Raw genomic sequence first — 115,343 nt, 5'->3', positions numbered from 1 at the left:
GAACATGTTCGATCTCTCGGTACGCGGCCGCTACCTGGCGGACCAGGGCGCCGGGCTGACCATGGAGAGCCACGAGGTGACCGCCGCCGCGATCGGGAGCGCGGTGGCGCGGCTGCTCGACGAGCCCGACTTCGCCCGCAACGCGGCCCGGCTCGCCGACGAGATGCGCGCCCTGCCCACCCCGCGCGACCTGGTGCCGCAGATCGAGAAGCTGACCTCTTAGTGCGAAGGAGCACCGGTGCGGATCCTGTTCGCCAGCTACGCGGAGAAGACCCACTTCCTCGGCATGGTGCCGCTGGCCTGGGCGTTGCAGACCGCCGGGCACGAGGTGCGGGTGGCCAGCCAGCCCGAACTCACCGACGTGATCACCGGCGCCGGCCTCACCGCGGTCCCGGTGGGCCGGAACCACAACCTGCACCTGGTGCTGCGGCAGTCGACCGCGCTCAGCCGGAACCTGGCCGCCCCGGGCACCGGGGTGTCGACGGACGAGGACGCGGACTTCGACTTCGCGGAGAACCGGCCCGAGGTGCTCACCTTCGAGTACGTCCGGGACGGCTACCGGCACGCCGTGCCGTGGTGGTTCCGGCTGGTCAACCGGTCGATGGTCGAGGAGTTGACCGGGTACTGCCGGCAGTGGCGCCCGGACCTGGTGATCTGGGAACCGGTCACCTTCGCCGGCCCGATCGCCGCCACCGCGATCGGCGTGCCGCACGCCCGGCTGATGTGGAGCGTCGACCTCTTCGCCCGGATGCGGGGGCACCTGCACCGGCTCAACGCGGGGCAGGCCGCCGCTGACCGCGAGGACCTGCTCGCCGACTGGCTGTCCGAGCAGGTCGGCCGGCACGGCGGCCAGTTCTCCGAAGTGATGACCACCGGCCACTTCACCATCGACACCACCCCCGACTCACTCCGCCACGACCCCCACCTCAACCTCGACCTCGACCTGCACTACCTCCCCATGCGCCACATCCCCTACAACGGACCATCAACCATCCCCACCTGGCTACGCACCCCACCCACCAAACCCCGCATCGCCATCACCCTCGGCGTCTCCTCCACCGAACGCCTCGACGGCTACGCCATCAGCGTCCAGGAAATCCTCGACCACCTCCACGACCTCGACCTCGACATCATCGCCACCCTCCCACCCACCCAAGCCGACCAACTCCGCATCCCCACCAACACCCACGTCGTACCCTTCGCACCCCTGAACGCCCTCGCCCCCACCTGCAACGCCGTCATCCACCACGGCGGCAACGGCACCTACCAGACCACCCTCACCAGCGGCGTACCCCAGTTGACCTTTCCGCGCTTCTTCGACGGGGCGATCCGGGCCGACCACGTCGAGCGGCAGGGGGCCGGCATCACCATCACGAACGACGCGGCCACCGGGCCGAGGATCAGGCAGGCGGTGCAGCGGCTGCTGGGCGAGCCCGCGTTCGCCCACAACGCGGCCCGGCTCGCCGCGGAGATGCACGCCCTGCCCACCCCCAACGACCTCGTTCCCCAGATCGAGGAGCTGACCGCCAAGTACGGGTCCGGGGCGACCTGAGGGCCGGGGCTCGACAACAACGGCGCGGCCGGCCGCTCCGGGAGGAAGCGACCGGCCGCGCCGTGGCCGTCGGGGACGGGTCAGACGACCCGGACCTCGGGGACGTAGAGGATCCACTTGCCGCCGGCGTCCCGGAAGGCGTGCTCCTTCGCCATGATCTCCTCCGCGTGGTTCCACGCGAAGAGCAGCGCGTAGTCCGGGTACGGGTCGGCGAACCGCTCCGGCGGCAGCACCGGGATGTGCGAGCCCGGCATCAGCCGGCCCTGCTTGGCCGGGGTGGTGTCGCAGACGAACGCGACCGACTCCGGCCCGATGCCGCAGAAGTTGGTGACGGTGGCGCTCTTCGCGGTCGCGCCGTAGCCGACCACCCGCTTGCCCTCCTGGCGCAGCCGGGCCAGCAGCGCGACCAGGTCGTTGCGGATGCCCTGCACGCTGTCGGCGAACCGGTGCAGGGTCGCGGTCGAGGCGATCCCCGCCGCCCGCTCCTCGGCCAGCAGCTCGACCACCGACGACGACGGCCGGCGGCTGCCGGCCGGGGCCAGCGTGTAGCGCACCTCGCCGCCGTGCACCGGCAGCCGCTCCACATCCACCAGCTCCAGCCCGTACCGGGCGGCCATGGCGTGCACCGACCGGGCGGTGAAGAAGAAGAAATGCTCGTCGTAGACCTGGTCGAACGAGGTCCGCTCGACGATGTCGGCGAAGTACGGATCCTCGAAGACGAAGACCCCGGTCGGCGCGAGCAGCGCGCCGACACCCCGGAAAACCGACTCGATGTACGGGATGTGGCAGAGCGTGTTGGCGGCGTAGATGACGTCCGCCCGGCCGTCGGCCGCGGCGATCTCGGTGGCCGTGGACTCCTCGAAGAACGCGTTGCGGACCCGGATTCCCTTGCCGGCGGCCATCTCGGCCACCCCGCCGGAGGGCTCGACGCCGAGGTGCCGCACGCCCGCCTCGGCGAGCACCTTGAGCATCACCCCGTCGTTGCAGCCGAGCTCCACCACGAACGGGTCCGGGCCGGTCAGTTCGGTGGCGAGAAACCGTTCGGCGACCGCCTCGAAGTGCTTGCGCATGACCGAGGAGCCGGAGGAGACGTACGGATAGTCCGCGTGGAACATCCGGTCCCTCGGCACCTCCTCCATGAGCTGCACCATCGTGCAGCCGTCGCACATGCCGATAGCCAGCCGGAAGAAGAACTCGTCGGCGGTGTCACCGGGCCGGGGAAATGCGTCGGACAGCGGCTGCCGGCCGAAATCGAAGAACTCCTGAACAGTGCCCGCACAGACGCGGCACCGAGATGCGGCTGACATGTCAGACTCCTGATGTCCGCAGACCAGCAAAGGACCGGGCTGACGTTACACGGACGGCGACGCCGCGCTATAGGCCGCGCATCCAATCCCAACCGATACGCGATTTCGGCCCGGCTCGACGAATGACAGCGCACCGGAAGCGGCCTAGGCTGGCCCCGCCAACGAGCCACCTCGCGATTTCTCCACCCTCGGCGGGCGTCCCGCCGGCGGGACGTCGGCCGCCCGGTGGACGCGATCGCCGACGGTGGCCACCAGCGTCGAAGACGAGGTGCAGCCCGTGTTGTTTCCCTACCTGGCAACGAAACGAACGACCCTGCGTCCCACTCCCATCGTGAACGGGGAGCTCACCTACGACCTGCTGGAACAGGCGGGTCTGCAGAAGCTACCCGACCGGGACGATTTCATCTCGACGCACACCACCGCGATCGCGATGCAGTTCATGGTGGAGCAGCGCGGGGACGTCGTCGGCATCAGCTCACTGCGGCACCTGGACATGGCCGGCGGGCACGTGCGGGCCGACATATTCACCGACCCCTCGAAGGCGCGCCACGGCGTACCGATGGAGGTCATGTTCCTGACCGTGAACTACGCGTTCGCGATGTGGAATATCCGCAAGGTCTACTTCTGGACCCCCGATGACGGCTTCGGTAGTTTCGCGCAGGACCAACTGCTGATCCGCCGGGAAGGCACCCTCCCGGATCATCTGTTCACCGACGGTCAGCCCGCCGACATGCACATTTTCGCCATCTACCGTGACCAGTGGGACGAGCACGGCCTGCGGCTGCTGGAACGGCTCGTGCCGGCCGAGGCCACCGCCGCCGTGTGACGGCAGAGACTTTCATTCCAGGACCTGAGGAGGAGCCTTGACCAGCGCGCTCGAGGTTGTCCGGCAAGAAATCAACGAACAGGTACGCCAGCGGGCCACCGCGGTTCTGATGCTGACCTCGGGTGACCCGGAGGTCGAGGAGCCGAACGATCTCGGCGACCTCGACTCGTTCTCGGTCGTCCAGCTCATTTTGTCCCTTGAGGACTACTACCAGGTGTCGCTGCTGGAGGACATGCCGACCTTCGAGGGGAAGACCTTCGAGGACCTCACCGAGTTCGTGATCGAGCGGATCGACCGCCAGGAGGCGGCAGCCGAGGCGAACAAGGCCGGGACGGCCGGCTAGATGAGCACCCACACCACCGGTACGCCGGCCATCCACACCGGGGCGGTCGAGCCGGGCATCGTCGTCGGCCGGATCGACCCGTGCCGGATCGTCGACCTGCCGCAGTTCGACGATGCCCGGGGCAGTCTCTGCGTGGTGGAGACGGGCAAGGACATCGACTTCGTCGTCAAGCGCGCCTACTACATGTTCGACATCCCGGACGGCGCCGCCCGGGGGGCGCACGGGCACCGCCGGCTGCGGCAGCTCATCATCGCGGTGCACGGCCGGTTCGAGGTGGTCGTCGACGACGGCTTCAACCAGAACCGGTTCGTGCTGGACCACCCGAGCAAGGGTCTCTACATGGGTCCGATGGTCTGGCGCGACATGATCAACTTCTCGCCGGGCACGGTCGGTCTCTGGCTGGTCGCCGACCACTACGACGAGGCCGAGTACTACCGGGACTACGACGAGTTCCTCCGCGACGCGCGGAGCCTGTCGTGAGGGTTCCGTTCCTGGACCTGCGCGCCGCGTACCTCGAACTGCAGGGCGAGATCGACGCCGCGGTGGCCCGGGTGCTCGCCTCCGGCTGGTATCTCGCCGGGCCGGAGATCGAGGCGTTCGAGGCCGAGTTCGCCAGCTACTGCGACAACCGGCACTGCGTCGCGGTGGCCAGCGGCTCGGACGCCCTGGAGCTGACCCTGCGCGCCCTGGACATCGGCCCGGGCGACGAGGTGATCGTCCCCTCGCACACCTTCATCGCGACCTGGACGGCGGTCAGCGCCACCGGCGCCCGGCCGGTCCCGGTCGAGCCGGACGAGGTCACCTACCTGATCGACCCGGCCCGGATCGAGGCCGCGGTCACTGGCCGCACCCGGGCCATCATGCCCGTACACCTCTATGGCCAGCCGGTCGACCTGGAGGCGGTCGTCGCGGTGGCCGACCGGCACGGCCTGGCCGTGGTGGAGGACGCCGCGCAGGCGCACGGCAGCCGCTACCGCGGCCGGCGGATCGGCTCCGGCACCACCGCGACCGCGTTCAGCTTCTACCCCGGCAAGAACCTCGGGGCGCTCGGCGACGGCGGCGCGGTGGTCACCGCCGACCCGGAGCTGGCGGACCGGCTCCGGCTGCTGCGCAGCTACGGCTCCCGGGTGAAGTACCGGCACGAGATCCGGGCCACCAACCACCGGCTGGACGAGCTGCAGGCGGCGGTGCTGCGGGTGAAGCTGGCCCGGCTGGACGAGTGGAACGACCGCCGCCGGCAGGTCGCGGACCGTTACCTCACCGAGTTGACCGGGTTCGCCGACCTCACCCTGCCGACGGTCGCCGCCTGGTCCGACCCGGTCTGGCACCTCTTCGTGCTACGCACCCCGGACCGTCAGCAGCTACAGGAACGGCTCTCCGCGGCCGGCGTCGACACGCTCATCCACTATCCGGTGGCGCCGCACCGCACGCCCGCGTACGCCGACACCCCGCTGGCGGCCGGGGCATACCCGATCGCCGAGCGCCTCGCCGACCAGGTGCTCAGCCTCCCGATGGGACCGCACCTGTCGGCCGAGGCGGTCACCGCGGTGGTCCGGGCGGTCGGCGCGTCGGCCGGACTCGCCGCCGCAAGGTAGGCCGCCGGCTGCCGGCCCGCGCCGGCGGGGAGGACGATCGTGTACGCGTTGGGCCCGGCTACCCCGCTCTCGTCCCATCAGCTCTCGCTCTTCCTGCTGCAGCTGACCATGCTGCTGCTGCTCGCGCTCTGCCTGGGCCGGCTCGCGGCGCTGGTCCGGCTCCCGACCGTGGTCGGCGAGCTGCTCGCCGGCCTGGTCCTCGGCCCGTCCCTGCTCGGCCACCTTGCGCCGGGCGTGGCCGACTGGCTGACCCCGCCGGAGCCGACCCAGCTGCACCTGCTGGACGCCGTCGGCCAACTCGGCGTCCTGCTGCTGGTGGCGGTGACCGGGGCGCACCTGGACGTCAAGATGCTGCGGCGCCGCCGCTGGGCGGTCGGGTGGGTGAGCCTCGGCGGGCTGCTCGTACCGCTGGGCCTGGGTGTGGCGGTGGCGTTCGCGCTGCCCGACCGGCTGGTTCCGGAGACCGTGGACCGGCCGGTCTTCGCCTTCTTTCTCGGCATCGCGCTGTCGGTGAGCGCGATCCCGGTGATCGCGAAGATCCTCGGCGACCTGAACCTGCTGCACCGCGACGTCGGCCAGCTCACCATCGCGGCGGCGATGGTGAACGACGCGGTCGCCTGGTTCCTGCTCTCCATCGCCTCGGCGCTGGCCACCGTCGGCGTGCAGCTGGGGCTGATCGGCCGCTCCGTGCTCTACCTGCTGGGCTTCGCGGCGCTGGCGGTCTTCGTGCTCCGCCCGGCGATGCGCTGGACGCTGCGTCAGGCGGCCCGCACCGGCGAGCCCGGCGCCACCGTCACCGTCGTGGTCATCTTCGTGCTGGGCTGTAGCTGGGCCACCCACGCCCTCGGGCTGGAGGCCATCTTCGGCGCCTTTCTCGCGGGCGCGGTGATCGGCTCGCCCGGCGTCACCGACCTGCGTATGCTCGCACCGCTGCGGCTCGTGGTGCTCGCCGTCCTGGCCCCGCTCTTCCTGGCCACCGCCGGGCTGCGGATGGACCTGACCGCGCTCGCCGATCCGACCGTGTTGCTGGCCGCCGTCGCCGTGACGCTCGTCGCCGTCGCGGGCAAGCTGATCGGCGGCTACCTGGGCGCCCGGGCCAGCCGACTGTCGCACTGGGAAGGGCTGGCGCTGGGCGCCGGGCTGAACGCCCGCGGGGTGGTCGAAGTGATCATGGCGTACGCCGGGCTGCGGCTCGGCGTGCTCAACACCGCCAGCTACACCGTGGTGGTGCTGGTCGCGGTGGTCACCTCGCTGATGGCGCCGCCGCTGCTGCGGGCCGCGATGCGGCGCGTCGAGACCACCGCCGACGAACGGCTGCGGGCGACCGAGCACGAGGTCTGGACGCTGCCGGCACCCGGCGCTCCCCCACCGCCCGAACCCGCCGAACGCACCGGCTGAGCTCCGGCACCCGCGACGAAGCGGGCCGCCGGACTCCCGAGGGAGCCGACGGCCCGAGCGGCGCCGTTGCCTAGAAGAGCGCGGCGGCTGCCGCGGACGCCTTCAGGTTGCCCAGACGGTTGTGCCACAGGTGGTTCGGGTCGGCCTCCACCGCCGCCACGAAGTCCCGCATCGCGGCCAGCGCCGGCGGCTCCTCGCCGTCGTACACGTCGCCCTGCAACATCCGAATCACGTCCTGGCGGTAGCGGGGGTCGTCGATGAAGGCGGTGAAGAGGATGTTCAGCCGGTAGTAGATCGAGATGAAGTCGTACCAGCTCGAAACGCCCCGGCGCAGGGTGTCGACGTAGGTGTCGAACCGGGGGCGCCGGAAGTCACCGGCCGCCGCGGCCGCGACGATGTCCTTGGCGGCGAACCGCGCGCTGTTCATCGCCACGCTGACCCCGCTGGAGAAGATCGGGTCGACGAACCGTGCCGCGTCGCCGATCAGCACCATCCCGTCGTCGGCGATCTTGCGCATGCCGTAGCTGTAGTCGCCCTCGGTCTTCAACGGCCGGAGCTGGGCGCACTGCTTCAACGCGCCCAACAGGTCCGGCCGGCTGGCCACCGAGTCCCAGAAGAACGTGTCCAGGTCGTCCTTTGCCGCCCGGAACCGCGCCCGCTGGGTCACCACCCCGATCGAGGTGATCGTGTCGGTGATCGGGATCTGCCACACCCAGGTGTCCTCAAGCGGCAGGAAGTGGACGTGGATGTAGTCCTCCTGCCCCGGCTGGCGAGCCAGCGCGGCCCGGTCCAGGCCCTCGAACCAGGTGTGGATCGCGTACTGGTTGAAGACCGGGTCCGGCACCTTGACCTTGAGCTGGCTGCCCAGCAGCGTGTGCCGGCCGCTCGCGTCGACCACCATCCGGACCGGCACCTCGGTGGTCCGGCCACCCACCCGGGCGTGCAGCACCGGCAGGTCCGGGTCGGCGAAGTCGACCCGGTTGACCCGGACCCCACAGAACAGCTTGGCGCCCAGCTCCTCGGCGTGCTTGAGCAGGATCAGGTCGAACTTGCCACGGTCGACGTGGAACGAGTACTCCCGGTCCACCTGCTCCTGGTCCCGCTCCTGGTAGCGGATCTCCGCCACACCCCAGCCGTGCGAGCTGACCTGGAAGTCCAGCGGCGAGGTGGGGCGGGTGTCGGCGGAGGTCCAGGCGGCGCCGTACTTGCGCGGGAAGCCGGCGCTCTCGATCTTCTCCATCGCGCCGATCTCCCGCAGCACCGGCGTGGTCGCCGGGACCAGCGACTCGCCGACGTGCTCCCGCGGGAAGACCTCGGACTCGAAGACCGCGACATTGAGCCCCGCCATCGCCAGGTAGGAGGCCATCGTGGAGCCGGCCGGGCCACCGCCGATCACGCCGACGTCGTACTCGTGGTCAGCCATGCTGGCCCCCGGCGCCGGCCGGCGCGGCCGCCGCCGCTTCACCCGCCGCTTCGCCCTGCAGCGAGACGACCAGGTCGGTGATGTTGTCGAGATTGCGGAAGTGCGAACCGGTCACCTTCGTCGGCGGCACCCGGACACCGAACTCGTCCCGCAGGTACGCGAGGAGCCGGGCGGTGCCCACCGAGTTGAGGATGCCCGACTCCAGCAGCGGCGTCTGGGCCGTCAACTCGGCCGCCTCCGCCTCGCCGAGCACCCGGGTCCGGAAGTAGTCGGTCAGTCTGCGCGCCACCTCGGCACGCTTGTCGTTCTCCATCTGTCTCTCTCCTGGAAGATCTGGCCGCGTCTTCTCCTGGAAGATCGGGTCTGGTCAGCCGGCTCCGCTGTCCGACTGCTCCAACCACCACGGGTTGGCGCGGGCCCAGTCGATCGTCTGCTGTAGACCCTCGCGCAGCTTGGTCCGGTGGTGCCATCCGAGAATCGAGTTGGCCTTGCTGGTGTCCGGGATCCGCCGCGGCAGGTCCTGGTACGACTCGCCGAACTTGCGCCCGGTGTCCAGCGGGACCACCTCCGACTCGGCCCCGGTGAGTTCGTTGATGAAGTCGACGGCCTGCTGGATCGAGGTCTCCTCGGCGCTGCCGATGTTGAAGCTCTCCCCGTCGGACTTCGGGTTGGTGCCGGCCTGCACGGTCGCGTCGATCACGTCCCCCACGTACGTGAAGGAGCGGGTCTGCCGGCCGTCGTCGTAGACCACCGGCGCCAGCCCGCGCAGCGCCCGGTGGATGCTGCGGCTGAGCACGAAGGCCGGCCGCTGGCGCGGTCCGTACAGGTTGAAGTAGCGGACGATCGACGCCCGCAGCTCACGCTGCCGGATGAAGGCGAAGGTGAGGTGCTCGGCCACCGCCTTGCTGGACGAGTAGCTCCACCGGTCGGTGGCGGTGGGGCCGAGCACCCGGTCGGCGTTCTCGGTCCACGGCACCGCCGGGTTCTTCCCGAAGACCTCGCTGGTGCTGGCGACCACCACCTTGGCGCCGGTCCGCACGGCCAGGTCGAGCACGTTCCTGGTGCCGAAGACGTTCACGTCGATCACGTCGATCGGACGGTGGATGTAGTGGTCCACGCCGACCAGTGCGGCCAGGTGGTAGACGATCTCCACCCCGTCGCTGATCGCCTCGGCCAACTGGGCCTGATCACAGATGTTGCCCTGCACGTACCGGTCGGCCTTTGCCGTACCGTCCCGGCCGTCGTCCGTCGGCGTGCCGCAGTCGAACGCGATCACCTCGTCGCCCCGCTCGGCGAGCGTCTCGACGAGGTGCCCGCCGACAAAGCCGCGCGCGCCGGTCACCACAACCTTGGCCATTGCGCCTACCTCCCAATTCCGCGGTAGATGAAGCCCGACCGCCGCAGCTCTTCGATGCGATCCCTGGTGAAATAGGCGCGGCCGTCGATCAGGACGCACGGGCTGGCCACCCGGCGCCGCAGTTCCGTGAAGTCGATCTCGTTGAACGCGCGGTGCCAGGCGAGGACCGCCAGACAGTCCGCACCCTGGACCGCGTCGGCGAGCGAACCGGTCGGGGCGAGCCCGAAGGTCTTCTCCGCGTCGTCCGGGTCGGCCAGCGGATCGAAGATGCTGACCTCGGCACCGGCCTCCCGCAGCGCCGCCACGACCGGTTGGGTCGGGGTGGCCCGCAGGTCGCCGGTGTCGTTCTTGAACGCCACGCCGAGCACCGCCACCCGGGCCCCGGCCAGCGGCCGGTCCTGCCGGGCCAGCTCGGCGGCGATCAGGTCGAAGGTGTAGCCCGGCATCGAGTCGTTCACCTCGCGGGCCACCGGCACGGTCCGCACCTCGACCCCGAGTTCCTGCCCGGACCGCCAGACCATCCACGGGTCCTTGGTCAGGCAGGAGCCGCCCACCCCGACGCTGGGCAGCAGGATGTTGACGTTCCCGTTCCCCTTGGGGATCGAGTTGGCCGCCGAGATGACGTCCAGCACGTCCACCTCCAGCGCCGAGCAGACCTGGGCCAGCTCGTTGGCCAGCGCGATGTTGTGGTCGATCCACCAGTTGTCGGCGAGCTTGACCATCTCGGCCGCCTCGATGGAGCTGCAGGTGATCACCTCGACCCCGATTCCCCGCCGCCAGAAGGCGGCGGCGGCCGCGGCGCTGTCGGCGCACCAGCCGCCCACCACGATCGGGAAGCTGCGCAGCTCGCGCAGGGCCACCCCCTCGGAGAGCCGTTCCGGGCAGAAGGCGAGGCCGAAGTCCTCCCCGCAGCGCAGCCCGCCCTGCTCCAGCAGCCCGACGACCAGCTTGCGGGTCATCCCCGGCGGCACCGTGCTCTTGAAGATGAGCAGCTGCCCGGGGCGGATGTGCCGGCTCAGCTCCTCGCAGGCGCCGCGGAGCTGGGTGTCGGCCAGCACCCCGCCGGCGTGGATCGGCGTGCCGACCGCGACGATCACCACGTCCGCCTCGGCGACCGGCTGGTAGCTGGTGCTCAGCCGCAGTCGGGAGGTGCCCGACCAGCGGCCGATCAGCTCCGGCAGCCCGGTCTCCCGGAACCGGCATTCGCCGCGGGAGAACTCCTCGATCAGGGTGGCGTCGACGTCGATCCCGATCACGTCGATGCCGCCGTCGGCGAGCGTGGCGGCCACGCAGGAACCGACGTAGCCGAGGCCCACGACCGCGGCGGTGAGGTTCTCTTCATCGGGTAGGAAACGCATGTCAGCTCCATTCGGCGGTCCGGTCACGGCGGTGGGTGGCCCCACCGGTCACCTGGTCAGGACAGTGCGCAGCCGCCAGAGGCCGAGGGCGAAGAGCACCAAGGCGTAGCCGGTGAGGATGCCGAGCTCGGGCAGGATGCCGCCGATCCCGGCGTCCCGCCGGACCAGCTCGACGAAGGCGTCGTAGCCCCACGCGTGCGGGGTGATGTGCGCGACCGTGCGCATCGTGTCGCCGAACGACTCCAGGTGCAGCATCGTGCCGCCCAGCGCGCCCAGCCCCAGCCCGAGCACCGGCGCGAGCGCGACCGCCGCTCCCTCGTCCCGCACCAGCGCGCCGAGCAGCGTCGCGGCACCGCTGCCGACCAGGGCGAACGCGGACAGCAGCGCGGACGCGGCGAGCGGGTCTCCCCAGTCGACGCCGAACAGCAGAGCCGAGCCGAGCATGATGATCAGGCCCTGGGTGAGGGCGACGATGAGCCGGCCGGCGGCCTCCCCGATCATGATCGTCCGCAGCCTGGTGGGGGTGGCGTACATCCGCCGGGAGACTCCCGACCGCCGGCTCTGCACCAGGCCCACCGCCGCGGTCAGCGAGGTGAGGAAGATGAACAGCAGCAGCAGCGGTGGCGCCGAGACGTTGAACTGGCTGAACCCGGGCGGGAACAGCGCCTCGCCGGTGGTGGTGACGGCGACGTCGATGCCGGCCACCGGGGCCGACTCGGCCGCCGCCAGCCGGTCGTCGAACGAGCCGGCGCCCTCGGCCACGCCGAACTGTGCCCCGCGCAGCAGCGCCGCCTCCTGCGGGACGACCGAGCGGACCCAGACGCCGACGTCCTGCGCCGCCTGGTCCTCGGGGCGGGTCAGGTAGCGCAGCCCGACCTGGTCGCCGGCCCGCAGGTCCGCGTCGTACCCGGGCGGAATGATCAGGCCGGCGTGCAGGTCGCCCCGCTCCACGGCGGCCCGTAACTGCGCCTCGTCGGCGGCCGGCTCGACGACGATCCGGTCCCCGGCGCCGAGCGCGGTGACCAGCCGGTCGGCGAGCGGTCCGTCCGCACCGCCCACCACCCCGAGCCGGAGCTGCTGCCCGCCGCCGAAGAGCAGCCCGATGACGAAGATCATCATGAACGGCACGACCAGCACGAAGAAGATGTTGTTCCGGTCCCGGAAGAGCCTGCGCAGGCTCAGCATCCCGATGGCCAGGGCCTTCATGAGCGGACCAACCTTCCCGCCCGCAGCAGGGCGATCCCCGCGCCGGCCAGCGCGAAGCAGAGCAGGACCGTGACCGGCAGCAGTACGGCGTCGACGGAACCGCCGCCCGCCAGCTCGGCCAGGCCACTGAGGAACCAGCGGTGCGGCGTGAGATAGCTGATCTCGGCCAGCCCGCCGAGCTGGGCCACCGGGAAGAGCGCACCGCCGAGCACGCCGAGCACCATGGCGATCGCCGACTGCCAGTTGGAGGCCTGTTCGGAGGTGCGGGCGTAGACCGCGACGACGGACATGATCCCGGTGGCGGCGAGCACGCCCGCGACGATCAGCGCCGCGACCCCCAGCGGGTCACCCCAGCTCGCGCCGAGCAGCAGGGTGGAGGCGACCACCAGGACCGCCATGCTGGCCACCCCGATCAGCACGCCGCTGGCCAGCTTCCCCAGCAGGATCGCCGGCGGCCGGATCGGGGCGGCGAGCAGCCTCGGCAGGGTGCCGCCGGCCCGTTCGTCCAGGATGCCGGTGACGGTGAACAGCAGCGAGAAGAAGAGGAAGAAGAAGGCCATTCCGGCCGCGTAGTAGGTCCGCGAGTCCAGCTCCCGGGTGGCGGCCGAAGAGTCCTCGGTCACCCCGACCGGCGCCGGCAGGGCGGCGGCCCGCTCGGCCAGCGCGGCGGCCGGGTCGGGCTGCCCCGCGGCCCCGGGTCCGCCGGTCGCCTCGGGCGACGGGCCGGCAGCCGGGTCGCCGGCCTGGCCGGCGGCCGCCACCGCGAGCGCGACGCCGCGCTTGTCTGCGGCGTACGCGGCGCCGATCTCACGCGCCACCTGGACCGCGATGGCGGAGTCGACGTTGCCGATCACCCGCAGGGTGGCCGGGCGGCCGGCCTCCACATCGGCGGTGAACCCGGCCGGGATGACGAAGGCGGCCTCGATCTCCCGGTTCTCGACGAGCCGGTCGCCCTCGTCAGGAGACCCGATGGTGCGGAGGCTGATCACCCCGTCGCGCTCCAGCGGGCGCAGGGTCTGTTCGGTGAACTGGCGGGCCAGTTCACCACCGTCCTGGTCGGCCACCGCGTACCGGGCGGTGAACCGCTCGCCGGCGTCGCCGAGCACCAGGTTGAAGATGAAGGCCAGGCCGAGCGGCAGCGCCACCGCGAAGACGATCAGCCCGCTGTTGCGAAGGTGTTGGCGAAGGTCCTTCGCCATAATGATCATGCTGGCCCGCATCGTCGCCCCTCAGTCCCGCAGGGCCTTGCCGGTGAGCTGCAGGAAGACCGCCTCCAGGTTGGGCTCCCGCACCTCCACCGAGCGCACCGCCGCGTCGGCGCGGCTGACCGCCTCCAGGAGCTGCGGCAGCGCGGCCCGGGCGTCGTCGACGAGCAGGTCGATCGTCGTCTCGTCGGCGCTGGCCTGGGCCACGGCCGGCAACCCGGTCAGCGTCACCAGGGCCTGCTCCGCGTTCCCGTCGACGTCGAGGACCACCTGGTCGTGTTCCTTGACCAGTCCGACGAGTTCCCGCCGGGTGCCCTCCGCCTTCAATCGGCCGCCGTCGATGATTCCCACCCGGTCGCAGAGGCGCTCGGCCTCCTCCATGTAGTGGGTGGTGTAGAGCACCGCGACCCCCTCGCCGGCCAGCCGGCGGACACTCTCCAGGATCGCGTTGCGGCTCTGCGGGTCCACTCCGGCGGTCGGTTCGTCCAGCACCAGCAGGCGGGGCTGGTTCAGCAGGCCGACCGCGATGTTCAGCCGGCGGGCCATCCCACCCGAGTACTTGCCGACCGCCTCGTCGGCCCGATCGGCCAGCCCGACCGTGTCGAGCACTTCGTTGATCTTGCCGGTCGCCGAGCCGCGGGGCAGCCCGTAGAGCTGACCGAAGAACCGGAGATTCTCCCGGGCGGTGAGCTCCGGATAGAGCGCCAATTCCTGCGGGACGTAGCCGATGAGCGCCTTGCTGGCGAGGTTGCCGACGTGATGATCGTGCCCGTCGATTCGCACCTCGCCGGAGTCCCGGCCCAGAATCCCCACGATCATCGAGATCGTCGTGGTCTTTCCGGCGCCATTGGGACCGAGTAGGCCGTAGGTCTCACCGGCCGCGATCGAAAACCCGATCTCATCGACCGCCACCAGTTCACCGAACGCCTTGCGTAATCCCTCACAAACAAGAATGGCGTCGCTCATGCCGCACAGTTGACCACGGACCCGCAAGGCACACAAGCCATCCCGGACTTCCTGCGATTGACATTGTCGCGCACACCACCCGCACGCGTGCACGCGTGCGGAAACACAAATTTCGCCGCCCGGAGGACGGCGACAGCGGTAGGGCGGGCGGTGGCGTGGGAGGCCGCCGAAGCGACCTCCCACGCACAGACTCAGCAGCCCGAGCTCTCGAGGCTCTGCGGCAGCTGGTCGTACTCCGGCGCAGCCTCGATCTCCTGCAGCTCCAGCACGTTGATCAGATCCATGGTGACACCTCCCTCCTTGGACTCGGCAGATCTCCTGGTTGGAGACCCGGGTCGCGTGCCTCGCCGGGAGCGCGTCCGCGCTCTCCGGCGGGCCAAAATTGTTGGTCGGAAAAGTAGAAGCTGAATGGCTCGACGGCACAGAACATACTCGTGAAGCGCTAACCGTTTCGACACCTGAAGGCCGAGAAAGCAATTACGTATGCTGCCGCTGACAATAACCACCGCCGCCAGCCGGAGGAGATGCTACGGCCGGTTCTGCCGCCCCGCAACCATCAATTCCGTCCGCTGTTCCGGGGTAGCTGAGAACTTTCGCTGGTCACCCTCGGGCGTCCCGCCGGCGAGACGCGCATGGGACGGGGTGGCGGGCCGCGACACCGTCACCTTGACCATCCCAGGGCACCGAACTAGCGTTCGGCGCACCAACGTCCCAAAGGCGGTCGGCAACCACCGCGATCGGCCTCGTCACCACATTTCTCTTCGAGGCTGGTCCGACTCCGGCGCGATTCGACGCCGGCAACTGCTGTCGAGACTCCCAGGCTCGATCCATCGCGGCCTGAACCGAGCGAAGGTGGCTTATCCATGCTCTCCCCCGATGTCGAGACCACTCCGGTCGTCCTGACCCCGTACGTCGAGACCCAGCGCGTCGTGCTCCGGCCGGCCGGGTCGGGCGACGGCGAGGCGGTCTACGACCTGCTGCTCCGGCTGGGTCTGCACAGCCTGCCGTCGATGGAGTCGTTCCTGAAGACCTTCGACCGCAACGCGGCGGCGATGTTCGCCATCCACCTGCGGCACAACGACGAGCTGATCGGCTTCGGGTCGCTGCAGCAACTCGACCGCAACGGCCACATCCAGGTCGGGATCTTCACCGACGTGGCCAAGGCCCGCTACGGCATCGGCGGCGAGGCGATGATGCTGCTGGTCAACTACGCCTTCGCCAGCTGGGACCACCTGCGCAAGGTCTACTTCCTGACCACCGAGGCCAGCCTCGACAGCTTCGGCTCCGCGCTCGGGACGATCCCGAAGGAGGCCACCCTGCCGCAGCACTCCTACTTCGCCGGGAAGCTGTGGGACCTGCACTGGTACGCGGTCTACCGGGCCACCTGGGAGCAGATCGGCGCGACCGTGCTCGCCCGGTTGGTCCAGGGTCCGCAGTACCTGGCGAACGCCTGACGAGTCAGGGTGAAACTTCCCGCGCCCAGCTTCGGTGCGCGTCGGCTGCTCCTCGTCGGCACCGGCGCGATCTCGATCGTCCAGCTGCCGTTCTGGCTGAACTGGCTCAAGACCAGCTATCCCGAGCTTGCGGTGCAGGTGGTCCTCACCCGCAGCGGGGAACGCTTCGTCAGCCGGCACGCCGTCAGCGCCCTCACCCAGCTGGTCCCGATCGACGACCGGTGGCCGGAGGAGCCGCAGCCCGACGCGATCCACGTCCGGCTCGCCGAGTGGAGCGACGCGGTGGTGGTCTACCCCGCCTGCCTGAACTTCATCTCCCGGCTGGCAGTCGGGCTCGCCGACACCCCGGCGCTGCTCGCCCTGCAGTGCACCACCGCGGCGATCGGCATCGCCCCGTCGCTGCCGCCGGGCGCCGACCAGAACCCGGTCGTGGTGGAGAACCTCAAACGGCTCGCCGAACGGCGCAACGTCGTGGTGGCCCCGACCCAGCCGGCCACCAGCCTGACCACCGGCCGCCGGGACGCGGCCGGTGCAGCTCCACTATGGACGCTTATCGAATCGGTCGAGCGACTTCGCGTCGAACTGGCCGACCAGGGCGGAGGAGAGGCATGTTCGAACTGAAGCAGTTCTTCTGTTTTGCCGATCCGATCTTCTTCGACGACGTGAGCCGCTGGAACGCCGGCCCCGGCTTCCTGCCGGACCGCGACTTCACCGTCGCCGGCCGGCCCACCCCGGCCGGCTGGACCCGCCGGGAGCGGCGGATCTGGGTCTCGCTGCGGCCGGACGGGCACCAGCTCCCCGAACAGGGCTGGAAGATCCACATCTCGGCCACGCTGACGAACGCCGACCGGCTCTGCAGCCTGGTCTGGGACTACTGCGTCGAACGCGGCATCCCGTTCAAGCACCTGCGGGACCGCAACATGCTGCTCGCCCTCAACGCCAAGTACGCGGCCCGCGGATCGAGCGGCAAGCTGATCACCATCTACCCCGCCGACGAGGAGCAGTTCGGCACCATCGTCGAGGACCTGGCCCGGCTCACCGCCGGCGAGCCGGGTCCGTACATCCTCAGTGACCTGCGGATCGGTGACGGGCCCGTCTACGTCCGGTACGGCGCCTTCGTCGAGATGGACTGCCTGGACGCCAACGGCGAATGGGTCTCCGGGTTCCGCCGGCCGGACGGGACGATCGAGCCGGACCAGCGCCGGGCCTTCTTCAGCCCGCCCGAGTGGGCACCCGTGCCGGCCGTACTGGCCCCGCACATCGAGGCCCGCAAGGCCGGCGCCAGCCAGCCGGCCCCCTACCGGGTCCGCCGCGCGCTGCACTTCTCCAACGCCGGCGGCATCTACCTCGCCGACCGGGTCGCCGACGGCGCCACCGTCATCCTCAAGGAGGCCCGGCCGTACGCCGGGATGGACGACAACCACGAGGACGGGGTGACCCGACAGCGCCGGGAGAAGTGGGCGCTGGAGCGGCTGGCCGGCATCCCCGGGGTGCCCGAACTGTACGAACAGTTCGAGGTCGGCGGGCACCACTTCCTGGCCGAGGAGTACATCGACGGTCAACCGCTGCACGTCTGGTACGGGGTGCACCACCCGTGGGTGATCAAGGCCGACCCCACCGCGGCGGAGATCGCCGACTACACCCGCCGGGCCGTGCACATCGTCGGGCAGGTGGAGGCCCTGGTCGCCGCCATGCACGAACGCGGGGTCGTCTTCGGTGACCTGCACCTGGGCAACATCATGGTGCGCCCCGACGACTCGGTGGCGCTTGTCGACTTCGAGCTGGCCTTCGACGCCACCGACACCGAATGGCGGCCCGGCCTGCGGGCCACCGGCTTCGGCCGGCGGGACAAGAGCGGCGTCGACGTCGACCGGTACGCGCTGGCGTCGGTCAAGCTGGCGATCTTCCTGACCCTGAGCCGGATCTCGGTGCTGGAGCCGAGCAAGGTGTTCCACTTCGTCCGCATCCTCACCGACAACTTCCCGGTGCCCCCCGGCTGGGCGGAGTCGATCCTCGCCGAGCTGGCCTCCCCCGAGGCGACCCCGACGACGGCGAAGGCGGCGCCAAAGCCGGCCGGCCCGGCCGGGGAGCCGCCGGTCGACTTCGACGTGCTGCTCGCCGACCCGGCCGCGGCCGCCAAGTCGATCACCGGTGCGATCCTCAGCTCGGCCACCCCGGAACGTGAGGACCGGCTCTTCCCCGGCGCGGTCGAGCAGTTCGCCCCGAACGGCGGGCTCAACTTCGCGTACGGCGCGGCCGGCGTGCTCTGGACCCTGGCGGTCACCGGCCACGGCCGCTACCCGGAGCACGAACGCTGGCTGCTCGACCGCTCCCGGCAGCTGTCCCGACCCCGACCCGGCTTCTACGACGGGGTCGCCGGCCTGGCCTACACCCTCGACCACCTCGGGTACGCCGACCAGGCCGACGAACTCGTCGACCGGCACCTGACCGACACCCGGTCCCGGCACGGCATCTCGGTCTTCTCCGGACTCCCCGGCATCGGCGCCACCCTGCTGCACTTCGCCCGCTCCCGCGACGACCGGAGCCTGCGGGACGAGGCCGTGACGGTGGCCACCCGGCTCGCCGACGCGGTCCGGCACAACGACCCCGGCCGGGTCCTCGCCCGCCCCCGCCCGCCGACCGCCAAGCCGGTCGAGGCCGGCGCGATGCGCGGCTGGTCCGGGGTGGCGCTCTACCTGATCCGGCTCTACGAGGAGACCGCCGACCCCGGCTACCTCGATCTGGCGGTGCAGGCGGTGCACCTCGACCTCGACCGGTGCGTCACCAACGACGACGGCTCCCTGATGGTCGAGGAGGCCGGGGTCCGGACCATGCCGTACCTGGAGGTCGGCAGCGCCGGGATCGCGCTGGTCATCGACGAGTTGCTGGAGCACCGCGACGACGACCGGTCCCGGGACAGCCTGCCGGCGCTGCTGCTCGGCTCCTGCCGCCGGTACGCGATCCAGGCCGACCTGTTCCGCGGCTTCGCCAGCCAGATCGCCACCCTGTCCCGGCTCAACCACCGGGTCGACCACCGCGAGACGCTGCGCCGGCACCTGCGCGAGCTGTCCTGGCACGCGCTGTCGTACCAGGGGCACCTCGCCTTCCCGGGCAGCCTCGGCTTCCGGCTCTCGATGGACCTGGTCACCGGCAGCGCCGGCATCCTGCTGGCGATCTCGGCCGCCACCCAGGACCCGCCGCCGTTCCTGCCGTTCTTCTCGCCGACCCGGGTGCGGCGGTCATGAGCGGCGGCGACCCGATCATCGCCACCGCCGGGCTCAGCAAGAGCTTCGGCGAGGTGGAGGCGGTCCGCGGGGTGGACTTCACGGTCCGCCGGGGCGAGGTGTTCGGGCTGCTCGGCCCGAACGGCGCCGGCAAGAGCACGACGATCAACATGCTCTGCACGCTGGCCAGCCCCACCGGCGGCACCGCCACGGTGGCCGGCCACGACATCGTGGCCGAGCGGGACGAGGTACGCCGCGACATCGGCCTGGTCTTCCAGGAGACCACCCTCGACGGCTACCTGACCGGCGAGCAGAACCTGCGCTTCCACGCCGAGCTGTACGGCGTACCGAAATCGATGGTCGAAGAGCGCATGTACCACGTGCTGGAGATGGTCGGGCTCTGGGAGCGGCGCGGCAGCCGGGTGGACACCTACTCCGGCGGGATGAAGCGGCGGCTGGAGATCGCCCGCGGCCTACTCCACTCGCCGCGGGTGCTCTTCCTCGACGAGCCCACCGTCGGCCTCGACCCGCAGACCCGGGCGGCCATCTGGAGCTACATCAACCAGCTCCGGGTCTTCGACGACATCACCATCCTGATGACCACGCACTACCTGGAGGAGGCGGAGTACTGCGACCGGATCGCGATCATGGATCACGGTTCGATCGTCGTGCTGGACACCCCGGCCGCGTTGAAGGCCGCCGTCGGCAAGGACCGGGTACGCATCCGGACCGCCAACAACCAGGCCACCATCGCGGCCCTGGAGTCCCGCTTCGGCATCACCGCCGAGACCCGGGAGGGCACGGTCACCTTCGCGGTGGCCAACGGCGAGGAGTTCGTACCGCTGCTCTTCGCCAAGCTCGGGGTGCCGATCACCTCGGTGCAGGTGTCCCGTCCGTCGCTTGACGACGTGTTCCTCAGCCACACCGGTTCCACCATCCGCGACGCCGAGTCGGCCGACGGCGGCAATGAATGGGCGCGTATGAACGTGAGGAGATGATCGATGGTCACGACCGAAGCGGTCCGGGCGCGGGCCCCGCGCAGCGGGATCGCCGCCGACCTGCGAGCGGTCCGGATCGTGTTCCACCGGGAGATGATCCGCTTCAGCCGGGACGGCAAGCGGGCCTCGTCGATGCTCCTCCAGGCCATCCTCTGGCTCTTCGTGATGGGCGCCGGGCTGGGTTCCCTGCTGCCGGACGAGACCGGCGGGGTGGACATGCGCACCTTCCTGTTCCCCGGCGTGATCGCCATGTCGGTCATCCTGACCGCGATGTCCTCGGCCGCCTCGGTGGTCTGGGACCGGGAGTTCGGGTTCCTGCGGGAGATGCTGGTGGCGCCGGTCAGCCGGGGCGCCATCGTGATCGGCAAGGTGCTCGGCGGCGCCACCCTCGCCACCGCCCAGGGCGCCCTGGTGCTCGCGCTGGCCGGCTTCGTCGGCATCCCGTACGACCCGCTGCTGATGCTAACCCTGCTCGGTGAGATGTTCCTCGCCGCGTTCGCGATCACGGCGTTCGGGGTGATGGCGGCGGCCCGGGTCCGCAGCATCGAGTCGTTCTTCGGGGTCAGCCAGATGATGCTGATGCCGTTGATGTTCCTCTCCGGCGCCTTCTTCCCGATCGGCAACCTGCCCGGCTGGCTGGCCGCGCTCACCCGGGTCAACCCGGTCACCTACGCGGTCGATCCGATGCGGCAGGCGGTCTTCGGCCACCTCGACCCGCCACCGCACATCCAGCAGCTGTTCAACCCGGGCATCGAGTGGTTCGGCTGGACGGTTCCGGTGCTGGTCCAGCTCTCCGTCGTCGGCGGCGCCGGGGTGCTCATGCTGGCCATCGCGATCGCCAAGTTCCGCAAGACCGACTGAGCAGCACCGCGACGCCCGCTGGCCCGCACCCCCGCCAAGGGGTGCGGGCCAGCGGCGTTGCGGGACCGACCGGTCACTGGGTGGCGATCGCCCGCAGGATGTCCATCCGGGCCGCCCGCCGGGCCGGCCAGATCGCGGCGATCACCCCGACCAGGGCGGCGGCCGCGGTGTAGAGGGCGAGCTGGCCGTACGGGATGGCCAGCACCTCGACCCCCTGCTCCACCATGATCCGCTGGTTGGCCCAGCCGAAGAGCAACCCCAGGAGTACGCCGAGCGCCGCTCCGTAGAGGGCGATCACCACCGACTCGTAGCGGACCATCCGCCGCAGCTGGCGGCGGCTCATCCCGACCGCCCGGAGCAGGCCGATCTCCCGGGTCCGCTCGATCACCGACAGGGCCAGGGTGTTCACGATCCCCAGTGCCGCGATGATGATCGAGAGCAGCAGCAGCACGATGACGATGCCGAGCAGTTCGTCGACGTCGGCCCGGGCCTTCTCCTTGGCCTCCTGCCGGTCCTGCAGGTTGACGTTCGGGTACGCGGCCAGCGCCGACTCCAGCGCCGACCGGACCCGTACCCCGTCGTTGGTGTCCACGTAGGCCGCGTTGACCAGGCTGGTCGGGGCGTGCGGCCGGTAGCTCTCCGGCGTCATGATGTACTGCCGGGTCACCAGCTGGCTCTCGGCGTAGATCCCGGCGATCCGCAGCGAGGCGGTGGCGCCGTCGGGGTATTCGGCGGTGACGGTCGAGCCGACCCGCCAGCCCCGGCTGTCGGCGACGTTCCGCTGGACCAGCAGCTCGTCGCTGCCGAGCGTGGCGGCACCGTCCTCGACGTCCAGCTTGATCGGTCCGGCGAGCTGGGCCGGGTCGGCCACCATCAGCAGCAGCCGCTCGCCGTCGACCTCGACCGCGCCGTACTGCACCGGGGTCACCGACCGCACGCCGGGCGCGTTCTCGACCGCCCGCAAGGCGTCGGCGCTGAACCCGGTGAAGCTCGTCGCCTCCAGCGAGTAGTCGGCGCCGAACTCCCGCTCGAAGACCGCGTCCACCGACGCCTTCATCGAGGCGGCGAGCACGGAGACCAACGAGACCAGGGTCAGGCCGATCATCAACGCGGCGGCGGTGGCCGCGGTCCGGCGCGGGCTGCGCCGGGCGTTCTCCCGGCTCAGCCGGCCGACGGTGCCGGCCAGCCGGGCGAACGGCCAGCCGATCGCGCCGGTGACGTGCCGGCTGAGCACCGGGCCGAGCAGGCCGATGGCGAGCAGCACGATGCCGGTGCCGACGCCGACCAGGAAGGTGGCGTCCTCGGTGCTGGTGCTGGCGCTGCCGAAGCCCATCAGCACGACGAGCACCCCGAACGCGATGGTGATCCCGCCGCCGATGAGGCGCATCCGCCCGGACCGGGCCGACGGGGTGGCGACCTTGTCGCGGATGGCCGCGACCGGCGGGATCTTCGAGGCCCGCCGGGCCGGGAAGTACGCCGCCACCGCGGTGACCACGATTCCGACCAGGTACGACCAGAAGATGGTGCCGCCGTTGAGGGTCAGCCCGGTGGTCGGCAGCTCCACCCCGATCAGCCCGATCAGCTCCTCCAGCCCGAGGGCCAGCCCCGCGCCGGCGGCCAGCCCGAGGGTGGAGCCGATGATCCCGATGCCGAGCGCCTCACCGAGTACCGAGCGGGTGACCTGGCTGCGGCTGGCGCCGATCGCCCGCAGCAGGGCCAACTCCCGGGTCCGCTGGGCGACGAGCATCGCGAAGGTGTTGAAGATGATGAACGACCCGACGAAGATCGACACGGCCGCGAAGACCAGCAGGAAGATTCCGACGAAGTCCAGGAACTCCTTGATCTGTGCCTTGGCCTCCTCGATCTCCTCCTGGCCGGTGGTGGCCTGGAAGCCGGCCGGCAGCACCGCCTGCACCTGCCGCAGCACCTGGTCCTGCGGCACCCCGCGCTTGGCGAAGACCAGGATCTCGGAGTAGTGCCCCTCCTTGACCAGCGCGGTCTGGGCCACCTCGGGCAGGAACGCCGCGTAGCTCATCACGCCGTTGAGCTGCGATTGCCGGCCGGTGAACTCGAACGTGCCGGTCATCCGCATGGTCTGGGTCGGACCCTGGGTGAGTACCTGCACCTCGTCGCCGGGGCGCAGCCCGCCGGCGTCGGCGCTCACCTTGTCGAGGACCATCTCGTCCGGTGCCCGTGGCTGGGTCCCGGAGACGATCTTCATCCCGGAGGTCGGGTCGTCGACCCAGGCGCCGCCGATCTGCGGGGTGCCGGTGGCGCCGATGACCTCGCCGTCGCTGCCGACGACCGCCGCGTAGCCCTCCAGCGAGCCGTAGACGAGGTTCGCGTCCGGCACCTTCTCGTCGATCGTGGTCAGCACCGACTCCGGCACCGGCCGGACCACCGACTCGTCGGTGCTGAACGACCGCTCCGCCCGGACCACGATCTCGACCTCGGCGTACGCCTCGGAGAAGAGGTCGTCGAAGCTCTGGCTCATCGTGTCGCGGAAGATCAGGGTGCCGGAGACGAAGGAGACGCCGAGGATCACCGCGATCGCGGTCAGCCCGAGCCGCAGCTTGTGCGCGCGGAGGCTGCGCAGGGCGAGCTTCGCGATCATCGGGCGTCGGCCTTCGCCGGCTCGCTGTCGACCTTCGCCGAATCATCAGCCGGCTTCGCCGGCTCGTCCGCGGACTTCACCGGCTCCTCGTCGGCCGCCGCCGTGGCCGCCGCGTCCGTGGCCGGCTCGTCGTCGGTCGCCGTGTCCGTGGCCGATGCGGCCTGCGCCGGTACGTCGAGGCTCTTCATCCGTTCCAGGACCTTCTCGGCGGTCGGTTCCGGCATCCGGTCCACGATCCGGCCATCGGCGAGGAAGACCACCTCGTCGGAGTAGGCGGCGGCCATCGGATCGTGGGTGACCATCACCACGGTCTGCCCGGAGTCGCGGACCGAGTCCCGCAGGAAGGAGAGCACCTCGGCGCTGGAGCGGGAGTCGAGGTTGCCGGTGGGCTCGTCGGCGAAGATGATGTCCGGCTTGCTGGCCAGCGCGCGGGCGCACGCCACCCGCTGCTGCTGGCCGCCGGAGAGTTCACTGGGTCGGTGGTCCAGCCGGTCGCGCAGCCCGACCGCGTCGATGACCGAGTCCAGCCAGCCCTGGTCGGGCTTGCGGCCGGCGATGTCCATCGGCAGGGTGATGTTCTCCTCGGCGGTGAGCGTCGGCACCAGGTTGAACGCCTGGAAGATGAAGCCGATCCGGTCCCGGCGCAGCTGGGTGAGCCGCTTCTCGTTCAGGCTGGTCAGGTCCACCTCGCCGACGAAGACCCGCCCGGAGCTGACCTGGTCGAGCCCGGCCATGCAGTGCATGAGGGTGGACTTCCCGGAGCCGGACGGCCCCATGATGGTGGTGAACCGGCCGCGCGGGATCTCGAGACTCACCTCGTTGAGAGCGACGACGGCGGCGTCCCGGGAGCCGTAGCGCTTGGTGACCGCCTCGGCGCGGGCGGCGCTGCCCCCTTCGTCGGTTCCGCCGGCCTGCTCGGGCACTGCACTCATGCTTCCTCCCCATCTGGCGCGAGGACCGGACGGTCCTCCATACCTAGCGTCCCGGGGGTGTCCGGGCCTATCGTCGGCCTCGTTGCTATTTCGGATAGACCTAAGTCGACAACGCGCCCGCCACCCGGCCACGAGGCGGTCGAGCAGGTAAGCGGGCGTGTTAAGTTAGCGCCGTGTCGGGACAGGACCAGCATCCATTGCCAAAAGAGGAATTCGATCGCATATACGCGAAAGTGCCCCGGCTGAACGTCGAGGTGGTCATTTCCACACCGGCGGGCGTGGTGCTCGTTCGGCGCGACATCGAACCCTGCAAGGGTCAGTGGCACCTGCCGGGTGGAACGGTCCGGTTCGCCGAGCCGCTGACCAGCGCCGTGGAGCGGGTCGCCTGGCAGGAACTGTCGGTGAAGGTCCAGGTCGGACCGATGATCGGGTACGTGGAGTACCCGCAGATGCTGGCCGACGGCTACGCCGGCTGGCCGGTCGGGTTCGCGTTCGAGGCGACCGTCGTCGACGGCACCTTCACCGGCACCGACCAGGGTCGCGACATCGACTGCTTCCACACGGTGCCGGCCAACACGATCGTCGAGCAGGCCCAGTTCCTGACCGCGCAAGGTCTGACCCGCGCCGGCTTCGCCGAACCGCGTTAGCCGCGCTGCGGCCGCTGGCTGAACCGACCCGCGATCACGGAGAGCTATGGGGTGGGTCAAAGGGTCACGTTGAGCGATATGACTCTCAGGCATAATTATGCCTCGGTGGTATATTGCCATTCCGGCATATTGGGCCTGAAGGCAATACGCGGGCAGGTCAGCCGCCCCAGTCGACCAGCTCTTCCGGTCAGGAACCCGTGGGCCCACACCAGTCGATGACCGCGCGCGCGTAATCGGCGGGGGCCTCGAACGGTGGCGCGTGACCCACGCCGTGGAGGACCGCCAGGTTCCAGTCGGGCCGCCGTGCCGTCCAGTCATCGATCGGCGCGCGGGGAGTGAGGCGATCATCATCGCCCCAGACCAGGAGAGTCGGCGCCGCGACCCGGCGCATCGCGTCGAGCACGGGTCGCCGCCGGACAAACATCAGCGACATCACCGAGGCATATACGGTAACCGCGTTTGCCATTCGCTTCGGCTCGACCGCAGACATCTCGTCGCGCATGAGACCGGCGATTTCCGCCGACATTTTCGTCAGGTCGCCACCGGTATTCCATCTGCTGCCCGCAATCGACGCAGGATCGTCGAGTTGCCGCAGGTTCCAAGCGAGGATGCGCCGCCCCGAAACGCGGAGCAGCGCACGGGCGACAGGCGCGACGGCGGCCAACCCCACCCTGCCGAAGGTTCGCCACATCCGCGCCTCGCTGGCGCTCAGGGGGGTGGGAAGTGCCGGGACCGCCAACACGAGCCCGGCTACCCGTTCGGGTGCCTGGCTGGCGAACAAGAGCGCGATCATCCCGCCCGCCGACCAGCCGTGGACCACGACCCGACCGAGCTGAAGCGCGGCGCTGAGATCACGCAGGAGCAGCGCGTTGGCTTCGATGCTCGCCGCGCGCCGGTTCGGCAGCGCGGTGTGACCGGCGATCGTGCCGGGCAGGTCCACCGCGATGACGTGCGCGTGCGCTCGCAGTTCCGCGAGCACGTCGAGCCAGTTCGAGGCGCTGTTTGCCGGGTTGGGCACGAGCAGGTGAACCGGCTCTCCCGACGTCCCCGCCTGATCAGTTCTCAGGTAGTGCACCCGCACGCCGTGCAGATCGACTGTCTCGCTGCGAATCCCGGACCAGCGGGCCGCGCGCTGACCCCAGTCGATGTGCCGCATCACCTCAGGCTACGCCCATTGACAATGGTCGAGATGCTCGCGCTGCACCGGCTGCGGTGGGACATCGCCGACCTGTCCGTCGACGTGGCCCGGTTCCGCCGCCCGCACCCCCGGCGATGCGAATGACGACGAATCCTGGAATATCGTCACATCAGTCGTCGAGAACCTCGCGGCCCGCCAGGGCTGACCTCGTCAGGCGTCCTTCAGCGGCAGGCAGACCCGGAAGGTGGTCCGGCCCGGCTCGGATTCGACCCGGATGTCGCCGTGATGTTTCTTGACCACGATCCGGTAGGAGATGTCCAGACCGAGGCCGGTCCCCTCGCCGATCGGCTTGGTGGTGAAGAACGGCTCGAAGATGCGCGGCCGCACCTCCGGCGGGATGCCCGGCCCGGTGTCGGTCACCTCGACCAGCAGCAGGTCCTCCTGCCGGCCGGTCCGCAGCGTCAGCACGCCCTCGCCGGCCATCGCCCCCAGCGCGTTGTCGATCAGGTTCGTCCACACCTGGTTCAGCTCGGCCGCGTACGCGGGGATCGCCGGCAGGCTGCGGTCGTACTCCTTCACCACCCGTACCCCGGAGGGGATCTTCGCGGCGAACATCGCCATCGTCGCGTCGAGCAGGACGTGCACGTCCACCGTCTGGAACGGCGCCCGGTCCAGCTGCGAGTACTGTTTCGCCGCCCCGACCAGCCCGGAGATCCGGGCCACCGCGTCGTCGATCTCCCGCATCATAAGCTCGGTGTCGAGGGTGTAGGTGAGCCAGCGGACCGCCGCCTCCAGGTTCTCCGGGCCGACCGTCGCGTCCACCTGGTCGAGCCAGGCCACCTCCACCCCACCCGCGACCAGCGTCGGCGCCAGCTCCCAACCACCGGCGATCCCGTGGTCGTCCAGCCAGTCGCCCAGCTCGTCCTCGGCGTCGCTGACCTGCAGCGGGCTCAGCTCGGGCGCCTTCGCCACCCGCTCCACCGCGGCCTCCTGCAGACCGACCAGCTGGCGCAGTTTGCTGCCGTCCAGCCGCCCGTCGGCGATCATCGCAAGCTTGTGCCGCATCGCGGCGATCCGGTCGCGCAGCGCGGCGGTGGCCCGGACCGCCGCCGCGGCCGGGTTGTTCAGCTCGTGGGTCAGCCCGGCCGAGAGCTGCCCGAGGGCCAGCAGCCGTTCCCGCTCGCCGATCACCGTCTGCATGTTCTGCATGCCGATGAAGAGGCCGTCCAGCAGGTGCATCGCCATCGGATACCAGCTCTTCATCGCGTCGGCGATGATCTGTGCCGGCAGCACCAGCAGCTCGACGTCCGTCACGGCGCGCATGCCGTTGGGGTAGACCTGCTTCATCCCGGACATGTACGCCTGCGTCGCGCCGCCGTAGACGCCCGGCTGGCTGGTGCGGCTCACCTCGACCTCGTCGCCCCGGACCCGCCGGGTCATCGCCACCTCGCCGGCGAGCACGACGTAGAAGCACTCCGCCGGATCACCCTCGGTGTAGATCCAGGCGCCGGCGTCGCGGCGGATCACCCGGCCGTGCTCCTGGAGGTGGCCGAGCTTCTCGTCGTCGAGCGCCTCGAAGAGGAACAGCGACCGCAGCCGCTCCCGGTCGATCCGGTCCGTCCCGTCACTTGTGGTCATCGCGTCACCGTCCTCAGGTGGCCGTCAGGTACCGGTGCGCGAGGGTGACGACCATGGCGCCCTCGCCGACCGCGGACGCCACCCGCTTGATCGAGTCGGCGCGCACGTCCCCGGCCGCGAACACCCCGGGCACGCTCGACTCCAGCAGGTACGGGTCGCGGGACAGCGCCCAGCCCGGCGGCCGGCGACCGCCGCTGGTCAGGTCCGGGCCGGTCAGCACGTAACCCCGGTCGTCGCGGACCACCACGTCGGAAAGCCAGTCGGTGCGCGGCTCGGCGCCGATGAAGATGAACAACCAGGACGTCTTGACCACCCGGCGCTCGCCGCTGCGCCCGTCGCAGAGCGTCAACCGCTCCAGGTGGTCGTCGCCCTCCCCGGCCACCACCTGGGTGTACGGGTGCACCTCGATGTTGTCGATCCGTTCGATCTGCTCGATCAGGTACTGCGACATCGACCGGGTCAGGTCGCCGGAGCGGACCAGGATGTGCACCCGCCCGGCGTGCCGGGAGAAGTAGACGGCCGCCTGCCCGGCGGAGTTCGCCCCGCCGACGATGTAGACGTCCTGCCCGGCGCAGTTCGGCGCCTCGGTCGACGCCGACCCGTAGAACACCCCCCGCCCGGTCAACCCGGCCAGCCCCGGCACGTCGAGCTGCCGGTACGAGACCCCGGTGGCGAGCACCACCGTGTGGGCGGCGATAGAGGCGCCGTCGCCGAACTTCAGCACCCGGGTGGCACCGGCCACCTCCAGACCGACGCAGTCCCGGGTGGTCAGCAGCTCCGCCCCGAACTTCAACGCCTGCCGCCGGGCCCGGTCGGTCAGCTGGGAACCGGAAACCCCGTCCGGGAAGCCCAGGTAGTTCTCGATCCGGCTGCTCTGGCCGGCCTGCCCACCGGTGGCCCGCCGCTCCACCAGGACGGTCCGCAGCCCCTCGGAGGCGCCGTAGACGGCGGCCCCCAGCCCGGCCGGGCCGGCGCCGACCACCACCAGGTCGTAGAAGTCCGACGCCGGGCTGGTGCTCAGCCCGATGTGCGCGGCCAGGTCGGCCTCCGACGGCATCACCAGCGCCGTTCCGTCCGGGGTCACCACCAGCGGTACGTCGGTGGGCGCCGCGCCGGCCGCGGCCAGCAGCCGGCCGCCCTCCGGCTCGTCGGCGAGCAGCCACTGGTAGGGCACCAGGTTGCGGGCCAGGAAGTCGCGTACCTCGAACGACGGCGCCGACCAGCGGTGCCCGACCACCCGGAGCATGTTCGGCTCGCCGACCGGGTCGCGCGACCACGCCTCCAGCAGGCCGTCGACCACCGGGTACAGCTTCTCCTCCGGCGGGTGCCACGGCTTGAGCAGGTAGTGGTCCAGGTCCACCACGTTTATCGCGTTGATCGCGGCGTCGGTGTCCGCGTACGCGGTCAGCAGCACCCGGCGGGCCCGGGGGAACAGGTCCATCGCCGCTTCGAGGAACTGGATGCCGTTCATCTCCGGCATCCGGTAGTCGGCCAGCAGCACCGCGACCTCGTCGCCGCGGAGCTTGATCTCGCGAAGCGCGTCCAGCGCCTCGGCGCCGGAGGAGGCGCGTACCACCCGGTACCGGTCGCCGTAGTGCCGCCGCAGGTCGCGGGCGACCGCACGGGAGACGGCCGGGTCGTCGTCAACGGTCAGCAGTGCCGGATTAGCCACGGCACCAATGAAAGCACTCCGACGTTACGAGTGACACCAACGAGTCGAGCCAGGTCAGTCCGCGTACGGCCACCGGGAGGCGGCCACCACGGCGCCGTAGAGGACGTGGTCGGCGAGCAGGGCGACGTGCTGATCCGTTGATTCGTACCGGCGGTTGATGCCCAGCGCCGGGGCCAGCACCGCCTCGAAGCCCGCCCAGAACAGGAACCCGTACGCCGGGCCGGCCCAGGCCCGGCGGCGTATTCCCCGCGGCAGGATGCCGAAGATCACGCCACCGGCGGCGCCGTACCCCCAGTGCATCAGCTCGACGAGAGCCTGCCGACGGTCCGGCGGCACCCGCCGGAACAGCGCGGGAGCGGTGGCCGAGAGCACCGACTCGGGCGGGGTCCGGGGCAGCAGGCCGAGCGCGGTGGTGACCTGCCGCACCCCGGACATCGACATGGCGGCAATGACGCCCCGGGCCGCACCGCGCAACACCGGCGTCGAGCCGTCCCTTCCACCCACCGTCACCACGCCCCTTCGGTGAACCGGGCCGGTCGGACGCCGGCGGCGACGATCTCGCCGGGCTCCGGCGCCGGCCGGACGTCGGAGATCACGAACCCGCTGCTGGGCAGCGCCGGGATCCGGCTGGTCGGGACCGTCAGGTCCTGCGCCGGCACGTCGTAGCGCATCGCGCCGGTGAGCAGGCGCAACGCCCGCCGCATCAGCTCGATCGTGAGCCACTCCCCGGCACACCGGTGGCCGACGTGGTGTTCGCCGCCGCCCTGCGGGATCAGGCTGAACGGGTCGCCGTCCCAGTCCCGGAACCGCTGCGGACGGAACCGGTCGGGCTCCGGCCAGGTTCGCGGGTCGTGGTTGGTGCCGTACAGGTCGAGCAGTACCCGTCGGCCGCGCGGGAAGTCGAACTCCCGCCATCGGAACGCGGTCCGGACCCGGCCCGGGACGGCCGGGAAGAACGGGTAGCAGCGCCGCACCTCCTGGACGAACAACTCCTCGGCCCGTTCGTCGCCGGCCAGCCCCGCCCACTGGTGCGGGTACGCGTGCAGTGCGACGGCGGTGAACGTGACGAACCGGTCGATCGCCACCGTGGGTCGCAGAATGTTCAGGACCTCGACGGCGGCGATCCGAGGCTCCAGCGGCCGACCCTCGCCGTCCCGGTGCTCCGCGATGATCCGCAGCGCACTGCCCGGCGGCGGGGTCAGCTCGCCCGCGCGTACCCGCCGGACCTGGTCGGCGACGGTCCGTTCGGCGGCGACGCGGGCCAGCCGGCCGCGCAGATAGCCGGTGGCGATGGCCCCCGGACCGGCGATCATCGCCTGCAGCTGGCCGGTGCGGTGTGGCAGGTCGTGGTCGTCGAGCGGCACCCCGGCCCAGTCGTGCACGGCCCGGCAGAGCAGCCAGCCGACCTCGTGGTGCAGCACCACCCGGCCGGCCCGCCGCCAGGCCGGAATCCGGTCCCGCCACCGCCGCTCGAACAGGTCACCCAGTTCGCCGATGCTGGCCGGCGTCATGATCGACATGAACATCCGCTTGCGGTCGCGATGCTCCGTCCCGTCGAGCCCCTGCACCCCGCCGACGCCGGTCAGGGTCTTCCTGATCCGACCGGGGGCCGCGCCGTTGCGTTCGATCCGGTCGGTGTCGTAGAAGAGCCGGGCCGCGTCCCGGCCGCGCAGGCAGATGGTGCGCCGGCCCAGCAGCCGGGTCTGGAAGGCGTCGGCGCCGTACCGCTCGAACCGCCGGGACATGAACCGGTAACCCTCCCGGAGCAGGGCCAGCGTGCTGTCCGGGGCGCGGTCCCGCGGCATCCCCACCACCGCACTCCCCTTCCCGATTGCCGAACCGTAATCCCGAGATACCCCGATGTGACCCCGACAATCGCGAACGACCGAATGGCGGCGGACGGACCACACGTCCCGGTCACCCGGCCGGGGCCGTCAGCGCCGGTTCCCGCGCCCGGCCGTCGGACAGTCGCTTGTCCTCGGCCCGGGGGCCGGTGGACTCCAGCAGCACGGGTGCGCCGAGCAGCCCACCGATCGCGGCCGACCAGTCGTCCGGCCGGCTCAGCCGCGCCGGCCGGGCCCGCCCGAGCAGCGCGGTCAGCCCTTCCTGGTACGCCAGGTCACCCCGCTGTCCCGGGGTGATCTCGGTGCGGATTCCGTCGTCGACGGCGTACCCGGTGCAGACCCGCAGCCCCGGCGCCCGACCCGGCGCGTCCAGGTGGGTCACCGCCAGCCCGTCGACCCCGCCGGCCACCCGGACCGCGTACGCGTGGGCCGGCGCGTCGAAGTGGCCGACCCGGAACGCCCCCTGCCACGGCCCGGTCCCGTTGTGCGGCTCGGGCAGCTCCGCGGCCAGCGCCGGGTCCTCGGTGACGTGCGGCCCCGGGCCGTGCCGGGTGGTGTAGCTGCGCACCACGCCGAGCCGCAGCGCGTCCCGGCCGGCCTCGGCCAGCAGCGTCGCCGCGTTGTCGAAGGTCGTCGTCGACCAGGTGGTGTACGGGTGCCAGCCGAACCACTCGTCGAGCAACACCCCCTGGGCGCCCTCGAAGACGCATCGGCCGGCGGCGAGCAGCCGGCGCCGGGTGGCCGCGCCGTCGACCACCTCCACCGCCGCCCCGAACGCGGTGCACGCGGCCAGCACGTCGTCGACCGGCGGCGCGTCGAGGTCGCCGAGCTGGTCGGTGAGCCGGTCCCGGACGGCGGTCAGCAGCCGCCGCAGCCGGACCGGCGACCAGACGTCGCCGACCCGGGGCGCGTCGGCGTGCGCCAACGCGTACGCCATGGTTTCCCCGACGCCCATGCCGCACGAGCCGTGCCGGTCGCCGCCCCGCCGCCGCTCCCGGAGCTGGTTGGCCGCCCGGTGGTACGGGGTGGCCAGCAGCGCGTCGGCATCGACGGTGAGCAGGCCGAACGGCTCCGGCACCCCGAGCCCGACGAGGTGGGCCGCCTCGCTGGCGAGCGCCAGCGGGTCCACCACGACGAACCGCGACAGGTGGGTCGGCACCCCGTGCAGCGTGCCGGAGCCGAACTGGGCGAAGGTGTGGTGCCGGCCGTCGGCGGTGACCACGTTGTGCCCGGCCTGCGCGCCCCCGTTGAACCTGACCACCGCCGCCACGGCCGACCTGGTGCCTGGGTGGCCGTCGGTCGGGTTGGGGTCCGGCGCGCAGAGCCGGTCCACCACCGTGCCCTTGCCCGCGTCGCCGTAGCCGAGATCGACCACGGCGACGTGCTCGTCGGTGAGCCTCACAGCCGCACGTTCCCGCCGCCGTTACCCCGGCCGAAGCGGCCCGCGGTCCCTGCGTTCAGGCCGGGCAGGCCGGTCCGGACGACCGCGCCGCGGCCCCGGACGCCCGCCTCGCGCGACGCGCCGATCAGGGCCAGCGCCCGGCTGACCACGTCGCCGGTCCCGCCGCCGCCGACGTCGGCCAGGTCCCGCAGGCCCGCGTCGAGGTCGATGGCGTCCTCGGCCAGCCCGACGGTGAGCGCGATCGTTTCGCAGACCGCGTCCAGGTCGTCGAGTTCGATGACGTTCTGGCCGAGCAGGTCGCGCCAGCAGCCGAGCATCTGCGGGTCGCCGGCGTAGCTCGACCCGGACGGCAGGATGTAGTAGACGTCGTACCGTTGGCGCAGCTCCGCCACGATCGCCTCGACGGCGATCGGCTCGACCAGTTCGTCGCCGATGACCCGGCGTACCTCCTTCGGCTTGACCTGGCGGTACGGCATCTCGTCGCCGATCAGGAAGAGGTAGCCGCGCCGGCCCCGCTTGTCCATGCTGTCCAGCGCGGTGTGCCGGGCCAGGTAGTACATGGCAAGCTCGTACGACTCGGTGCGCTGGCCGCCGCCGCCACCCTCCAACACGATCCGGGCCAGGTCCTCGTCCATCCGGTTGTCCGACTCGAACTGGCCGACCTGCAGCGGCACCCGGTCGCAGGTGGCGTCGCCGACCGCGCCGAACATGATCTGCGGGTCCTTCGCGTAACCCTTGCGCTGTAGCAGGCCGAGCAGTTGCGGCAGCTTGGCCTGCAGCGTACGGGGCACCTTCCGCATCGAGCCGGTGACGTCGAAGAGGACGGCGATGGGCGTGCTGCGGGGGTGTTCGGCGCTGTCCCGGCTCTCCCGGCGGGCGCCCATCGGGTTCAGTGCGTCGTGCACGGTCCGGGCTCCGCTGTCGCTGTACGCGAAGGCGCTCCGGCCGGTGGCGGCGCGGTAGTTCGCGGCGGCGGTGTAGACGTCGGTCGACCAGTTTCCGCTTCCCATGGTGCTCTCCTCGGCTCGGTTGTCGTGGTTCTCGGCAGTGCCCTCGGTCGCGTCGGTGGTCCGGTCAGGTGTGGGGGTCAGGGCGGTTCCGGTGGCAGCACGAACGGGTGGAACCGGCGCGGGCCGTACAGGTCTTCGAGCAGGTCGTCGAGTTCGGCCAGCAGCCGCCAGGCGTCGGGCGGGCGCATCCGGGGCACCGGCAGCAGGCAGCCGTCCGCGAACCGGCGCAGGGCCGGGTGGGCGCGGGCGCCCATCAGCCGGCGCATCGTCTGCGCGGCCAGGTAGATGTCGGTGGCCGGCGAGGCGGGTTGCCGGGCCGGCACCTCGGGTGGGTAGTCGTCGCGGTGCCGGGCGACCAGCGCCGGCACGTGGTCGCCGTCGCGGAGCACCGAGTAGCACCAGTCGACGAGCACCAGGCCGTGTTCGTCGGGGTGAATGAGGACGTGTTCGGCGACGACCGCCCCGTGCACCACGCCGGCCCGGTGGGCGTAGCCGAGCGCGACCAGCAGCCGCCGCCACATCCAGGCCGCGTCGCGCGGATCGACTCCGGCCGGCAGCCGCCGGCCGACCTCGGCCAGGCTGACGAAGCCCCGGCAGTGCACGACGATGTTCGCCGTGCGGCGGGCGCCGGTCGACGGCTCCTCCTGGACGAAGCTCTCGACCAGGCGCGGCACGTAGGCGTGGAATTTCGGGTCACCCTGCCGGTCCAGCCTGGTGAGTGCCGCAGCCTCCCGGGCCATCAGGTCGTTGTCGGTCACTCCGCGGGGCACCTTCAGCAGCGCCTCGCCCCGGTCGTGGCGCAGCTCGTACAGGTTGGCGAGGTCGCCGGCGGCGACCTGGGCGCCGACGGTGTAGCGGCCCCGCCGGGTGGTCAGCACCGTGCCCGGTCCGCCGCGCTCGGCCCACAGGGTGGAAAGCCGGGCGAATGCCTCGGTGGCGACCCGGTCCTGCCCGGGTGGCGCGAAGTCCGGGTGCACCAGCTTCACCCATCGGCGGTACGCCCGCGCCGGCTCCGCCCCGCCGAACAGGTCGTCCGGGGTGCGGGCGGTACGCACCCGGGCCGCCGCTTCGACGAAGTTCATCCGGCACCGCCCGGTCGGGTCGGCCGCAGCAGCGCCGGTTGCAGGGTCGTCGCGTCGCCGGCCCGGTAGAGCCGGGCCTTCGGGCCGCCCCGCTCGCCGCCCCGGCTGGTGGTCGTCCCGGTGTCCACCACGAAGCCGGGGACGGAGAGCACCTTGCGGTGGAAGTTCGCCGCGTGCGGCTCGTCGCCCCAGACGGCGGTGTAGACGCCGCGCAGCTCGCTCATGGTGAACTCGGCGCCGACGAAGGCGGTCGCGAGCGGGGTGTACTCCAGCTTGGCGCGGACCCGCTCCAGCCCGTCGGCGAGAATCGCGTCGTGGTCGAAGGCGAGGCCGCGCGCCTCGGTGGTCGGCACCCAGGCCGCCGCGGCGGCGTCGCTGCCGGCCCGGGGGTCCGGCAGGGCCGGCGCGAAGGCGAGGTACGCGATCGAGATGACCCGCATCCGGGGGTCCCGCCCGGGGTCGCCGTAGCTGCGCAACTGTTCGAGGTGCACCCGGTCGAGGCTGTCCGCCCCGGGCCGCAGCCCGGTCTCCTCGGCCAACTCCCGGACGGCCGCCGCGTCGATCGGCTCGTCCCGGACGAAGCCGCCGGGCAGCGCCCGCCAGCCGGCGAAGGGCGGCTCGGCCCGCTCGACGAGCAGCACGTGCAGCGCCTGGTCCCGGATGGTCAGCGCCACCACGTCGACGGTCACCGCGACCGGAGGAAACGCCCTCGGGTCGTACTCCCGCAGAAACTCCAACTCGTCCCGCACCGCATCCACCCTACTAGTCATACTCAACCTGAGAAGATCTCAACATGAGAAGATCGTAGGAGCGAGATCTCCCCGAGTCAAGATCGCCGCACGGTCAGACCGTCCCGACCTTCAACCACCTCTTGACCGACCACACCCATCGGATGGTCGGCGTCACATACACGCGTCGCCGGCGAGGGTGGCGTACACGTCGATCAGGCGCTTGGTGACCACGTCGGGGTGGAAGGTGCGCTCGTAGCGCGACCGGGCGGCCGCCGCGAGCCCGGCGGCGCCGGACCGGGCCACCGGCAGCGCGGCGGCCAGCGCCGCCGGCTCGGGTGGCACCACCCAACCGGCGGCGGTCGCCGGGTCGTCCAGCCCGATCAGGTACGGGATGCCGCCGAGCGCGGTGCCGAGCACCGGCCGGCCGGCGGCGAGCGCCTCGATCACCACCGTCGGCAGGACGTCGTGCCAGGTGGAGGCGGCGATCACCACCGCGCTGTCGCGCAGCGCGGCGGCCACCCCGGGCCGGTCCAGCGAGCCGAGGTAGTGCACGTCGGCGCGCTGCGCGGCGGCGGCCTCGACGAGCGGGCGCAGTTCGCCGTCGCCGCCGATCCGCAGCGGCCCGAGGGCGCCGTCCGGGTGCCGACGCCAGGCGTCCAGCAGCAGGTCGAGGCCCTTCTCCGGGGAGAGCCGGCCGAGGAAGAGAAAACCGTCGCCGAGCGGCACCGGCGGCCCCGGATCGGGGATGGCGTTCGGTTTGACCACGATCCGGTCGGCCGGGATGCCGTACCCGCGCAGGTGGTCGCCGATCGCCGAGGTGAGGGCGAGGTAGCGGTCCACCGACCGCCAGGTCGGGCGGTGCACGGCCAGCGCCGTGGCCATCAGCGCGCTCTGCGCGGCCGAGCCCCGATAGCAACGGTGCACCACTGCCGGCACCCCGAACGCCCGGCCGGCGCAGTCCTGACAGACCTTCCCGTCCCGGAAGTAGATCCCGGAGGAGCAGACCTGCCGGTAGTTGTGCACGGTCTGCACCACCGGCACGTCGTGCCGGTGCGCGGTCCGCACCACCCAGGGCGACAGCAGCGGGTACGGGTTGTGCAGGTGCAGCACGTCCGGACGGTGGGTGGTGATCAGGCGGGACAGCTCCCGTTGCGCGGCCGGCGCGTAGATCGGCGAGACGGGCAGCAGCGCCTTCGCTGGCCGGGACATCGCCGGGATCTCGTCCGAGCTGCGCAGGAACGGGACCACCTCGACGCCGGCCGCGGTGAGCTGCTCGATCTCCTGGTCGACGACCGTGTTCTCACCGGAGGGCTGGGCAGAGCGGTACCGGTTGTGCGCCACGACCACCTTCACGGGGTCAGACGCTACCGTTACTCCTGGAACCCGGGTCGGTGGAGGTGACGGCGTGCCGGAGCTGCCGGAGGTGGAGGCGCTCGCCGGCTATCTGCGCGAGCGCGCGGTCGGCCGGCGGGTCGACCGGATCGAGGTCGCCGCGATCAGCGCCCTGAAGACGTACGACCCGCCGCCGACCGCGGCGGCCGGGCGGGCGGTCGTCGACGCGGGGCGGCACGGCAAGTTCCTCGACCTGGTGCTCGACGGCGGGCTGCACCTGATCACCCACCTGTCCCGGGCCGGCTGGCTGCACTACCGGGAGGCGTTCGCCGCGGCCGTCCCGCTGAAGCCCGGCAAGGGTCCGATCGCGTTGCGGGTCCGGCTCGACGACGGTTCCGGCTTCGACCTGACCGAGGCGGGCACCCAGAAGCGGCTGGCCGCGTACCTGGTCACCGATCCGACGCTGGTGCCGGGGGTGGCCCGGCTCGGGCCGGACGCGCTCGGCGCCGACCAGGCGACCTTCGCCGAGCGGCTGCGCGGCCGGCGCGGTCAGGTGAAGGGGGTGCTCACCGACCAGGAGGTGCTCGCCGGGATCGGCAACGCGTACTCGGACGAGATCCTGCACACCGCCAAACTGTCGCCGTTCGCGATCACGAACCGGATCCCGGACGAGAAGATGGCGGCGCTGTACGCGGCCACCCACGAGGTGCTCGGCGACGCGGTCCGCCGCTCGCTGGGGCAACGGGCCGCCGAGCTCAAGGGAGAGAAGCGGTCCGGCCTGCGGGTGCACGGCCGCACCGGGCTGCCCTGCCCGGTCTGCGGCGACACCGTGCGGGAGGTCTCGTTCGCCGACTCCAGCCTGCAGTACTGCCCCGGCTGCCAGACCGGCGGGAAACCACTCGCGGATCGACGCCTCTCCCGGCTCGTCCGGTGACGGAGGGTGACCGGCGACGGCGGTTGGTGACCCGGCAGTAACAGAGAGGTAAAAACCGCCCACCGGGCAATGAATCGCCCACTGCCGACCCCGCCGCCATGCGCCGGCATCGGTATAGTGGCCCGGGTCCATGGCGCGCCAGTCGATCAGTCGGATCGACCGCCGCGCGGGGCCCGCACCACGAAGGCGGTGGGCGTAATGTCCGTCGGGTCAACGTTGCACCGCAGACCGCGTGGGAGACTGGGACGGTGGGCGACCCGAGCCCTTATGGCGAGTGGCCGGCACGTGTCATGCGGGAGGACGTAGCCGAGGTGACGACAAGCCTCCAGCGCCCGATTACTGGCACCGGCCGGAGTGGACCGGTGCGGCACGTCGACAGCTTCGAAATTCAGGCACCCGTGCCGCAATCGCCCAACGGGGTTCCCCGCTCCGCCTGGGCGAAGGGCCGTCGGCGGGTCTCCCGATGGCACCAGCCGTACACCGCCATCCTGCTGCTGCTCGACTTCGGCGCCGCCGTGCTGGCGAGTTGGATCTCCATCTCCCTGTTCGAGAAGGCCACCGCCGGCTTCAGCGACGCCAACGACGACCCGACCTGGTTCCACACGGTCACCTACCTGCTGCTGCCGCTCGGCTGGCTGATCGTGCTCTGGGGCACCGGCGCGTACGACCGGCGGTATCTCGGGCTCGGCACCGACGAGTTCAAGCGGGTCATCCGGGCCTCGGTCACGGTCGCGGCCAGCGTCTCGTTCCTCGCCTTCGCCACCAAGACCGACCTGTCACGACTCTCGGTGGCCACCGCGCTGCTGGGCGCGATGATCCTGATCCTGTTCTTCCGCTACCTGGCCCGCTACGTGCTGCACACGGTCCGGAAGAAGATCCGGCACGCGGCGCACCGGATGGTGCTGGTCGGCACCCTGCCGGAGGCCCTGGAGGTCTACACCGCCGTCACCCGCAGCCCGGCCGCCGGGCTGATCCCGGTCGCCATCCACCTCACCGACGGCTACGCCGCGGCCCGAGGCATCGAGACCCCGGTGCCGGTCTACGCCGGTCGGGACGTGCTCGGGCTGGTCCGGGAGGTCGGCGGCGACACCATCGCGGTGTGCGGGTCGGCCAGCGCCGAGCCCGGGGAACTACGCCGGCTCGCCTGGCAACTGGAGGGTTCCGGCATCGACCTGGTGGTCGCGCCGCAACTGACCGACATCGCCGGCCCCCGGGTGCACATCCGGCCGATCGAGGGCCTGCCGCTGCTGCACGTCGAGGAACCGACGCTGTCCGGCCCGGCGCTGCTGGCGAAGAACCTGATGGACCGGGTCGCGGCCGGCCTCGGGCTGCTCCTGCTGGCCCCGCTCTTCGTCGCGATCGCGATCGCGATCCGGATCTCCGACCCCGGCCCGGTCTTCTTCCGGCAGCCCCGGGTCGGCCACGAGGGTCGCACCTTCCGGGTCTGGAAGTTCCGGACCATGTACGTGGACGCGGAGGACCGCCTCGCCGGCCTGGTCGACCAGAACGAGACCGACGGCATGCTCTTCAAGATCAGGCAGGACCCCCGGGTCTTCCCGATCGGCCGGTTCCTGCGGGCCAGCTCCCTCGACGAACTACCCCAGTTGATCAACGTACTCTGGGGGGAGATGTCGCTGGTCGGGCCGCGACCGCTGCCCGCCGACGACGGCGACTTCCTCGGCGACGTCCGGCGACGCCTGCTGGTCCGTCCCGGGATGACCGGTCTGTGGCAGGTCTCCGGCCGGTCGGACCTCTCCTGGGACGAGGCGGTCCGGCTCGACCTCTACTACGTCGACAACTGGTCGTTGGCGTACGACCTGAGCATCCTCTGGCGCACCATCGGCGTCGTGCTGGCCCGCAAGGGCGCCTACTGACCGACCCACCTTTGCGCGCGGCCCGGTGACCGGCAAAGATCTGTCCGTGGGGGCCAACCTTTCCGCGCTGCTGGCGGTGCTCGCGCTGATCAGCGCGCTGGCCGCCGCCCTGTTCGCCGTGGTCCGGCTGCGGGCGCGGCGGGGCATCGCCACGGCCACCCAGCGCGCCACCTACGACGTACTGCACACCGCCGGGCTGGCCGCCGAGCCGCTGCGGGCCGGGCTGAACCCCACCACCGCCACCAAGGCGGTACGACACCTGCGGGCCCTGGTCGGCGCGGCCGGACTCGCCCTGGTCGACCGGACCGACCTGCTCGCCATCGACGGACGGGGCAGTCACCACGCCGGCCAGTTCCTGGCCGCCGCCGGCCGGGCGATCGAGACCGGGCGATCCACCGTGCTCGGCGTGCCGGAGCTGCCCTGCGACCGGATCGACTGCCCGGTCCGGGGGGCCGTCCTGGCGCCGTTGGTGGCGGCGGACGGCCTGCCGGCCGCGGTGCTGGTGGCGATCGCCGACGACCAGCCGGCCCCCGGGCTGGTCCAGGCCACCCTGGAGACCGCCCACTGGGCCGGCGCCCAGCTCGCCCTCGCCGAGCTCGACTCGTCCCGGGAGCGGCTGGCCCGGGCCGAGGTGCGGGCGCTGCGGGCCCAGATCAGCCCGCACTTCATCTACAACGCGCTCTCCGCGATCGCCTCGTTCGTCCGGACCGACCCGGAGCGGGCCCGCGAGCTGATCCTGGAGTTCGCCGAGTTCACCCGCTACTCCTTCCGGGCGCACGGCGAGTTCACCACGCTCGCCGAGGAGCTGCGCTCCATCGACCGGTACCTCACCATCGAACGCGCCCGGTTCGGCGAACGGCTCCAGGTCCGGCTCCAGATCGCCCCCGAGGTGCTCCCGGTCAGCCTGCCGTTCCTCTGCCTGCAGCCACTGGTCGAGAACGCAGTACGGCATGGCCTGTCCCGCAAACCCGGCCTCGGTATGGTGAGCATCGAGGCCCGCGACGCCGGCGCGGAGTGCCACATCACCGTCGAGGACGACGGCGTCGGAATGGACCCGGCGTCGCTGGTCACCGGCATCGCCGAGGCGAGCCGCTACGCGGGTGACGACGCCGGAGCGCACGTCGGCCTGTCGAACGTCGACGAACGGCTCCGGTCGGTCTTCGGCGACCAGTTCGGGCTGGTGGTGGAGACCGGCCCGGGATCGGGTACGAAGGTGAGCATGCGGGTGCCGAAGTTCCACCGGCACGTACGGGCGAGTGCGTGATCGGATGCGAAACGTGGACGGAGGCACGGTGACCGGTTTCCTGCGGGTGCTGGCGGTGGACGACGAGCCGCCCGCCCTCGACGAGCTGGCCTACCTGCTGCGCGCCGACCCGAGGGTGTCCCGGCTGCACACCGCCTCCGACGCGACCGAGGCGCTGCGGGTGCTGCGCGACACCGACATCGACGCGGTCTTCCTCGACATCCGGATGCCGGGCCTGGACGGCATGGAGCTGGCCCGGGTGCTGCGTCGGTTCGCCCGCCCGCCCGCGATCGTCTTCGTCACCGCGTACGACGACGGCGCGGTGGACGCCTTCGACCTCGGCGTCACCGACTACGTCCGCAAGCCGGTCCGCGCCGAGCGGCTGGCCGAGTCGCTGCGCCGGGTGGTCGGCTCCCGGGTGGTGCCGGCACACCCGGCGGCGATGGCCCGCGCCGAGGACGACCCGACCATCCCGGTGGAGCTGGCCGGCACCACCCGGATGCTGCCCCGCTCCGCGGTGCGCTGGGTGGAGGCCCAGGGCGACTACGCCCGGCTGCACACCGCCGAGGGCTCCCACCTGGTACGCGTACCGCTGGCCACCCTCGCCGAACGGTGGGCCGACGCCGGCTTCGTCCGCATCCACCGCTCCTACCTGGTGCAGTTGCGGCTGATCGCCGAGCTACGGCTGGCCAACTCCGGCTACGTGGTGGTGGTGGACGACACTGAGCTGCCGGTCAGCCGCCGGCACACCCGGGAGCTGAAGGACAAACTGGTCCGAGCGGCCAAACAGGACTGGAACCGCTAGCGTACCGGCCGTTCGGCCGACGCCAAGATCCCCGTCGATCACCTATGGTTCCGATGTCGACGCGGCGAACGGGGCGCGCGGGTCGACGCTCGCACCATGATCCGCCGGTCCGGTCGCCCCGCCACCAGCACTCCACTGAGGACGACATGCGACTCGCATCCCCACGCCGGGCCGCCCTGACGGGCGCGCTGATCGGCGTACTCCTGCTCACCGGGTCACCCCCCGCGCAGGCCGCCGCGACCGGTTCGATCACCGGCCGCCTGACCACCAGCACCGGAGCCCCCGCCGCCAACGCCTGGGTGGTGGCCTACGACGAACAGGACTGGAACTCGGTCAGTTGGACCGAGACCGACGCGAACGGCGACTACACGGTCGACGGGCTTCCCGGCGGCTCCTACCTGGTCAGCTTCGAACTGCAGGGCCAGCCGCAGCAGTACCACCACCGGAAGACCGACATCTGGGACGCCGATCCGGTGACGGTGACCGATGGGGCGACCATCACCGTCAACGAGCAACTCTTCGCCACCGGTACGATCACCGGCCAGATCCGCAACGCCGACGGCACCCCCCGTGCCGATCTGCTGGTGACCGCCCGCAATCCGGAGACCTTCGACAGCAACTACGGGTTGACCGACTCGGACGGGCGGTACCGGATCCCGGTCCTGCCCGGCGCGCACCAGGTGTCGTTCGAGCCGATCGAGGGCAGCTACCAGACCCAGTACGTGCCCGGTCAGCTGGCGGAGTCCAGTGGGCAACTGTTCGAGGTGGCCGAGGACGCGGAGGTGACCGTCGACGACACCATCCTTGCGGTCGGCAGCCTGTCGGGGCGGTTCACCAACGCCGCCGGGCAGCCGCTGGTGGGCGCGTACATCGACGTCAGCACGGCCGCTGAGCAGGGCTGGGCGGGTGTCTACGCGGAGACCGACGGCAACGGCGAGTTCAGCGTCCCCGAGATTCTGGTCGGGTCGTACACGCTCAGCTTCTCGCATGGCGACCGGGTGCAGTTCTACCAGGGCAAGCTGACCATCGAGGAAGCCGACGCCTTCACCGTGTCGGCGGGCGCGAACACCCACCTCACCGACAGCCTGGCGCGAACCGGGTCGGTGCGGGTGACGGCCGTCGACGCGGTCACCGGCGCGCCGGTCCCGCACTTCTGTGTCAGTCCCGGTGACTGCGGCTCCGGTGGCACGGTAACCGTGACGGACCTGCCTCAGGGCCGGCACCAGTTCTCCGTCTACACCGAGGACGGCAATTACTTCTCCCTGGACACCGAGCCGGTCGAGGTCCGCGCCGACCAGACCACGGCCGTGACGGTACGGCTGCGTCCGGCCGCCCGGATAACGACCACGGTGGTCGACCGGCAGACCGGTAATCCGGTGGCGAACGTCTGCGTCCAGGTGCACCGCACGCACGCGCCCTCCCGTCCCGACGGAGACGGGTACTGCACCAACACCGCGGGCCGGGTCACCATCGGATACCTGGAGAAGGGCTCTTACCATCTCTTCGTCGATCCGGGCGAGACCGCGTACGGCGCACAGTGGGTCGGGGCGGCCGGCGGCACCGGCGATCAGCGGGCCGCCGCGACGATCGTGGCCCAGGCCGGCGCCACCGTCACCGCGCCGACCGTTCGGCTCGACCAGGCCGGCGTGATCACCGGCCGGGTGACCGACGCGGCGACCGGGGCTCCGATCGACTCGGCCCAGATCAACCTGCTCACCGCCCACCCGGGAGTGGGAGCGGCCAGCAAGGCTGTGACCGACGCCGACGGACGGTACCGGGTGACCGGACTCGGCCCGTACGCGTGGCCGTTGTTGTTCGACCACTACGAGTACACGTCGCACTGGTCGGGCGGCGCCACGGACCGGTACTCGGCGACGCCGATCCAGGTGACCGCCGGCGGGACCGCCACCCACGACACCGCCCTGGGAGCCGGCACGGAGGTCCGGGGCACGGTCACCAACCAGCACGGGGTCGCTTCCGACGGCGGCTACGTCATCGCCCGGCACGTCGACACCGGCGACATCGTCGGCTCGGGTTGGATCGACGGCGGCAACTACACGCTGAGCGCGCTCGGTCCGCAGTCGGTCTACCTGACCTACGACGCCTCGTTCGGTGAGGACTTCTACAGCGGCAGCACCAACGGTGCTGCGGTCACGCCGCGCAAGCCGATACCGGGTATCCCGGGAGCACCGAAGGTGGGTGCTCGTACCGCGCCCTCGACCGCCGGAGCCGGCGGTGGGGCCGTGGCGCTGCTGGAGTCACCCCGCAAGCCGCCCCGGCAGCCAGGGGTGTACCCGGTGCCGGCCAGCGGCACCCTGGTCGTCAACGTCGTGGTGCAGACGAGCTGACCGCGGACGCATCGGGCCGGCGGCGACCTGCCATCGGCCCGGTGCTCCGGCGGGCGGACTCCCGTGCGGAGGTCTGCACAGTTCGTTCACATCACCCGCCGCCGGTCTGCACGGGTGCTGCCTAGAGTCCAGGGCATGACGCAACGGCGGATCCTGGTGGTCGAGGACGAACGCACCATCGCCGACTCGGTCGCCGCCCGGCTGCGGGCCGAGGGTTACGCGGTCCAGGTCGCCGGCGACGGGCCGACCGCCGTCGCCGCGGTCCGCGCCAGCCGGCCGGACCTGGTCGTGCTCGACGTGATGCTGCCCGGCTTCGACGGGCTGGAGGTGTGCCGGCGGATCCAGGCCGACCAGCCGATGCCGGTACTGATGCTCACCGCCCGCGATGACGAGACCGACCTGCTGGTGGGGCTGGCCGTCGGCGCCGACGACTACCTGACCAAGCCGTTCTCACTGCGGGAGTTGGCCGCCCGGGTGCATGCTCTGCTGCGCCGGGTGGACCGGGCCGCCGACAGCGCCCGGCAGGTGCTCCGGCTCGGCGACCTGGAGATCAACCAGGCCGAGCGGCGGGTCAGCCGGGGTGGGGTCGAGGCGCATCTGACCCCCACTGAGTTCGACCTGCTGGTGCATTTCGCCGGCCGACCGCGCGCGGTGCTGCCCCGGGAGCGGCTGCTGACCGAGGTGTGGGGCTGGGCCGACCCGGCCGGTACCCGGACCGTCGACAGTCACGTCAAGGCCTTGCGCCGCAAGCTCGGCGCGGACCTGATCCGCACCGTGCACGGGGTCGGCTACGCCCTGGAGGTACGACCGTGACGGGTCCGTCCGCCCGGCGCGGTGGGCTGGTCCGGGTGGTGGAGCTGCTCGCCTCGGCGATGGACCTGCTGCCCCGGCCGCTGGATCCGATCCGGTCGATCAAGCTGAAGCTCGGCATCCTGCTGGTCGCCTCGGGCGCGGCGGGACTCGTCATCTTCCGGTTCGGGGTCGGTTGGCTGCCGCCGGTGACGTCGCTGACCGCGATCTGCGTCGCGCTGCTCACCTCCCAGGTGCTCGCCCACGGCATGACCTCCCCACTGCGGGAGATGACCGCCGCCGCCCGGGCGATGGCCCGCGGCGACTACACCCGCCGGGTGCGGTCCACCTCCCGGGACGAGGTGGGCGAGCTGGCGACGGCCTTCAACCAGATGGCCGGCGATCTGGCCGCCGCGGACCAGCGCCGCCGGGAGCTGATCGCCAACGTGTCGCACGAGCTGCGTACGCCGATCACGGCGTTGCAGGGGGTGCTGGAGAACATCGTCGACGGGGTGGCCGAGCCGGAGCCGGCCACGCTGCGGGTGGCGTTGGCGCAGACCGAACGGCTCGGGCATCTGGTGGCCGATCTGCTCGACCTGTCCCGGCTGGATTCCGGCGTGGTGCCGCTGCGCCGGGTCGAGATAGACGTCGCGGACTTCCTGGACGAGGCGGTGCAGCAGGCGGCCGTGAGCGCCACCGGGGCCGGTCGGGAGGTCACCTTCCGGATCGAGGCGCCGGTGCCGTCGCTCACCATCGCCGCCGACCCGGGCCGGCTGCACCAGGTCTTCGCCAACCTGCTGGACAACGCCGCCCGGCACAGCCCGGCGGGTGGGGTGGTGGTCGTCTCCGTCGAGCGGCGCGACGGCCAACTGCGCTTCGACGTGGTCGACGCCGGCGACGGCATTCCGGCTGAGGAGCGGACCCGGGTGTTCGAGCGGTTCAACCGGGGCGACCGGGCCACCGGCGGCGGCACCGGCCTGGGTCTGGCGATCGCCCGGTGGGTGGTCGAGCTGCACGGCGGGACCATCGTCGCGATCGATCCGCCCGAAACCACCGGCCCGTCGGGCGCCGGCTGCCGGATCCAGGTACGCCTACCGCTGGCCGCCGCCCCCGCCACCGCCTTCTCCCCCGCATCGGAGGACCGATGACCGGCACCCCGACCCCGGACCCTGCCGCCGCCCCGAAACAGCTGCCGCCACAGCCGGTGCCGCCACAGCCGGTGCCGCAGGAACAGGCGATGCCGGCCCAGCCGACGCCGCAGGAAACAGCGGTGCCGGAACAGGCGCTGCGGGAACAGGCGCCGCCGGAACAGGCGCCGCCGAAGCAGGCACCGTCCACGCAGCCGCCGCCAAAACAGGCACCCTCGAAGCCGGCGACTGCCGGGCCTGCACCGCTGAAACCGGCGGCCGCCCCGGTCGCGCCCTCGGCGATCCGGCGGCGCTGGCCGGGTCCGGCTGGCCCGGCCCGGCCGGTGGTAGTCGGCGTCGCGCTGGCCGCCGCCGCCGTCAGCGCGGTCAGCATTCCACTGGACCAGGTCGGGGTGGGCTGGCTGGTCGGGGTACTCGCCGGCACGGTGCTGGTCGCGGTGGCCGGCTGGCCAGGTCTCGTACTCGGCGCCACGGGGGCGCCGAGGGTGACCCGGCTGCTCGACGCCCGACTGTTCTGGGTGCTCGCCACGGTGGCACTGGTCGGCGTGGGCGCGGTCCGGGCCGCCGGTTGGCTCTTCGTGCTCTGTCTGGTCACGGCGGGGGTGACGGCCTGCCTGTCGGTGACCGGCGGCCGCTCGGCCCTCGGGATGCTGCTCAGCCTGGTCATCCCACCCGCCTCGGTGGTGCGCGCGGTGCCCTGGACGCTCGCCGGACTCGGCGCCCGCCCGCATCCCGCCGGCCAGACCCGACCCACCCCGACCACCACCGGCCAGAGCGGAACCACCCCGACCGCCGCCGGATCGGACCCGGCGTCGACCGGGCAACCGGGCCGACCGGGCCGATCCGACAAGTCCGGTTCCGGCGATCGGGGAGGGCTGGGACGGGTGCTGGCCAGCGTCGCCGTCTCGGTGGTTCTGCTGGTGGTCTTCGGCGCCCTCTTCGCCTCCGCCGACGCGGCGTTCGCCGACCTGCTCGGCGCGGCGTTGCCGGCGGTTTCGGTCCCCACCCTGGTCCGCTGGGTGTTCCTGTTCGTCGTCGTGGGCGGCTGGCTGCTCGGCGCGGCCTACCTGCTGGCCCGGCCGCCCGACCTCGGTGGGCTGGGCGGCCGGGAACCGCGTCGCGTCCGGCGCTGGGAATGGGCCGTTCCGCTGGCCCTGCTCGACGCACTGTTCGCCCTCTTCGTCCTGGTCCAGATCACCGTGCTCTTCGGCGGGGCGGCCCACGTCCTGGAGACCTCCGGGCTCACCTACGCGGAGTACGCCCGGGGCGGCTTCTGGCAACTGGTGGTGGTCTCGGTGCTCACCCTCGCGGTGCTCGCCGGCGCGGCCCGCTGGGCGCCCCGGGCCGACCGGACCGACCGACTGTTGATCCGGCTGCTCCTCGGCACGCTGGCACTGCTCAGCCTCGTCATCGTCGGCTCGGCGCTGTTCCGGATGAACGTCTACGTCGAGGCGTACGGGGCGACCCGGCTCCGGTTGCTGGTCACGGCGTGTGAACTCTGGATCGGGCTGGTGTTCGGGCTCGTTCTCGTCGCCGGGGTGCGGCTACGGGCCGGCTGGCTGCCCCGGGTGGCGGTCGGCACCGCCGTGCTGGCACTACTCGGCCTCGCCGTGATCAACCCGGACCGGCTGATCGCCCGGACCAACATCGACCGGAGCGACACCAGCCAACTCGATCTGGGGTACCTGTCGGAGCTGTCGGCCGACGCGGTGCCGGAGCTGGACCGCCTGCCGGCACCGGACCGCAACTGCGTGCTGACCGATATCGCCCGGCGGCTCGATTCGGATGACTGGCGGGAGGCGAACCTGGGCCGGGCGGAGGCCCGCCGGATCATCGCCGCCCGCCCGTTCACCTCAGTCGACCCGAGCTGCCGGTTCGTGCGGCGCTCTTGACATTCGGCCGGCGGTGGCGAGACTGCCGGAGTGACCGAAGCCACCGACCAGCCGCCCGACCGGGATGGGCCGCCACCAGCGCGGCGTACCCGGATCGTGCTGGCCGAGGTGACCCGGCGTGGTCCCGGGCACGACGGCACCCGGGCCGAGTTGACCGAGCAGACCCGGGTCGGCGAGGCGCTGGTCCGGGGTCTGGTCCGGGCCCAACTCGCGCTGGCCGTCCGGCTCTCGCTGGTGGTGATCATCGGATTGGGTGGGCTGCCGCTGCTGTTCGCCGTCGCCCCCACGGTCGGCACCGTCAAGCTGGCCGAGGTCAACCTGCCCTGGCTGCTGCTCGGTGTCGCGGCGTTCCCGTTCCTGGTCGCGGTCGGTTGGGCGTACGTGCGGTTGGCCGAGCGCAACGAGCAGGACTTCACCGACCTGGTCCAGCGGCCGGAGCGCTAGGTGACGAACCCGTACGTGGTGTCGGCGATCGCCGTGGTCACGGTCGCGACCATCGCGATCGGTTTCTACGGGCTGAAGCTGGCCCGGACCACCTCAGACTTCCTGGTCGCCTCCCGCACGGTCAGCCCGACCTGGAACGCGGCGGCGATCGGCGGGGAGTACCTGTCGGCGGCGTCCTTCCTCGGCATCGCCGGCCTGATCCTCAAGTACGGCGTGGACGTGCTCTGGTATCCGGTCGGGTTCGCCGCCGGCTACCTGGCGCTGCTGCTCTTCGTGGCCGCTCCGCTGCGCCGGTCGGGTGCCTTCACGCTGCCCGACTTCTGCGAGGTACGGCTCGGCTCGCGGTGGCTGCGGAAGCTGGCCACCCTCTTCGTGGTCTTCATCGGCTGGCTCTACCTGGTCCCCCAGCTGCAGGGCGCCGGCCTGACCCTGGCCACCGTGACCGGCGCGCCGTACCTGCTCGGGTCGCTGCTGGTCGGGGTGGTGGTCACCACGAACGTCGCCCTCGGCGGGATGCGCGCGGTCACCTTCGTGCAGGCGTTCCAGTACTGGCTGAAGCTGACCGCGCTCGCCGTACCGGCGATCTTCCTGGCCCTGCAGTGGCAGTCCGACGGCCGGCCGGCGGTCACCCCGCCGGACGGCACGACCTTCCGGAGCGCGATCACCGTCGTGGTCGAGGAGCCGGCGACCCTCACCCTCGCCGACGGCACCATCCGGGAGGTACGCCCCGGCGACGAGCTCTCCTTCGCCGCCGGCGACCCGGTGCCGGCGGTCTCCAGCGTGGCCGCCGCCGAAGGGCTGGACTGGCTGCTGCCGAGCACCGGCGACAGCGACGACCACGGGTTGTTCGCGACGTACTCGCTGATCCTGGCGACCTTCCTCGGCACGATGGGGCTGCCGCACGTACTCGTGCGGTTCTACACCAACCCCGACGGCGCAGCCGCCCGCCGGACGACGCTCGTGGTGCTCGCCCTGGTCGGCGCCTTCTACCTGTTCCCCACCCTGTACGGGGTGCTCGGCCGGATCTACACCCCGCAGCTGCTGCTCACCGGGCGGACCGACGCGGTGGTGGTGCTGCTGCCCGGCGCCGCGCTCGGTGGCGGGCTGCTCGGGCAGCTGATGGCCGCCCTGGTCGCGGCCGGCGCGTTCGCGGCCTTCCTCTCCACCTCGTCCGGGCTGCTCACCAGCGTGGCCGGGGTGATCTCCACCGATGGTCTGGGGCGCGGTTCGGTCCGGGACTTCCGGCTGGCCACCCTGGTCGGCGGGGCGGTGCCGGTGGTGCTGGCGTTGAACGTCTCCGGGCTGGACGTCTCCCAGGTGGTCGGGTTGGCCTTCGCGGTCGCCGCGTCGAGCTTCTGCCCGCTGCTGGTGCTGGGCATCTGGTGGCGCGGCCTGACCGACCTGGGGGCCGCCGCCGGCATCCTGGCCGGCGGCGGCGCCTCGGTGCTGGCGGTGCTGGTGACGGTGCTCGGTCCACCGCTGACCGGCTGGCCGGCCACGCTGATCGCGCAGCCGGCCGCCTGGACCGTTCCGCTGGCCTTCACGGTGATGGTGGCGGTGTCGATGGCCACCCGCCGCCGCACCCCCGTGGACGTGGGCGCCACCATGCTGCGCCTGCACGCGCCGGAGGCGCTGCGGCTGTAGACAGCCGCAGCGCCCCCGACGCTCAACATTCGGTGCCGGCGCAGAGCCGATCGGCTGCCCGCTCACCCAGTCGGGTCGCCGCCGCCTGGTCGGGTTGCCCGCTCCGCCACACCGTGGTGACCAGATCGTCCTGCCGGACCACGACGTACAGCGACACCAGACCTCCCGCGTCGAACTGGATGACCAGGGACTCCTCACCCGCGAAATCCTCATCGAGTACCGAGAAGCGATCGCTGCAGGATTCGACGCCGGCCCGGACCCGGTCCAGGTACCTGGCGGCGTTCTCGTCGCGGTACCGCTTCGCCTCCTGTAGCACCCCCACCTGCGGGCTACGAAACGCCACATACCGATCAGCGACGTGCGGCAACCCGAACGCGTTCCAGCTCTGCTCGCAGAGCGAGGCGGCGAAGGCGAGTGTCCAGTCACCTTCCCCCCTGCTCAACGCCTCCTGCTGGAAGCCGGTGGGCAGGTCGGAAAGCTGCAGCATCGCTTCGGCCGGAATGGTCGGCGACGACCCTCTCGACTCCGCAGAGGGCCCGTCGGGCGGCACGCTCGGTGGCGGTGTCGTCGGAACGGCAGGCGGATTCGGGCTCGGGGTCGGGCTGGGGGTGGGCGAGTTGGTGGCTGGTGGCGGGGGCACCGGGCCGACGTCCGGGCGGCCGGCCAGGGCCACCACGCCGGACGCGACCACTGCGACCGCGACCGCGCTGGCGAGCACGGTGCCGGCCGCCAGCCGGCGGGAGCGCTGCCGGCCACGCCGGCGCACCTGCTCCGTCGGCGCCCAGTGCAGCTGTTCGGTGTCCCGGTACAGGTTGTCGAAGAGCGGTTCAGGCATTGCTGACCTCCTCGGGGAGGGTGGTGCCGAGCAGTTCGGCAAGCGCCCGGCGGCCACGGGCCAACCGGGCCTTGACGGTGTTGGCCGGTGCGCCGGTCTGTCGGGCGACGTCGGCGACCGGCAGGTCGAGCAGGTGGTGCAGGACGATCGCGGTGCGCTGGTCGGCCGGCAGCCGGCGCAGCGCGGTGACCAACGCCACGCCGTCCTCGGACGGGGCGGCGGTGGGGTCGGCCGGGCCGTGCCGCCGGTACGCGGCGAAGCCGTTGCGTATCTTGCGCCAACGATTCATCAGCAGCCGGTGTCCCACCGTGCGCACCCAGGCCTCCGGATCGTCGTAACCGCCGATCCGATCCCAGCGTTGCCAGGCCCGGGCGTACGCCTCCTGAGCGGCGTCCTGCGCCTCATGCAGGTCACCGCCGAGGGCGTAGAGCACGGTCACGGTCCGGTGCCGGGTGCTCTGGTAGAAGTCCTCGAACGCGTCTTCCGCCGGCATCCGTCCTCCCCCCTTCTCGGTTGTCTACGGCTAGCACCCGCTGGCCGCCCGGTTGGTTGCTGTCAGGTGCTCGTCACCTCCGGTCGCCGGACACCGCCGGGACCGGGGCGGTTACGGTCGTGTCATGACTGGTGCTGAACAGGCCGCCCTCACGCTGCGCGGGTTGGTCAAACGGTTCGACGCCAAGGTGGCGGTGGCCGGGGTTGACCTGGACGTTCCGGCCGGGTCCTTCTACGGGCTGCTCGGCCCGAACGGGGCCGGCAAGACCACCACCCTGTCGATGGCGATCGGGCTGCTGCGGCCGGACGCCGGGAGCGCCCGGGTGCTCGGCCACGACGTCTGGGCGGATCCGGTCGGCGCGAAGCGGCTCTTCGGCGCGCTGCCCGACGGGGTACGCCTCTTCGACCGGCTCAGCGGCGCCGAACTGCTCGCGTACCACGGGTTGTTGCGGGGGATGGACCCGGCGGTGGTGGATCAGCGGGCCCGGGAGCTGCTGGACGTCCTCGCGCTCACCGACGCCGGGAAGACCCTGGTGGTGGACTACTCGGCCGGCATGAAAAAGAAGATCGGGCTGGCCTGCGCGCTGCTGCACGGACCCCGGCTGCTGGTCCTGGACGAGCCGTTCGAGGCGGTCGACCCGGTCGCCGCCGCCCTGATCAGGGACATCCTGCAGCGGTACGTCGCCGGGGGCGGGACGGTGATCTTCTCCAGCCATGTGATGGAGGTGGTCGAGCGGCTCTGCAGCCATGTGGCGATCCTCGCCGAGGGCACCATCAAGCGGGTCGGCACGCTGGCCGAGGTCCGCGGCGACCGGTCGCTGGAGGAGATCTTCGTCGAGGTGGTCGGTGGCCGGACCGCCACCGGCGAGGAGCTGGCATGGTTGTGACCGGGCCGGCCCCGACCGAACCGGTCGGCGGTCGACGGCCGGTCTCGGCCCGGCACTTCGTCCGGCTCAAGCTGCGGGTGATGGGCAACGGGTTCCGGGGTCAGGGTTGGCGGATCGGGCTGTTCATCGGCGGGATCGTGACCGGCCTCTGGTTGGCCACCACCGGTTTCCTGCTCCTCGCGCTGCCCGGCCTGGCCGACAGCCGGACCATGGCGGAGGTCTCGGCCAGCCTCGGCGGCGGCCTGCTGGTGCTCGGCTGGACGCTGCTGCCGCTGGTCTTCTTCGGCGTCGACGAGACGCTCGACCCGGCCCGCTTCGCGCTGCTGCCGGTGGGGCGCCGGATGCTTGTCCTCGGGATGCTGGTGGCGGCCCTGGTCGGGGTGCCGGCGGCGGCGACGCTGCTCGCCTCGGCCGGGCTGGTGGTGACGGCGGCGACGTTCGGCGGTTGGAGCGCCGCGCTGGTCACGGCCGTCGGGGTGGTGGCCGGGGTGGTGCTCTGCGTGGCGGCCAGCCGGGCGGTCACCAGTGCCTTCGCCAGCATGCTGCGGTCCCGGCGGGTCCGGGACCTGGCAGCGGTGCTGCTCGCCGTCTTCGCCGCGCTCCTCGCGCCGCTGCAGTTGTTCGCGGCGAACGCCCTGGGACAGGCCGACCTGGGCCGGCTGGCGGGGGTGGCCCGAATCGTCGGCTGGACGCCGTTCGCCGCGCCGTACACGCTCGGCATCGACCTCGCCCTCGGGCGCGGCTGGGCGGTGCCGCCGAAGCTGCTGATCACGGCACTGACCCTCGGCCTGCTGCTGTGGTGGTGGTCGCGGTCGCTGGAGTCGGCGATGGTCGGCACGGTCAGCGCCGCGCCTGGCCGGGCGGGCCGGGAGCGCCCGGTGACCGGGGCGGTGGCGCAGCTCTTCCCGGCGATCGTCCGGTGGCTGCCCCGCGACCGGCACGGCGCACTTGTCGCCCGGGAGGCGCGGTACTGGTGGCGGGACAGCCGGCGGCGGGCGAACCTGATCACGCTCGCGGTGATCGGCGTCTTCGTGCCGGCGATCGTCAACGTCAGCGGCCAGGGCGCGCCCGGTGGCGGCTTCGACGCGTCCGCCCCGCTGGTCAGCTTCTCCATGATCACCGTCGGGGTGCTGGCGGCGGTCACCCTGGCCAACCAGTTCGGCTTCGACGGCAGCGCGTACGCGGCCAATGTGATCGCCGGGGTGCCCGGGCGGGTGGAGCTCACCGCCCGGGTGGTCGGCTTCTCGCTGTACATCGTTCCGCTGCTGCTGGTGATCGCGGTCGGGCTCGGGCTGTTCCTGGGCGAGCCGGGCTGGATCGGGGTGCTGGTCGGCACCCTGTTCGCCGCGTACGGCTGCGGGCTGGCGGTCAACCTGTTCATCTCGGTGCTGGGCGCGTACGCGCTGCCGGAGACGAGCAACCCGTTCGCGATCAACACCGGCGCCGGGATGGCGCGCAGCCTGCTGAGTTTCGTCGCCATGGCGGCCACCGGGGCGGCTGCGCTGCCGATGCTGGTGGCCACGGTGCTGCTCGGCGACGTCTGGCTCTGGTTGGCGCTGCCGGTCGGTCTCGGGTACGGCGTGGCGGCGGCGGCGCTCGGCACCTGGCTGGCCGGCGACCTCGTCGACCGGCGGATGCCCGAACTCCTGGTCACCGTCACGCCCCGCCGCTGACCGCGCAGAATGGTGCGAATGAGCCAGTCCGAGCCGGGTGCCCAGATCCACCACACCGATCCGTTCGCCACCCCGGACCGGGAGCGTTCGCCGCTGCGCCGGTTCCGTGGCCGACTGCCGGCGGCGGTGACGCTCTGGACGGCCGCCGGCTCGGGCGGTGCCCGGCCCGGCGGGCTCACGGTCTCGTCGACGACCGTCGCCGACGGGGAACCGGGCCGGCTGCTCGGCCTGATCGACGAGGAGTCGGAGTTCTGGGCGGCGGCCGAGTCCGCCGGCCGGTTCGCCGTCGCGCCGCTCGGTCCGGCGCACCGGCAGCTCGCGGACCGGTTCGCGGGGCTGTTCCCGGCGCCGGGCGGACTCTTCGCCGAGCCGGCGGAGTGGACGTCGACGGCGTACGGGCCGGTGCCGGTGGGCGCTGGCGGCTGGCTGGGCTGCCGGCTGGACGCCGCCCGGGAGTTTGGCTGGTCGTTGCTGGTCGAGGCGACGGTCGAGGTGGTCGAACTGGTCGACGGGACCGGCCCGCTGGTGCACTACCGCGGTCGCTACCGGGAGCTGACCGGACACTGACCGTGGCTCACCCAACGGCGGCGAGCGGGGCGCCGAACGGTGTGACCGGGGTCGCTCGGCGCATCGAAGGGCCCGCTCGGCGCAGCCGGTGACCGACCACCGAATCACCACTTTCCGGATTCCCCGCCGCGTCCTTACGGTGCCGGAAATTACTGCACCTGCGAAGGTGGTGACCTGAATGTCCACGGAGACCTCCGGGCCGGCGAGCCCGGCCGCCCGGTACGCCGCCGTACAGCGATCGGACGAGTTCGCCGGGCTGCGCAAAGCGCTGCGCGGCTTCGTCTTCCCGATGACGGTGGCGTTCTTCCTCTGGTACGCGCTCTACGTGATTCTTTCCGCCTACGCACGTGACTTCATGGGCACCAAGGTGGTCGGCAACATCAACGTGGCCATCGTCTTCGGCCTGTTGCAGTTCGTCTCCACCTTCCTCATCGCGTGGCTCTACTCCCGGTACGCCGACGCGAAGCTCGACCCGGTCGCCGACCGGATCCGGGCGGAACTGCAGGGCGACACCGCCGAGGAGGCCAGGCCGTGACCACGCAGGCCGTCGCAGGGCTGCTCGCCGCCGAATCCGGCGACAACACCGCCCGTACGCTCACCATCACGCTGTTCCTGGTCTTCGTCGCGGTGACGCTGGGCATCACCGTCTGGGCCAGCCGGCAGACCAAGACCGCCACCGACTTCTACGCCGGTGGCCGGTCGTTCTCCGGTTTCCAGAACGGTCTGGCGATCGGCGGTGACTACATGTCGGCCGCCTCGTTCCTCGGCATCGCCGGCCTGATCGCCCTCTACGGCTACGACGGCTTCCTGTACTCGATCGGCTTCCTGGTCGCCTGGCTGGTGGCCCTGCTGCTGGTCGCGGAGCTGCTGCGCAACTCCGGCCGCTACACGATGGCGGACGTGCTGGCCTTCCGGATGCGGCAGCGGCCGGTCCGGACCGCCGCGGCCGTCTCGACCATCACCGTCTCGATCTTCTATCTGCTGGCCCAGATGGTGGGTGCGGGCGCGCTGGTGTCGCTGCTGCTCGGCATCCGGGAGGGGACGACCTTCCTCGGCATGGACGCGGCCACCGCGAAGGTGGCGACCATCATCATGGTCGGCGCCCTGATGATCATCTACGTCACGGTCGGTGGCATGAAGGGCACCACCTACGTGCAGATCATCAAGGCGGTGCTGCTGATGAGCGGCACGCTGGTGATGACGATCCTGGTGCTGGCGAACTACAACTTCAACCTGTCGTCGCTGCTCGGCGACGCCGCGGCGGCATCCGGCAAGGGGGACGCGTTCCTCGAACCCGGCCTGCGGTACGGCGTCGAGGTGGCCGACAACGCCCGGCAGACCTTCTACCACAAGGTCGACCTGCTCTCGCTCGGCATCGCCCTGGTGCTCGGCACGGCCGGCCTGCCGCACATCCTGATCCGGTTCTACACCGTGCCCACAGCCAGGGCGGCCCGCAAGAGCGTGCTCTGGGCGATCGGCATCATCGGCACCTTCTACCTGTTCACCCTGGCGCTGGGCTTCGGCGCCGCGGCGATCGTGGGCGGCGAGGCGATCACCGCCCAGGACCGGGCGGGCAACACGGCGGCACCGCAGTTGGCGGAGGCCCTCGGGATCGACTTCCTCGGCGGGGAGCTGGGTGGTGCCGCCATGTTGGCGATCATCGCCGCGGTGGCCTTCGCCACCATCCTGGCCGTGGTCGCCGGCCTGACCCTGGCCTCGTCGTCGAGCCTCGCGCACGACTTCTACGCCAACGTCATCAAGGGTGGTGAGGCGTCGGAGCGGGACGAGGTACGGGTCGCCCGGATCTCGGCGTTCGTGATCGGCGCGATCTCGATCGTGTTGTCGATCTTCGCGCAGAACCTGAACGTCGCGTTCCTGGTGGCGCTCGCCTTCGCCGTCGCGGCCTCCGGCAACCTGCCGGCGATCCTCTACAGCCTGTTCTGGAAGAGGTTCAACACGTCGGGGGCGGTCTGGGCGATCTACGGTGGTCTGCTCAGCGCCGTCACGCTGGTGTTCTTCTCGCCGGTCGTCTCCGGCGCGGCGACCTCGATGTTCCCGGACTCGGACTGGCAGTGGTTCCCGCTCTCCAACCCGGGCATCATCTCGATCCCGGTCGGCTTCCTCTGCGGCTGGATCGGCACCCTCGTCTCCAAGGAGCACGACGAGGAGAAGTACGCCGAACTGGAGGTGCGCTCCCTGACGGGAGCCGGCGCGCACTGAGGCCGCCGCCGGACCGCGGGCGGCACCACGACGCCGCCCCGACGGGACCGGAGCACCCCGGGTGCCGGGAGGGATCACGCCCCTCCCGGCACCCGCCGCCGTGCCGGCGACGCCGACGCCAGGTCACCCCCGGGGACCCCATCACCCGCCGGAGATCGGTGATCTGGGTAGGCTGACGCCTATGGTGTCAGCCCCTCGCTTCGGACCAGGTCACCGCATCCTCGTGACCGGCGGCGCCGGCTTCGTCGGTTCCCACCTGGTCGACGCGCTGGTCGCCCGGGGTGCCACGGTGGTCGCGGTCGACAACTTCGTCACCGGTGCCAAGGAGAACGTCGCCCAACTCGACGACAATCCGCTGTTCACGCTCGTCGAGGCGGACGTCACCGACGGGCTGCCGGACCACCACCCGGCGCTGCGTGAGCGGTTCGACGCCATCCTGCACCTGGCCTCGCCGGCCAGCCCGAAGGACTTCACCACGCTGCCGATCGAGATCCTGCGGGTCGGCTCGATCGCCACCATGCACCTGCTGGACCGGGCCGGCGCCGACGGGGCCCGGTTCATCCTCGCCTCCACCTCCGAGGCGTACGGCGACCCGCAGGTGCACCCGCAGGTCGAGACGTACTGGGGCAACGTCAACCCGATCGGCATCCGCAGCGTGTACGACGAGGCCAAGCGGTTCGCCGAGGCGACCACGATGGCCTACCACCGCTACCGGGGGGTGGACGTCGGAATCGTGCGGATCTTCAACACCTACGGTCCGCGGATGCGTCCCGACGACGGACGGGCGGTGCCGACGTTCATCACCCAGGCGCTGCGCGGCGAGCCGCTGCCGGTGCACGGCACCGGTGAGCAGACCCGGTCGATCTGCTACGTCGACGACCTGGTGCACGGCATCCTGCTGCTGCTCGACTCGACCGAGACCGGGCCGATCAACTGCGGCACCGAGCACGAGGTGTCGATGCGTGAGCTGGCCGAGCTGATCGTGTCGCTGACCGGCAGCCGGTCCGAGGTGCAGTACCTCACCCGCACGGCGGACGATCCGGAGAAGCGCCGGCCGGATCTCAGCCTGGCCCGCCAGCGGCTCGGTTTCGCTCCCCAGGTGGGCCCGGCCGACGGGTTGCGGCGCACGATCGCGCACTTCAGCGAACGGATCGGCTAGTCGCCGCCGGTCCCGGATTCGTGCCGCACCGGTCGCGATCGTCGGGACTACTGACTTCGCTACGTACCCTTGGGTCATGTCAGCGAGTGCGTACCCGTGGTCCGACCCCACCGCCCACCGGGTTCCGAGTGACCGGGTGCCCGGCGGCCGGTCCCCCGCCGGCCGGCCGGTGACCGGCCGGGCCACCGCACGGGTGCCCGCCGCGGGTCCGCCCAGCCAGTCCCGCGCCACCTGGTACGACGACCGGGACCGGCCACGCGGACCGGGCGGTCCCGGCGGGCCGGCCGGCCCCGGCGGACCGGGGAGCTACGGCCGCGGCCGGCGGGGGCCGCGCCCGAACTGGCGCCGCATCGCGCTGGTGGTGGCCGCCTCGCTCGTGGTCCTCGGCCTGCTCGCCGGCGCCGGGGTGTGGGCGTACGTGCGCGGGCTGGACAACGACCTGGCCCGGACCGACCCGTTCGCCGAGCTGACCGGCGGTCGGCCGCCGCAGGCCGTCGACGGGGCGCTGAACATCCTGCTGGTGGGGAGTGACTCCCGCGACCCGGACGCCCCGGTGGACCAGTCCAGTCAGTGGCGTGCCGACACCATCATCGTGATGCACATCCCGTCGAGCCAGGACCGGGCGTACCTGGTCTCCATCCCGCGCGACCTGTATGTGCCGATCCCGGAGAGCGCCAGCGCCGACTGCGGCAGCGGCCAACGCGGCAAGATCAACGCGGCGTTCGCGTTCGGCGGCCTGCCACTGGCGGTACGCACCGTGGAGTGCTTCTCCGACGTCCGGCTCGACCATGTGATGGCGATCGACTTCGCCGGCTTCAAAGAGGTGACCGACGCCCTCGGCGGGGTCGACCTGAAGGTGGAGCGCACCATCACCTCCATCCACAAGCCGTACCGCAAGTTCACCAAGGGCACCAACCACATGAACGGCGCCGAGGCGCTGGACTGGATCCGGCAGCGCAAGCAGTTCCCGGACGGGGACTTCGCGCGGATGCGCCACCAGCAGGAGTTCCTGCGGGCGCTGATGGACAAGGCGGCCAGCTCCGGCACGTTGACGAACCCGGCCAAGCTGAACGCGTTCCTCAAGTCGGTGACGAGTGCGGTGACGGTCGACGAGGGCTTCTCGATCGTCGACATGGCCCTGCAGTTCCGCAACCTGCGGGGCGAGAACCTGCAGTTCATCACCAGCCCGCACAACGGCAGCCAGACCATCGACGGTGAGTCGGTGGTGGTCTCGGACCGGGAGAACGCGTTGGCGATGTACCGGGCGATGTCCTCGGACGAGATGGCCGCCTGGGTCAAGCAGAACGTGGACCCGGCCACGTCACCGGCGACCGAATAGCCGACCATCCGAACGTGTCACGGGCCTGTAACCGAAAGGAACTCGCGGGAACGAATAGGTGTCCGTAGAGTGTCGAGGTTCCCTCACCCGACGCTGGAGCAGGCATGCCGGTTCAGAGCCGCCGTCGTACGCCGACCCAGGCGCAGGTCGGTCCGGCGGCCCGGGCGGCCGCGGCCGTCCCGGCCACCCCCGTGCCGCCGGCGCCACCGGCGCCCGCCGGCCGATCGGCGGCCGGGAAGCCCAGGCGCCGCCGGGACCCGCTCTGGGCCAGGCTCGCGCTGGTCGTCGGCGCCACGCTGATGGTCACCAGCGGGGTGGCGATCGTCGGCAGCGAGGCGCTGATCAGTCAGGCCACCGGCAGCATCGAGCAGACCGACCTGCTCGGCATCGCGGGCAAGAGTGACGCCGAGGGCGGCAAGGACCTGACCGGCCCGATCGACATGCTGCTGCTCGGCGTCGACGCCCGGGCCCGCTGGGACGTCAACGACACCCGCGCGGACACGATCATCATTTTGCATGTGCCGGCCACCCACGATCAGGCGTACCTGGTGTCGATCCCCCGGGACACCGAGGTGCAGGTGCCGGCGTTCGCCAAGAACGGGTATCCCGGCGGCACGGCGAAGGCGACCGAGGCGTTCTTCCACGGCGCGCAGAACGGCGGCGGCTGGGCCGGCGGCGCGCAGTTGATGGCGCAGACCATCAAGAATCTGACCGGCATCAGTTTCGACGGCGCCGCGATCATCGACTTCAACGGTTTCAAGGGTGTGATCGACGAACTCGGCAGCATTCCGATGTGTGTCAAGCAGGAGGTCGAGTCGCATCACATGAGTCGGGTCAACGGCAAGGTGATGTGGAACGCCGACGCCAAGAAGACCGGTCAGCCCCGGCAGCCGGTGGTGCACAAGAAGGGCTGCCGGGATATGAAGGGCTGGGAGGCGCTGGACTACTCGCGGCAGCGCTACGGCCTGAAGAACGGCGACTACGACCGCCAGCAGAACCAGCAGCAACTGATCAAGGCGATGGCCAAGAAGGCGATGGCCGATGGCGCGATGACCAACCCGCTGAAACTCAAGGGCCTGATGGAGGCGGCGGGCAAGGCGTTCGTGCTGGACACCGGGAAGACCCCGCTGGCCGACTTCATCTTCACCATGCGCGGCGTGGCGGCGAACGACCTGGTGCTGCTGCGCACGAATGGCGGGACGTTCAGCGGCAACGAATCCGGCCGGGAGGTGTTGAATCCGCTGAGTCAGAGCATGTTCGCGGCGGTCAAGTCCGACCGGATGGCCGAATTCATCCTGGAGAATCCCAGCGTCATCGCCGCGAGCAAGTAGCGACCGGGCAGACGTTACGACCGGCACCGAACGGGTATCTCCGGCGCTCAGCCTGACGTGAGAACCTCTCACGCGGCCCGGCCCGGGGAGGCGTCACGTTCCGACCTGACAAGGCAACGGCCACCCGACGGACTCCCCGCTGGGCCCGGTGGACGGTCGGCCTGGGCGCCGCCCTGCTCGCCGTCGCCGTCCTCGGCGGGGTCGGGGTGTGGGTGCTGACCGAGCGGTACGAGCGCAGCGTGGTCAAGGAGCTGCTGCTCGATCCGGCCGCCCGGCACGAGCGCACCAACCTGGTCGGCCCGCTCAACTTCCTGCTCGTCGGCTCCGACCAGCGCTCGGCGACCCCCGGCGCCGACCAGCGGGCCGACACGATCATGATCGCCCACGTCCCGGACGGGCTGGAGCGGGCGTACCTGATCTCGATCCCGCGCGACCTGCTGGTCGAGATTCCGCCCGAGCCGGGTCGCGGGTACCTGGGCGGGACCGACAAGATCAACGCCGCGTTCCAGTACGGCGGCGGCGGCCAGGGCGGCACCCGGCTGCTGTCGGCGACCCTGAGTCGGCTGACCGGCATCCGGTTCAACGGGGCGGCGCTCATCGACTTCTCCGGCTTCCGCCGGGTGATCGATCTACTCGGTGGCGTCGAACTCTGCGTCGAGGCGCCGGTCCGCTCGATCCACACCGGCACCGTCTACCAGCCGGGCTGCCAGCAGATGTCCGGCGGCCAGGCGCTCGACTACGCCCGCCAGCGCTACGACCTGCCCGGCGGCGACTTCGACCGGCAACGGCACCAGCAGCAGCTGCTGCGGGCCATGCTGGAGAAGGTCCGCACCAGCGAGGTGACCCGCAACCCGATCAAACTCGACCACCTGCTGCGGGCGGTCGGCGCCTCACTCACCGTCGACACCAACGGACTGCCGCTGGAGGATCTGGTCCTCGGGCTTCGGCAGCTCCCGCTGGACACGATGCTCGGCATCCAGGTCCCGTCGCACGCCGAGGAGACCGACGAACTCTCCTACGTCCGGCTCGACGCCGCGGCGGCGGAGCTGTTCCGGTCGCTGCAGGGGCCGGACCTGGCCGGCTGGGCGGGCGCCAACCCGAAGTGGGTCCGACAACTCTGAGTCGACCCGCGCGGTGACCTCGTCCGGCCGGTGGCTCGGCTAGGTTGGTAGCCGTGTTCGGACCCCAAGTACCCTCCGTGACCGCGCCAGAGGTACCCGCAGACGCCTACCTGCTCGACGTCCGCGAGCCGGACGAGTGGGCCGCCGGTCACGCGCCGGACGCCCACCACCTGCCGATGATGGAGGTGCCGGCCCGGCTGGCCGAGATCCCCACCGACACCGACGTGGTGGTGGTCTGTCGGTCCGGTGGCCGGTCCGGCCAGGTGGTCGGCTACCTGCTCGGCAACGGCTGGGACAACGTCCGCAACCTTACCGACGGCATGCAGGGCTGGGCGGCGGCCGGTCGGCCGCTACGCAGCGAGGATGGCCAGCCGGCGCGGGTGATCTGACCGGCCGGCCCCGCACGATCCCGACCCGCGCCCGTGTCCGGCCCGCTCGTCTTCGCCCACCGCGGCTCGTCCGCGGTGCTGCCGGAACACACCCTCGCGGCCTACCTGCGCGCCCTCGACGAAGGTGCCGACGGGTTGGAGTGCGATGTCCGGATGACCCGGGACGGGCATCTGGTCTGCGTACACGATCGGCGGCTCGACCGGACCAGCAACGGCCGGGGTCGGGTCAGCCGGCACACCCTCGCCGAACTCGACCGCCTGGACTTCGGCTCGTGGCACCCCGGCGAGCCCGCCGGTGACCTGCCCGCGGACCCGGACCGGACCCGGCTGCTCACCCTGGACGGCCTGCTCACCGCAGTCCGAGCCGCCGTCCAGGCCGCTGACCGCGAGGTTGAGCTGCTGGTCGAGACGAAGCATCCGACCCGGTACGGCGCCGACGTCGAGCGCAGCCTGGTGGCCCTGCTGCACCGGCACGGCCTGGCCCGACCCGACCCGGCGGCCCGGGTGCGGGTCACCGTGATGTCGTTCTCGGCGCTCGCCGTCCGCCGGATGCGGGAGCTGGCGCCGGAGCTGCCCACCGTGCTGCTGCTCGACACGCTCCCGCCCCGGCCGCGGATCGGCCGGCTGCCGTTCGGCGCCCGGATCGCCGGCCCCGGCGTGCAGCTGCTCCGGACCAGGCCGGAGCTGGTACCGGCCCTGCACGCCGCCGGACACCGGGTCTACGTCTGGACGGTCAACGAACCCGACGACCTCGAACTGGTGCTCCGCCACCGGGTCGACGGCATCATCACCGACCGTCCGGCGCTCGTGCTCGACCGGTTGGGACGCTGACCGACCCGGGACTGCCCAAAGCCGACCCGAGGGGGCAGACTCGGAGCATGCCGGAGCGCCCTGACTATCCCGCTCTCATCGCCGGGCATACGTCGGTCATCGACGAGATCAACTCGGGTGACTCCGGCCTGCCCGTCCTCGATCACCTGCTGCGCGTCGCGGAGCAGCCCATCGGCGCGGCGGGCATGGTGTTCGTCGAGTACCGCCCCACCGCCGGCCGGATCATCGCGGCCACCGGCGGCGCCCAGTGGGCGCTCGGCCGTCCGGTGCCGGCCGACGACCCGACCGCCGCCCGGCTGGCCACCGGAGCTCGGGTCCGCGAGCTGCGACTCGACACCCTGCCGGGCGACCTGGCCCGGCAGTTCACCGGCCGCGGCCTGTGCCGGATGGTGGTGGCCCGGGCCGAGATCCGGGGAACGGTGATCGGCAGCCTGCACGCGCTGTACCCGGACGCGACCGAGCCGGTCGGCGCCGAGTGCCAATCGGTCCTGGGCTACCTGGCCTCCTGCGCCGCGCACATGTACGGCGACCAGGCCGGCCTGCCCATCCACGGCGACGGTCCGGTGGTCGCGGCGCTCGCCGACGGGCTGGCGATCGTCGACCACCGCGGTCGGGTTCGGCTCTGGAACCCCGCCGCGGAGCAGATCACCGGCGAGCCGGCGGCGGCGATGCTCGACCGGCCGCTGCCGTTCCCCGTCCCGCCCCCCGGCCAGGTGCTCGACCACCGGCTCGCCAGCGGCCGCTGGCTCAAGATCACCTCCGGCGAGCTGCCCGGCACCGTGTCATCGCGGGTGGTCACCTTCCGCGACAACACCGACCAGCAGCGCCACGACCACGACCGGGACCTCTTCGTCGCGGTCACCAGCCACGAGCTGCGCACCCCGGTCACCGTCATCAAGGGGTACGCCGACATGCTCAGCGACCACTGGGAGTCGGTGCCGGAGCCGGACCGCCGGCACGCCGCCCGGGTGATCGGGCAGCGCGCCGGCGAACTGGCCCGGCTGGTCGACCGGCTGCTCTCGGCGGCCAACGACGCCGGCCCGGTCGGCGGTTCGCCGCCGGTGCCGTTCGACGTGATCGACGCCCTGCAGGCCGCCATCGCCGACCTGCCGGCGGACCTGCGACACCGGCTACGCGTCCAGCTGCCCGCCACGCTGCCCAAGGCGGTCGGTGACCGGGCCAGCCTGGCGACCGTGCTGACCGAGCTGACCACGAACGCCACCAAATACTCCGAACCCGGCACCCCGGTGGAGCTCAGCGCCGCCGCCGACGAACGGACCGTCGCGTTCCGGGTCAGCGACCGGGGCATCGGCATCCGACCCGAGCACGTCGAGCGGGCGTTCGAGCGGTTCTGGCAGGGCGAGACCGGGGACCGGCGGCACTATCCGGGCGCCGGACTCGGCCTGTACCTGGTCCGGCGGGTGGTCGAACGACAGAACGGCTGGGTTTCGCTCCGGCCGCGGGGCGGGGGCGGTACGGTCGCAGAGGTGCGGCTGCCCCGGGGATGAGCCGCACCTTCCGCGGAGGGACCTCCGCGAGCCCGAGGAGGCCGGTCGTGGCGAAGGCGAAGACCCTTGTCGAACGATCCTGGTGTGTGGTGGTGCCGCACAACCCCGGTGGCGCGCGCCTGGCCCGCCAGCGGGTCGTCGCCGAGCTGCGCGACGCGGTCCCGGCGGCGCTGCTCGCCGACGTGACGGCGGTGCTGGCGGAGTTGGTCGGCAACGCGGTACGGCACGCCGACGCCCTGCCCGGAGACGTCATCCGGGTCGCCTGGCAGCTCCACCCGCTCGGCGGTGCCGGGTCGGTCGGGATCAGGGTGACCGACGGCGGCGGAGCCACCGCGCCCCGGCTGCGGACGGTCGGCCCGGAGTCGACCGACGGCCGAGGGCTGCACATCGTGGCCGCGCTCGCCGCCCGCTGGGGCGTCGATCGCGACGGGCTGGGGCAGAGCGTCTGGGCCGAACTCGCCCCCGCGCCGGCCGATCTCGCCGCACCCCCCGCAGCGGGGTCGATCGTCTAGGCTGATCCGTCGTGAGCAAGCGTCGTAAGGGTGGTCGGGCGGGTCAGGACGGTTCGGCCAAGCGGGAGCGGGTGCGGGACGTCTTCGTCCCCCGACCGTTCGAGGGCCTCGCCGACGAGCCGGAGTGGATCGCCCTCCGCGAGCTGGTGCCGGCCGCCTCGGCCCCGCTGACGTTGGCCCCGGAGCTGGCCGACCGCTATCCCGAACGGCAGGTCCTGCTGGCCACCGTGCTGCCGATGGCGGTGCCGGCGATGGTCCGGGCGGACGGCCGGGTGCTGCTCGGCCTGCAGCGGCACGTCCAGTCCGGGGACGTCTCGCGGGACCTGGCGGTGTCACTGCTGAACGCCCTGGAGACCGAACCGGGTCAGACCGTCGCGGTGCCGGCGCTGCCCGGTCCCGGGCCCCGGCTGCAGGACGTGCTGGCCGACGGGTCGCTGGCGGTGACCCTGCACGACGGATTCGAGTTCTGGCTGGACCCCGACGCCAGCCGGGACGCCAACGTGCAGGCATCCCTGGAGCGGGCGAACGCCTCGATCTACCCGACCGTCCGGTTGGCCGCCGCGCCGGCCGCGTACTGGTGTCAGGTGCCGGAGAAGGCGCATGTGCGCTGGGTGCTGCCGGACGACGAGGACCGGGCCCTGGACGCACTGGCCCGGCTGAGCGCCGCCGGTGAGCTGCTGCTCGGCGACGGCACCAGGTTCGCCGGGATGTTCCGGGCGCACGGCCGGCTGGTGCCGGTCTGGGACCTGCCCCACGACCCGGAGGCCGACCGGTGGGAGGAGCCACTGGCCGGGCTGGCCAAGCGGTACGCGGAGGCGCTCGGCGACCCGGCGCCGCTGGACCCGACGGGCCGCCGGGCCCGGCAGGGGCTGCTCGGCCGCCAGCTCACCCTGCGCTGAGCCGCACCCCGCGCTGAGCCCCACCCCGCGCTGAGCCCCACCCCGCGCTGAGACTCAGTCGGCACTGAGTCGACGGCCGCCGGGGACGGCCGGCGGCAGTCCGGTCGGGGCGACCTCGCCGAGCACGGTCTCGGCGGCCGGGACGCTGGCCAGCAGGGTGCTGGTCGGCAGCGGCTCACGGACCAGCGGGCAGGACATGCAGCGCGGTCCGCCGCGGCCGGACCCCAGCTCCGACCCGGCGATCCGGACCACCTCGATGCCGGCCCGCTCCAGCTTGGCGTTCGTCTCCACGTTGCGCTCGTACGCCACGCAGAGCCGGGGGGCGATGGCGAGCGTGTTGTTGCCGTCGTCCCACTGCTCCCGTTCGGCGGTGATCGGGTGCAGACCGGTGTCGATGACCCGGAGGCTGTCGAGGTCCATCGCGTCCGCCGCGGCCCGTAGGAAGGGCGCCGGACCGTCCACCTGCGGCTCACCGTCCGGCCCGGCCACCACCGTGTACGCGGCCAGGCTGTCGGCCACGTTCGGGTACATCAGCACGGCGTCCACGTCGACCATCGTGCAGACGGTGTCCAGGTGCATGGTGGCCCGTTCCTGGGCGATCGGCACCACCAGCAGGGTGTGTGCCAGGCCGGTGGCGAAGACCTGCCGGCCGAGCCGCTCGGCGCCGGCCGGGGTGGTGCGTTCGCCGACTCCGACGGCGACCACGCCGGGGGCCAGCAGCAGCACGTCGCCCCCTTCGAGGTGCTCCAGTTCGGAGCCGTAGACGAACCGGGTGCCGGCGAACCGGGGGTGGTACCGGTAGATGGTGTCTGTGAGATTTGTCTCCCGGCGGCGGGCCCGCATCGCCAGGCTGGTCACCCCGGCGTGGTCCCGGATCCAGAACGACGAGTCGCGGGTGAAGAGCAGGTTCGGCAGCGGGTCGAGGACGAAGTCGTGCCGCCCCATCAGCGCGTACACCAGGCCGCCCGGCCGCTCGGAGCTGGTCCGCAGCTCCTCGTGGGCGAGGCCGGCGATCAGCACGTCGGCCAGCCCGGCCGGATCGAGGTACGCCAGGTGGTCGGCGACCCGGCGGCGCAGCGTCTCGCCGAGCCGGGGCTCCCGCAGCGCCCACTCGGTCAGCTCGGCGCGGGCGTCCGGCACGGCCAGCGCCTCGGCGAGCAGGGTTCCGATGTAGAGCACCTCCACCCCGTGCTCGCGCAGCGCGGCGGCGAACGCGTCGTGCTCCTCCTGCGCGCGGGCGACCCACGGGATACCGTCGAAGAGAAGCGAGTCGTTGTTCCGTGGGGTGAGCCGTGCCAGTTCCGGTCCGGGCCGGTGCAACAGGACGGTGCCGAGCCGTCCGACCTCGCTGTCCACGTAATGGGTCATCTGCGCAGCGTAAGGCAGTAGTTGGCGCCATCCGGGAAAAAAGGCCTTGGGTGAATAAGGCATTCATCCATACTCACTCCGGCGCTTCGACTTGCTTCCCCCCGGGTGTCGCCACGTACCGTAGTGGAGACATAACTTCGAGGGACCTTTTGCCGGAGGTCACGATGACTGTCTTTCCCGCAGGACGAGCGGTACCCAGCTCCCGGGCGCTTCCCCCGGCGCCCAAGGGGCCGGCCGCTTCGCTTGAGGCCATCCGACCCACCCCAATGGACTGGGCCCGGCGCCGCCGGGCCGAACGCGACGCCCGCCGGGTGGAGGCCGCCGGTGCGCGGGCGCTGCACCGGCTCGACCACCTCGGCCCGTCCTGGCACGTGGTCGACTGGCCCCGCACCGAGCTCGCCGAGGCGCACCCCGTCGACCTGGGCCGCGGCTTCCGCGAGGAGCGGGCCGGCTTCCTGGCGATCGGCCCCAGCGGGCTGTTCGCGGTGACCGTGGTCGACCAGGGCCGGTCCCGGGTGATGATGGCCGCCGACGTGGTCCAGATCAACGGGAAGCGGCCGTCGTACGTCGCCGAGGCCCGCCGGGACGCGAAGCGGGCCAGCAAGGCCCTCTCCGCGGCCGTCGGCCTGACCGTCCCGGTGACCCCCGTGCTCACCTTCGTCGGCTCCGGCGTGATCAGCGTCTACGGGCTGCCGAAGGACTGCCTGGTCGCCACCCACCGGGAGCTGGACCGCCTGCTCCTCGCGGGCGGCAACCGGATCAGCCCGGCCACCGCGGAGAAGCTCTCCCGGGTGGCCCAGTCCCCGTCGACCTGGCTGAACGCTCCGTACCGGTCGGCCGCCAACTACCGGTGGTACGAGGACGGCCGAACGGCCGCTGACAAGCAGACGGCCCGCCGGTAACGTCTCAGCAAGCGCCACGGCCGGGAGCACCGCTCGGTTTGGGGGGCGGCGTTCCCGGTCGATACCGGCTAGCGTGGTGAGCCGGTGGAGTGCATTGGAGGCGCGGTGGCCCACGTCGAACTCTCCCTCTCGGAGGCGTTCGCGCCGCCGGTCGCCCCGATCCCGGAGCCACCGGCCGACAGCTTCGACAGTTGGTGCGCCACCGTCTCCGGCGCCGTCGAGCCGTGTCTGCTGATCGACCTGGAGCGGGTGATCCTCGCCGTCTCACCGTCCTGCTGTGAGCTGCTCGGCCTGTCGGCGCCGGCCCGGATCGTCGGCCGCCGGCTGCTCGACGGCGGGCTGCGCCTGCTCGACTTCACCGCCACCCGGGGTGAGCTGCCCGAGCCGGAGACCGAGAAGATCCCGCCGCTGCTGGCGCTCAGCTCCGGCCGGATGGCCCGCGGCCTCCTCCGGGTCGCCGGCGGTCTGCAGCGCGACTCGGACGCCACCGTGGACGCGATCGCCACCCCGTTGCTGCGCGACGGCGCGCTGGCCGGTTCGCTCACCTTCTTCCTGGAAGTCTGAGCGCGACCCCTAGGATTGACGGGACACCAGCCAACGACACCCGCCTATGTCGAGGGAACCGGCTCCCGTGCTCCGCGCTCCCACTCCCCGCCGCCCCCGCGCCCGCCGATCGGCCCCAACTGATCCGCCAGCCGGCCGGCTGCCCGCGCCTCTCGGCCGGCTGACCGTGCTTCCTTGGCGGTTGGCCGTGCCCACTGGCCCGCTGGCTGCGGTGGTCGGTCTGCTCCTCGCCGGCCTGCTCGGGATGGCGGCCTGCGGGACCCCGCCGGAGCTGCAGGAACGCCGCGGCGGGACCGTCCCGGCACCCCGGTCGACACCCAGCGTCCCGGCCAGCGGCGCCACCCCCACCGCGACCCCACCCGCCCGCACCCGGACTCCGGACCAGGCCGGCCCGACCGGATTCAGCGAGTCGGTCGCCGTGCCCTGCGCCGGCCGGCCCTCCGGTCAGCAGGTGCTGAGCCTGGTCCGCGACACCGACGGGCTGCTGCCCGGCGGGGTGCGGATCAGCATCAAGACCGGCCCACTCTGCGCCGGAGCCTGGCAGTACTCCGTCGTCACGGTCCGTGGCGGGGAGCCGTTGCAGGTGGTGACGAACGGTCCGCCCGGCGACCTCAACCTGATCACCGCCGGTACGGACGTCTGCAGCGTCCCGGTCCGGGCCACCGCGCCGTACGGCATCCGGGCCATCGCCTGCGACGGAATTCTGCCGCCTACCGGCCAACCGACCGGGTACGGCCGGTGACCTCCGGATCGTTTGTAGGCTGAACGCATGCCGGGAACACCGTCGACCCGTTTCGTCTACCTCGGCCCCGAGGGGACCTTCGCCGAGCAGGCGCTGCAGACCCTGCCGGCCGCCCGGCGGGGCATCCGCACGCCGTCCCGCAGCGTCCCCGAGGCGCTGGAGGCGGTCCGGGCCGGCTCGGCGGACGCGGCGCTGGTGCCGCTGGAGAACTCCATCGGCGGCGCGGTGGGGGTGACCTTCGACGAGATGGTCGACGGCGATCCGCTGCTGATCACCCGCGAGGTGGTGCTGCCGGTGGAGTTCGTGCTCGCCGCGAAGCCGGGCACCGAGCTGGCCGCCGTCCGGTCGGTGGCCGCCCACCCGCAGGCCTCCACCCAGTGCCGGGGGTGGCTGCGGCAGCACCTGCCCGACGCGGTGGTGGTCGACGTACTCTCCAACGGCGCGGCGGCGGCCGCCGCCGCGCAGGGGGAGCACGACGCGGCGATCTGCGCGCCGATCGGCGCCGACCGGCAGCGGCTGGCGCTGCTCGCCGAGAAGATCGCCGACCACGGCGACGCGGTGACCCGGTTCGTGCTGGTGTCCCGGCCCGCCCCGCCGCCACCGCCGACCGGCGACGACGTGACGTCGTTGGCCGTCTACATCGCCCACGACCGGGTGGGCGCGCTGCTGGCGGTGCTGATGGAGCTGGCCGTCCGGGGGGTGAACCTGACCCGGATCGAGTCCCGCCCGACCGGTGAGGCCCTCGGCCGGTACGCGTTCTTCCTCGACTGCACCGGCCACGTCGCCGACGACCGGGTCGGCGAGGCGCTGCGGGGGCTGCGGCGGGTCTGCGCCGAGGTGCGCTTCCTGGGGTCGTACCCGAGACACCGGTGGGCCGGCGGCACGCCGGACCCGACGCCGACCTCCGACGACCGGGAGTTCGCCGACGCCGCCGCCTGGCTCGCCCGGCTGCGGGCCGGCGAGCCCGCCTGACCCGTTCGGCACCGGTCCCCGGCGGCCCGGCCGGTACCGGTCCGAGGCGCCCGCCGGCTGGCCGGTCAGCACCGGTGGCGAGGCGCCCGACCCGCGGCCGGGCGCCTCGGGTGTCCGGCGTCAGCTCATCAGCCCGCCGAGCAGGCCGCCCTGCTGCTCCTGCTGGCCGCTGCCCTGCACCGGCGGCTCCTCGGACGGCTGCACGACCACGAAGCCCTGGCCGGCGAAGCTCATCGTGAACGCCTCGCCGGTGCGCCGGCCCAGCAGCGTGCCCAGCCCGAGCTGCTCGGCCCGGTGGTAGCCGGTCTGCAGGTTGGCCGACCAGCAGACCGCCGCCTGCGGGTCGACGTAGGTGGGCTGGTCGACGTTGAGCACGACCGGCGTGCCCTTGGTGGTGACGGCGATCCGGCCGTGGCCGGTGAAGACACAGTTGAAGAGGCCGGAGGAGGAGGCCATCCCCATCCCGCCGACCATCTTGATGTCGTACTGGAGGGTGGAGTCGAAGGCGAGCACGCTGGATCCGTTGATCGACAGCGCGTCGCCGGGCTCGAGGTCGATCAGGTGCACGTCCGAAGCGAGGTCGGCGAGGAAGACGTCACCCCGGCCGGTGACCTTCATCAGCGGTACGCCCTCGCCGGTCAGCTTCTGCTTGAGGAACTTGCCGATCCCACCGGAGCCGAGGGCCTGGAACTGGACCTGCCCCTGGTACGCGACCATCGAGCCGACCCGGGCCATCGCCTCGCCGTTGAGTTCGATCTTGAGCATCTTGGAGTTCTGCAGCCGCATGCCCGGCTGGCTGGACTCCTTCTCCAGGTTCTCGCTCGCGAAGAGTGCGCTGCGCATGAAATTTCCTCCTGTTGCGGGTGGAACCCGAAGGTAGGCAACCCCCGCAAGCCCGGCAACGGCCGGTCGGAAAGCCGACTGGCGACGGGAAGTCGCTGGTCAGCCCCAACCCAGGGCGTGCAGACGAGCGTCGTCGATGCCGAAGTGGTGGGCGATCTCGTGCACGACCGTGACCGCGATCTCGTCGATCACGTCGTCGTCGGTGTCACAGATGCGCAGGATCGGCAGCCGGTAGATGAAGATGCGGTCCGGCAGCACGCCGGCGTAGTCCCAGCCCCGACTGGTCAGCGCGTGCCCCTCGTAGAGGCCGAGCAGCTCCGGCTCGCCGGCGGGTGAATCGTCCTCGACCAGGATGACCACGTTGCTCATCAGGTCGAGCAGCTCCTGCGGAACCTCGTCGAGGGCCTCGGCGACCAGCTCCTCGAAGCGTTCGCGGCTCATCTCGACGGGCACGTGACCCATTCTCGCGCACCGCGGCCGGTGCACGACCGGCGGAGCGGGTTGATCAGGGAGTGGCCGGCGGCCACTCCCTGATCAACGGAGGATGACGGGCGTCAGGCGAGCCGGGCCGAAAGGGTGATCTCGGCGCCGGGGGAGAGCAGCCGGGAGATCGGGCAGTTGGCCTTGGCCGCCTCGGCGATCTTGGCGAACTCGGCCTCGTCGATGCCGGGCACCTCGGCGACCGTGTCGAGGTCGATCCGGGTCACCGTCATCCCGGCGTCCGTCTTGTCCAGGTGTACGCCGGCGGTGGTCGCCACCGAGTCGGGCGTGAACCCGGCGTCGGAGAGCGCCTTGGCGAAGGCCATCGAGAAGCAGCCCGAGTGCGCCGCCCCGATCAATTCCTCCGGATTGGTGCCCTCCCCCTCCTCGAAGCGCGACTTGAATGAGTAGTTCCCCTCGTACCCACCCTTGCCGGTGCGGATCGTGCCGGAACCATCGGTGAGATTGCCCTGCCAGCGGGCAGACGCGGTGCGGATAGGCATGGAGCCGACGCTAGCCCAAAGCGCCCCCGGATGCGACGGGTCGACCGATCGCGCCGCGGCCGGTGCCGGGCCGGCGGCCCGCGTGGTCAGAGCCGGAATCCCCGCCGCTGTGTCATCATTCGCACAGGACCGCGCGCACGCGGAAGGGCTTACCGATGTCCCAGGACCCGCCGATCCCCCGTCAGGAGAGCCGCCTCGACCAGGACGCCGAGCCGGGCGAGGTGGCCACCGTCGAGTGGGGTGAGACCGAGCCGGGCCGGCGGTCGCGAAGCACGCGCTGGCTGACCGGGATCGGCCAGGATCACCGGCTGGTACCCGTGCTCGCCGGCCTCGGCGTGGCCGGTGTCATAGCGTCGCTGGTGGGCGAATGGTCGGTCACCACCGTGCCGAACGCCGGTGCGAACGGCGAGGCGGTCCGGCTGCCCGGCGGGGTGGCCGACGTCGCCAACTTCGGCGCCGGCTACCTGATCGGGCTGCTCGGTGTCATCGGCTCGATCGCCCTGGTGCTCTTCGGCGCCCCCGCGAGCCGGCACAACGCCCGGGTGCTCGGCCTGGCACTGACCGGCGGGGTGCTGGTGCTGCTGGTCGCCGCCACGACCGCGCTGGACCAGGGCACCGAGCGGTTGCTCTTCGGCGCCAGCGAAGGGCTGCAGATCGCGTACGGCCGGGGCCTGACGATGGCCTTCCTCGGCACCGCCGCCCTGGGCCTGGCGCTCCTGCTCGCCGGCCGATTCGTCCAGCCACCACCGACCGCCATCGCCACCGGCGCCACCGCCGCGGCGCCGCCCGCCAGCGGCGCACCCACCAGCGGTACGCCCGCCACGGACGCCGAGCTGCCGGCGGACGGGCCGGGCGACTGGCCGTGGCGCCGGCCCGGTGCCGGCCGGGGACAGTCGACGGACCTGGGCCAGCACGACGACCGACCGGCCCCGACCGATCTCACCGTCGGCCCGGCCACCCCCTTCGCCCACCCGGACCGCCCGGACGACCGCTGAGCCGCGGAACCGGAACCGGCCGACCCGGGCCGGGCAATCGGCGACTCGGGCCGGGCCAGCCGCAACCGGGGCCGCAGGGCAGGGCAGCAGGCCGGATGTCGGGGGCGGATATCGACATGCGGTGTCCAACGGGGCACCGGTAGGCTCGGTTCCCGTGATCGACCTGCGTCTGCTCCGTGACGACCCGGAAGCCGTCCGTGCCAGCCAGCGTGCGCGCGGTGAGTCCGAGACGGTCGTCGACGACCTGCTGCGGGCGGACGAGGAGCGGCGGGCGTCGGTGCAGCGCTACGAGGCGCTGCGGGCCGAGCAGAAGCAGCTCGGCAAGCGGATGCCGAAGGCGACCGGTGACGAACGGGACGCGCTGCTGGCCCGCACCAAGGAGCTCTCGGCCGAGGTGAAGGCCGCCGAGGCGGCGGTGACCGGCGCCGAGCAGGCGCTGCGCCGGGCGCAGCTCGCCCTGCCCAACCTGGTCGAGGAGGGCGCGCCCGCCGGCGGCGAGGACGACTACGTGGTGCTCCGCGAGGTCGGCGAGCGGCCGGCGATCGACAACCCGCGCGACCACCTGGAGCTGGGCGAGGGGCTGCGGGCGATCGACGTGGAGCGCGGGGCCAAGGTCTCCGGCAGCAGGTTCTACTACCTGACCGGCGTCGGCGCGCTGCTGCAGCTCGGCCTGCTCCAGCTCGCCATCGCCCAGGCCGTCGAGTACGGCTTCACCCCGGCCATCCCGCCCGTGCTGGTCAAGCCGGAGTCGATGGAGGGCACCGGCTTCCTCGGCGAACACGCCAGCGAGGTCTACCGGCTGGAGGCCGACGACCTGTTCCTGGTGGGCACCAGCGAGGTGCCGCTGGCGGCGTACCACTCGGACGAGATCCTGACGTTGGACGAGCCGAGGCGGTACGCGGGCTGGTCGTCGTGCTTCCGCCGGGAGGCCGGGTCGTACGGCCGGGACGTCCGCGGCATCCTGCGGGTGCACCAGTTCGACAAGGTGGAGATGTTCTCCTACTGCCGGCCGGACGAGGCGCACACCGAGCACCTCCGGCTGCTGGCCTGGGAGGAGGAGATGCTCGCCAAGGTCGAGGTGCCGTACCGGGTGATCGACGTGGCCGCCGGCGACCTGGGGACCAGCGCCGCCCGCAAGTACGACTGCGAGGCGTGGGTGCCGTCGCAGGGGCGGTACCGCGAGGTCACCTCGACGTCGAACTGCACGACGTTCCAGGCCCGCCGGCTCAACATCCGCTACCGGGACGCCGACGGGAAACCGCAGACCGCCGCGACCCTGAACGGCACCCTCGCCACCACCCGGTGGCTGGTGCCGATCCTGGAGAACCACCAGCAGCCGGACGGGTCGGTGCGGGTGCCGAAGGCCCTCCAGCCGTACCTCGGCGGGCGGGACGTGCTCGAACCCCGCTGACCCGGCCGGGTTTTACCGGCCGTTCGCGGATAAGTCATGGTCGCCTCACCGTCCGCGAGGTACGGTTGCTGCCCCGCCGCCCGGGAAGCCGGCGGTGCAGTCCGGGACGCCGGGGGCGAAGGAGGAGACATGCCCCGACCGGGACTTCCCAAGCTCATCGCCACCGACCTGGACGGCACCCTGGTACGCAGCGACAACACCGTCTCGGCCTTCACCCACGAGGTGCTGGACCGGGTGCGGGGGGCCGGCATCCCGGTGGTCGGCGCCACCGGGCGTGGCCCGCGGCTGACCGAGCTGACCCGCAACGACATCCGGGCCGCCGACTTCCTGGTGATGGCCGGCGGCGGTCGGGTGGTCGACCAGACCGACCCGGCCGGGCCGGTGGTGCTGCGCGACGAGCGGCTACCCGGACCGGTGCTGGCCCAGCTGCTGGCCGCGTTGGAGGCGGAGGTCGGGCCGCTCACGGTGATGGTCGAGGCGTCGGACAGCCACGAGGCGCCGCTCTGGGGGGATTTCGACGCCTCCTGGCCGTACCCGGACCGGTTCGAGGCCCGCTCCCGGTCCGAGTGCGTCGCCGACGAGGTGATCAAGGCGTTCGCGCGTACCCCCGATCATGACGTGGACGCGTTGCTCGCCGCCGCCCGGCGGATCGTGCCCCCCGACCAGGCCGCGCTCACCCAGGCCGGGTTGGGGTTCGTGGAGATCTCCCCGCCGGGGGTGGACAAGGCCACCGGTCTGGCCGTGGTGGCCGACCGGCTCGGCGTCGACCCGGCGGACGTGCTGGTCTTCGGTGACATGCCCAACGACCTGCCAATGTTCGAGTGGGCCGGCTGGGCGCGGGTGGCGGTCGCGAACGCCCATCCCACCATCCGGACGGCCGCCGACGAGGTGACGCTGCGCAACGACGACGACGGGGTGGCGATCTACCTGGACCGGCTACTGTCGCACTGATGAACGAGGCACCACCCGGCCGTCCACCCCGCGTCGTCGCCACCGACCTGGACGGGACGCTGTTGCGCCGGGACCGCACGGTAAGCGTCCGGACCGTCGAGACGTTGGCCCGGATCTCCGCGGCGGGCACGCTCGTCGTGCTGGTCACCGGCCGTCCGCTGCGCTGGCTACCCGCCGTGTACGAGCAGCTGCCCGCGCCGTTGCCGGCCGTCTGCGCGAACGGAGCGGTGGTCTACGACCCGGTCAACGACGAGGTGCTGCGGGCCGACCCGCTCGCCCCGGAGCTGCTGGCCGAGGTGGTCGCGCGGCTGCGGGCCGAGGTGCCGGAGGTGAGCCTGGCGGTGGAGGTGACCGACAGCCGGCAGATGCGGCACGAGTCGGCGTACCCGGTGCAGTGGGAGCACGGGCACACCATCCGGCTGGTCGACGACCCGGCCCAGCTCATCGCCGAGCCGGCCGTGAAGCTGCTGGCCCGCTCCGCCGCCCACGACTCGGACGCGTTCGCGCTCGTGGTGTCGACCGCGCTGAAGGGGCTCGCCGAGGCGACCCACTCGTCGTACTCGGGGCTGGTGGAGATCTCCGCCGCCGGGGTGACGAAGGCCGCGGGCCTGGCCTGGTTCTGCGAGCGGCACGGGCACACCGCGGACGAGGTGATCGCCTTCGGGGACATGCCGAACGACGTACCGATGCTGACCTGGGCGGGTCGGGGGGTGGCGGTGGCGAACGCGCACCGGTCGGTGCTGGCGATCGCCGACGAGGTGACCGCCTCGCACGAGGAGGACGGGGTCGCCGCCCACCTGGAGCGGCTCTTCCCGCCGGAGCCCCAGCCCCGCCCGCCCGCGCAGCGCCAGGGCGGCTGAGGCCGCGACCCGCCCGGGACCCGTCAGAGGTACTGGCCGGTGCTGTGGCCGTCGCCGGGCTGGTTCGGGCCGCCGGTGCCGGGCATGCCCGGCAGCAGGCCACCGCCGGGACCAGCCGGCAGCGCCTGCCGGCCGCCGGAGCGCATCTGCTCAAGCTGCACCCGGGCCGCCATCTGCTGCGCGACGAGCGCGGCCTGGATGCCGTGGAAGAGCCCCTCCAGCCAGCCGACCAGCTGGGCCTGGGCGATCCGCAGCTCGCCCTCGCTGGGGGTGACGCCCTCGCCGAACGGCAGGGAGAGCCGCTCCAGCTCGTCGCGGAGTTCGGGAGCCAGGCCGTCCTCCAGCTCGACGATCGACCGCTGGTGGATCTCGCGCAGCCGGTTGCGGCTCGCGTCGTCGAGCGGCGCCGCCTTGACCTCCTCCAGCAGCTGCTTGATCATGCTGCCGATCCGCATCACCTTGGCGGGCTGCTCGACCAGGCGGGCCGGGTCCTCGGCGTGCGACTCGCCGTCGGTCTGCACGGTGCCGACGGGCCGGCCGTCCGGGCCGACCACCACCACCGTGCCGGGGCGGCCACCGCTCGGACCGGTGGGCTCGCTGTTCTCAGGGGTACCTGGAGCGTCGGTCATGCCCTCCATCTTCGCGCAGCCGGCGGACCGGCCGCTCGCGGGGGCCGACCCCCCACACCCGTCCGACCAGGCACTGCTACTGCGCGGTAGTCTTCGCCGCAGGCTCGTCGACCAGGAAACACCCCGGCTGGCTCAAGGTAAGTATGGCGTTACATTCCCTGGTCAGGAGACCCCCGGGCATTGACGCCACGACCCGAACCGGGTAGAACGCCGGATGGGCTGGCACGGCCCGCACCTACGGGGAGGAAACCCTTGTCGCAGATGGAACGCAGGACGGCTCTCAAGCTGATGGCCGCGCTCGGCGCGACCGGGTTCGCCGCCGCCTGCAGCACCGACTCCGCGACCGAGGACGACGAGGCCGCCGAGCTGCTCAGCGACGACCCGGTCAAGATCGGCCTGATGGTGCCACAGACCGGCGGCTACAAGCCGATCGGTGACGAGATGGCCAAGGGTTTCCAGCTCTTCCTCGACCAGAACGACCAGCGGCTCGGTGGCCACCCGGTGAACCTGGTCACCGCCGACGAGGGCGAGACGGCCGACTCCGGGAAGGCCGCGCTGGAAGACCTGATGCGCCAGGGCGTGCTGGCGCTGACCGGGGTGGCCAACTCCTCGGTGATGCTCGGCATCCGGGACGCGGTCGAGGAGGCCCGGGTGCCGCTGATCGGGTCGAACGCCTCACCCGCCTCCCTGCAGAGCGTGGTGTACATCTGGCGGACGTCGTACGTCGATGACGAGCCGGGTCGGGCGCTGGCCCCGTACGTCGCCCAGCGGGTGCCCCGCAACGGCAAGGTCGCGATCATCGCGCCCGAGTTCCAGGGCGGCCTGGACTCGGTGGAGGGCTTCCGGCAGGCGTTCGGACCGTCCGACAGCCGGATCTCCGACCCGGTGATCTGGACGGAGTTCACCACCGAACCGGACGAAAACCACTTCGCCGCCGATATCAGTCGGCTGCGGGACCGCAACCCGGACGCCATCTACTGCTCCTACGCGGGGGCGGCGGCCACCCAGTTCCTCAAGCAGCTCTACGCCTCCGGATACCGCAACCAGGTGTACGGTCCCGGTTTCCTGACCGAGGGCGAGGTGCTCGCCGACCTGAAGGACAACGAGGCGAACGGCATCATGACCGCCCTGAACTACTCGGCCGACCTGAACAACGCGGCGAACCGCCGGTTCGCGTCGGCCTACCGGAAGGCCCACGGCGCCTCGCCGACCACCTACGCGATGGCCTCGTACGACGCCGCGCAGGTGCTGAACAAGGCGATCCGGATCGCCGGCGGGAACCCCAACTCGCAGCAGGTGAACCTGGCGCTGGGCCGGGTCGGGCAGATCGACAGCCCGCGCGGCCCGTGGCAGTTCAACCAGCCGCGTACGCCGCAGCAGAAGTGGTACCTGCGCCGGGTCCAGCGCGACGGTCAGGTCCTCTCGAACCTACTGATCAACGAACTGGCCACCCTGGGCTAACGCCCGTCAGAGAGCTCAGAGAGGGCCTCAACTGACTGGCCCGTGACGGCGGCGATGAGGTCGAAGTCCTTGTCGACGGCGAGGACGGTCAGTCCCGCCTTTTCGGCCGTCGCCGCGATGAAGAGGTCAGGGATTGACGGGGTACGGTGCTGGCCGCGGTCTGCGAGCAGCATCTGAACCTCCAGCGCCCGGTCCTCGATGGCGGGTGTCAGATGCTCGACCGGCATCAAGGAGAGCGGCGGGACGGCGAACTGCCGCCGTCCCACCTCTCCAGAGCGTGCCGAGTAGCCAAGCTCCAGCCGGGTGATGGAGGAGAGTCGGACCAACCCGCGGCTGATGCGTGCGCTCCATTCGTCCCGGTTCGCCACCTGGCCGAGTTGGAGACGGATGTACGCGGACTTGTCGATCAGCCAACTCGTCACCGCCATGCGTTCTCCATGACCTCGGGGTCAGCAAGATCCGCGAATGCCTCTGCGGATCGTTGCCAGTCCTCAGCGGTGACGGTCCGCTCGCCGGCCGGGCTGATGTTCTCCTCGAACTTGCGGCGCAGGTATTCGTTGCGGGACAGCCCGAGGTTGGCGGCGGCGGCATCGATGCGGTCGATGGCCTCCTGGCTAAGGTCTCGGACGAGAATATTGGGCATATGACACCTCCAACCGGAGTAATGCTATCACGATATCATCCGGTGCGGAGTTCGGCGATGCAGCATTTGACGCTGCCGCCGCCCTTGCGTAGTTCGGTGAGTTCGACCGGTACCGGGGTGTAGCCGGCCGCCGCGAGCTTCGCGGCCAGGCCGGTCGCCTCGCTGTTGAGCAGGACGTGCCGGCCGTCGCCGACCAGGTTCAGGCCGAAGGCGAACGCGTCGACCTCGTCGGCCAGCAGCGCGTCCGGGAAGAGCTGGCCCAGCACCCGCTGGGCGGCGATCGAGAACGCGCCCGGGAAGTAGCTGATGGTCCGGTCATCCAGCACGCCGAGCGCGGTGTCGAGGTGGTAGAAGCGCGGGTCCACCAGCCGCAGCGACAGCACCGGCCGGCCCAGCACCTCCTGCGCCTCGGCGTGCGCGGCCGGTTCGGTGCGGAAGCCGTACCCGGCGAGGAGCAGCCCGCCGTACGCCTCCGGCAGGTAGGCGAAGTCGCCCTCGCCCTCGTTGATCTCGCCGGATTCGACGTAACGCCAGCCCTGTTCGGCGTAGAAGGCGCGGTGGACGCCGGCCTCGGCGGCGCGCTGCGGGTGCCGGAACGTCGCGCCGTACGCGGTGCCGTCGACGGTGAGGGCGCCGTTGGCCGCGTAGACCAGGTCGGGCAGGCCGGGCACCGGGCGCAGCACGTGCACGGTGTGGCCGAGGTCGAGCAGGGTCTCCCGGAGCCGGTCCCACTGCTTGACGGCGAGTTCGGTGTCCACCGGCGTGCCGGGGTCCATCCACGGGTTGATGGCGTACTCGACGTCGAAGTACTCCGGCGAACACATGAGATATGTCCGCTTTCTTGGGATCCGCTGCTGGTTCACGAAAACCAAGAGTAGGTATGTTGAGCAGGCACTAACAGCCGGAATTCTTGCTTCCGAGAGGCGGAACGTTGCAGATCGACGGGGTCGACCAGCGGATCATTGCATCACTGGTCGCCGACGCGCGGGCGTCGTACGCGGAGATCGGCAGCCGGGTCTCGCTCTCCGCGCCGGCGGTCAAGCGCCGGGTGGACCGGCTGCGCGCGGAGGGGGTGATCAAGGGATTCACGGCCGTTGTCGACCCGGCCGCCGTCGGTTGGAACACCGAGGCGTTCGTGGAGCTGTTCTGCACCGGCCGGACCACCCCGGCGCAGATCGCGGTCGCCGCCCGGCGGCACCCGGAGGTGATCGGCGCCTACACGGTCTCCGGCGAGGCGGACGCGCTGGTGCACCTGCGGGCCGCCGACATCGCCCACCTGGAGCAGGCGCTGGAACGGCTGCGGGCGGAGTCGTTCGTCACCTCCACCCGGAGCATGATCGTGCTGTCCCGGCTGGCCGAGTCACCCTCGGTCGCACCGCCGCCGGCCTGAGGAATCCGAGCGGAGCGTCCGGTGTGGACTGGTCGCAGCAGCGCGGCGACAATCGCATTGGTCGATATACAACGGAGTCATGATTATGACTCGGTGGTATATCGCCAACCAGGCATGTTTTTCGGATCAGGTTCACCGGCGGGTAACAGGCAGCGGTCCCCCGGGTCCGGGCCGGGGGGTAGCCGAGAGCCGGGGGCAGGCGGGAACCGGGTCGGCGGGTATCGCGTCGAAGAGGGCATGGGACAGCGACGGGGACTACGAACAGCCGACCGGCGATCAGGCAGGGCGGGGCTCGCCGCCCTGCTCGGCCTGGTGGTGCTCACCGCCTGCACCGCGACACCGACCGCGGCGCCACCCATCGCCACCCACCCGGTGCCCGGCGGCTTCCGCCTCGTCGCCTTCGACTCCTGCGCCGAGGCACTGGCCGGCCTCCGAGCCGCCGCCCAGGCGTACGTCGGTCCATGGGGTTTCGACGGCGGCGGTCGCGCCCGGACCGCGATCGACGGCGACACCGCCGCCGCCGGCGCCGCCCAGGACGGCGCGGCCCGAGGCAGCACCGCCGAGGGCAAGGCGGCGCCGGACAGCGCGCGGCCCCAGGACGGCACCCACTCCGGCACCAACAACCACGAGTCCGGAGTGGATGAACCGGATCTGGTGAAGACCGACGGCCGCCGGATCGTCACGGTCACCGGCGGCACGCTGCGGGTCATCGACCCGGCCGCCCGGCGGGTGACCGGGAAACTCGCCCTCGTCGACCAGGACGCCTGGGCACCCTGGGCACAGAGCCAACTGCTGCTGCACGGCGACCGGGCGCTGGTGCTGATCCCGCCGACGTACGGCGACATCAGGCGGGGCGGCCAGAAGCCCGGGCCGGACACCGAACCCGCCCGCCCCCGGCTGGTCCTGGTCGACCTCGCCGGCCCACCGACGATCGTCAGCGACTACGCCATCGACGGCGACCTGGTCGACGCCCGCCAGGTGGGAGGCACCGCCCGGGTGGTGGTCCGCTCGGCACCCCGACTGGAGTTCCCGCACCGGCCGAACGACGACGACAAGGAGCGGCTGGCCGCCAACCGGAAGGTCATCGCCGCCGCCCCGCTGGAGGCGTGGCTGCCCGGATATGAGGTGACCATCGGCGGAACCACCCGCGCCGGGCACGTCGGGTGCGACCGGCTGGTCCGGCCGGCCAGCTACTCCGGCGCCGCGCTGCTGACCGTACTCAGTTTCGACCTGGCGGCGGACCGCGCGACCGGACTGGCCGACGGTGACCCGCTCACCGTGGTTGCCGACGGCGAGACGGTCTACAGCAACGGATCCCGGCTCTACATCGCCAACGACCAGCGGTGGCGGGTGCTGCCGACCCTGCTGGGCGGCCGGGCCGCGCCGGACGCGAAGGACGAGCTGACCGAGATCCACCAGTTCGACGCGTCCGGTCCCGGCCGGCCCCGCTATCTCACCTCGGCCAGCGTGCCGGGCTGGCTGGTCAACCAGTACGCGATGTCCGAATGGGACGGTCACCTGCGGGTCGCCACCACCAGCGGACGCACCTGGGGCGACGAGCCCAACTCGACCTCGTCGGTGTACGTGCTGCGGGCCGACGGTGACACCCTCACCGAGACCGGCCGGGTCACCGGACTCGGCCGGGGCGAACGGATCTACTCGGTCCGCTTCGCCGGCCCCGTCGGGTACGTCGTCACCTTCCGCGAGACCGACCCGCTCTACACAGTGGACCTTTCCAGACCGGACGCGCCCCGGGTGACCGGCGAGCTGAAAATCACCGGCTACTCTGCTTACCTGCATCCGGTGGCGGGCGATCGGTTGCTCGGCATCGGGCAGGAGGCGTCCACGCGCGGTCGGACCCTGGGCACCCAACTCTCCCTCTTCGACGTCTCCGACCTGTCGAACCCGAACCGGCTGGCCCAACACCACGTCCGGTACGGCCGATCGGAGGCGGAGTTCGACCCCCACGCGTTCCTCTACTGGCCGGCCGACCGGCTGCTGGTGGTGCCGCTGACCACCCACGGTGACGCCGGTCTGGGCCGACCCGCCGACACCAGCGGCGCACTGGTACTGCGGGTCGACGACACGGCGTTCACCGAACTCGGCCGGGTCGAGCACCCACCGCCGGCCGGCGCCGAGGGCGGCCCGCCGGACCGGATCGACCCGGCCCACGCCACCGCGATCCGCCGGTCGATGATGATCGACGGGGTGCTCTGGACCTTCTCCGACACCGCCGCCCAGGCGACCGACGCCGCCACCATGCGGACCCTCGACGTGCTGCGGCTGACCGGCTAGAGGTACATCCCGGTGCGGTGCTCGCCAGGACCGCGGTTGGCCGGCTTGTCGCCCTCGCCGAAGAACCGCTTGCCGCCGAACTCGCCGTGCAACCGGTCGTCCAACTCGTCGGCGAGCCCCGTCATCACCTGCACGGCGAGCATCAGGTGGGTGGCCTGGAAGTTCCGGCCGAAGACCGGGACCGACGCCCAGACCGTGTCGTTCGTGCAGTACAGCCGCCCGATCGGCATCCGGTTGGTCAGCTCGGAAAGCTTGACGTAGAGCTGCTCGGTCGGCTCGACCTCGGTCAGCACCGGCGAGAAGACGTCCACCAGCGGCGGGTTGTCGCGGACCCGGACGAAGACCATCGCCGAGCCGGCCCGGATGCCGATGTCGCCGTCGGTGTCCACCTGGAGCTGGTCCGCCGGCGTCTTCAGCATCGCCGAGACCACGGTGCGGACCCGGTCCTCCAGCCCGATCGTGTCGTCGGCCGCCGGGCCGCTCGGCACCTGCCCCAACTCCTCGTCCAGCCCGCCGTCGCCGTCGGCGCCCGGGACGAACTCGGGCCGGGCGGTGCCGAGTGGCTCCACCGCGAGCGGCTGGTCGTCCGCGTCGTGCACCAGGAAGACCAGGAACGCCGGGTGCGGGGCGCCGTAGACGTCGCGCATCGTCCGGGACACCGTGGTGGCCAGCCCGACCGCCTCGGCGGTGCGACCGGCCAGGCCGAAGTGTTCACCCGACCCCTCGACCACGCCCGGCGGCGACCAGCCGAGGGCCACCATGTCGGCGACCGCCGGACGGTCCAGCCGGTAGCCCTGCGGCAACACCGCGTTGCCGACCGCCCGGCCGAGCACCCGGCCCTCGTCGCCGACCTGGAGGCTGACCGAGTAGACGGCGTCGCCGGTGCCCGAGGCGGTCGGGTCGAGGGTCAGCTCGATCTGCGCGCCCACCGGCAACCCGCGCAGCCGACCGGCCAGCGCCCGCGCGAACTCCTGCCACGCCTGGGTCACCTTGGCCCGCAGGTCGGCGGTGCTCGGCTCGTCCAGCAGGATCGGTTCGTGAAAGTCCGGTCCGGGCAGGTCAGGCCCGGTGCCTTCGATCTGCTGGCCGTCCGGCGCCGGGGGGTGGTCTGCCGTCATGATCGCCTCCGTCCGTCACGGGACACCCTACCGAGCGCTGTCATCGAACGGGATAGGGCGGACCGCCAACAGACACAGAGCGGAGAGGTCCGGTGACGTAGGGCACACACGGCCAAGCGGCCACCAACTGACGGTCGACCCGCCGACGCCGACGTGAGACGGTGCAGGAATGGCGAGAAGAGCACCCCGCGACGACGCGGGCGACCGCGACCTGCGGATCGGCGAGCCGGAGCGCACCTCCGCCGGGCTGCCCGGGGTGGCGCACGGCCTCGCCGCCGGCCTGTCCCAGATGGGGGTACGCCGTACCGCGCTCACCCTGGCCAACGTCAACCAGCCCGGCGGGTTCGACTGCCCGGGCTGCGCCTGGCCGGAACCGGCGCCCGCCCACCGCGCGCACGCCGAGTTCTGCGAGAACGGCGCCAAGGCCGTCGCCGAGGAGGCGACGCTGCGCCGGATCACCCCGGAGTTCTTCGCCGAACACTCCATCGCCGCCCTCGCCGAACGCTCCGACCACTGGCTCGGCCAGCAGGGCCGGCTCACCACCCCGATGGTCCGCCGGCCCGGCGCCGACCACTACACCCCGATCTCCTGGGACGACGCGTTCGCCCTCGCCGCCGATGGGCTGCGGTCGGTGGCGCCCGACGAGGCCGCCTTCTACGCCTCCGGCCGCACCTCCAACGAGGCCGCCTTCCTCTACCAGCTGCTGGTCCGGGCGTACGGCACCAACAACCTGCCGGACTGCTCGAACATGTGCCACGAGTCGTCCGGGGTCGCGCTCACCGGCACCATCGGCATCGGCAAGGGCTCGGTCACCCTGGACGACATCCACCGGGCGAAACTGATCGTGGTGGTCGGCCAGAACCCGGGCACCAACCATCCCCGGATGCTCTCCGCCCTGGAACGGGCCAAGCAGGCCGGCGCGAAGGTGGTCGCGGTCAACCCGCTGCCCGAGGCCGGCCTGATCCGGTTCCGCAACCCGCAGCGGGCCAAGGGCCTGATCGGCGGCGGCACCGCGCTGGCCGACCGGTTCCTGCGGATCCGGGTCGGCGGCGACCACGCCCTCTTCCAGGCCATCGGCGCGCTGCTGGTCGAGTGGGGTGCGGTCGACACCTCGTTCGTCGAGGCGTACACCGCCGGCTTTTCGGAGTACGCGGCGTCGCTGCGTACCCTCGATTGGGCCCAGGTGGCGACGGCGACCGGGCTGTCCCGCGAAGAGATCGAGGCCACGGCCCGGCTCTTCGCCGACTCCGAGGCGACGATCGTCTGCTGGGCGATGGGGCTGACCCAGCGCCGCGACTCGGTGGCGGCGATCCGCGAGATCGTCAACGTGCAGCTGCTGCGCGGCATGCTCGGCAGGCCCGGCGCCGGCCTCTGCCCGGTACGCGGCCACTCGAACGTGCAGGGCGACCGGACGATGGGCATCCACCACCTCCCGCCGCCGTGGACGGCCGCGCTCGGCGCGACCCTCGGGTTCGCCGTGCCACCCCGCCCCGGTTACGACACTGTGGACACCATCCGGGCGATGCGCGACGGGCGGCTCAAGGTCTTCGTGGCGCTCGGCGGCAACTTCGCGGCGGCCACCCCGGACACCGCCGTCACCCTGGCCGGGTTGCGCTCCTGCGCGCTCACCGTGCACGTGTCGACGAAGCTGAACCGCTCGCACGTGGTGCCCGGCGAAACCTCGCTGATCCTGCCCTGCCTGGGGCGGACCGAACGGGACCGGCAGGCCGGCGGCGACCAGTTCGTCACGGTGGAGGACTCGATGTCGGCCGTGCACGCCTCGCGGGGCCGGCTCGCGCCGGCCTCCGACGCGCTGCTCTCCGAGGTGGCGATCGTGTCCCGGCTGGGCCGCCGGCTGCTGCCCGAGTCGCCGATCCCGTGGGAGTCCTTCGAGGCCGACTACCGGACGGTCCGGGCGTTGATCGCGGAGGTGGTGCCCGGCTTCACCGACTTCGAGGCCCGGGTCGGCGACCCGGCCGGCTTCACGCTGCCGCATCCGCCGCGCGACCGGCTCACCTTCCCGACCGCCTCCGGGCGGGCCAACTTCACGGTCAGCCCGCTTACCGTGATCGAGGTGCCGCCGGGCCGGCTGCTGCTGCAGACCATCCGCAGCCACGACCAGTACAACACCACGATCTACGGGATGGACGACCGTTACCGGGGGGTGCGGGGCGGCCGGCGGGTGGTCTTCGTCAACCCGGACGACCTGGCCGCGCTCGGCGTCGCCGACGGCGCGCTGGTCGACCTGGTGTCGGAGTGGTCCGACGGGACGGAACGCCGGGCCGAGGGCTTCCGGGTGATCGGTTACCCGTCGGCTCGCGGCTGCGCCGCGAGCTACTTCCCGGAGGCCAACGTCCTGGTCCCGCTCGACTCGACCGCCGCCGGCTCGCAGACCCCGACCTCAAAGCAGATCATCGTACGCCTGGAGCCGGCGCCTGCCCCATGACAAGCGTCCCACCGGCTGGTTCGGAGTCGATGCCCCCGGTCGACGGCGACTCTAGAGTTCACAGCGATGACTGGCGAGGTGCACCACTTCGGGTCATTCGACCGGCGGGTGATCGCCATCGGCACCCCGGTCCGGGCGGCCGGTCGAGCTGGCAGTTGATCGGGGGTAGCGGGTCGGCGGTCCGGACGCGGGCCGAGGTACTCACCCGCCGGCAAGGCGGAACAGCTCCGCGTGGATCTGGCGCTTCGGCACTCCGAGCTGCCGCAGCGTCGCCAGCACGGCCACGGTGAGTGCCGGCGGCCCGCAGATGAAGATGTCACGCTCGGTGATATCGGGTACGAGCCCGGTCAGGTTGGCCGGAGCGAACGGGTTGTTGTCGGGTCCGGTGCGGCCGGTCAACAGGTGCAGTCGGGCGCCCCGGCTCTGGGCGAGGTTGTGCAGCTCGCCGCCGAAGACCGCGTTCGCCGTGTCCCGGACCCGGTAGAGGACGACCACGTCGGTCAGGTCCGGGTCCTCCAGCAGAGCCCGGATCGGGGTGATACCGATCCCGCCGGCGATCAGCAGGGTGGCGTCGCGGACGCGCTGCGAGGCGGTGAGCGCGCCGTACGGTCCCTCCGCGAAGACCCGGGTGCCGACCCGGATGGCCCGCAGCCCGGTGCTGGTGGTGCCGACGCCCTTCGCGGTCAGCCGCAGGGAACGGCCGTCCGGGGCGGCGGAGAGGGAGAACGGGTTGACCTGCCACCACGGGTTGTGCCCGGGGAACCGCCACAGGAAGAACTGCCCGGCGCGGGCGGGCAGCAGATGCAGGTTCCGGCCGGTGATGTGCACCGACACCGCGTTGTCCGGCTCGGGGACCACGGCGGCGACCCGCAGCGCGTGCCGGGCGTTGCGGACCAGCGGGAGGAGCAGCCGGCCGGTGAGCAGGGCACCGATGGCGAAGGCCCAGAGACCCCACCAGTAGAGCTGCCGCAGCGGGCTGCTGGTGAACGCGGTGCCCTCGTACACCTGGTGGATCACGGCGAGCAGGACCACCGCGTACAGCAACAGATGGACGGCGTGCCAGACCTCGTACGGCAGTCGTTTCCGGGCGGCCTGCACCGAGAAGGCGACCACGACGATGATCAGGGCGACCGCGATCATTCCCAGCACGACCGGTAGCTGCTCGGACAGGATGGCCGTCTGCCGCAGGAACGAGATGTCGCTGACGGTGGCGAAGCCCAGCACCACGCAGACGGGGTGCAGCACGGCGACCCAGAAGACCGCGAACCCGGTCCACCGGTGCCAGACGGTGAGGTGATCCATCCCGAAGCCACGGTCCAGCAACGGCAGCCGGGCGATCAGCAGCAGTTGCACGACCATCGCGAAAGCCAGATACAACCCGAGGAGACGACCGACCGAACCCAGAACGTTGTACGCCGGACGCTCGGGCGAGAGGAACATCGCGTGGATGATGACGGCGTTGATCAGCAGGAAGGCAACGGTCACCACGCGCGCGACCTGGCGCGAGTGGAAGGTTCTCGTCGATGTCACCGGCGCCCGGACCGCGGTCGTCCCGTCGTCGGCAACAGAGCCCTGGCGCGTTCTCACTTGCGATAGCCCTTCGATCGACAGTCCGGGCCCACGGTTCATGACCCGGTAACAGCTTCCGGAATCTGGCTGCTCAAGACTTGGGGAAGATCTGACGAATCGCTGAGGGTCACCTTTCGGCGTCGTCGGCTGGCCAGGCTCTGGCCAGCGCGGCGAGCCGGGCGGCGGCCTCCGCCGGGTCCGCGCCGCGTCCGGTCGCAACCCCGAGCAGGTACGCGGTGACCGGCGCGCCGGGCCGCAGGACGTGATGCGCGACGTCGCGGGCCAGGTCGAGCACCATCGGCACGTCCACGTCGGCCGGGTCGAGACCCAGTTCGCCGGCGGCCAGCGCCACCCAGCCCGGCATCGCCTGCTGTCCCGCCGTCGCCGGTTTCCCTGCCGTCGCCGGTTTCCCTGCCGTCGCCGGTCTTTCCGCCGTCGCGGGCTGCTCTGGCTGGTTCGGGGTCATCGGGTCCATTCCTCGGCGCGGCGGACGTCGTCGCCGGTGTCGACGTCGAACCAGGGCGGCGGCCCGGGCCGGGTCCACCGCAGCTCGGCGACGGTCAGGCTGGCGAGCAGGGTGTGCATGGCCGCGCCGGTGAGGTCGCCGCCGCGCTCCTGGGCCAGCCGGTCCAACGCCGAGCGCAGCGCCGCCGTCCGCCACACCCCGCACAGCGGCTGCCGCCGGCCCGCGCCGTCCAGGTAGACCACCCCGTCGGCGGAGGTGCGGACCAGTTCGTCGGTGAGTAGCCGGACCGCTCCGGCGGTCAGCAGCGGCAGGTCGGCGGCGAGCAGCGCCACGAACTCCGGGGCGTCCGCCGGCGGTCCGAGCGCCGCGAGGCCGGCCGCGGTCGCGGCGACCGGGCCGCCGCCGGGCGGGTCCTCGCGGGTGACCAGGACTCCCGGCGGCACGTCCACCGGTGGGCCGACAAGCACCAGCGGTGACGCGCCGGCCGCGGCGGCCAGCACCCGGTCCCGCATCGGCAACCCACCGACCGCCACCCCGGGTTTGTCGACGCCGCCCATCCGCCGGGCCGCGCCGCCGCCCAGCACCACGGCGCCGAACGTCCCGGCGACAAGTGAGGTGTCGCGGTGTCCCAGTCGTTCATCCACCACGAAGTCTCCATGCCCGCCCACCCCGTCAGGTTAGTGCCGACCGGCAAGGATCGCTCTGGATGGGGCGGAGGAGTACACCACATCCGGGCGGCGACGCGTTTCCTGGCGGGCGGTTCGCACACCTGTCGGGTAACTTCTTCTCCCGGTCCGGTGGCAGCGAGCCGGGCCACCGGCAGCGGCGACAGGAGAAGGTTCCCGGATGGGCAAGAAGACGGTTCATGTCTCCGACCTGAGCGGCAAGGTGCTGGGCTCCGACGACGAGGTGGTCGGCATCGTCGTGCTGGAGCACCCCGACCTGGTGGTCGGCCCGGTCCGGTTGGAGGCCACTCCGGCCGAGGTGGAGAGCATCGACGACGCCGCCCTGGACGTGGCGGTGGTCGAGTTGTACGACGCGCACGGCGGCGGCGAGCCGCGCCGGGTGGTCTTGACGGCCAGCGAGTTCGACGCCCTGGCCACCGACGTGCCGATGGCGCAGCTGCTGCGTACCGCCGAGCGGGTCCGGCCGCCGAAGACCCCCCGCAAGGCCGCCGAGAAGATCGACTACGCCACCCTGGAGCACGCCGGCAAGCCGCACCGGGGCCGGACCACCGACGAGGAGGCCCAGCTCGTCCGGGACCACCTGGAGGAGATCAACAAGCGGCTGGCCGACGAGGGGCTGCGGCAGATCGACCCGGCCGACCCCGACCACGCGATCAGGTACGGCTTCCCCACCCCGGCCTGAGCCGCCCGGCCCGGGTGGGCTCAGGTCCGGTAGCGCCAGATGGCGAGCGAGCCGGTGCCGTTGCGGCAGACGATGTTGGCCGTGCCGCCGACGCAGCCGGTGACCCGCTGCGGCACGGTGCCGAGCACCCGCAGCGCGTCGGCCGGCGGCGGCAGGACGGCGAACCAGGTCCGCCCGTCGGCGCCCGACCGGACCCCGAGGAACGCCGAGTCGCCACGCCCGTCCAGCGCGGTCTCCCAGTCGCTGAGCGGTCCGATGGTCCGGCCGGTGGTCGGGTGGACGATCCGGGCGGTGCCGTTCCCACTCGTACCCACCTCGAAGGTGACCAGGTAGCTGCCGAAGTCGACGACGAGGTCGGTCTGTTCCAGCTGCCAGGCGGCCGCGCCGGTGGCCGGGTCCACCGCCAGGATGCTCCGGTCGGCCGGGAAGCAGATGAGCGGTCCGCACTCGGTCAGCCGGCCGAGACCATCCGGGATGCCCCGGCTCCACCGCTCGTCGAGGGTGGCCAGGTCGTACGCGACCACTCCGGGCTCGCCGCCGCGCCGGTCGCGCAGCAACAGGCTGTCGCCGAGGATCACCGGTGAGCCGCCGTCGGAGACGGTCCGGGCCAGTTCGACCCGGCCGTCCCGCGCCGCCCGCAGGTGGGCCCGGCCGCGCTGGTCCAGCAGCAACACCCGGCCGTCCGGTGCGGCCAGGACCGCGGTACCGAGGGCGGTGACGGTGCGCCACAGCTCCCGGCCGGTGGCGAGATCCAGTCCCCGTACCGTCTGGGCCCGGCCACTGGTGGCGTCCGCCGCCCCACCGGCGGTCCCGTCCGACGGGCCGGCGGTCCCGCTGATCACGTCGGCGGTGGTGCCGCCGCCCTCGTCCACACCGTTGTCGGTGGCGCGGTCGCCGTTCGCCGCGTTGTCCGTGGCCTGGGGTGGCCCGTCGGTCTCGGTGACCACTCCGGTTACGCCGTCCCCGGCGATCACCAGGGCGGCCGGCGCGATCCACCTCGTCTGGCCGGTGGTCGCGTCGAGCACGATCGTCGACGCCGCCCCGGCCGAATTCGGCCGCCCGTTGACCAACACGACGTCGCCGGCCCGCCGCACCCGGGTCAGCTCGCCGGTCGGTGACTGGTACCGCGTTGTCCACAGGTGCCGGCCGGTGGGCATCTCGTACGCCGAGAGCAGCCATCGGGCGGCCCGGTCCGCACCGGGGTCGATCGAGGTCACCAGCAACCGGTCGCCGATCACCACGAGGTCGCGGGCGTCGATCGGGTGGGCGGCCACCTGACGCAGCACCGGCGGTGGGACCGGTACCGAACCGGCGAGCCCGAGCAGCAGGAGCCCGCAGGCGCCCAGCGCGACCGGGCGTAGCCGGCGCCGCGACCACCACCAGCCGCGCGGCGGATCCGGCGGCTGCGGCTGCCGATCCAGCCCGAGGTCGATGACCATGGTCAGAACTCTCTCACGGCACCCCCCTGCCGAAACACAGCGAACCGGACATCAACCTGCAGACCCCGTCAGTCCGGGCCGGTCGATCCGGCGGCGGGGGCAGGATGGAGCCATGGGACGGGCCTCTGACCGGCGTACGGTGTTGCGGATCGACCTGGCCGAGGGGTCGGAAGGCGGCCGGGTCGCGGTGCGCCGGCCGGACACCCTGGCAGCCGAGGAGCCGCTGGAGATCCGGGTCGGCCCGGCCGCGCCGGGACGCCGGCAGCCGCTCGCGGTCACCATGCGGACCCCCGGGGACGACCTGGACCTGGCGATCGGGTTCCTGCTGACCGAGGGGATCATCCGGACCGCCCACGACGTGCACACCGCCCAGTTGTGCGCCGGCACCGACACCCCGAACACCTACAACGTGGTCGACGTGGTGCTCTCGGCCGGGGTGCCGCCGCCGCTCACCGATCCGGCCCGGAACTTCTACACCACCAGTTCGTGCGGCGTCTGCGGCAAGGCGAGCATCGACGCTGTGCGTACCCGATCGGGGTTCGACGTGGCGGGTGACCCACTTACCGTGCCGGCGGCGACGCTGGCCGCCCTGCCCGACCGGCTGCGGGCGGCTCAGCGCGGCTTCGACCGCACCGGCGGTCTGCACGCCGCCGGCCTGTTCACGTCGGCCGGCGAACTGGTGGTACTGCGCGAGGACGTGGGCCGGCACAACGCCGTCGACAAGGTGATCGGCTGGGCGGCCCGGGAAGATCGGCTGCCGCTCGCCGGTCACCTGCTGCTGGTCTCCGGCCGGGCCAGTTTCGAGCTGACCCAGAAGGCGTGGATGGCGGGGATCCCGCTGCTCGCCGCCGTCTCCGCGCCGAGCACCCTCGCCGCCGACCTGGCCACCGAGGCCGGCATGACGCTTGTCGGCTTCCTGCGCGGCGCGACGATGAACGTCTACACCGGCACCGCCCGGGTCACCGTCTGACCGGCCCGCCGCGCCCGGCCCGGCTAGTCTCCTCGGATGCGGCTTGACCTGGTTGCGCTGATCGTGGCCGACTACGACCCCGCCATCGAGTTCTTCACCGAGGCGCTCGGGTTCGACCTGGTCGAGGACTCGCCGTCGCTTACCAACGACGGCCGGCCGAAGCGGTGGGTGGTGGTCCGGCCGCCGGGCGGCGGGACCGGGCTCCTGCTGGCCCGCGCCGACGGGGAACGGCAGAGCGACGCGATCGGGGAACAGGTCGCCGGCCGGGTCGGCTTCTTCCTGCGGGTGGACGACTTCGCCGCCGCTCACGAGCGGATGACCGGCGCCGGGGTCACCTTCGTGACGGCACCGCGCACCGAGCCGTACGGGCAGGTCGCCGTCTTCCTCGACATCAGCGGCAACCGGTGGGACCTGGTCGGACCGGCGGCCTGACAGTCGCCGGGATCGTCGGCTGGCGGTCACGGTGAGCGCCTCGGTTGCCGGTTCGGGCTGCGTCGCCGACCACCCGACCCACCGCGCAGTGCGCCACTACGGCCGCCACCACCCGCCGGACCGCCACCACCCATCGGACCGCCACCGCCCGTAGTGCCACCACTGCCCTCGCCGCCGCGACGCGTCCCGCCCGCACCCGCACCGCCGCGACCTCTGCCGTCCTTACCTGGGCCGTGACCCCGACGGCGGGTGTCCGGGCGGGCGCGGCCGGACGCGGACCGCCGGACAGTCGGCCAATCGTCGAGGGTGGATGGTGGTAACCCGCGGTGCAGCACGTCGGCCAGGAGCATGGCCATCGAGTAGTCCGGTTCCGCGTCGAAGGCGCGATCCAGGGCGACCGCGGCGAGGGCGCCCTGTCCCGACCGCCAGGCGACGAAGGCGAGCAGGCTCGCGGGCGCCGCCGCCAGTCCCGGCTCGGCGCGTCGGAGCACGTCCGCCCAGAGCGCGATCTGCCAGTCGTCGCCGTCGCAGCGCTCCCAGGCCAGGTCGCGGACCGGGATGTGGGTCAGCAGCAGGCTCAGCCAGGCAACCTCGTCGTCGGTGAGCAGACCGCCCTGGCGGTGCCGGGCCATCGCCGCGTCGACCGCCGCCTCACCGACCCGGCGCAGGGTACGGCCGCCGAGCACGTCCGCTGGCGGCGCCGCCTCCAGCACCTCGACCAACCGCTCCTCGGCGCGGTCGGTCGCCTGCCGCATGCCGAGCCGGCCCAGCCCGTCGACCGGTGCCACCTGATCGATCAGGGCGGCCCGGTCGGGGAGCGCTACCTGCCCGGCGAGGGTGGCCTCGGCGGCGAACCGGCTGCCCGAGACGTCGACCGCGGTGCCCTCGGGTGGACAGCATTCCGGGTTGTCACAGATGTAGGACCAGTACCGGCCGTCGGTGATCCGCAGCGCGTCCACCAGCTCCGGACCGACCCGGCCGGCACTCCTCCCGCCCAGGGTCGCTCCGCCCGGAGGCGTTCCTCCGAGTGGCGCTCCGCTGGCGCTCTCCCTGCCCGGGGGCGTGCCTCCGACGCTGGCCCGGGCGAAGCTGGCTCGGACGGCGTCGATGACCGGGGTGACCCGCTCCGGCGGGCCGTACCCGAGCACCGTCACCGTCTCCGCGTCCTGCGCTGCGACGACGGCCACCAGGTAGTCGGCGATCTCTCGGACTTCGCCGGGCGGCCCGCCGTCCGGAAGGTCGCCTCGGGCGGCGAAGACGACCCGGGCTCCGCGCATCGCGACCACCACCACGCTCTCGGTCGGGTGGAAGCCGATCAGGTAGGGCACCGCGGCGATGAGGTCGGCCGTGGAGCGGACTGTCAGGGTTGGTTGTCCGGGGGCAGTCATGCCAGCGAGCCTGGCCGGCGGCTGGCGACCCGGGAAAGTAGCGGATTTCGGCTGTGGACGACACGCCGTCCCATCCACAACCACTGAGAGTAGTTGGCCTGGTCAGCGGTAATGTTCGGCATGAGCGGTAAACGGGCCGGTCCGCGCGGTCAGATCGAGCGCCGGCTGTAGCGCGGCCGGGAGACGGGGCCTCGGCGGCCCTCAGGGGCGACCCAGGACAGGAACCGGTTGAAGGTCTCGGCCGGGGTCGGCAAACGGTCGTCCGGGCGCAGCGCACGCAGGTCCCGCAGCGCCTCGTGCAGTTGGCCGCACAGGTAGATCCGCAGATAGGTCGGGTCGTTGGCGTGCTCGCGGAGCAGCTCGATCTTCGCCTGGCCGCAGGGCCACGGCTGAGCACAGTTGCGACACAGCCAGAGTGGCCGTTGCGGGACATGCGGACGGGCCGGCGGGCGGCGGTTCACGACGCCTTCCGCCTCAGCCAGGCGGCGGCCCGGACCTCCCGAGCCACCTCGGCGCGCTGGTCCGGATACAACGGCCCACGATTGACCGGTCGGACCCGGGCCGGCGACGAGTATGCCGGCTCCGGCGTCGGCTCCACCACCGCCACCGGCACCGGCACGAGCCCCGGTGCCGGCGTCGGTCCCGGCACCGGAGCGGGCCGGGAGACCAGGTGCCGCTGGGGACAGCGCCAGCGGTAGCCGCATCGGCAGTACCGCCACAGCCGGCGCCAGTCCCGGCGGTGCAAGTCGATTGAAGGGTTCGATCTGGTCTGCACGGGGCGCCTCCCTCAGCGACGGATTCACAGATCGTCGCTTCCGTAGGCAGACACATACACAGCGTTGCGATATGGTTCGGAGATATTCCGAACGTCCTCAAGGGAGGGACGATGAATCAGGCACTACGCGCGGCGATGGCGGAGGCGGGCCACACGGTCGAATCGCTCGCAGCCAAGGTAGGAGTCGATCCGAAGACCGCCGGGCGATGGCTGGTGCCGGGGCGGGTGCCGCACCCCCGCACCCGAGCCCGCGCCGCCGAAGCCCTCGGCCGAGAGGTTGAGGACATTTGGCCGGACACTTCCAGAAGGCGAGGGCCGTCATGGTTCCGGCAGTGGGCTGATATCGAGCGAGTGGCGATCGCGCTGCGGAGCTTCCAACTGGCCTGGGTGCCCGGACTCTTTCAGACCGAGGCATACGCGCGGGCAACGCTGGCCGGCGAGGCGCTGACCGCCGAAGAGGTAGACCACCTCGCGATGTCTCGGATCAACCGTCAGTCCATCCTGCGCCGGGAACGGCCACCGCTGCTGATCGCCGTCATCGACGCCGGCGTCCTGTACCGGTCTGCCTATGGCGATCGCGCATTGATGCGGGAACAGTGTGAGTACCTGGCCAACTGCGCGGAGTTGCCGTCGGTCCAGGTGCACATGGTGCCCACGTCGGTGGGGATGTACCCGGGGCTCGGCGGTCCGTTCACCGTCGCTGACCTACCCGAAGGCGGGCGGGCCGCGCACGTCGACGGTCAGGCGCCAGCGCAGATCCTGGAGAAGCCAATGGAGATTGCTACCCTTGACCGACGATGGGAACGGATCCGGGGAGAGGCCCTACCCCGAGCGCAATCCCTCGACCTGATCAGGGAAGCGGCGGCATCATGGACGTGAGCGGCGCGCATTGGCGCAAGAGCAGCAGGAGCGGCAACAACGGCGGGGACTGTGTGGAGGTTGCCGACAATCTGGGCGGGGTCGTGCTCGTTCGGGACACAAAGGACCGCGACGGCGGCACCCTTGCCTTCGCTCCGTCGGCCTGGCGAGCCTTCGTCACCCGCACCCCAACCCGATAGCAAGATCGTAAGGACATACAGCACGCCCTGAGCCTTCAAAACGTGCCCAATGTCCTGACGATCACGACGCCCTACGACCCGACGATGAAGACGCAGGCGATCAGTGTGCCCACAGCGGTCGAGGGCAGGTGTTGAGACGATCCGTAGTCGTCCCAGCGGCTAGCCAAGCATCATCACGTCCCTTATGCCCGTCTAAGTTAGTTATTGAGGCCGCGGTGGATCTAGTCAAACCAGCATCATCTGGGGCAGCTAGAAGGCGATGATCATCCAGAACAGGCCACCCGCCCATCAGCGCGAGGGTTTGTGTCGGCGGCCCAACACGAACCAAACTCTCATATCCGCCCGTGGCTGATATGGATGTCATGTTGGCGTAGCCATGCGCACGCCGGTCGCCCCGAAAACGCGGGTCGGTGCCCTGCCGGGGGCAAACAGAACATCCCACCTCCGGCAAAATCGTCGGCTTCTCGGCGTCTCATGATCGAGCAAAGGGTCGCACTGCCATCCAGGTAGCTTCCCGTGCAGGCCGGCTGCCGCGCGGGACCACCCCCACGCCCGTGGGGAGGACAGCCGGGGTTCCACGTCGCCTTGGGCGTGTTGCGGACCACCCCCACGCCCGTGGGGAGGACTCACCGTCAACCGGCCCGACGTGCTCCGGTGCAGGACCACCCCCACGCCCGTGGGGAGGACGCACCCGGTACGGCATGTGCCGCGACGACATCCGGACCACCCCCACGCCCGTGGGGAGGACAAGGTGCCATCGTCGGTTGTTCTCTCCGGGCCTTTCGGGCCCCACCTCTCCAGCAAGTTCTGGCCCCTCCAGCTTCGGGGTGTGTCCATGTCTCGATGGAGGCTCCAGCTCCAGTTGGCTCCACCAGTCCCAGAGGCCGGAACGGCCATAGTTCGGGCCGGCGGAACCCCACCAACCCCGCCACCAACCCGCCGACGCCGCCGAGCTGCGCTACGACCAGCGACGCCTTCAGCCGGCGGTTCGGTGGCAAGCCGGTCGAAGACCGGCGCGGCAGCAACTCGACGCTGAGCGACGCGAACCGGTGGGGCCGCGATGACGCCGCCAGCCATCGACGCTGATGTGGGGCCGCAGGTTTCTGAATTCGAGGTGGCGGGTCCAGGAATCGATGGAGCAGTGGGGCCCGAACAAGTCGGCGAGAACAGTCGGTGATGACCACCCGGAACGGACCACCCCCACGCCCGTGGGGAGGACGGTCCATCAGCGCTCGCTCCGAGGCCCGGCGGCGGACCACCCCCACGCCCGTGGGGAGGACACCACCATCACCGCGCCACCCGGCCCGGCGAACGGACCACCCCCACGCCCGTGGGGAGGACGCGTAGATCAGCCGCTCGCCGACCGGCTCGCCCGGACCACTCCCACGCCCGTAAGGAGGACTTCGCAGGTGCGGGTTCCATGATCTGTTTACACGGACCACCCCCACGCCCGTGGGGAGGACGACTTCTTCCGCCACAGCTCCCCCCGTTACCTTTTTGATCGTCCCCGATGGGGACTGCTCGGTCGCTCGGTCCGGTATGACTTACTGTCCCTGTCGTACGCATGATCCGGGGGGTGTTGTCGCCGGACCGGGTGGCGTCGGCGGACCGCTGATAGGGACCCGGCCACCCTCGGGTAGGTCTCTCCGTAACGTGGATGCCGGCAGTCCGACGCTGTGGCCAGCGACCGAGCCTGTGATGGACCATGGGAGGCGAGGCGTGCACAACGAGTACGGCGTGTTCCTGGGCTTGGACGTCGGCAAGTCCGACCACCATGCGGTCGCGCTGGATCCCGCGGGCAAACGACTGCACGACGCGGCGCTGCCGAACACGGAGGCTGGGCTGCGCAAACTGTTTGACAAGCTCGCTCGGCACGGCCGGCTCCTGGCCGTGGTCGACCAGCCCGCCTCGATTGGCGCCCTGCCCGTCGTGGTTGCCCGCGCCTGCGGGCACCAGGTTGGCTACCTGCCCGGTCTGGTCATGCGCCGGCTTGCGGACCTGCACCCGGGGACCGCGAAGACCGATGCCCGCGACGCGTACGTGATCGCGGACGCGGCCCGGACGCTGCCGCACACGCTGCGCCGGGTCGACACTGGCGATGACACTCTCGCCGAACTGGAGGTCCTGGTCGGCTACGACGACGACCTAGCCGGCGCGGTCACCCGCGTCGCCAACCGCATCCGTGGCCTGCTCACCCAGATCCACCCGCCCCTGGAACGGGTGCTGGGACCGAAGGTGCAGCACCCGGCCGTGCTGGAAGCGTTGGCACGGTGCGGTGGCCCAGCCGGGCTGCGCAAGGCCGGCCCCAGCAAGCTGGCCGAAATCGTCAAGAGCCGGGCTCCGCGCATGGGTACTCGTCTGGTTGAGCAGATCTTCACCGCGCTCAACGCCCAGACAGTCGTCGTGCCTGGCACGACCGCGGCCGAGGCCATCCTTCCCAGGCTGGCTGACAACCTCCGTGAGCTTCTGGAACAGCGCAAACAGGTGGCCGAGCAGGTCGAGGGGATGCTTGATGCGCACCCTCTTTCCTCGGTCCTGACCTCGATGCCCGGCATCGGCGTCAGGACCGCGGCCCGGATCCTGCTCGAAGTCGGTGACGGTGCCGCGTTCCCGACCTCCGGGCACCTCGCCGCCTACGCCGGACTGGCGCCGGTGACCCGTCACTCGGGCACCAGCATCCGCGGTGAGCACCCGCCGAAGGGCGGTAACAAACAGCTCAAACGCGCGTTCTTCCTGTCCGCATTCGCGGCCCTGTCCGACCCGCTCAGCCGGGCCTACTACGACCGGAAGCGCGCCGAAGGCAAGAAACACAACGCCGCGCTGATCTGCCTCGCCCGCCGCCGCATCGACGTCCTGCACGCCATGCTGCGCGACCGCGCCCTCTACCAGGCTCCCACCGCCCAACCCGGGGCCCGAGCAGCATGAAGAAGGTCGTGATCCTCGGCCGTGGTGGCGCGGGTAAGTCGACCCTCGCCGCCCGCCTGGGCACCGCCCTGGCTCTGCCGGTCATCGAGCTGGACAAACACTTCTGGGCGCCAGACCTCACTCCAACACCCAAGAACCAGTGGGCGGACATCCAACACCGGCTGACCAGCGGCCGACGGTGGATCATCGACGGCGACCTCGGCCCCTACGACGTGCTCGACGTACGACTACGAGCCGCCGATACCGTCATCGTGCTGGACTTCCCCCTCTGGCGCTGCGCCTGGCGCGCGCTACGCCGCTCCCGAGAGAACCAGGCATTCTGGCGCTGGGTCCTCACCTACCGACGCCGCAGCCTGCCCACCGTCATGACCGCGATCGCGAACAACGCCGCCCACGCTGACCTCCGCGTGCTTCGCAGCCCCCGCGCCGTCGAACAACTCCTCAACCAGGCCAACCCCGCAACCCCACCCGACCAAGACCCCTTGACAAACCCATAGGGACCCCCCCGTCAGCGGACCACCCCTACGCCCGTGGGGAGGACATCATCTCCGCGAGGTGGCGGCCGAAGTCCGGCGGACCACCCCCACGCCCGTGGGGAGGACTTCGCGTTGCCGGCCAGGACCTCCTGCCACACCGGACCACCCCCACGCCCGTGGGGAGGACAACTTTGCCGGCCGGCCCGCGCTGGTTGACGACGGACCACCCCCACGCCCGTGGGGAGGACACCGGCACTCAGCCGCTGCTGGTGGTCGGCGACGGACCACCCCCACGCCCGTGGGGAGGACGCCACGTCGAGACGCCGTGGATGCTGGCCACCCGGACCACCCCCACGCCCGTGGGGAGGACGACCCGTGGGCGTACGCCCGCTACGCGGAGGGCGGACCACCCCCACGCCCGTGGGGAGGACACCTCGCCGGCGTCGATGCGGATGCCCATCAGCGGACCACCCCCACGCCCGTGGGGAGGACTTCTGGCCGGTCTTGGCCAACGGACTGATCGGCGGACCACCCCCACGCCCGTGGGGAGGACAGCCGCTTTTTGGAGTCGATGATCTCGATGTGCGGACCACCCCCACGCCCGTGGGGAAGACCTGGACGCCTACGGGGAGCCGGTCGCCCCCGCCGGACCACCCCCACGCCCGTGGGGAGGACGGCATCAGCAACACCCGCGTCCGGGCGTAGACCGGACCACCCCCACGCCCGTGGGGAGGACCCGAGGCGCAGTAGCGATCCGGCGTATAGATGCGGACCACCCCCACGCCCGTGGGGAGGACGGCGGCGGTGCGGGGCGGGGGGCGGTGACGGACGGACCACCCCCACGCCCGTGGGGAGGACATCTGGACGGCAGTCTCCGCCTCGTCGCAGACCGGACCACCCCCACGCCCGTGGGGAGGACGGCCAGATGTTCGCCAAGGCGCTGGTCTACAACGGACCACCCCCACGCCCGTGGGGAGGACCCGGCCGCATAGTCAAACCGAGCTGTCCGCTGCGGACCACCCCCACGCCCGTGGGGAGGACTGCCAGCGGCGGGCCTCCGCCGAGTGCGGGGCCGGACCACCCCCACGCCCGTGGGGAGGACTCGCTCGCCGCCGCCCGGACCGCCGGGTGCTCCGGACCACCCCCACGCCCGTGGGGAGGACGAAGAGGGCGTTCTGCACGTTGAGTTGGAGACCGGACCACCCCCACGCCCGTGGGGAGGACCCGATCAGGCCCGTCTTCGCGCCGAGTACTCCTGGACCACCCCCACGCCCGTGGGGAGGACTCAGCCGAGAGTCCGATCGACTCGAACGCCGGCGGACCACCCCCACGCCCGTGGGGAGGACTCCTTGTAGGGCAGGGTCCAGTCGATGGCCTGCGGACCACCCCCACGCCCGTGGGGAGGACAGCTGTGAGACGCGGAGCTTGACCGACGCCTCCGGACCACCCCCACGCCCGTGGGGAGGACGAACGCACCATCACCGAGGTCCGCCTCTACGAAGGACCACCCCCACGCCCGTGGGGAGGACCTCGACGCCGGCACCGGATCGATCCTCTGCGGCGGACCACCCCCACGCCCGTGGGGAGGACGCTCTCAGCGCCGCGCACCTCTTGCTGTCAAGCGGACCACCCCCACGCCCGTGGGGAGGACGATCTGATGACCCGCACCGCGACCGCCGCCGGCGGACCACCCCCACGCCCGTGGGGAGGACCCACGATGGGCGCCGAGTGGCTCAAGGACGACCGGACCACCCCCACGCCCGTGGGGAGGACGTCGCCTACAAGAACCGCAACACCGACGACGTCGGACCACCCCCACGCCCGTGGGGAGGACGAGTTCGCCGCACACACCGGAGATCGCAGCGTCGGACCACCCCCAGGCCCGTGGGGAGGACCGCGCCGCCTACCTGGCCGGCGTCGCCGTCATCGGACCACCCCCACGCCCGTGGGAGGACGGTGTACCTGACGTACGGGCCGTCGCTGGTGTCGGACCACCCCCACGCCCGTGGGGAGGACACCCCGACGCTGGGGGTGCGCCAGCTGATCGACGGACCACCCCCACGCCCGTGGGGAGGACCGCCCACGCCCCGCAGCCGGGCAACGGCCGCACCGGACCACCCCCACGCCCGTGGGGAGGACCCGGCCGGTCCCGAACTCGGTCTGCTGAGCGACGGACCACCCCCACGCCCGTGGGGAGGACGACGTTCTCCATCTCCGCGTGGACGGCGGTGCCGGACCACCCCCACGCCCGTGGGGAGGACGCCTGATCCACCTAGCCAATTGGGGCCGCTCCCGGACCACCCCCACGCCCGTGGGGAGGACAGTTCCAGCCGGCGGTCGCCCTCGATCTCAGCCGGACCACCCCCACGCCCGTGGGGAGGACCCCGGACCACCACGAGGGGGGTCGTATGCCTGCGGACCACCCCCACGCCCGTGGGGAGGACTGGTGCTGGCCACCACTGCCCGTCCGGCCGGGCGGACCACCCCCACGCCCGTGGGGAGGACCAGCGTCAGTCCGTCGCGGTCACGGGCTCCTCCGGACCACCCCCACGCCCGTGGGGAGGACGGCTACAACGGCGGCCAGTCGATGAGCGTCAACGGACCACCCCCACGCCCGTGGGGAGGACGCCACCTCATGGCAGCCATCGACCTTGCAGAACGGACCACCCCCACGCCCGTGGGGAGGACAGCTCCTCCGACGGGCCGGGGTGGATCCCCCGCGGACCACCCCCACGCCCGTGGGGAGGACCGGAGCGGCGGCGCGGTGAGCACGTCGTGGTTCGGACCACCCCCACGCCCGTGGGGAGGACGGCGACACCTGGGCGGCGCGGGCGACGGCCAACGGACCACCCCCACGCCCGTGGGGAGGACCGGTCGTCGTCATCGGACGGTAGGACGTGGGACGGACCACCCCCACGCCCGTGGGGAGGACTCGGGCGGCACCGCGGACGACGGGTGGACGACCGGACCACCCCCACGCCCGTGGGGAGGACCGGTGCGCACGCACCCGCGCCAGCACCTCCGCCGGACCACCCCCACGCCCGTGGGGAGGACTAGGTCCCGGCGGTCAGCCGGCGGACCCGGATCGGACCACCCCCACGCCCGTGGGGAGGACCCGGCCGGTGTCCCGGACATCGTGACGATGACCGGACCACCCCCACGCCCGTGGGGAGGACACCCGCACCGTGGCGGTGTAGGTACGTTCCATCGGACCACCCCCACGCCCGTGGGGAGGACTTTCGGGCGCGGGCGTCCATCCGGTCGAACGCCGGACCACCCCCACGCCCGTGGGGAGGACAGACGTGCGCCCCGGTCGGTGCCGGCATGGTTAGGACCACCCCCACGCCCGTGGGGAGGACTTCTTACGGCGGGTCGAGTTGGACCGGGACACCGGACCACCTCCACGCCCGTGGGGAGGACCCGCCGATGCTGATTGCCTGCTCAACCGTGTACGGACCACCCCCACGCCCGTGGGGAGGACCCGCCGCCGGCCAGAGCCAGCAGCATCGCCGCCGGACCACCCCCACGCCCGTGGGGAGGACTCTCCGCCCCCGGGTACGACCCCGCCACCCGGCGGACCACCCCCACGCCCGTGGGGAGGACTCCCGGCCGATCCGGATGTGCTCGAACTCGCGCGGACCACCCCCACGCCCGTGGGGAGGACGAAGTACTTCGTGTTCACGCTGCGATCCGGGTAGGACCACCCCCACGCCCGTGGGGAGGACGGCTCCAACCGCCGATCGGCATCACCCGGGTGCGGACCACCCCCACGCCCGTGGGGAGGACCGGTGGCGCCTGGATGACCTCGACCCGCCCGTCGGACCACCCCCACGCCCGTGGGGAGGACAGAACGCCGACCCGTGGGAGCAGGACGACTCCCGGACCACCCCCACGCCCGTGGGGAGGACGTGACCGCGCCGGAGGTGGTGGCCGTCCACGGCGGACCACCCCCACGCCCGTGGGGAGGACGCCTCCGGCAGTTTGGCGCCACGGATTAGCGTCGGACCACCCCCACGCCCGTGGGGAGGACGAGCCCGACATCTACATGGGCCTCATGCTGGCCGGACCACCCCCACGCCCGTGGGGAGGACGCCACGGCCTCCGCGACCGCCGTCATCTGGTCCGGACCACCCCCACGCCCGTGGGGAGGACCCGACCGCACCGCCGGACAGCCACATCTGCACCGGACCACCCCCACGCCCGTGGGGAGGACTCCCGGGTGGAGATGCCCAGTGCGCGGGCCGCCGGACCACCCCCACGCCCGTGGGGAGGACGTTGGCTGGTTGTACCAGCGGTCCGCCGGCGGCGGACCACCCCCACGCCCGTGGGGAGGACTAGGTGGCGACCACAACGGTCACGTCCACTAGCGGACCACCCCCACGCCCGTGGGGAGGACGTGCTGTCGGCGGGTACGCACACGCTGAGCGCCGGACCACCCCCACGCCCGTGGGGAGGACGTCCCTCTCGCACTCAACTTCCGCGCAGACGCCGGACCACCCCCACGCCCGTGGGGAGGACGCATCCGCGAGCGGTGGCTGTGGGGGCTGCGGCGGACCACCCCCACGCCCGTGGGGAGGACATCTCCCGCCAGACGCGCCGGCCGCGCCGGTCCGGACCACCCCCACGCCCGTGGGGAGGACGCCCTGAGCGGCGGGGAGGTGGCGTCAGGGACCGGACCACCCCCACGCCCGTGGGGAGGACCTGCGGTATCCGTGGATGGTGGACGGGTCGACCGGACCACCCCCACGCCCGTGGGGAGGACAACGCCGGCAAGCCCGAGATGGCGGTTGCCGCCGGACCACCCCCACGCCCGTGGGGAGGACGCCGCCATGGCGCGCCTGCAGCGGCGCGCCGACGGACCACCCCCACGCCCGTGGGGAGGACGTGAGCGCCGCGGCGACCACCGCGACGAGGGCCGGACCACCCCCACGCCCGTGGGGAGGACTCTGGGCTGATACCTCGCTGGCCGCCCTCCATCGGACCACCCCCACGCCCGTGGGGAGGACGAGCCGGTCGACGATCTCGCGGACGACGTCGGCGGACCACCCCCACGCCCGTGGGGAGGACGCCGGCGATGGCCCGCCGGTACGCCGTTTCGGCGGACCACCCCCACGCCCGTGGGGAGGACGGGTGGTCGACCAGCGCCATAGGCCGGCCCAGCGGACCACCCCCACGCCCGTGGGGAGGACTCGAGGATCTCGTCGATGACCGCCTGAGCCTGCGGACCACCCCCACGCCCGTGGGGAGGACGGCCGGTTGGACCACAGCACCTCGGTGCGGGGCGGACCACCCCCACGCCCGTGGGGAGGACGCGTGGACCGAGGAATGCCACCTGATGGCCCGCGGACCACCCCCACGCCCGTGGGGAGGACGGCCCGGTCGCCGCGCGGCGCGGCGCGGCTCTCGGACCACCCCCACGCCCGTGGGGAGGACCCTTCGCGACCTGGGCGTTTACCAGCCCTCGGGCCAGATTTCCTCGGTTATGGTGTTCGCCGGTTCCATTGGGTTCATGGCGATCAGGGTGAGGCCGTCGAAGTCGACGGGTCGGCGTCGGCGTTGTCCTGCGGTTCGGATCGAGTAGCCCTGTTCGGTGTTGTCTGGGTGGATGAGCACGGCGGCTCCGTCGCCGACGACTGCGGCTGCCGTTGCCCATAGTTCGTCTCGGACTTTGGCTGACAGGGTGCCGACGAACATGCCGGGGGTTATCTCGATCATCCATCGGCTGAGGGCGCCGCGTAGGTGATCGGGTACGGCGGTGGTGGACAGGACGACCATTGAGGCCATGGGGCGGTTAGTCCTCGCTGCCGTAGTTGACGCCGGCAGGCACCTCGCCGAGTTCTGGGTCCCAGAGTGAGACCACGTCGGCGCCCCGTTCTGGCGTTGGGCGGACCGTGTCCGGGTCGAGGAGGTGCTGGATGTCGGTGATGATCGTGGGCATCAGCTTGAGGAGTCGGAACTCTTCGCGGAGTTTGCGCCGGGCGTCGCGTTCCGGATTGGTGGAGTTGCCGAGTGAGAAGGCCAGTGGGGCGGTGACCCTGGCTTTGTAGAGATCGGCGATGTCGTAGACGAAGGCGTGTTGGGTGCCGCTGTGTACGAAGCCGAGCGCCGGTGAGCAGCCGAGGGCGAGTGTCGCGGCGTGGACGACGCCGTAGAGGCATGCGCTGGCGGACGAGAGGGCCAGGTTGACCGGGTCTTGCGTTTCCCACTGGTCTGGGTCGTAATTGCGGCGGAACTTGCCGGTCCGGTGGTGTTCGGCGAGTAGGCGGTAAAGCTTCTTCATTCGCTGTCCCTCCATGCCGCGGAGTTGGGCGAGTGATGTTCCTTCGGGGACGGCTTCTCCGAACCGGCGTTCGTACATGCGCACGGCGACTGCCAGTCGTTGAGTGTCGTCGGCCCAGCATCGGACTTGCCGCTCAAGCCAGCTTGTGGTGAGTCCGGCGGGGGTGATGGCCGCGTAGCTGCGTACTCCGCCAGCGCCGACGCAGACGACGGTGGTGCCGTGTCTGGCGAAGGTGGACAGCGCCCGGTGTGTGATGGAGGTGCCGGGGCCGAGGAGTACGCAACTGACAGCGGCGGTGGGGAGATAGACGCGTTCGACGCCTCTTGGGGTTTCGACTTGGGCGCAGACGCCGGTGTCGTCTTGGACGATTCGGACGACGTCGGCGTAGAGAAAGCTGAGAGAGTCCGCGACTCTGGGGAGCATCGCGAGGGTGGGCGCAGCCAGACGTCGTCGCGCGTTGCCGGTCACCGGGCGGCGGCAAGGCTGAGTAAGCCGCAGCCGAACGATTTGCCTCGTCCGATTCCGCCGAGCACGGCGGCGCGTACCAGGTCGACATCCCGTACGACGGCTGTGCCGTCGAATCGTGTCACCGCGTGCCGGATCGGTTTGGCCTTGCCGATCATCGATGGCTGGGGGTGGGTGTGCATTTGTTCGAGGGCGAGTCCGTGTGTCTCGGCGCGTTTGATCCACCACGCTTCTACGTCGGGGCCGGACAGCGGCACGACTTTGCCGGCGTGTGGTCCGGTGATCGCCCGTTTGGAGGGGTTCGCCGCGAGTCGGTATCGGACCCGCATCCCTGGGTGGATTGCTTTGAGGAGTGGGCCGATGTCTCTGGTGTCAACGTGGCCGTAGCGTGGGGGTAGTCGGCTCGGATCTGGTTGCAGGGTGGTCTGCACCAGCACGACCGGACCTGTCGGTTCCTGGTCGATGCGGAACAGCACGCCGGCTCGCTGTCGGGGGTCGCGTCCGAGGCCGTCAGGTACGAGCGTCATCACCCGCTGGTGTATGGCGACGATGTCCCGTAGGTCCTGGCTGGCGGACCGGTTACGGAGATCCGGTTCGATTCGGATCAGCCAGGCGTTCACGCCGGTGCTCCTTTCAGATACGTGGCGAGTGCGGTGAGGTAGCGGTCGCCCAGTCCGACGCAGAGGTCGGCTGGTAGGGACTGTCGGGTTATCCAGAGGGACCGGGACAGGTAGCGTCGGCGGTGCGGATGGAAGTCGAGTGGCACGTCGTTGGCGGTCAGTTGCGACGCGTCTTCCCTGCCGGGTGGTGGGCTTTCGAGGACGAAGTCAACCGGTACGGTATCGCCGGTCACCGGTGGCCGGGCCATCGGCACCGACTGGTACAGGGCGTGCACCGGATCGCCGGGCGTCACCTGTAGCAGCAGTGGCGCTTCGGCTGGGCAGGATCGGCGGCCAAGGTAGGGAGCCCAGGCTGGTCGGTCAAGGGCATTGGCGATTGCGTCCACGAGCGGTTGCGGACCGGTCATCGCGACGGTGAAAGCGGCGTCGGTGAGGTAGTAGCGGTGCGAGACGATTGTGCCCTGACCGGGACCTCGGCGGCTTCCCTCAGCGGTGGGTACGGTCTGATCACGGGCGAGGCCGCCGCCAACGGTGTGGAAGTCGCGTAGGACGGCTCCAGCTCGGTCGACCCGAATGGTGAAGGCCAGGGCGGTCAGGTCGCTGATCGGCTCTTCGCGGCGCCGGCCCAGCGCGGAGGCGATTAATCCGATGAGGGCCGACCGGGTCGGGTACGCGCGGGTGTCTCTTGTGGAGAAGGTGCTGTGATCGCCCCAGGATTGCAGCGGCCCGGCGAGCCGCAGTAGCAGCCCGGTCACCGCAACCCGGCCCGTGCGATGGCGTTCTTCACCAAAGCGGCGTGGGATGGCGTCAGCTCGCCGAGATGATCGAGGCCCTTCTCGTCGGTCAGGGCGTGCGCGTGATGCACGAGTCCGTCTTCGCCGATTAGCCGGTAGATGTGGCCGGCGTACTCGGACAGTACTGTCCGAGATTTCGGACCGAAGCCGCCGTCCAGGGGTGCCCGCACCGGAGGCTCGAAGGCGCTGGCGAGCGAGACGGGGCGGTCGCCGCGGACCGCGATGTAGACGAGATCCGGGACGGTGAACGCGGCGGTGGAGTTCTTCTTCGCGCCTGGTATGGCACTGATGAAGTTCGTGAGGAAGTCTGCCGCGAGTTCGGCAGCGAGCGCCTTCTCGCCCTCGAGGTTCCGCGTCAGGTCGTGAAGGTTGACGCAGGCGTAGCGGTAGAACGTGCCAGCACTGAATTCGGCGCTGTTCATGTGTCCACTGCCGGTCTCGTCCGCCGCCTCGTTCAGGTCGTCGACGGCGGTGAAGAAGTCAACCTGGGCGCTCGTGCCGTGCACGGTGAATGCATGAGCGACCTGGACCGCGCCGTCGACGTGGGCGGTGGGCACGTCGGCGAGCATTCGGCCGAAGAGGTTGATGACCCCGTTGCGGCCACTGATCGTCCGAGTGACCTCGTCACGTGGCAGGATCGGGTCCGACTTTGTCGACGACTTGCCCGTCTTCGGCTTGGCTGTCTGGGCGTGGCTGAGGTCGTCCCGGTTCTCCTCGCAAATCCTGGCCAGGTCGTCAAGGGCCGATGCCGGCAGGTAGAGCAGAACCGAGGTTCCGCCGTTGGCCTCCAGCCCCAGTCCTTTGCTGGTGATGCTCGCCGCCACCTGCTGACCGGCGAACGTCGCCAGGTCTTTGGACCAGCCTTTGCTTCGCAGCCGCGAGGCAACCTCGATCGGCACCCGGCGGGTGCGCAGCGCCTGCTCACCGGCCGACTCCTGCAGCGCGAGCCGGACCGCCCGCTTCCAGCTCTGGCTGGAAACCCGGGTACGTTCGACGCCACCGAAGGTCATCGACTTGGGCGAGCCCAGGTCGTCGCGGTTCAGATTGGCGTACGGGATGCTCTGGAGCAGGTGAATATCGATGTATCGGGCCGGGGTCATGCTTGCTCCTCGTTCTCGGGATTCAGAGTGCGGTAGAAGTCTTGTAGCCACCGTTTGGCGACGAGCTCACGTTCCTGATCCCACTTGCGCAGGTCGTCAATGAGCCGAACCCAGTCGATGGCCGTTTCCACGGACCGGATGTGCTGGACGAGGCCGGGTAGCTGCCGATGCACCCCGGTTAGGTCCTGCCTGACGAGCAGGTGCAGCCGCTTCTCCGCGGTTGTGCGGCTGATACGACCTCGGCTTGCCGCCGTAGCATTCACCGCCCGGGCCAGCGCAGTGCCGATACTGGGCCTGCTGGAGAGCCGCTGGCGGGCGGTGCCGAGTTCCGGACCGTTCCCGACGTCCCCCAGGCCGTCCTCGATATCGCTGTCGGGCGCATCCGTGGCCGGATCGTCAGGGCCGATTCTTGTCGCCGATCCGCGCTGACCGCTGCGGGTTTGAGCAGCAATCATGGCTGCTACGGAGTACAGGGCGTACTCCTGCGCCCGGTCGCTCTGGCGGGGCAGCCAGCGGGCGACGGTGGCGTGCATGCCGTACGCCTGCTCCGGTGGTCGCCCGAGCCCACGACGCAACGAGGAGCGCCGCTCCGGAACGTTCGCGCACAGTCCGATGACGTGTTGGACGAACTTGTCAATCATGTCGATTGACAAGGGAGTCGCGGTGTCGGTACTCACTTCGCCTTACCCTTCTGGCGTTTACCGGTGAGCCGGTGGTGTGCCTTGTCGATGGCGGCAGCGAAGCGGGGAAGGTGAGCCTCGCCATTGGTCGCCCAGTCGATGGCCTCGTGCCCGAGCTGTCGGTATGACTTCCGGGCAGTGGCCCACGTCCGGTTGTGCAGGTGCGACCAGAACAGGTCTTCTGCTCGTGGCCAGTAATGGGTCTTCACCCGAGCCACCCACGGCCCGACCCGGTCCTTGACATCGGTTGACTCCTGCCAGGCCAGTTTCATCAGGTAGGCCAGCACGTTGCCGACATCCTCCGCAGCTTTGACGACGGTCACGCTCTCAACCGCTGCCTCTTCGTCGTACTTGATCATCCAGCGTAAGATCGGTGGGGTGACCGAGGTGAACCACTGCCTATCCTTGGCTTGGCCGTCCTGGTCGAAGCCGAAGGCGCGGACACGCTGCTCACCTTCATCGAAATCCTGGGCGCTCACGAGGATCCTCGGGCGCTGACTTTCGTCTGTGATGTCGCAGAGCAGCGCTGGCACATCCCGCCACAGCGCTCGAGAACCGTCGGCCGGCAGCTGGTACCAGCTGCCCTGCTTGCTGAACCGTCGAATCACGTAAGGATCAGGCGTCTGCATCGGAGGCGTGCGTCTACCCCAGGTGAGGTACGCATCGGTGACGACCCGGCCATCCTCGTCGGGAACCAACAGGACGGCGTGCTGAAACCGGCCGGTCAACAGCCCACCGGGCCAAGTCAGCGCTGGCGGCGGAGCTAGTGGGTCCAGCAGGGCAGGGCGCTCCCACGGACACAGGTCAGGCTCATCGTTCGCCGTGTGCTCCCCGGGAACGCCAAGCACGAGAGACTCGAAAAGAGCTCCGCCGAGTGGGTGGTACGACATCGCCGATCGCAGCGGTCCGGCGTTGCTGTTGGCGAACTTCTGCCCGTCGACCTCCCGGCTGGTGCAACGACCTGAAGCGCCATAGTAGAGCTGAGCGACGAGGTGCCACGCCGCTTCAGCTGCCGGCAAAGGCAGCGGAGCAAGGTCGTTATAGTGCCCAAACCACACCTGCGCGTTGCCAGCTGGCCGGCCGAAGACCAGCTTGTTGACACCCGACGTCTTCGCGCACTGCGACCTCAGACGCGGATCCTGCAACCACGGCCGCTCCGGGTGGAACAGATCAAAGGAGTTCCGGTACTGATCAAAGTAGGCGGTCACACTCTCCGGATCGAAGCGCCGCCGATCGAGAACATGACCCTGACGCTCCGCCCAGGAGCTCCGCTTGTCCAAGCCGGTGAGCCGAGCGGTGATCGCGTAGAGGATCCGCCAGAGCCCCGACGCCGCCGGCGGCACCGGCACCACAAGATCGTCGAACTCATGGGCACGTAGATAAAGCTCACGGAGTCCGACCGAGACCGTCTGCTCACCCGCACGAACGGGGAGCCAGGGCTCGACGAGGAGATCGAACGAGGCGGAGACCATGTTCACCCTTCGGAGCGGAGGACTGCCAGACAGTGCCGCAAGCGTTCGGACGCTCCAAGACACCTGTCGGATGGATGACATATGCTGCGGATGGTTCCCCATGCTCGTGGGGGTGCGCCGGCAATTGGTGGAGCCGCTACCGGTCTGCCGTCATCTTCCTCACGGTCGTGAGGGCAGGCTGGCCGACAAGGAACTTGTCGGCCAGCCCCTGCCAGGACTACGCGCTGGCGATGCCTAGCACGATGAGGTGGACCACCAGGACGATGACGAGGACGACGGTGGTTTGCGGCAACTTGAGTGTTAGGCCGAGCCCGGCTCGGGTCTGCATTCGGACCTCCTGGAAAGGCAATGGGTGGTTAGCGGCGCGCGTCCACAGAGTACAGCACTCTGCGATGCCGGCAACTGGTCGTCACCTGTGGCCGGTCGTTCTGCGGATGATCAGGCCGAGATCCCGGTCGAGGTGGACGAGGCGACCGCCGATCTCGATCGGATGAGTTCCGGCGGGTCCGATCGGGAACCAGAGAGGATGGAGCTCGCTGAGCCATGGAGTCTTGTCCCATCGTGCGGGTCGCTCGGCGTCGGGTTTGTAGCCGCTGATCAGGGACTCTCGGACGGGAATGCTCAGCTTGAGCAGCGACCGGATGTCGTCAGGCTGATATCGGCCATCGAGGCCGGATCCGTGATGGGGTAACGGATGCCGGCGGTGAGGGTCGAGCCATTGCCTACCGTCGGAGTCGAGATAGCAGCAGAGCACCCGGACCGAATCGGCTCCCAGCCGTGTCGCCGCCTGCCCGTCGGCGACCTCGCACTCGCTGAGGAGGGAAAGGTCGCCGAGGCTGCTTGGGTCTGGGATAGTCCACAACTCGGCCGCCTGCCGACCCACCATCTCATCCACCTGATAGTCGGTGTGCTCGTCCCTGAGTTGGGGGTCGACGATGCCGGTCGGGCTGTAAACGGCTTCCATATGCTCTTGGACGTCCTCGGGTATCCGGATCGTCTCCACACCGCTGAGCCGCAGGTGCGTCGCCCGCAGCAGGTAGTCGTGGTAGACGTCGCCCCAGCGGCGTGGCTTCGCGTAACGGCCATCGTGGTGCGGGTCGAGGATGACCAGACGGGGTGTTCGCGCCCAGGCCGGCCGCGCCCGGGCGTGTCGATGACAGCGACCCGCGCGCTGCAGCACCTGGGCCAGCGGCGCCAGATCGCTGACGACCAGATCGAAGTCGAGGTCGAGGGACTGTTCTATCACCTGAGTCGCGACGACGATTACTCTCTTGTGCCGTTCGATGCTGTCCTTGCCGAGGAGCGCGACGATTCGTTGGGTGATCTCCTCGCGCTGCCCGGACGGGAATCGCGAGTGCAGAAGGTAGACCTCGGCCCGATCCCGAGTCCACTCTCGCGTCATCTCGTAGGTCTGCTGCGCGTCATCGACCGTGTTGCAGACCACGGCCGCGTATCCGCGGTCCCGCACGAGAGGGGTAAGCACGGCTTCCAGCACGGCCCGACGGTCAGACGGATCGCTGGTCTCGGAACCGCTGCTGTGACGCACCGGCCGGATATCCAGCCGCAGGGGGATGCGTCGCCCGGTTGCGACAGCGGCCTGCGCCTCGGTTGAGATGGTAATCGATGACCCACCAGAGCGGGCTGGGACGAACACCCATCCCGGGTAGGGAACGGGTCCAAGGCGAACTGGAGGGAGGCCTGCGCCGCGTCGGTACGCAGCGGCGAGGCTGTGAACATGGCTGGCAGGCAGAGTCGCGGAGAGCAGAATCACCGAGCAGCGCATCGAACCGAGCCAGGTGAGGAGCTTGCAGAGAACCGCACGCATGTAGTCGTCATACGAGTGCGCCTCGTCAACGATGAAGACCTTGCCGGACAGACCGAGCAGCCTCAACGCATTGTGCCGGGTAGCGAGCGCGGCCATCAGCGCCTGATCGATTGTGCCCACGCTGAAACCAGCGAGCAGCCCGCGCTTACGCCCCTTCAACCAGTCTGGCGCAGCCGTCAAGGTGTACTTGTCGCTCGAAGCGACATCGCTGTCGCCCTGCGGCTCGTCCTTCGGACTCCCCTCGTACGCGGCATTCAACCAGGACAGACTGTGCAGCAACGTCACCGCCGCAGGTCCATCCGCGACCCGGTTCGTGAACTCCCGGACTCGCTTGTACATCTGGTCAGCGGTAGCCATCGTGGGAAGGGCAAAATAGAAGCCACTGGCGTCGGAGACCTCGGCTAGCTCTCGTGCCGCGATCAATGCCACTTCGGTCTTCCCGTCGCCGGTCGCAGCAGTCACGATCAACAGACCCGGCCCATCGACCCTTGGCAGCAGTTCGTCACGGATAGACCGCTGCAAGGCGTTGGGTCTGAAGGGAAAGACTTCCTCGAAAGTTAGCTGTCGCAGGATCGGGACGCCCAGCCCAGCGCCATCGAGGAGCCGAGTAGCCCGACCGCACAGACCGGCCAGATGGGCCGCGACGACCTCGACCGACGAATCGGCGGGGACAGACAGCAACTGACCACGTAGATAGTGCTCCTGACTCGCGAGCCAGTCAGCCAGAATGATCAGCCCCGTGACCAGGACCGCGACGCGCGGATCGACGCGCTCCGGAGAGGCAGGGCTTCCTACAGCCTTCGTAATCGTCCGAAACAATGCGCTCCGCTGGGACGCCCAGCTGCCCCCGCCAAGCCGTCCCGCAATCAAGTCACGATGCTGGGCGCTCCGAAACCGACCATGATGACCACCAAGCATCTGCGCCACCCGATATGCGGGCTGCCCGCTCCTCGGACCCACCTGCGGCCGATCCTGACCAAGTAGCTTGACCAACGCAAGCTGTGACGCCATGTCATGACCGAGATCCCGCCCGCCGGCAACAAGACCGTAAGCTGGATCTGCACGAAGTGGCTCGTAGGCGCGTTGGCATTGCACCTGGAAACCCGGGCTCGCCTTGCCAAGATCGTGAAGCCCGGCCCAGAGCATGACGAGGAGCCGGGCGTGACCCTCATCGACGTCCATCCCGCTGGCGACGAACCGTCGCTGGCCAGCGGTCAGGTGACCATCCCAAAGGGCTCCGGCCACCGCTGCTGTATCCACCAAATGCCAGAGCAACGGATACGGCGAGGCGAGCCCTCGTTCCTTACCCCAGATCCGAAGATCCACAATTGCCTCATGACTCATACAGCGGCCTCACCGACGCGAGCGGAACGATTGCGGGCAAGAGCAGAGCACACGGGTACGACAATCTCCGCTCGACGCCCCTGGCGATCCAATTCCGTCACCCAGCAGTGAAGTCCCAAGTCGCGAAGTGTCCTCCCCACGGCCGTGGGGGTGGTCCGGGGCTCATCCGCGCAGGGACCGTCGACGCGGAGTCCTCCCCACGGCCGTGGGGGTGGTCCGCCGTGGCTGTCGAGCGCGGCGTCGGGGTCGGCGTCCTCCCCACGGCCGTGGGGGTGGTCCGCCGAGGGCTGCGGTGTCGTTGAGGTCGGGCGCGTCCTCCCCACGGCCGTGGGGGTGGTCCTGGCGTCGGGCGCCAGCCCGACCGGGGTGTTGTGTCCTCCCCACGGCCGTGGGGGTGGTCCGGATCGCAAGACCAGCCGGGAGGCGATCCGTCGGTCCTCCCCACGGCCGTGGGGGTGGTCCATGCCACCGCCACCGCGGCCAGCTCGCCCACAAGTCCTCCCCACGGGCGTGGGGGTGCTCCGTCCGCGAGGGACTCCAAGTGCGCGGGCAACCGGTCCTCCCCCCACGGGCGTGGGGGTGGTCCGGAGGGGATTCCCTGGGCGCACTCACCTGTTGCGTCCTCCCCACGGGCGTGGGGGTGGTCCGAAGGGGGTCGAATACGCTCGGGGACTTTGAGCGGTCCTCCCCACGGGCGTGGGGGTGGTCCGGCCCGCAACGCCGCCAGTAGCCGGCTGCCGGCGTCCTCCCCACAGGCGTGGGGGTGGTCCGCTGGCGATCAAGGACGGTCCGACGTGGCCGGATGGGAAGCCTTCCACTACCTCGTCCTCCAACGGGCGAGCGTTCCCAGGATGAGAGGAGGCTTGGCGTGACGCCGGTCCCGCCGCCGGGCGCGTCGATCCTGGCGAAGCTCAGATGGTTGCGATCAGGGATGTAAAGCGCGCGGCGCAGCCTTGGGTCGGCGAGGCTCGGGTAGGTAGCGTCCGCCGCGAGCGTGGATCCCGGTTTGGATGGTACGCCGATGACGTACATACCGGCTGCGCGCGCGGCGGCAACCCCGGTCGGAGAGTCCTCGATCGCTACAGCGTCTTCGGGCGCGACAGCGAGGCGGGCGCAGACGGCTAGGTAGATGTGCGGTGCGGGCTTGGGCGCGTCTACTTCGTCGCAGCCGATGATGGTGTCGAAGGCTCGGGGGAGGCCGATTTTGGTGAGGTAGCGTTTGACGATCGCTGCCGGGGAGTTGGATGCGACCGCGAGGGGGCGTCTGGTGGCGTTGAGTGCTAGGACGAGGTCGACCGCGCCGGGTAGGGGCACGATGGGGTCTC

The 115,343-nt window shown here is 71.4% G+C and carries 99 protein-coding genes, 3 pseudogenes and 3 CRISPR repeat arrays (1 of these 105 running past the window's edge); of the genes and pseudogenes, 56 read left to right on the top strand and 46 right to left on the bottom strand.

The window, feature by feature from the left end; all coding sequences use genetic code 11:
• Both O7627_RS00510 and O7627_RS00505 read left to right on the top strand, forming a co-directional pair.
• A protein-coding gene (locus O7627_RS00510; RefSeq protein ID WP_278091520.1) for an activator-dependent family glycosyltransferase crosses the window boundary here: on the top strand, positions 1–223 show its 3' end. Its footprint begins 1,046 nt before the window's first position; the window shows 223 of its 1,269 coding nt (coding positions 1,047–1,269); its start codon lies off the left edge, out of view; its stop codon occupies positions 221–223.
• A gap of 15 nt (positions 224–238) precedes the next feature.
• Positions 239–1,552, top strand: coding sequence for an activator-dependent family glycosyltransferase (locus tag O7627_RS00505; protein WP_278091519.1), 1,314 nt, complete (start codon positions 239–241; stop codon positions 1,550–1,552).
• A gap of 80 nt (positions 1,553–1,632) precedes the next feature.
• Here the strand turns inward: O7627_RS00505 and O7627_RS00500 are convergent, their stop codons facing one another.
• On the bottom strand, positions 1,633–2,859 hold the full coding sequence (locus tag O7627_RS00500) for a class I SAM-dependent methyltransferase (protein WP_278091518.1): 1,227 nt from the start codon (positions 2,857–2,859) through the stop codon (positions 1,633–1,635).
• 331 nt (positions 2,860–3,190) lie between these two features.
• On the opposite strand from O7627_RS00500, the gene O7627_RS00495 reads away from it, so the two are divergent.
• From O7627_RS00495 to O7627_RS00475, 5 genes are read left to right on the top strand one after another with little or no spacing between them, the layout of a single operon-like run.
• Positions 3,191–3,685, top strand: coding sequence for a GNAT family protein (locus O7627_RS00495; protein ID WP_278091517.1), 495 nt, complete (start codon positions 3,191–3,193; stop codon positions 3,683–3,685).
• Positions 3,686–3,722: 37 nt separating this feature from the next.
• Positions 3,723–4,028, top strand: coding sequence for a hypothetical protein (locus O7627_RS00490; protein WP_278091516.1), 306 nt, complete (start codon positions 3,723–3,725; stop codon positions 4,026–4,028).
• A complete protein-coding gene (locus O7627_RS00485; protein ID WP_278091515.1) occupies positions 4,029–4,508 on the top strand; it encodes an FdtA/QdtA family cupin domain-containing protein in 480 nt (159 codons plus the stop codon).
• Entirely contained in the window at positions 4,505–5,623 is a 1,119-nt protein-coding gene (locus O7627_RS00480) for a DegT/DnrJ/EryC1/StrS family aminotransferase (protein WP_278091514.1), read from the top strand. The genes O7627_RS00485 and O7627_RS00480 overlap by 4 nt, the downstream gene beginning before the upstream one ends.
• Positions 5,624–5,662: 39 nt before the next feature.
• A complete protein-coding gene (locus O7627_RS00475) occupies positions 5,663–7,021 on the top strand; it encodes a cation:proton antiporter (protein ID WP_278091513.1) in 1,359 nt (452 codons plus the stop codon).
• A 70-nt stretch (positions 7,022–7,091) separates the two neighbouring features.
• On the opposite strand, the gene O7627_RS00470 is transcribed toward O7627_RS00475, so the two are convergent.
• The 7 genes from O7627_RS00470 to O7627_RS00440 are packed head-to-tail and all read right to left on the bottom strand — an operon-like array spanning position 7,092 to position 14,536.
• Positions 7,092–8,444 carry an NAD(P)/FAD-dependent oxidoreductase gene (locus O7627_RS00470; RefSeq protein ID WP_278091512.1) on the bottom strand — a complete coding sequence of 451 codons (1,353 nt, stop codon included), beginning with the start codon at positions 8,442–8,444 and terminating at the stop codon, positions 7,092–7,094.
• Positions 8,437–8,757 (bottom strand): acyl carrier protein, encoded by a 321-nt coding sequence (locus O7627_RS00465; protein ID WP_278091511.1) that lies wholly within the window; start codon positions 8,755–8,757, stop codon positions 8,437–8,439. The genes O7627_RS00470 and O7627_RS00465 overlap by 8 nt, the downstream gene beginning before the upstream one ends.
• Positions 8,758–8,811: 54 nt before the next feature.
• On the bottom strand, positions 8,812–9,801 hold the full coding sequence (locus O7627_RS00460; RefSeq protein WP_278091510.1) for an NAD-dependent epimerase/dehydratase family protein: 990 nt from the start codon (positions 9,799–9,801) through the stop codon (positions 8,812–8,814).
• Positions 9,802–9,806: 5 nt separating this feature from the next.
• Positions 9,807–11,159 carry a nucleotide sugar dehydrogenase gene (locus tag O7627_RS00455; protein WP_278091509.1) on the bottom strand — a complete coding sequence of 451 codons (1,353 nt, stop codon included), beginning with the start codon at positions 11,157–11,159 and terminating at the stop codon, positions 9,807–9,809.
• A 48-nt stretch (positions 11,160–11,207) separates the two neighbouring features.
• On the bottom strand, positions 11,208–12,365 hold the full coding sequence (locus O7627_RS00450) for an ABC transporter permease (RefSeq protein WP_278091508.1): 1,158 nt from the start codon (positions 12,363–12,365) through the stop codon (positions 11,208–11,210).
• Complete coding sequence (locus O7627_RS00445) at positions 12,362–13,564, bottom strand: ABC transporter permease (RefSeq protein ID WP_278091507.1); 1,203 nt, start codon at positions 13,562–13,564, stop codon at positions 12,362–12,364. The genes O7627_RS00450 and O7627_RS00445 overlap by 4 nt, the downstream gene beginning before the upstream one ends.
• Positions 13,565–13,594: 30 nt before the next feature.
• Positions 13,595–14,536: an ABC transporter ATP-binding protein gene (locus O7627_RS00440; RefSeq protein ID WP_278091506.1), complete on the bottom strand. Its 942-nt coding sequence runs from the start codon at positions 14,534–14,536 to the stop codon at positions 13,595–13,597.
• 863 nt (positions 14,537–15,399) lie between these two features.
• On the opposite strand from O7627_RS00440, the gene O7627_RS00435 reads away from it, so the two are divergent.
• From O7627_RS00435 to O7627_RS00415, 5 genes are read left to right on the top strand one after another with little or no spacing between them, the layout of a single operon-like run.
• The gene (locus O7627_RS00435; RefSeq protein ID WP_278091505.1) at positions 15,400–15,990 is read left to right on the top strand and encodes a GNAT family protein; all 591 of its coding nucleotides are present in this window, start codon (positions 15,400–15,402) and stop codon (positions 15,988–15,990) included.
• Positions 15,991–15,999: 9 nt separating this feature from the next.
• On the top strand, positions 16,000–16,611 hold the full coding sequence (locus tag O7627_RS00430) for a flavoprotein (RefSeq protein WP_278091504.1): 612 nt from the start codon (positions 16,000–16,002) through the stop codon (positions 16,609–16,611).
• Entirely contained in the window at positions 16,599–19,235 is a 2,637-nt protein-coding gene (gene lanKC, locus O7627_RS00425; RefSeq protein WP_278091503.1) for a class III lanthionine synthetase LanKC, read from the top strand. The genes O7627_RS00430 and lanKC overlap by 13 nt, the downstream gene beginning before the upstream one ends.
• Complete coding sequence (locus O7627_RS00420) at positions 19,232–20,212, top strand: ATP-binding cassette domain-containing protein (protein WP_278091502.1); 981 nt, start codon at positions 19,232–19,234, stop codon at positions 20,210–20,212. The genes lanKC and O7627_RS00420 overlap by 4 nt, the downstream gene beginning before the upstream one ends.
• 3 nt (positions 20,213–20,215) lie before the next feature.
• A complete protein-coding gene (locus O7627_RS00415; RefSeq protein ID WP_278091501.1) occupies positions 20,216–21,073 on the top strand; it encodes an ABC transporter permease in 858 nt (285 codons plus the stop codon).
• Between the two features lie 73 nt (positions 21,074–21,146).
• On the opposite strand, the gene O7627_RS00410 is transcribed toward O7627_RS00415, so the two are convergent.
• Together O7627_RS00410 and O7627_RS00405 are read right to left on the bottom strand one after the other, a co-directional pair.
• Positions 21,147–23,687 (bottom strand): FtsX-like permease family protein, encoded by a 2,541-nt coding sequence (locus tag O7627_RS00410; protein WP_278091500.1) that lies wholly within the window; start codon positions 23,685–23,687, stop codon positions 21,147–21,149.
• A gap of 173 nt (positions 23,688–23,860) precedes the next feature.
• Positions 23,861–24,619 (bottom strand): annotated as a pseudogene (locus O7627_RS00405) (ABC transporter ATP-binding protein); the annotation flags it as partial.
• A 233-nt stretch (positions 24,620–24,852) separates the two neighbouring features.
• Between O7627_RS00405 and O7627_RS00400 the strand changes: the two are divergent.
• Complete coding sequence (locus O7627_RS00400; protein ID WP_278091499.1) at positions 24,853–25,266, top strand: NUDIX hydrolase; 414 nt, start codon at positions 24,853–24,855, stop codon at positions 25,264–25,266.
• 187 nt (positions 25,267–25,453) lie between these two features.
• Here the strand turns inward: O7627_RS00400 and O7627_RS00395 are convergent, their stop codons facing one another.
• The 10 genes from O7627_RS00395 to O7627_RS00350 form a co-directional block, all read right to left on the bottom strand.
• The gene (locus tag O7627_RS00395; RefSeq protein WP_278091498.1) at positions 25,454–26,422 is read right to left on the bottom strand and encodes an alpha/beta hydrolase; all 969 of its coding nucleotides are present in this window, start codon (positions 26,420–26,422) and stop codon (positions 25,454–25,456) included.
• A gap of 192 nt (positions 26,423–26,614) precedes the next feature.
• On the bottom strand, positions 26,615–28,042 hold the full coding sequence (locus tag O7627_RS00390; protein ID WP_278091497.1) for an ATP-binding protein: 1,428 nt from the start codon (positions 28,040–28,042) through the stop codon (positions 26,615–26,617).
• 13 nt (positions 28,043–28,055) lie between these two features.
• On the bottom strand, positions 28,056–29,714 hold the full coding sequence (locus tag O7627_RS00385) for an FAD-dependent oxidoreductase (RefSeq protein WP_278091496.1): 1,659 nt from the start codon (positions 29,712–29,714) through the stop codon (positions 28,056–28,058).
• A 54-nt stretch (positions 29,715–29,768) separates the two neighbouring features.
• On the bottom strand, positions 29,769–30,218 hold the full coding sequence (locus tag O7627_RS00380; protein WP_278091495.1) for a hypothetical protein: 450 nt from the start codon (positions 30,216–30,218) through the stop codon (positions 29,769–29,771).
• Between the two features lie 2 nt (positions 30,219–30,220).
• Positions 30,221–31,519: a cytochrome P450 gene (locus O7627_RS00375; protein ID WP_278098096.1), complete on the bottom strand. Its 1,299-nt coding sequence runs from the start codon at positions 31,517–31,519 to the stop codon at positions 30,221–30,223.
• Between the two features lie 112 nt (positions 31,520–31,631).
• Positions 31,632–32,960 (bottom strand): adenylosuccinate synthetase, encoded by a 1,329-nt coding sequence (locus tag O7627_RS00370; protein WP_278091494.1) that lies wholly within the window; start codon positions 32,958–32,960, stop codon positions 31,632–31,634.
• Positions 32,957–33,970, bottom strand: coding sequence for a hypothetical protein (locus O7627_RS00365; RefSeq protein WP_278091493.1), 1,014 nt, complete (start codon positions 33,968–33,970; stop codon positions 32,957–32,959). The genes O7627_RS00370 and O7627_RS00365 overlap by 4 nt, the downstream gene beginning before the upstream one ends.
• Positions 33,971–34,047: 77 nt before the next feature.
• Positions 34,048–35,052 carry a molecular chaperone DnaJ gene (locus tag O7627_RS00360; RefSeq protein ID WP_278091492.1) on the bottom strand — a complete coding sequence of 335 codons (1,005 nt, stop codon included), beginning with the start codon at positions 35,050–35,052 and terminating at the stop codon, positions 34,048–34,050.
• Positions 35,049–35,801 (bottom strand): NUDIX domain-containing protein, encoded by a 753-nt coding sequence (locus O7627_RS00355; protein ID WP_278091491.1) that lies wholly within the window; start codon positions 35,799–35,801, stop codon positions 35,049–35,051. Before O7627_RS00355 ends, O7627_RS00360 begins: the two co-directional genes overlap by 4 nt.
• 153 nt (positions 35,802–35,954) lie before the next feature.
• A complete protein-coding gene (locus O7627_RS00350) occupies positions 35,955–37,136 on the bottom strand; it encodes a glycosyltransferase family 4 protein (RefSeq protein WP_278091490.1) in 1,182 nt (393 codons plus the stop codon).
• A gap of 52 nt (positions 37,137–37,188) precedes the next feature.
• Between O7627_RS00350 and O7627_RS00345 the strand changes: the two genes are divergently transcribed.
• The 10 genes from O7627_RS00345 to O7627_RS00300 all read left to right on the top strand — a co-directional run bounded on the left by O7627_RS00345 (position 37,189) and on the right by O7627_RS00300 (position 50,236).
• Positions 37,189–38,049 carry a DNA-formamidopyrimidine glycosylase family protein gene (locus O7627_RS00345; RefSeq protein WP_278091489.1) on the top strand — a complete coding sequence of 287 codons (861 nt, stop codon included), beginning with the start codon at positions 37,189–37,191 and terminating at the stop codon, positions 38,047–38,049.
• A 362-nt stretch (positions 38,050–38,411) separates the two neighbouring features.
• Positions 38,412–39,923: a sugar transferase gene (locus O7627_RS00340; protein WP_278091488.1), complete on the top strand. Its 1,512-nt coding sequence runs from the start codon at positions 38,412–38,414 to the stop codon at positions 39,921–39,923.
• Between the two features lie 46 nt (positions 39,924–39,969).
• Positions 39,970–41,187, top strand: a complete 1,218-nt coding sequence (locus O7627_RS00335) for a histidine kinase (protein WP_278091487.1) — start codon at positions 39,970–39,972, stop codon at positions 41,185–41,187.
• 28 nt (positions 41,188–41,215) lie between these two features.
• The gene (locus O7627_RS00330) at positions 41,216–41,971 is read left to right on the top strand and encodes a LytTR family DNA-binding domain-containing protein (protein WP_278098095.1); all 756 of its coding nucleotides are present in this window, start codon (positions 41,216–41,218) and stop codon (positions 41,969–41,971) included.
• Between the two features lie 146 nt (positions 41,972–42,117).
• Positions 42,118–44,319, top strand: coding sequence for a carboxypeptidase regulatory-like domain-containing protein (locus O7627_RS00325; protein WP_278091486.1), 2,202 nt, complete (start codon positions 42,118–42,120; stop codon positions 44,317–44,319).
• Between the two features lie 135 nt (positions 44,320–44,454).
• Positions 44,455–45,132 carry a response regulator transcription factor gene (locus O7627_RS00320; protein WP_278091485.1) on the top strand — a complete coding sequence of 226 codons (678 nt, stop codon included), beginning with the start codon at positions 44,455–44,457 and terminating at the stop codon, positions 45,130–45,132.
• Positions 45,133–45,191: 59 nt separating this feature from the next.
• The gene (locus tag O7627_RS00315; protein WP_278098094.1) at positions 45,192–46,256 is read left to right on the top strand and encodes a HAMP domain-containing sensor histidine kinase; all 1,065 of its coding nucleotides are present in this window, start codon (positions 45,192–45,194) and stop codon (positions 46,254–46,256) included.
• A complete protein-coding gene (locus O7627_RS00310; RefSeq protein ID WP_278091484.1) occupies positions 46,253–48,148 on the top strand; it encodes a DUF4153 domain-containing protein in 1,896 nt (631 codons plus the stop codon). The genes O7627_RS00315 and O7627_RS00310 overlap by 4 nt, the downstream gene beginning before the upstream one ends.
• A 30-nt stretch (positions 48,149–48,178) precedes the next feature.
• Entirely contained in the window at positions 48,179–48,592 is a 414-nt protein-coding gene (locus tag O7627_RS00305; RefSeq protein ID WP_278091483.1) for a DUF485 domain-containing protein, read from the top strand.
• Complete coding sequence (locus tag O7627_RS00300) at positions 48,593–50,236, top strand: cation acetate symporter (protein ID WP_278091482.1); 1,644 nt, start codon at positions 48,593–48,595, stop codon at positions 50,234–50,236. It abuts the gene before it with no gap.
• Positions 50,237–50,258: 22 nt separating this feature from the next.
• Here the strand turns inward: O7627_RS00300 and O7627_RS00295 are convergent, their stop codons facing one another.
• Positions 50,259–51,071, bottom strand: coding sequence for a hypothetical protein (locus O7627_RS00295; protein ID WP_278091481.1), 813 nt, complete (start codon positions 51,069–51,071; stop codon positions 50,259–50,261).
• Positions 51,064–51,564 (bottom strand): SigE family RNA polymerase sigma factor, encoded by a 501-nt coding sequence (locus O7627_RS00290; protein ID WP_278091480.1) that lies wholly within the window; start codon positions 51,562–51,564, stop codon positions 51,064–51,066. Before O7627_RS00290 ends, O7627_RS00295 begins: the two co-directional genes overlap by 8 nt.
• A 124-nt stretch (positions 51,565–51,688) precedes the next feature.
• Between O7627_RS00290 and O7627_RS00285 the strand changes: the two genes are divergently transcribed.
• From O7627_RS00285 to O7627_RS00220, 14 genes and pseudogenes are all read left to right on the top strand, one after another.
• Positions 51,689–52,450, top strand: coding sequence for an ABC transporter ATP-binding protein (locus O7627_RS00285; RefSeq protein ID WP_278091479.1), 762 nt, complete (start codon positions 51,689–51,691; stop codon positions 52,448–52,450).
• Positions 52,441–54,123, top strand: a complete 1,683-nt coding sequence (locus O7627_RS00280; RefSeq protein WP_278091478.1) for an ABC transporter permease — start codon at positions 52,441–52,443, stop codon at positions 54,121–54,123. The genes O7627_RS00285 and O7627_RS00280 overlap by 10 nt, the downstream gene beginning before the upstream one ends.
• 30 nt (positions 54,124–54,153) lie before the next feature.
• Positions 54,154–54,690, top strand: a pseudogene (locus tag O7627_RS00275) (flavin reductase family protein); the annotation flags it as partial.
• A 178-nt stretch (positions 54,691–54,868) separates the two neighbouring features.
• Entirely contained in the window at positions 54,869–55,225 is a 357-nt protein-coding gene (locus tag O7627_RS00270; RefSeq protein WP_278091477.1) for a DUF485 domain-containing protein, read from the top strand.
• Positions 55,222–56,910, top strand: a complete 1,689-nt coding sequence (locus O7627_RS00265; protein ID WP_278091476.1) for a cation acetate symporter — start codon at positions 55,222–55,224, stop codon at positions 56,908–56,910. The genes O7627_RS00270 and O7627_RS00265 overlap by 4 nt, the downstream gene beginning before the upstream one ends.
• A gap of 181 nt (positions 56,911–57,091) precedes the next feature.
• Complete coding sequence (locus O7627_RS00260) at positions 57,092–58,069, top strand: NAD-dependent epimerase/dehydratase family protein (protein ID WP_278091475.1); 978 nt, start codon at positions 57,092–57,094, stop codon at positions 58,067–58,069.
• A gap of 76 nt (positions 58,070–58,145) precedes the next feature.
• Positions 58,146–59,408, top strand: coding sequence for an LCP family protein (locus O7627_RS00255; RefSeq protein ID WP_278091474.1), 1,263 nt, complete (start codon positions 58,146–58,148; stop codon positions 59,406–59,408).
• Between the two features lie 104 nt (positions 59,409–59,512).
• The gene (locus O7627_RS00250) at positions 59,513–60,739 is read left to right on the top strand and encodes an LCP family protein (RefSeq protein ID WP_278091473.1); all 1,227 of its coding nucleotides are present in this window, start codon (positions 59,513–59,515) and stop codon (positions 60,737–60,739) included.
• 212 nt (positions 60,740–60,951) lie between these two features.
• Complete coding sequence (locus O7627_RS00245; protein WP_278091472.1) at positions 60,952–61,860, top strand: LCP family protein; 909 nt, start codon at positions 60,952–60,954, stop codon at positions 61,858–61,860.
• A gap of 53 nt (positions 61,861–61,913) precedes the next feature.
• Positions 61,914–62,249 carry a rhodanese-like domain-containing protein gene (locus tag O7627_RS00240; RefSeq protein ID WP_278091471.1) on the top strand — a complete coding sequence of 112 codons (336 nt, stop codon included), beginning with the start codon at positions 61,914–61,916 and terminating at the stop codon, positions 62,247–62,249.
• A 33-nt stretch (positions 62,250–62,282) separates the two neighbouring features.
• Positions 62,283–63,080, top strand: a complete 798-nt coding sequence (locus tag O7627_RS00235) for a glycerophosphodiester phosphodiesterase family protein (protein WP_278091470.1) — start codon at positions 62,283–62,285, stop codon at positions 63,078–63,080.
• Positions 63,081–63,127: 47 nt separating this feature from the next.
• Entirely contained in the window at positions 63,128–64,588 is a 1,461-nt protein-coding gene (locus O7627_RS00230; protein ID WP_278091469.1) for a PAS domain-containing sensor histidine kinase, read from the top strand.
• An 86-nt stretch (positions 64,589–64,674) separates the two neighbouring features.
• Complete coding sequence (locus tag O7627_RS00225) at positions 64,675–65,100, top strand: ATP-binding protein (RefSeq protein ID WP_278098093.1); 426 nt, start codon at positions 64,675–64,677, stop codon at positions 65,098–65,100.
• Positions 65,101–65,111: 11 nt separating this feature from the next.
• A complete protein-coding gene (locus O7627_RS00220; protein WP_278091468.1) occupies positions 65,112–65,999 on the top strand; it encodes a DUF5926 family protein in 888 nt (295 codons plus the stop codon).
• Positions 66,000–66,053: 54 nt separating this feature from the next.
• Here the strand turns inward: O7627_RS00220 and O7627_RS00215 are convergent, their stop codons facing one another.
• Positions 66,054–67,367 carry an arginine deiminase gene (locus tag O7627_RS00215; RefSeq protein ID WP_278091467.1) on the bottom strand — a complete coding sequence of 438 codons (1,314 nt, stop codon included), beginning with the start codon at positions 67,365–67,367 and terminating at the stop codon, positions 66,054–66,056.
• A gap of 164 nt (positions 67,368–67,531) precedes the next feature.
• Between O7627_RS00215 and O7627_RS00210 the strand changes: the two genes are divergently transcribed.
• The 4 genes from O7627_RS00210 (at position 67,532) to pheA (ending at position 70,547) form a co-directional block, all read left to right on the top strand.
• On the top strand, positions 67,532–68,269 hold the full coding sequence (locus tag O7627_RS00210; protein WP_278091466.1) for a hypothetical protein: 738 nt from the start codon (positions 67,532–67,534) through the stop codon (positions 68,267–68,269).
• A 105-nt stretch (positions 68,270–68,374) separates the two neighbouring features.
• Positions 68,375–68,833, top strand: coding sequence for a hypothetical protein (locus O7627_RS00205; protein WP_278098092.1), 459 nt, complete (start codon positions 68,375–68,377; stop codon positions 68,831–68,833).
• A 187-nt stretch (positions 68,834–69,020) separates the two neighbouring features.
• Positions 69,021–69,575, top strand: coding sequence for a hypothetical protein (locus O7627_RS00200; RefSeq protein ID WP_278091465.1), 555 nt, complete (start codon positions 69,021–69,023; stop codon positions 69,573–69,575).
• Between the two features lie 27 nt (positions 69,576–69,602).
• The gene (gene pheA / locus O7627_RS00195; RefSeq protein ID WP_278091464.1) at positions 69,603–70,547 is read left to right on the top strand and encodes a prephenate dehydratase; all 945 of its coding nucleotides are present in this window, start codon (positions 69,603–69,605) and stop codon (positions 70,545–70,547) included.
• A gap of 120 nt (positions 70,548–70,667) precedes the next feature.
• Here pheA and O7627_RS00190 read toward each other — a convergent pair whose 3' ends face one another.
• The 3 genes from O7627_RS00190 to O7627_RS00180 form a co-directional block, all read right to left on the bottom strand.
• Complete coding sequence (locus tag O7627_RS00190; RefSeq protein ID WP_278091463.1) at positions 70,668–71,390, bottom strand: AIM24 family protein; 723 nt, start codon at positions 71,388–71,390, stop codon at positions 70,668–70,670.
• 99 nt (positions 71,391–71,489) lie between these two features.
• A complete protein-coding gene (locus tag O7627_RS00185; RefSeq protein ID WP_278091462.1) occupies positions 71,490–71,852 on the bottom strand; it encodes a metallopeptidase family protein in 363 nt (120 codons plus the stop codon).
• A 92-nt stretch (positions 71,853–71,944) separates the two neighbouring features.
• Entirely contained in the window at positions 71,945–72,373 is a 429-nt protein-coding gene (locus tag O7627_RS00180; protein ID WP_278091461.1) for an OsmC family protein, read from the bottom strand.
• Positions 72,374–72,528: 155 nt separating this feature from the next.
• On the opposite strand from O7627_RS00180, the gene O7627_RS00175 reads away from it, so the two are divergent.
• The 4 genes from O7627_RS00175 to O7627_RS00160 all read left to right on the top strand — a co-directional run bounded on the left by O7627_RS00175 (position 72,529) and on the right by O7627_RS00160 (position 76,590).
• Positions 72,529–73,368: a hypothetical protein gene (locus O7627_RS00175; RefSeq protein WP_278091460.1), complete on the top strand. Its 840-nt coding sequence runs from the start codon at positions 72,529–72,531 to the stop codon at positions 73,366–73,368.
• A gap of 154 nt (positions 73,369–73,522) precedes the next feature.
• Positions 73,523–74,779 carry a serine--tRNA ligase gene (gene serS, locus O7627_RS00170; RefSeq protein ID WP_278091459.1) on the top strand — a complete coding sequence of 419 codons (1,257 nt, stop codon included), beginning with the start codon at positions 73,523–73,525 and terminating at the stop codon, positions 74,777–74,779.
• Between the two features lie 129 nt (positions 74,780–74,908).
• Complete coding sequence (locus O7627_RS00165; protein ID WP_278091458.1) at positions 74,909–75,730, top strand: HAD family hydrolase; 822 nt, start codon at positions 74,909–74,911, stop codon at positions 75,728–75,730.
• Positions 75,730–76,590, top strand: a complete 861-nt coding sequence (locus O7627_RS00160) for an HAD family hydrolase (RefSeq protein ID WP_278091457.1) — start codon at positions 75,730–75,732, stop codon at positions 76,588–76,590. Before O7627_RS00165 ends, O7627_RS00160 begins: the two co-directional genes overlap by 1 nt.
• Before the next feature lie 23 nt (positions 76,591–76,613).
• On the opposite strand, the gene O7627_RS00155 is transcribed toward O7627_RS00160, so the two are convergent.
• A complete protein-coding gene (locus O7627_RS00155) occupies positions 76,614–77,219 on the bottom strand; it encodes a bacterial proteasome activator family protein (RefSeq protein WP_278091456.1) in 606 nt (201 codons plus the stop codon).
• A 252-nt stretch (positions 77,220–77,471) separates the two neighbouring features.
• Here O7627_RS00155 and O7627_RS00150 point away from each other — a divergent pair, with 252 nt between their 5' ends.
• Positions 77,472–78,680 carry an ABC transporter substrate-binding protein gene (locus O7627_RS00150; protein WP_278091455.1) on the top strand — a complete coding sequence of 403 codons (1,209 nt, stop codon included), beginning with the start codon at positions 77,472–77,474 and terminating at the stop codon, positions 78,678–78,680.
• Here the strand turns inward: O7627_RS00150 and O7627_RS00145 are convergent.
• Genes O7627_RS00145 through ddaH form a run of 3 tightly spaced genes read right to left on the bottom strand, consistent with a single transcriptional unit; the run spans position 78,677 to position 80,195 of the window.
• Positions 78,677–79,108: a PIN domain nuclease gene (locus O7627_RS00145; RefSeq protein WP_278091454.1), complete on the bottom strand. Its 432-nt coding sequence runs from the start codon at positions 79,106–79,108 to the stop codon at positions 78,677–78,679. The two genes, O7627_RS00150 and O7627_RS00145, sit on opposite strands and share 4 nt — an antisense overlap.
• On the bottom strand, positions 79,099–79,323 hold the full coding sequence (locus O7627_RS00140) for a hypothetical protein (protein WP_278091453.1): 225 nt from the start codon (positions 79,321–79,323) through the stop codon (positions 79,099–79,101). Before O7627_RS00140 ends, O7627_RS00145 begins: the two co-directional genes overlap by 10 nt.
• Positions 79,324–79,358: 35 nt before the next feature.
• On the bottom strand, positions 79,359–80,195 hold the full coding sequence (gene ddaH / locus O7627_RS00135) for a dimethylargininase (protein WP_347404626.1): 837 nt from the start codon (positions 80,193–80,195) through the stop codon (positions 79,359–79,361).
• 59 nt (positions 80,196–80,254) lie between these two features.
• Between ddaH and O7627_RS00130 the strand changes: the two genes are divergently transcribed.
• Entirely contained in the window at positions 80,255–80,713 is a 459-nt protein-coding gene (locus O7627_RS00130) for an Lrp/AsnC family transcriptional regulator (protein ID WP_278091451.1), read from the top strand.
• 237 nt (positions 80,714–80,950) lie between these two features.
• Positions 80,951–83,008, top strand: a complete 2,058-nt coding sequence (locus tag O7627_RS00125; protein WP_278091450.1) for a beta-propeller domain-containing protein — start codon at positions 80,951–80,953, stop codon at positions 83,006–83,008.
• On the opposite strand, the gene O7627_RS00120 is transcribed toward O7627_RS00125, so the two are convergent.
• A complete protein-coding gene (locus O7627_RS00120; protein ID WP_278091449.1) occupies positions 83,005–84,126 on the bottom strand; it encodes a hypothetical protein in 1,122 nt (373 codons plus the stop codon). The genes O7627_RS00125 and O7627_RS00120 overlap by 4 nt on opposite strands.
• 169 nt (positions 84,127–84,295) lie before the next feature.
• On the opposite strand from O7627_RS00120, the gene O7627_RS00115 reads away from it, so the two are divergent.
• Complete coding sequence (locus tag O7627_RS00115) at positions 84,296–86,572, top strand: FdhF/YdeP family oxidoreductase (RefSeq protein WP_278091448.1); 2,277 nt, start codon at positions 84,296–84,298, stop codon at positions 86,570–86,572.
• A gap of 201 nt (positions 86,573–86,773) precedes the next feature.
• Here O7627_RS00115 and O7627_RS00110 read toward each other — a convergent pair whose 3' ends face one another.
• The 3 genes from O7627_RS00110 to O7627_RS00100 form a co-directional block, all read right to left on the bottom strand.
• On the bottom strand, positions 86,774–88,060 hold the full coding sequence (locus O7627_RS00110; RefSeq protein WP_278091447.1) for a ferredoxin reductase family protein: 1,287 nt from the start codon (positions 88,058–88,060) through the stop codon (positions 86,774–86,776).
• Positions 88,061–88,268: 208 nt separating this feature from the next.
• Complete coding sequence (locus O7627_RS00105; protein WP_278091446.1) at positions 88,269–88,505, bottom strand: DUF6457 domain-containing protein; 237 nt, start codon at positions 88,503–88,505, stop codon at positions 88,269–88,271.
• A gap of 98 nt (positions 88,506–88,603) precedes the next feature.
• The gene (locus O7627_RS00100) at positions 88,604–89,194 is read right to left on the bottom strand and encodes an NTP transferase domain-containing protein (RefSeq protein ID WP_347404700.1); all 591 of its coding nucleotides are present in this window, start codon (positions 89,192–89,194) and stop codon (positions 88,604–88,606) included.
• A 259-nt stretch (positions 89,195–89,453) separates the two neighbouring features.
• Here O7627_RS00100 and O7627_RS00095 point away from each other — a divergent pair, with 259 nt between their 5' ends.
• Positions 89,454–89,975 (top strand): hypothetical protein, encoded by a 522-nt coding sequence (locus tag O7627_RS00095; protein ID WP_278091444.1) that lies wholly within the window; start codon positions 89,454–89,456, stop codon positions 89,973–89,975.
• A 20-nt stretch (positions 89,976–89,995) separates the two neighbouring features.
• Here O7627_RS00095 and O7627_RS00090 read toward each other — a convergent pair whose 3' ends face one another.
• Positions 89,996–91,414, bottom strand: a complete 1,419-nt coding sequence (locus tag O7627_RS00090) for a PQQ-binding-like beta-propeller repeat protein (protein WP_278091443.1) — start codon at positions 91,412–91,414, stop codon at positions 89,996–89,998.
• A 112-nt stretch (positions 91,415–91,526) separates the two neighbouring features.
• On the opposite strand from O7627_RS00090, the gene fdhD reads away from it, so the two are divergent.
• Positions 91,527–92,384: a formate dehydrogenase accessory sulfurtransferase FdhD gene (gene fdhD, locus O7627_RS00085; RefSeq protein ID WP_278091442.1), complete on the top strand. Its 858-nt coding sequence runs from the start codon at positions 91,527–91,529 to the stop codon at positions 92,382–92,384.
• A 36-nt stretch (positions 92,385–92,420) separates the two neighbouring features.
• Complete coding sequence (locus O7627_RS00080; RefSeq protein ID WP_278091441.1) at positions 92,421–92,816, top strand: VOC family protein; 396 nt, start codon at positions 92,421–92,423, stop codon at positions 92,814–92,816.
• Between the two features lie 281 nt (positions 92,817–93,097).
• Here O7627_RS00080 and O7627_RS00075 read toward each other — a convergent pair.
• From O7627_RS00075 to O7627_RS00065, 3 genes and pseudogenes are all read right to left on the bottom strand, one after another.
• Positions 93,098–94,204: pseudogene (locus O7627_RS00075) on the bottom strand (DUF4192 domain-containing protein); the annotation flags it as partial.
• Between the two features lie 149 nt (positions 94,205–94,353).
• Entirely contained in the window at positions 94,354–94,665 is a 312-nt protein-coding gene (locus tag O7627_RS00070; protein WP_278091440.1) for a hypothetical protein, read from the bottom strand.
• Positions 94,662–94,979, bottom strand: coding sequence for a hypothetical protein (locus tag O7627_RS00065; protein WP_278091439.1), 318 nt, complete (start codon positions 94,977–94,979; stop codon positions 94,662–94,664). Before O7627_RS00065 ends, O7627_RS00070 begins: the two co-directional genes overlap by 4 nt.
• Before the next feature lie 111 nt (positions 94,980–95,090).
• On the opposite strand from O7627_RS00065, the gene O7627_RS00060 reads away from it, so the two are divergent.
• From O7627_RS00060 to O7627_RS00045, 4 genes are all read left to right on the top strand, one after another.
• Positions 95,091–95,858 carry a helix-turn-helix transcriptional regulator gene (locus tag O7627_RS00060; RefSeq protein ID WP_278091438.1) on the top strand — a complete coding sequence of 256 codons (768 nt, stop codon included), beginning with the start codon at positions 95,091–95,093 and terminating at the stop codon, positions 95,856–95,858.
• Complete coding sequence (locus O7627_RS00055; RefSeq protein ID WP_278091437.1) at positions 95,849–96,037, top strand: DUF397 domain-containing protein; 189 nt, start codon at positions 95,849–95,851, stop codon at positions 96,035–96,037. Before O7627_RS00060 ends, O7627_RS00055 begins: the two co-directional genes overlap by 10 nt.
• Before the next feature lie 537 nt (positions 96,038–96,574).
• Positions 96,575–96,785: direct repeats of the CRISPR family, unit length 28 nt; unit sequence GGACCACCCCCACGCCCGTGGGGAGGAC.
• A gap of 950 nt (positions 96,786–97,735) precedes the next feature.
• Positions 97,736–98,962, top strand: a complete 1,227-nt coding sequence (locus O7627_RS00050) for an IS110 family transposase (RefSeq protein ID WP_278098091.1) — start codon at positions 97,736–97,738, stop codon at positions 98,960–98,962.
• On the top strand, positions 98,959–99,459 hold the full coding sequence (locus tag O7627_RS00045) for a hypothetical protein (protein WP_278091436.1): 501 nt from the start codon (positions 98,959–98,961) through the stop codon (positions 99,457–99,459). Before O7627_RS00050 ends, O7627_RS00045 begins: the two co-directional genes overlap by 4 nt.
• Positions 99,460–99,474: 15 nt before the next feature.
• A CRISPR array of direct repeats spans positions 99,475–104,871; the repeat unit is 29 nt; unit sequence CGGACCACCCCCACGCCCGTGGGGAGGAC.
• An 18-nt stretch (positions 104,872–104,889) separates the two neighbouring features.
• Here the strand turns inward: O7627_RS00045 and cas2e are convergent.
• From cas2e to cas3, 8 genes are all read right to left on the bottom strand, one after another.
• Positions 104,890–105,222 carry a type I-E CRISPR-associated endoribonuclease Cas2e gene (cas2e, locus tag O7627_RS00040; RefSeq protein WP_278091435.1) on the bottom strand — a complete coding sequence of 111 codons (333 nt, stop codon included), beginning with the start codon at positions 105,220–105,222 and terminating at the stop codon, positions 104,890–104,892.
• A gap of 7 nt (positions 105,223–105,229) precedes the next feature.
• Positions 105,230–106,186, bottom strand: a complete 957-nt coding sequence (gene cas1e / locus O7627_RS00035; RefSeq protein WP_347404625.1) for a type I-E CRISPR-associated endonuclease Cas1e — start codon at positions 106,184–106,186, stop codon at positions 105,230–105,232.
• Entirely contained in the window at positions 106,183–106,803 is a 621-nt protein-coding gene (cas6e, locus tag O7627_RS00030) for a type I-E CRISPR-associated protein Cas6/Cse3/CasE (RefSeq protein WP_278091433.1), read from the bottom strand. The genes cas1e and cas6e overlap by 4 nt, the downstream gene beginning before the upstream one ends.
• Complete coding sequence (cas5e, locus tag O7627_RS00025) at positions 106,800–107,558, bottom strand: type I-E CRISPR-associated protein Cas5/CasD (RefSeq protein WP_278091432.1); 759 nt, start codon at positions 107,556–107,558, stop codon at positions 106,800–106,802. The genes cas6e and cas5e overlap by 4 nt, the downstream gene beginning before the upstream one ends.
• Positions 107,555–108,697 carry a type I-E CRISPR-associated protein Cas7/Cse4/CasC gene (gene cas7e, locus O7627_RS00020; protein WP_278091431.1) on the bottom strand — a complete coding sequence of 381 codons (1,143 nt, stop codon included), beginning with the start codon at positions 108,695–108,697 and terminating at the stop codon, positions 107,555–107,557. Before cas7e ends, cas5e begins: the two co-directional genes overlap by 4 nt.
• Positions 108,694–109,374, bottom strand: a complete 681-nt coding sequence (gene casB, locus O7627_RS00015) for a type I-E CRISPR-associated protein Cse2/CasB (RefSeq protein WP_278091430.1) — start codon at positions 109,372–109,374, stop codon at positions 108,694–108,696. Before casB ends, cas7e begins: the two co-directional genes overlap by 4 nt.
• On the bottom strand, positions 109,371–110,849 hold the full coding sequence (gene casA / locus O7627_RS00010; protein WP_278098090.1) for a type I-E CRISPR-associated protein Cse1/CasA: 1,479 nt from the start codon (positions 110,847–110,849) through the stop codon (positions 109,371–109,373). The genes casB and casA overlap by 4 nt, the downstream gene beginning before the upstream one ends.
• Before the next feature lie 409 nt (positions 110,850–111,258).
• Positions 111,259–114,000, bottom strand: coding sequence for a CRISPR-associated helicase Cas3' (gene cas3 / locus O7627_RS00005; protein WP_278091429.1), 2,742 nt, complete (start codon positions 113,998–114,000; stop codon positions 111,259–111,261).
• Between the two features lie 147 nt (positions 114,001–114,147).
• Positions 114,148–114,789: a CRISPR direct-repeat array (repeat unit 28 nt; unit sequence GTCCTCCCCACGGCCGTGGGGGTGGTCC).
• Positions 114,790–115,343 lie beyond the last annotated feature (554 nt).

Source organism: Solwaraspora sp. WMMD1047 (assembly GCF_029626155.1).
In the GTDB taxonomy this organism is placed as follows: Bacteria; Actinomycetota; Actinomycetes; order Mycobacteriales; family Micromonosporaceae; genus WMMD1047.
This window is presented reverse-complemented; position numbering and strand designations above follow the sequence as displayed.

Coding starts and splice junctions, on each gene's coding strand:
- O7627_RS00270 (WP_278091477.1), top strand. CDS start 54,869: ATGTCCACGGAGACCTCCGGGCCGGCGAGCCCGGCCGCCCGGTACGCC.
- fdhD (WP_278091442.1), top strand. CDS start 91,527: ATGGGACGGGCCTCTGACCGGCGTACGGTGTTGCGGATCGACCTGGCC.
- O7627_RS00050 (WP_278098091.1), top strand. CDS start 97,736: ATGGACCATGGGAGGCGAGGCGTGCACAACGAGTACGGCGTGTTCCTG.
- lanKC (WP_278091503.1), top strand. CDS start 16,599: ATGTTCGAACTGAAGCAGTTCTTCTGTTTTGCCGATCCGATCTTCTTC.
- O7627_RS00180 (WP_278091461.1), bottom strand. CDS start 72,373: ATGCCTATCCGCACCGCGTCTGCCCGCTGGCAGGGCAATCTCACCGAT.
- O7627_RS00375 (WP_278098096.1), bottom strand. CDS start 31,519: ATGCCGCGGGACCGCGCCCCGGACAGCACGCTGGCCCTGCTCCGGGAG.
- O7627_RS00465 (WP_278091511.1), bottom strand. CDS start 8,757: ATGGAGAACGACAAGCGTGCCGAGGTGGCGCGCAGACTGACCGACTAC.
- O7627_RS00500 (WP_278091518.1), bottom strand. CDS start 2,859: ATGTCAGCCGCATCTCGGTGCCGCGTCTGTGCGGGCACTGTTCAGGAG.
- O7627_RS00095 (WP_278091444.1), top strand. CDS start 89,454: ATGGGCAAGAAGACGGTTCATGTCTCCGACCTGAGCGGCAAGGTGCTG.
- O7627_RS00125 (WP_278091450.1), top strand. CDS start 80,951: ATGGGACAGCGACGGGGACTACGAACAGCCGACCGGCGATCAGGCAGG.
- O7627_RS00260 (WP_278091475.1), top strand. CDS start 57,092: ATGGTGTCAGCCCCTCGCTTCGGACCAGGTCACCGCATCCTCGTGACC.
- O7627_RS00140 (WP_278091453.1), bottom strand. CDS start 79,323: ATGCCCAATATTCTCGTCCGAGACCTTAGCCAGGAGGCCATCGACCGC.
- O7627_RS00155 (WP_278091456.1), bottom strand. CDS start 77,219: ATGACCGACGCTCCAGGTACCCCTGAGAACAGCGAGCCCACCGGTCCG.
- casA (WP_278098090.1), bottom strand. CDS start 110,849: ATGGTCTCCGCCTCGTTCGATCTCCTCGTCGAGCCCTGGCTCCCCGTT.
- O7627_RS00285 (WP_278091479.1), top strand. CDS start 51,689: ATGACTGGTGCTGAACAGGCCGCCCTCACGCTGCGCGGGTTGGTCAAA.
- O7627_RS00280 (WP_278091478.1), top strand. CDS start 52,441: ATGGTTGTGACCGGGCCGGCCCCGACCGAACCGGTCGGCGGTCGACGG.
- O7627_RS00365 (WP_278091493.1), bottom strand. CDS start 33,970: ATGGGAAGCGGAAACTGGTCGACCGACGTCTACACCGCCGCCGCGAAC.
- O7627_RS00310 (WP_278091484.1), top strand. CDS start 46,253: ATGACCGGCACCCCGACCCCGGACCCTGCCGCCGCCCCGAAACAGCTG.
- O7627_RS00390 (WP_278091497.1), bottom strand. CDS start 28,042: ATGACCACAAGTGACGGGACGGACCGGATCGACCGGGAGCGGCTGCGG.
- O7627_RS00105 (WP_278091446.1), bottom strand. CDS start 88,505: ATGCCGGGCTGGGTGGCGCTGGCCGCCGGCGAACTGGGTCTCGACCCG.
- O7627_RS00230 (WP_278091469.1), top strand. CDS start 63,128: ATGCCGGAGCGCCCTGACTATCCCGCTCTCATCGCCGGGCATACGTCG.
- O7627_RS00160 (WP_278091457.1), top strand. CDS start 75,730: ATGAACGAGGCACCACCCGGCCGTCCACCCCGCGTCGTCGCCACCGAC.
- cas7e (WP_278091431.1), bottom strand. CDS start 108,697: ATGACCCCGGCCCGATACATCGATATTCACCTGCTCCAGAGCATCCCG.
- O7627_RS00060 (WP_278091438.1), top strand. CDS start 95,091: ATGAATCAGGCACTACGCGCGGCGATGGCGGAGGCGGGCCACACGGTC.
- O7627_RS00320 (WP_278091485.1), top strand. CDS start 44,455: ATGACGCAACGGCGGATCCTGGTGGTCGAGGACGAACGCACCATCGCC.
- O7627_RS00360 (WP_278091492.1), bottom strand. CDS start 35,052: ATGAACTTCGTCGAAGCGGCGGCCCGGGTGCGTACCGCCCGCACCCCG.
- O7627_RS00215 (WP_278091467.1), bottom strand. CDS start 67,367: ATGACCCATTACGTGGACAGCGAGGTCGGACGGCTCGGCACCGTCCTG.
- O7627_RS00395 (WP_278091498.1), bottom strand. CDS start 26,422: ATGCGGCACATCGACTGGGGTCAGCGCGCGGCCCGCTGGTCCGGGATT.
- O7627_RS00090 (WP_278091443.1), bottom strand. CDS start 91,414: ATGGTCATCGACCTCGGGCTGGATCGGCAGCCGCAGCCGCCGGATCCG.
- O7627_RS00440 (WP_278091506.1), bottom strand. CDS start 14,536: ATGAGCGACGCCATTCTTGTTTGTGAGGGATTACGCAAGGCGTTCGGT.
- O7627_RS00255 (WP_278091474.1), top strand. CDS start 58,146: ATGTCAGCGAGTGCGTACCCGTGGTCCGACCCCACCGCCCACCGGGTT.
- O7627_RS00145 (WP_278091454.1), bottom strand. CDS start 79,108: ATGGCGGTGACGAGTTGGCTGATCGACAAGTCCGCGTACATCCGTCTC.
- O7627_RS00450 (WP_278091508.1), bottom strand. CDS start 12,365: ATGAAGGCCCTGGCCATCGGGATGCTGAGCCTGCGCAGGCTCTTCCGG.
- O7627_RS00250 (WP_278091473.1), top strand. CDS start 59,513: ATGCCGGTTCAGAGCCGCCGTCGTACGCCGACCCAGGCGCAGGTCGGT.
- O7627_RS00485 (WP_278091515.1), top strand. CDS start 4,029: ATGAGCACCCACACCACCGGTACGCCGGCCATCCACACCGGGGCGGTC.
- O7627_RS00315 (WP_278098094.1), top strand. CDS start 45,192: ATGGACCTGCTGCCCCGGCCGCTGGATCCGATCCGGTCGATCAAGCTG.
- O7627_RS00175 (WP_278091460.1), top strand. CDS start 72,529: ATGTCCCAGGACCCGCCGATCCCCCGTCAGGAGAGCCGCCTCGACCAG.
- O7627_RS00080 (WP_278091441.1), top strand. CDS start 92,421: ATGCGGCTTGACCTGGTTGCGCTGATCGTGGCCGACTACGACCCCGCC.
- O7627_RS00295 (WP_278091481.1), bottom strand. CDS start 51,071: ATGCCTGAACCGCTCTTCGACAACCTGTACCGGGACACCGAACAGCTG.
- O7627_RS00120 (WP_278091449.1), bottom strand. CDS start 84,126: ATGACGGCAGACCACCCCCCGGCGCCGGACGGCCAGCAGATCGAAGGC.
- O7627_RS00055 (WP_278091437.1), top strand. CDS start 95,849: ATGGACGTGAGCGGCGCGCATTGGCGCAAGAGCAGCAGGAGCGGCAAC.
- O7627_RS00210 (WP_278091466.1), top strand. CDS start 67,532: ATGACTGTCTTTCCCGCAGGACGAGCGGTACCCAGCTCCCGGGCGCTT.
- O7627_RS00460 (WP_278091510.1), bottom strand. CDS start 9,801: ATGGCCAAGGTTGTGGTGACCGGCGCGCGCGGCTTTGTCGGCGGGCAC.
- O7627_RS00165 (WP_278091458.1), top strand. CDS start 74,909: ATGCCCCGACCGGGACTTCCCAAGCTCATCGCCACCGACCTGGACGGC.
- O7627_RS00290 (WP_278091480.1), bottom strand. CDS start 51,564: ATGCCGGCGGAAGACGCGTTCGAGGACTTCTACCAGAGCACCCGGCAC.
- O7627_RS00325 (WP_278091486.1), top strand. CDS start 42,118: ATGCGACTCGCATCCCCACGCCGGGCCGCCCTGACGGGCGCGCTGATC.
- O7627_RS00190 (WP_278091463.1), bottom strand. CDS start 71,390: ATGCGCAGCGCACTCTTCGCGAGCGAGAACCTGGAGAAGGAGTCCAGC.
- O7627_RS00410 (WP_278091500.1), bottom strand. CDS start 23,687: ATGATCGCGAAGCTCGCCCTGCGCAGCCTCCGCGCGCACAAGCTGCGG.
- O7627_RS00420 (WP_278091502.1), top strand. CDS start 19,232: ATGAGCGGCGGCGACCCGATCATCGCCACCGCCGGGCTCAGCAAGAGC.
- cas2e (WP_278091435.1), bottom strand. CDS start 105,222: ATGGCCTCAATGGTCGTCCTGTCCACCACCGCCGTACCCGATCACCTA.
- O7627_RS00185 (WP_278091462.1), bottom strand. CDS start 71,852: ATGGGTCACGTGCCCGTCGAGATGAGCCGCGAACGCTTCGAGGAGCTG.
- O7627_RS00470 (WP_278091512.1), bottom strand. CDS start 8,444: ATGGCTGACCACGAGTACGACGTCGGCGTGATCGGCGGTGGCCCGGCC.
- O7627_RS00045 (WP_278091436.1), top strand. CDS start 98,959: ATGAAGAAGGTCGTGATCCTCGGCCGTGGTGGCGCGGGTAAGTCGACC.
- O7627_RS00455 (WP_278091509.1), bottom strand. CDS start 11,159: ATGCGTTTCCTACCCGATGAAGAGAACCTCACCGCCGCGGTCGTGGGC.
- O7627_RS00415 (WP_278091501.1), top strand. CDS start 20,216: ATGGTCACGACCGAAGCGGTCCGGGCGCGGGCCCCGCGCAGCGGGATC.
- pheA (WP_278091464.1), top strand. CDS start 69,603: ATGCCGGGAACACCGTCGACCCGTTTCGTCTACCTCGGCCCCGAGGGG.
- O7627_RS00435 (WP_278091505.1), top strand. CDS start 15,400: ATGCTCTCCCCCGATGTCGAGACCACTCCGGTCGTCCTGACCCCGTAC.
- O7627_RS00445 (WP_278091507.1), bottom strand. CDS start 13,564: ATGGCGAAGGACCTTCGCCAACACCTTCGCAACAGCGGGCTGATCGTC.
- O7627_RS00115 (WP_278091448.1), top strand. CDS start 84,296: ATGGCGAGAAGAGCACCCCGCGACGACGCGGGCGACCGCGACCTGCGG.